Origin of the sequence: Bacteriovorax sp. BAL6_X (genome assembly GCF_000443995.1) — a bacterium.
In the GTDB taxonomy this organism is placed as follows: domain Bacteria; phylum Bdellovibrionota; class Bacteriovoracia; order Bacteriovoracales; family Bacteriovoracaceae; genus Halobacteriovorax_A.
This window is the reverse complement of record NZ_AUMC01000010.1, coordinates 690,869-806,211: the sequence shown is the minus strand read 5'-3', so window position 1 is coordinate 806,211 and position 115,343 is coordinate 690,869. Positions and strand designations below refer to the sequence as shown.

Sequence of the window (115,343 nt, the reverse complement as noted above, 5' to 3'; positions counted from 1 at the left end):
GGTATTCTGCGCTGAGGAAACATCAAATAGCTGAAGCTATTTGAGTATAACGCAGCCCTTCCCATTGCTCCAGAGACAACAAAGCCTGCATAAATGCAGGCTTGTTGAATATAATTTTCTAGCTAAAGTATTAGTGAGCTAGCACCACATCATATCTTGCTTACGCAAGATACTGCGGATGCTTATTTAACAATGCGCTCACGCCATTTTTTAATATCTGGCGCAAGGTAGTCGTACTTCATCTCATCAAGAGTATATTGAGAGAATTCATAGTCTGTCGTGTGAGTTAGACACTCAGTTGGACAAACAGTAGTACAAAGACCACAGTAACAACAAAGGGCAGTATCAATCGTATATTGCATAAGATCTAACTTGATTGGTGTTCCACTCTTTGTTTTAAGAGCTGGAGCATCTTTCTCACGTCTTACTGCTGTAATGTAGATACAATCAACTGGACAAGCAGTTGAACACTGATAACAAGAAATACAGTTTTCTACGTCATTAAATAGACGTGAACGAGAGTTAGCTGGTAGCTCTTCTCTTACTTCTGGATATTCAATTGTTACAGGCTTTACACCATATACATACTTAAAAGTAATCCCTAGACCTTTAGTAACTGTTCTAATTCCAGTCCAGATATTCTTAAACCATTTTCCTAATGTTAGTTGCTCACCTGTTTGGTAAGTTGCTTGAGTGCTCATCGGTCAACCTCTCCTAGTACAATATCAATACTTCCGATCGTAGCAACGAAGTCTGCGATCATTTGACCTTTTCCAAGCTCAGGTAGCATTGAAGTGTGTGTAAAACATGAAGACTTAACTTTAACTCGGTAAGGAGTTTTCCCACCATCTGAAACGATGTGGTAACCAAGTTCTCCACGTGGACACTCAGTTTTTGTATAAATTTCACCTTTTGGAAGCTTAATGATTTTTGGAACTTTCCCCATAACAGGTCCGGCCTCAATTCCATCAAGAGCTTGACGAAGGATTTTAATTGATTCAAAAATTTCAAATACACGTACATAGTAACGATCCCAACAGTCACCAACAGTTCCCATTTCACCTTTACCAGTAACAACATCAAAATCAAATTTTTCGTATAGTCCGTATGGCTTCTTCTTACGAAGATCCCATTCTACACCTGAACCTCTAAGAACAGCACCAGTTGCACCATATTCATAGGCCATTTCAGGAGTAACAATACCAACATTAGCAGTTCTGTTACGGAAGATTGCATTCATACCAACGAGGTCGTGGTACTTCTTCATATTTTCTTCCATCTTAGTACAGAAAGTATCAATACGACGAAGTTGATCATCGTTAATATCATTCCATACACCACCAATCCAAATATAATTATAAAGAAGACGTGCCCCAGAAAGCTCTTCAAAGATTCTTAGGATTTCTTCTCTATCTTGGAATGCATATAAGAAAGGAGTAAAAGCACCAAGGTCAATTGCATATGTACCAAAGTACATTAAGTGTGATGCAATCCTTTGTAGCTCAGCTACAATAACTCTGATGTACTCTGCTCTTTCAGGAACTTCGGTTCCAAGCATCTTTTCAACACCGTGAACATATCCCCATTCCATTCCCATGGCACCTAGGTAGTCCATACGATCAGTGAAAGGAATAATTCCACGATAGTCTAGATTCTCGCTGTGCTTTTCCATACAACGGTGTAAGTAACCAAGGTATGGTGTCGCTTCAACAACGATTTCAGAATCTGTTTTAATCTCAACACGTAAAACCCCGTGAGTGGCAGGGTGCTGAGGCCCCATATTTACTGTCAGTAGATCAGTATGTAAGGCTTCTTGTTCTTGTTTTAATGTATTATCTTCCATTAAAAATATCCTTAAAATTAATTATTTAGCTTCTTCCATCTTCTTATTTAGAGCGGCCTCTAAATCAGCAGAAATCTTTCCATCCCATGAACCAGTGATTTTCTTTGGTTCTGCAGCTTCAACTCTCGCCTTAGCAAAGAACTCGTGATCTGCGATATTCATTTTATGTTCAGGATTAACTTCGAAACCGTGCCAAGCTTTTTGAACTTCGTAATCTTTACGAAGTGGGAAACCTTCCCAATCTTCCGGGCAAAGAATTCTTCTATGATCAGGGTGTCCAACAAATTCAACACCATTCATATCGTAAACTTCTCTTTCTAAGAAGTTAGCAGATTTCCAAACGTCACATACAGAATCAATCTTAGGAACATCATCTTTATTTGTTTTTGGAAGCTTAACTTTAATTATTACATCATCAGAATTTGTAATGAATGAAGCTAGCATATAGTTGACTTCAATTTCACTATCGTAATCAACACCAGATACAACTTGAAGTACGTTGAACTGATATTCAGAACTATCTCTAAGCGCATAGCAAACGTCTTTAATTTTTGAAGCATCAACTAAGATTGGCTTATCACCCGCTTCATTCTCAATTAAAGAGGCATTTGCACCACTAACTTTATCATTAATAAAAGTTACTAATTCATTAAGCATGCTTCACCCACTTATCTTTAAGAAGCCTTTCGTTGGCAACTTTCTTTTGAAGTGTCATTAAACCTTCGATTAGGGCCTCTGGTCTTGGAGGACAACCTGGAACGTAGACGTCAACAGGAACTATCTCATCAACACCCTTTAAAACGTGATAACCGTGTTGCCAGTAAGGCCCACCTTTGTTAGCACATGACCCCATCGAAATAACATATTTCGGCTCGGCCATTTGTTCATAGAGAGTCTTAATTCTTGGGGCCATTTTAAGAGTTACAGTACCTGCAACAATCATTAAGTCCGCACGTCTTGGTGTCGCCATGAAAGCACCACAACCGAATCGTTCTAAGTCATACTTAGCACCACCAGTTGCCATCATTTCAATAGCACAACAAGCTAGACCAAATGTCATTGGCCACAGAGAGTTCTTTCTTCCCCAGTTAAGGAAGTCATCAAGTTTTAATAAAACAACACTATCTTGCATTGCCAGCAATCCTTTTTATAGATGTATAAAATTATGAAATTCTTAGCTTATAAATTACCAATGCTTAGCTTTGTAGTCAATTAAAGCCGAGGAAAAAAGATAGATTTTTGTGCGGAAACCTTGGTGCATAGAGACATTATTGAGTTCAGTCGTCAATAAAATTTAGTCTAAATATGAACGACATCTAGCATTAAATTTAGATTCTACCTGAGCTACTTTCTTATTTGTACTTGCAATGGAGCGGCTTTGACTCTCTTTTAGGTAGGTCATACGCTTAAGATCATTTTGACATACCTTAGTCATGATCGTTTCAAACTCCTCAATAACAGCTACTGGGTACGGCTTAGACCAGGCAGAAGAGATGAGGCTAGAGTCTTCGCTCGAGCTATGCTCAACTATTTCATGAGAGATACCTAATTTGTTTACCGCATGCTTAAACTGATCATAATGTACACCTAGCTTATAAAATTCCTTTAATGCAAGCTCCCTTGAGAACTCCTCTCCATTTAAAATATTTAAGCACTGCGGAGAGATTGATTTTAGGCCATATATTTCACGTCCAATCCGACATTCAACTAAAAAAGCATCAACTTCACCGCCCTTGCCCTGAATCGTATCACTCAAGAAAGTAGAAATAGAGAAGTCACTTAAATAAGGATTAAATGGCTTCTTATAGATATAGTGAGTTAACTCATGAATTAGATCTAGTACCGCATTCTTTGTTGAATGAGACTTATCAATATAAACCTTAGACCTTGTTTCAAAGCGCACACTTTCGGGAGAACTTGGATTAAACTTTCTCACAAGGGTCGTATCCGTTACTGAAGCATCACCACTATCAATAACATCTTCAAGACGCTTGCGATCCTTAGCGGCCCTTAAGCGTGCTTTATCAATTAACTGAATCCCAAGCTTTGAGGTTGAGACGATTTCAATTAATTGTTCAATGCTACCCTCTTGAGTCGAGCTCAGCTTGCGCCAATTTCCACCATACTTGTCAGTAGCCGAGTGAATTACTCCACCACGTTGTCCCCAGCTGCTCGCATTTACATTAAATGCCACAAGGCAAATAATTAATATTGATAGAGTAAATGTAGGTAGCTGACGTCGAAAATGCATTAACTTAAAGTCGACATCTGGGCAAAATTCTTGAGTAAAATTTGAGGAGAATTTCAAAAGGGCAAAATTAATTTCTATAACTTAATGCGTTTTGCACTTAAAGAACAAACGCATTAGAATGGAGCTGTTCAAAAAACAATATAAGAATCTAGAATTAAGGAGAAAAGAATGGAACATAAACTTCCAGAACTACCATGGGCAAAGGATGCTCTAGCACCTCATATCTCAGCTGAAACAATTGAGTACCACTACGGAAAGCACCACAATGCATACGTAACAAAGCTAAACGCTGCGATTCCAGGTACAGAATTCGAAAATATGACTCTTGAAGAAATCATCATGAAGTCAACTGGTGGCCTATTCAACAATGCTGCTCAAGTATGGAATCACACTTTTTACTGGAACTGTCTTGCTCCAAACGCAGGTGGTGAGGCAACTGGTGCAGTAGCTGACGCTATTAATGCAAAATGGGGATCATTTGATAAGTTCAAAGAAGAATTCTCTAATTCAGCAGCAACTAACTTTGCTTCTGGTTGGACTTGGCTAGTTAAAACTAAGGGTGGAGAACTAGAGATCGTTAACACTGACGATGCACAAACTCCAATGACTGATGGTCACACTGCTCTAATGACAATTGACGTATGGGAACACGCTTACTACGTTGATTACAGAAACGCTCGTCCTTCATATATCGAAGCTTTCTGGAAGCTAGTTAACTGGGACTTCGTTAACTCAAATCTTTAATAAAACGAAAGGCCTCTTATGAGGCCTTTTTTTCTTCTTCTTCTTCGATATAACCTAAAACTTTAACTTCAAAACCAAACTGCTTCTCTCTTCTTAAGAGCTTGAAACGTGACTTATCTTTTGTTGGATGCAGATGCTTGATCTGCCCTAACGTTTCCTGCAACAGTTTTGCCGATTCAATTGAATGGCACTGGATTTTATATTGATCCCCTTTCCTCTGTTCAACAGGTAAAAGGTAGAACTCATCTTCAAATAAATTTACATCGATCAAAAACATTCTATTCCCCAAAGTATAAGTACTTATTATTTCGGATGTTTTCGAAAAATATTAATGATTTTTTTTATTATGTCGATAGGTACATAGAATAATGGAGATATTTATGAAAAAAATTATTGTCGCTAACTTACTTGTTCTAATCGCTTTCACAATTAAAGCTGGACGTGAATATAAAGATCAAGATGCAATTCAATTTGAAAAAAGTCTAAATGCTCAAATTAGTCAGGCAGTAGAGATCGCTAACCTAAGACAACAAGTTGCGTATCAGAAAGAAAAAATTCAAGGTATAAAAAATGAGTACCAAACGGCACTCAACAATATGCAAAGCCTTGTCTCTGCAAACCAGCAGGCCAAGCAACATATCTACTCTCTTAAAACAGATAACGACAAACTTGCGAAAGTTCTCGACAGGAACGGTCTTGTAACACCAGAACTAGCAAAGTACATCACAAGAGAAAGCGGAAGACTTCCAGCGAGTAAGGATTCTAAAAAGTAAGAAAGCTATAAACGATAGAGATATCAAACTGAAAAAGAGAAAATATCTCTTTTCCAGAGTAGTAATTCATATCTGTACGAACTCTTAATTGATCCGAAAAAGGGATATTAAATCCCATACCTAAAATCACAGAATTATATGTTCGATTCACAAGTCCTGTAAGCGTTTGTCCATTGTAAACAGAAGAACTTCCTTCAACCATCGTCCAATGTCCTCCAAGATTCATATCAAGCCACTCTTCTGGTGAGATACGAAGCATAAAGCCGAATTGATTAGTATCGAGATCAATCTTAAAGCCTTGATGATCATTAGAAAGTGTTCCTGTTCTAAAGAAGCCCTCAAGGGCAAGGGCACCAAACTTCATTCCAATATTTGCAGAAGGAAAGATGGCGGTTGCTCCATTGTAATAATCTGTTTCAGAGATAACACCACTTAGTGATGCCCCACCTCCAGCATATAACTCGGAAGCATTTCCCCTAGAGGTAAAAACTAAAAGAATAAATAAAATTATGGATAGAGTCTTAGAGATTGCCACTCATTACCTTTTTTAATAAATTGAAAGCGATCATTTAAACGGAACTCACCGTAAATGAAGAATGTTATTTCTTTAATGTCGACTAAATAGCCACCCCAATTCTCAGGATACGGAACCTCTTCTTTATAACGCTCAAGTCCTTCGTTATATTCTCGCACTAACCTTTCACGATCGACAACAGGTGAAGACTGATCAGAAATAGAGCTAGCAACCTGACTCTCATGAGCACGAGATTGAAAATAGTTTCTTGATACTTCAGCATCACATTTTGAAATTGAGCCTCTAATTCTGACTTGTCTTCCAAGACGATGCCAATAAAACGTCATGGCCACGCTAGGATTTGCAGTTATTTCCTGGGCCTTTACAGAATTATAGTTAGTAAAAAATAGTGGCCTATTATCGACAACTTCCTTTAAGAGAAGGGTTCTAGCATTTGGTTGCCCTAACTCATCAACTGTAGAAAGAATGAATGCCGGCCCATTTTCTTCCTTGGCCACTGCCTCTTTAAACCATGTCTCAAAAATCTCAACAGGAGATTCTTTATAGTCACCTAAAAATTCTTTGTAATCACTCACACCCTACTCCGTAATAATTTGAAAGTCTCTTTTTGAGTCGTGAAAGTCGCGGTTAATATCGAGGATTTCATAATAAACCTTAGGAAACTCGTGTTCTCCATAATTAAAATGTACTGGTTGAGTACGGTTACCTAGAATATCTAATTTAAAAAACATTAAACTTGATAAATCATCAATAGGAACAAGGCTTTGCACAACTCGATAGAAATACTTTCGAAAACTATTCTTGTCGATGTTATCAATCACCTTTTCAAGTTTTATATAAATATTTTCGACATCCGAATTGAGAATTCGACGGATTCTTTTAGCAACATGGCGCGTATGGGCCCTTTGCCAGAAAAAGACCTTACTGATAAAGTGCCTCCCACTACGATTTTGTGAAATAACACGATAGCCACGATCTTTTTTAATCTTATTTACTTCATCGATAATACGATCTAGAGATACATTTTTTATATATTCAAATATCTCTTTTTTTAAAACAAGACGATATTTAACTTCTGTTGTGATATTTGTATCGACAGAATCTAGCTCTTTAAAGTCAATTTTAGAAAAAATAAAATTTGGAACTAGCGCCTTAATCTTCTTTCTTGTTGACTTCCATTCACCTTTTGTAAAATATCGATCTTTTCTAATATAATTTGTTCCAAAATCAACAGAAGTTTCAGTTACTCTATCCTTTGGGATAAAAGAAAAGTATGATTCTTCAATCTTATCTTTTCTTTTGTGAATAAGAATATTGAACTCTTCACTATATTTATAAACTTTATTAGGAAAGAAGTACTCGCCAACATCAGGTCCGTTTAAAATCGAGATATTATTTTTATAATAAGTCCAATTGTAATTAACATCACTAATGAAGATTCCTAGCTTGAACCCTCGACGCTTGAATTTATACTCATTAAAACCTTGAAATAATAACTTTACCCCTGTCCCAAATGTAGCGATCTCATTTGCTAAACTAAAGTCAGAAACAAGTTTTTCTTCAATATACTTACGACCTGTATATTGACCAATCATCTTATCCGTATCTAATTTGTACTTAGGTTTAATTATTCGATCAAAGGCTTCCCTTGCATGAGGTAGGCTTAGGTCGAAGATGTAGTCAAGAACGTATTGCTCTCCAATTCCTCGTCCTAAGTTATACTCTAATAATTTTAGCCGGAAGTTCTTAGAAACAAAGTCTGGTGTATTTATCTTTTCTACAAGTGCAACAAAGAAGTCACTCTTTACCTTTGCGCCAGTTTTTGCTTCCGTAGAAGTTCTTGTTACAATTTTTAGACGAACCTTACTTTCGTCCATGCGATAAATATTAATATTGTAATTTCCACTTGTAATGACATTGGCAAAAGCGCTGGCATCGATAATATCCCCGTAACCATACGCTGCACTGACTCCAAAGTTCAGTGTCATCTGGGCCGGGATACTGACAAAGTCCCCTACTGCCAATCTCTTGAGTGTACTTTCAGCATTATAAGGAAGCTTATTAATTGAATATGGAATTGCAAGAATTGCTTTCTTTTGATCATCGAAGTGGCGAATAAAAGTAACTCGGTCATTTTTAGAAAATGTTAAGTTAATTGGCGTCACGCTATCAATATATGAGCCAGGGTTTACGTGACGATTGAAACTCCACTCATCAACGCGAGCAAATTTCCCTTTCAAATATGAAGGAGTCATCTCATAACCGTATTTTAGTCCGACACCAACACCTTTGAGCTTATCCCAGTCAAGTAACTTTACAGTTGTTGATAAGTTGAGGTTAGCAATCTCTCTAACAATAATGTCTTTAATCTTTCCATCTTTAAGAAAACCAATATCTTCGGCCCTAGTCTCAGTGGATAAATAAAGAGAAACAGAGACAAGAATTGTCATTATAATGGATCTAATAAGGGAAATTTTTTTCATCGACAAATGCTAACTAGTTTTAAACAGGTCGGCAATTAGAAATTAATGTAGATTTAGCTGATTAGCATCTGCATCAATCATCAATAAATCTTTTAACTTTCTAGCAAAGAGTAAGTTTTCATTTTTCTTTTTAAGGATTGCATATGTTGGAACACCAATATCATGCTGTGGACCTAGACAATACAACTCCTGAAAAATCGACTCATTGCCAATTGCAGCAAGAACTATTTCCCCTCTCTGGGCCAATGTCGATAAGTAATAAAGGTGCTCGCTGAAGAATGCTTCCTTTAGGTAAACCTTCTGTTCTTTTAGAACTTGCTTTGCATTAACAATCATCTTCTCATCTGACGAAAGGAAACCGACCGGAAGTTTTTTTACTAATCTTTCAAATGGTAAATCGCGGTACTTCGCTGCAACAGTAGTGTTTACATAGAAGCGAAGCTGGGTTTGCGCAACAAGATAATTTTCATATAGCTCGTTAGAGAGCTTCTTATCACTAATGGCAACATCCACAGTATCATTCTCAAGGTAGTACATTGTTTGAGAGAAATTCTTTGAGCGCTTTGTAATGGTATGACCAAAGTCGCTATATGCAGAATAATAATCCGCTAATACCGCAGCGATATTCGGCGACTCAAGATGAGACTCAATTGAAAAGGTCACATCATAACCACCGTCATCATGAGGTGTTAAATTATCAACAAGACGCATCCCATTGGAGAAAACACCCTTAGCATGAGAATAAACCTCCTCACCTTTTTTTGTTAAAACGATCTCTCTAACCTTCCTTTCGAAAAGCTGCACGCCGTAATTTTGCTCAAACTTTTTGATCTGTTCACTGACGGTTGACGAAGCAAGACCCATTTTTTCAGCGGCCTTCTTAACGGACTTGTGCTTTGCAGCTTCATAAAAACAATAGAGATGATTCCAATTCATAAGGACACAATAGTTCGGAAATTCCGAATTTACAAACAATTGACTTAATATAGCTAAATAAAATCGCTACTATCTTTCTAGTTTTACAAAGAGGATGGATATGACAACGCAAAACACGATGTTTACAGCAATCAAAAAACAAAATGAGAATCGTATCAACCTAAGGAATGTTGATAACTTACGATTAATCAGTGCCTCTAAGCTTGAGAAGAGTTCCTTCGATAACTCGATGCTAGATAAAATTAATATTCGTCACTCTGACTTAAATGAGAGTGACCTTAGAAAGTGTAATATCAAATACGCAAAGCACAATAACTCAAACTATGAGGGAGCTGACTTTACTTGGTCGAACCTTGCAAAGAATCGTTTTAAAAGAATCAATCTAAAGGACGTGAGCTTAGAGTGCACCAATTTAGAAGATAGTACATTTGATGAGTGTGATCTTGCAGCGACAAGTTTTAGATGGGCAAACCTAAGAGGTGTAACTTTCAAAAACTGCAACCTTATTGGTTGCGACTTTTCTAATGTTGATTTAACTGGAACTATCTTTATCAACTGTAACCTTAAAGGTGCTAGATTTAATATCAATACAAAAATGCCATTCTTAAGAGAGAATGCCATTTCTAAGTTAGGAATGGATTTCATTGGAATCCAATAAAGCCTAGTTTTAGACAAACGCTCTAGCTTACAATGTTCGTTCTCGAACACGTTAAGAGTATCGACACTATTTTGCTAGAGCGTCTACATCAATCAAGTATTTCTTATAATCTTTCCCCAAAATTCTTAGCTTTTCTTTATAAAACTTAATATAGTATTAAGGCAAACTTCAAAGGAAATTGATTATATGAAACGTGTCCACTCACTTGCAGAAAGAGTCTCTAAGTATATCGTCGATCATACTAAAACCTGTCTTCTAATTTCATTTATCTTCTTAATTGCCCTAAGTTCAGGCCTACCGAAAATTCATGCTAACTACTCAGTTAAGGGTTGGCTAATGGATCATGACCAACGCTTATTAGATCTTAAAGAGCACGAAGGAATCTTTGGAAGTTCAGATACAATTGACATAATGGTCTACAAAGAAGATGGCCTCTTTGATGAAAATACGATTAAAACAATTCAAGATATCACTCAAGACTTGTGGCAAATTAAGCATATTGTACGCGTTGAAAGTTTAACGAATCACAATTCAATTGAATCAGAGGATGATGATATTTTCATTACACCTTTCTTAGATGAAGAAGTTGAATTAACTACAGAGAACTTAAAGCTAAAAGAAAAACTTGCCACGAACGATCGACAGCTTGTTAACTCAACAATTTCGAAATCTGGTCGTTTCACTTATATCAGGGCATTCCTTGATACTTTCGAAGGAACACCACCATATGATCAAGTCGTTATAGATACAGAAAAACTCCTTGAAAAATATAATAAGGCCGAAGGAATAAAGTTCTATCTCGGAGGTATCTCTTTTATCAATGAGTCACTTCAAAGAGCATCAGATCGAGACATGATGGTTGTCTTTCCTATCGTTGTAGGGGTTCTCTCTCTCATTCTCTTCTTATTTTTTAGAAACCTTCTAGGTATCGTTCTTCCATTCTCTCTCGTTGGCCTCGCAATTATTACAACATTTGGAATCGAAGGACATTTAGGAATAGAGCTATCGAGTATTATTGCGGCACTTCCGGCCATCTTAATTGCAATTGGCCTTGCAGACTCAATTCACATTTTAATCACCTATAGGCACTTCTATATTTTCGATCGCATGAATGAGCACGATGCAGCTATTGCAGCTCTAAAGAAGAACTTTATTCCAACGCTACTGACAACACTAACAACTGCGATTGGATTCTTCTCTCTTACTTCTACTGATATTAAGCCAATTTATAATCTAGGGATTCTTTCTGGGATTGGGACTTGTGTAGCGTGGTTCTACACTTATTTCTTCCTAGGAGCACTTCTTACAAAAGTTCATTTTAAAGTTGGAGACCGTGACGATAAATTCCATGCATTCGATGGTATCTTCATGTTTGCAGAAAAGTACAAAGTTATCATTAATATCGTGACTCCAATAATCACAATTACTTCAATTTACTTTGGGATGCAAAATTATATTAATGCTGACCCTATTGAGTACTTTGACGAAGGAACTCCAGTTAAGAAGGCCTTCAATATGGTTAGAAAGGAATTTGGCGGCTCTAGAATGATTGAACTTGTTTTTGACTCAGAAAAGCCTGAAGGTGTAAAAGACCCAGCATTCTTAAAGAAGTCAGAAGAGCTAGTTCAATGGATGCTTAAAGACGAGAAGATTATTCGAGTTAGTTCAATTCTAGATATTGTAAAACAAATGAATAAAACTCTTCATAGTGATAATGAGGAATTCTATGCTATTCCTGAAACTCGTCGAGCGGTAGCAGACCAACTTTTTCTCTATACCCTGGGGTTACCGCAAGGTCTTGATCTCAAAAATCAGCTATCACTTGATAATCGTCGCTTCCGAGTCCTCGTTATGTGGGATGTAAATGACTCAACAGCGGCCATCGCTAAAACGGATAAAATCTTAAAAAAGGCCGATGAAATTGGTATTAAGATATATGAGGCGGGACAATCTCCGATCTACAATCGAGTTAACGACCTTGTTGTAAATACTCTTTTGACTTCAATGAGTATTTCACTACCAATTATCTTTCTCATTATTTTATTTGTTTTCAAAGACCTTAAGCTTGCTCTACTCTCCCTTATTCCAAACGTCTTTCCACTATCAGTGGCAGCGGGGATTATGTACTTTGCAGGAGATGAGTTAAATATTGGTAACGTTATCGTCTTTGCAGTGTGTTTGGGTATTGCTGTTGATGATACCATCCACTTCATATCAAATTACAAACTCAAGGTTCTTCAAGGAATGAGCGGTCATGATGCGCTTGCATCGACAATGCATCAAACAGGTAAGGCCCTAGCACTAACAACAACAATGCTAACAATTGCCTTTGGACTCTTTTACTTAGGTGACTTTGTTCCAAACCAGAAATTTGGCGTTTACTGTTCAGTGATCCTAACTCTTGCCCTAGTTGCAGATTTAGTAATCTTGCCTGCCGCATTACTAAGTTTAAATAGCTCAAAAGTTGAAGCTGACGCCGCTAAGGTGTAGAAATTTCATAGATTCTCAGTATATGTCTTAACTTACGAGCTTTAAATTGCTATAAGCAAAGACATATTTTGAGGATTATATAAATGACTGATAACCAAGTAAATCAAATGGATTACGAAGAATCTCGTAAAAAAATTCAAGAAAAGAAAGCACGTCTTAATGTTGGAAAGAAACAAGAGGCGCGCAATCTAGAAAGAAAGCCCGAATGGTTGAGAAATAAAATCCCAACTGGTGATAACTTCAATGAAGTCAGAAAAGAATTAAGAGAAAAACAACTTTTTACAGTTTGTGAAGAAGCAAGCTGTCCAAATATGTCAGAGTGTTGGTCAGCAAAGACGGCAACGATGATGATCCTAGGAGGAACTTGTACACGTGCATGTAAATTCTGTCACGTTGATACAGGAAACCCAAAAGGCATTGTAGACTTCAATGAAATCGATAATGCGGCCAAGATGGTCGAAACAATGTCTCTAAAGTATCTTGTTGTAACAAGCGTTGATCGTGACGACCTCCTTGACTTTGGTGCTGGACACTTCGCCAACGTTGTTAAAAGAATTAATAAGGACTACCCTGATACACTTGTTGAAGTTCTAATTCCGGACTTCAATGCTGTCCAAGAACATATGCACACATTAGCAAAGAGTAATCCTTTTGTTATTGCTCAAAATATTGAAACAGTAAAAAGGCTAACTCATGATGTTCGAGATCGTCGTGCGGGCTATGAAAAAACTTTAAACTGTTTAAAATTCTATAAAGAAAATTATCCACATATTTCAACTAAGACTTCACTCATGCTAGGGCTTGGTGAAACTCATGAAGAAATTCTAGAGACACTTAAAGACCTTAGAGAAGTTGGTTGTGACATCGTAACTTTTGGTCAATATATGCGCCCGACAATGAGGCATTTAAAAGTTGAGCGCTACTATAGGCCACAAGAGTTTGATCGCTATAAAGAAATTGCTTATGAAATAGGCTTTGAATTCGTCGCTTCTGGACCAATGGTAAGAAGTAGTTACAAGGCGGCAGACTACCTTGATCACCTAAGGGCAAAAGGTCATGACGTTTAACGATTTAATTAACAAGCTTGAAATCAAGAACTATATTCTTGAATCTAAGAACCAAACTCATATATTTCAAAAAGACAATTGGGACTATCTTGAAGCTCTAGCTTTTCAAGAAGAGGCCAATGAATATATCTATGATAATCCAGAGCAGAAAATTTATATTATCACTTCTCACCCAGAAGTCTTCACAATGGGAAGAGGCCTGCAAAGAAATCAAATTGAAGAACATGGTTTAGTTGACTTTGACCAGGCCCTTGTGGATAAGATCGATGTTCCAGTAGTCGAAATCAAGCGCGGTGGCGGTCTAACTTTCCACCACCCTGGACAGGTTATTGTTTATCCAATTGTAAATATTGCTCAACAAAAACTAAGAACAATAGAACTTATCAATAGCCTTTTTAAAAGTGCTGTAAATGCTATCACTATAAGCGACAACACAATTAAAAACCTTGACTTTGATAGGCCACTCCTTGGTCTTTGGCATGGAGAAAAGAAAGTTGCATCAATGGGTGTTCAGCTTAAAAAATTTGTCTCAATGCATGGGATGGCGCTAAATGTTTATCCATCAGAAAAAATGAATAAGGCCTTAATGATGACTTTTCCATGCGGCCTCCCCGGAGATATTTACAATACCCTAGTAAATATTTCTTCGGATAATCTCAATACGAATCATAAAGAATATCGTATGAGGTTTATTAATCAATTAGTTCAAGAAATATACAAAAATTAAAAAAGGCCTCGAAAGGCCCCTTTTTTATATTTAGATTACTTTCTACTATAAGACTTAATTTTCTCTTTAAACTTCTTCCTTTCTGCTTTCATCTCTTCATAGAATTCTTTCTTCATGCTTTTTATAGCCTCTCGCTGATCCTCATGACGTAGCTTTTTCATACTCCTTCTAAATTCTTTACTCTTTTCTTTGATTTGTTTTCTAATTTTCTTATTCTCTTCTTTCTTACCGAATTGTAACTTCTTTTTAAGAACATGAATCTCATCTAAATGCTTAAGCATTTGAGTTTCATTATCTTTTAAATACTTCTCTTTTTGTGAAAAGACTTTCTTTTCAAATGCAACCTTCTTCTTATGTTGACTGTCTTGAAATTTTGCAAATTCATTTTCTAGCTTTTTAAGTTCCCCTTTAGAGAGCTTTGAAAAATCACCATCAGCAAGTGAAGAAAAAGCTAATAAAAAAGTTAAAATCATAATCGAAAGTGTTTTCATCATTTTCTCCTATTTATCTAGTTAACTGTTATACTATTCTTATAAAAAAAAGTTTCACACGCCAGTAACTAGTGGAAATTATAGTATATTATTAAGGGTGAAACCTTTGATACCAATATTCGTATAATAGGTATGCGTGTAATGAAGAATTTTATCTGGTCAAATTCGCTATCAAAACTAGGCTCATCAGACCTGATGGAAGTCGTTGCAAAAAATGATGATCACCAGGCGTTCGAGGCCCTTTATCAAAGATTGAGTTCTAAGTTATATCAATTCGTTTATTATATTCTCTTAGACGAACAAAAGGCACAAGAGATTGTTCACGATGCTTTTTTAACTTTATATGACAAAAGAAAAATGTATCGGAAGGAATATCAGGTATCGACTTGGCTTTGGACAATTGCACGAAATAAAAGTTATGACTACCTCAAAAAAATTAAGGAACAAAGTATTCCAGATGAAAGTGTGATCGTAAATATTGAAGACGATCAATTATCTGCTTTAGAAAAACTTATTGATGAAGTGAATTCAGAGGTCATCATTGAGGCCATCTCAATACTTCCTTCAATGCAAAGGCAGGCCATCACCCTTTGGATGCATGATTGCTCAGGCGATGAAATCGCAGAAATCCTAGGAAAATCAAGGCAAGCGATAAAGAACTTAATTAATCGCGCTAAGTTGAGATTAAAAGAAACACTAGAAAATAAAATGGAGTCTTTATGAAAGATTCAATTAATGAGAAGAATATTAAAACAAAATTAAAATCAAAGGCGGCTATTAATCCGCCTAAAGAGATGAAGGCAGTATTCAAAACAAAGTTTGAAGACCATCTTAAACTTAAGCAAAAGAAAAAAAAGCAATGGCTAAGTATTGCGCTTGCTAGTGCCACTTTTTGTCTTACTCTCGTTCTTGCCCTGAATGTAAGTCAACCTTCTAATACAACAAGCAATGTTAAGGATTATTTAGCCTATATTGAAAGCAATTTTTCAAATGATAACCATGTCTTAGAAAGTCTTGATGAAGTTAACACCCTCTCATATAATGACATTGATACTGAATACAGTGATTATTAAAGAACGAAGGAAAATTTGTGACAAGTGAAAGCAACGCCCATTTAAATGTACTAGGAACTCCCCTACAGATGTGCGGGTGTACACCAATGACAGGCTTTTGGCGTGATGGTTTTTGTCGCACAGATATCAATGACAGAGGAATGCATACAGTTTGCTGTATTGTCACAGAAGAATTTCTTGAGTTCTCTAGAGAGGATGGTAATGACCTCTCAACTCCAATGCCACAATTTCAATTTGCAGGATTAAAACCAGGGGATCGTTGGTGCCTTTGCGCAGGCAGATGGCTTACGGCGTATAAGGCCGGAAAAGCCTGCCCAATTATCCTGGAAGCTTGCCATGAGGAAACGATAGCAGTTGTTCCAATGCAATTTCTAACAGAAATGGCCTATAACAAAGCTTAGGCTTTACTGGCCCGCAGATACCGAATATAATATATCGAATGCGGCCGTAGTTCAGTTGGATAGAACGTCAGACTTCGGATCTGAATGTCGGGGGTTCGAGTCCTCCCGGCCGCGCCACTATCAAGTTCTGGTACGCGGATACTTTTCGCAAGTTCAAGTACTTAACTTCGCATTTGATAATAATAAATCAAAAATAAGTGCAAATAAGATTGATATTGACCTAAAAACTAAAAAGAACAGAGCGCATCTGTTCTTTTAGAAGAAAAACTATTAAATATTTGAGAAAAATTGAATACGTGTAAGCTTAAGTAGCTAAAACTGCGAAAAGTGTCCGCGTACCTCGCTTAAAATTTTCGGCCAAAATTACATTCAACATAAGTCGAGTCTTCTGGACTATGGTTCTCATTACTCCAAGCATGGTGAACACTTTTAGCAACACCACAACCAAAGAACATTGTCTTATCTGAGTTATACTTTATCAGTGAGAACATATTTTCTTTCTCTAGAAGGCCATCGTCATTTCCCAAGTCTGCAACTTCCTCTCGTTGATACTCTAAATAAAGACTGCGTGAATCATCAAGTGCAACACGAACTCTTGCACCATATGGAATATGCAAAGACTTATCGTTAGCATTTAAGTATCGAATGGCGCGAACCCCTGCATATGCTTCAACTTCAAAAAGCTCATCTTCACTTTGATAGCCCACGGCCCCAGTAATATCACTTGGAATAATTGGAATACTTAATCTTACGTTGTAATAAAGACCTGACTCGTCATATCTTTCTTCAACATCTTGAATAGCTTGGGCCTCTAGGTTGAGATCAAGCTCGTTTGCAAATGAAGAAAATGAGCAAATAAGTGCAGTGGCCAACATAAGTTTTTTCATCTTTATTCTCCTAAAAGGGATCAGTATTTTTTATCATTTGAATAAAAATAAGTTATCACTTAATAAATCTACTCTTTGATAATTTGAAAATGTTTCTATAAGGCCCAAAGTTTAGACACCTAACTACAATGAGTAATCAGGTAGTTAAGGTACTAAATAATAAAAAAATCTAACAATAGACCCATCGCGTCTTCAAATAGAGAACCCTAGCGTGTACCTTCATCCAATGAAGAAACTAATCACAATAACGCTATTGGCAATTAATATTTTTGCCACATCAACTACTCCAACAACAGAGTTTAATGACTGGCTAAATGAACTAAAAATTGAGCTTAATCAGGAGCATGGCTTCTCATACGCCCTACTCGATGACGCCTTTGAAGGTGTCACATTTAACGATGATGTTATTAATTATGACCGTAGGCAGCCTGAGTTTGTTATGAGTGTCGGAAGATACTTAGACATTGTAATTAGTAAGGCAAGAATTGAAAAAGGCCAAAGGTATCAGGCCGAGCTAGAAGATATCTTTCTTGATATTAGGGATGACTATAAGTTTCAAGACCGTTTTCTTTTATCGTTCTGGGCCCTTGAAACAAACTTTTCTTCGATAACAGGTAAGCTTGATATTATTCGCTCTCTTGCAACTCTTTCATACGATGGGCGTCGATCGGCATTCTTTAAAAGAGAACTCATCAACGCACTTACGATGCTTCAAAGAGGAATTTATACATACCCAACTAAACGCATGCAAGGCTCATGGGCCGGAGCAATGGGCTCAACTCAATTTATGCCTTCAACAATGCTGGCCTACGCTATTGATTACGATAAGGATGGCCACATTAATATGTGGGAAAGTCGTCGTGATTTTCTTGGCTCGTCGGCCAACTTCTTATCATCAGTTGGTTGGAAGGGAGATGAAAGCTGGGGACATGAAATTGAACTTCCAAGTGACTTCGACTATTTCCATAGTGGCCTAAAGTATAAAGAAGACCTACAGTACTGGATTGATCGTGGAATCACCTTAAGAGGCGGAACTCAGCTCCCATACACAAGTGGAAAAACAGCAATCTATCTACCACAAGGGGCCAATGGACCTGCGTTTATTGTATATCCAAACTTCTTTACGATCTTTAAATGGAATAACTCTGAAAAATATGCTCTTGGAATAGGTGTTCTATCTGATTTAATCGCCAAGCGTGGTGATTACTTTGACAAATTCAACTTGAACGAAGAATCATTCATGTCTTTTGAGATGGCAAAGAAGATTCAAGCAAAGCTAAATGAGCTAGGTTTTGAAGCTGGCCCAGTTGATGGGATACCGGGAAAACAAACTACTGCTGCAATTCAACGATTCCAAGTATCTCAAGGGATCACTCCAGATGGTTACTTAACCAAAGAGCTGGCCGATCAAATTCTTCTAAAATAAATAAAATCTTAAGTTTAAATATTACACTCCTCTCCGATGAAGTAATCACTATCTCAGTTAAAGCTTCACCGGAAAGGAGAATATATGCTAAAAGTGATGAAAGGTTTACAAAAGGGAATCGTCGGAATAGAGGGAGCTGGCCGCATTACTAAAGATGATTATATTAATGTGCTTGAACCAATCCTTGATAAGGCCTTAAGAAAAGAAGAGAAAGTAGGTATTCTTTTTTACTTAAATGAAACCTATGAAGGCTATACACCAGGTGCAGTCTTTGAAGATACGGCCATGGGCCTAAAGTATTTTAACGTCATGAAAAGATGTGCCGTTGTGACAGACAGTGCTCTTATCACAGGAGCAGTAAAGTTATTTGCTCCAATTATTCCAATTGATTTTAAGTCTTACAATATAGACGAGCTAGACGTTGCCAAAGACTGGCTTATGCGAGAAGTTGAATCAGATATCGAATTTCATTTTGATAAGAATGACAATATCCTCACTCTAACATCTTCTCATCCCCTACGAGTTAATGACTTTGAAAAAATTCAAAATCTTCTCAATCAAGTTTACAAAGAAACTAAAATCATTTCTGGTATTATTGTAAACTCAGAACAATTTCCAGGCTGGGATGATCTAAGATCACTGCTTAGACATTTTGAATTCCTTAAAGAGAACCGCAAACACATTGAAAAAGTCGGCATTTGTACTAGTAATAAGTTAATTCGAAGCTCAGCCTCTGTTGTCAGTGATCATTTAGATAGTGTTGATGTTGCAGTCTTTGAATACGGCGCGATTAACGAAGCACGGAATTGGCTGAGAAATATTGAATCGAAAGATGAGATGCGTGCCGTATAAATAAAGGCCCTCTTTTTAGAGGGCCTTCTTATTAGTGATTGATTTTATTAAAGTGAATCAATAACTGTGTTGAAAGTAGATGAAGGTCTCATTGCCTTTGCAACTAATTCAAGATTTGGATGATAGTATCCACCCATATCAACAGCACCACCTTGAGCACTATTTAATTCTTCAACAATCTTCGCTTCATTTTCAACTAGATTTGAAGCAACTGGAGTGAAAATTTCTTTTAACTCAGCATCATCATTTTGATCAGCAAGAGCTTTTGCCCAGTACTGAGCTAGAAAGTAGTGAGAACCTCTATTATCAAGCTCACCTACTTTTCTTGAAGGTGATTTATCATTCTTTAGGAATGCAGTATTTGCTTCATCAAGAGTTTTAGCAAGAACCTTCGCTTTTGTATTTCCAGTTTTAATTGCAAGATCTTCAAGAGAAACACCAAGTGCTAAAAACTCTCCAAGAGAGTCCCATCTTAAGTGATTCTCAGCAGTGAATTGCTGAACGTGCTTAGGAGCAGATCCACCTGCACCAGTTTCAAATAATCCACCACCTGCAAGAAGAGGAACAATTGAAAGCATCTTTGCAGAAGTTCCAAGCTCAAGGATTGGGAAAAGGTCTGTAAGATAGTCACGAAGAACGTTACCTGTTACAGAAATAGTATCCTCACCCTTAATGATTCTCTCCATTGAGTAACGGATTGCTTTTACAGGATCAAGGATCTTGATCTCAAGTCCAGTTGTATCGTGATCTTTTAGGTATTCGTTTACTTTTGTAATTAAGTTCGCATCGTGGCCACGATTCTCATCAAGCCAGAATACTGCTGGAGTATTTGTTAGACGAGCGCGTGTTACACCAAGCTTAACCCAGTCACGTACTGCAACGTCTTTTGTTTGACACATTCTCCAAATATCACCCTCTGAAACCTCGTGAGTAAATACAGTGTTACCTTCTGAATCAGTAACCTCTACAACTCCTGCCGCTGGGATTTTAAAAGTCTTATCGTGTGAACCATACTCTTCAGCTTTCTTTGCCATAAGACCAACATTAGGAACAGTTCCCATTGTCTTTGGATCAAAAGCACCATTTTCTTTACAGAAAGTAATAACTTCTTGATACATCTGAGCATAACTTCTATCTGGGATACAGAATTTAGTATCTTCAGTTTTATTATCTTTATTCCACATTTGTCCCGAAGTTCTAATTGCCGCAGGCATTGAAGCATCGATAATAACATCAGATGGTACGTGAAGATTTGTGATTCCTTTATCTGAATCAACCATTGCTAGACGAGGCCCATTTTCGATTGCTAGATCTAGTGCACCTTCGATCTCTGCTTTCTTCTCAGCAGGAAGACCAGAAAGCTTTGAGTAAACTGAACCAAGACCATTTGCTGAGTTAACACCAAGCTCTTTGAACTCAGCTGCATATTTTTCAAATACATCTTTGAAGTAAACTTCTACACAGTGACCAAACATAATTGGATCACTTACTTTCATCATTGTTGCTTTTAAGTGAACAGAAAAAAGAATGTCCTTCTCTTTTGCGTCAGCGATATTCTTAGCGAAGTATTCTCTAAGAGCTTTAGCACTCATAACACCAGCGTCAATGATTTCATCTTTAAGAAGAGAAACCTTTTCTTTAAGAACAACTTCTGATCCATCGTTTTGCTTTAATATGATTTTTACATCTGTAGCATTAGACATGATTGCTGATTTTTCAGAACCATAAAAGTCATTTGCGTCCATATGAGCAACATGTGACTTTGAGTCACTCTTCCACTCACCCATTCTATGTGGGTTTGCTTTTGCGTATTCTTTTACAGGTCCTGCAACTCGACGATCAGAATTACCTTCACGAAGAACTGGATTTACAGCTGAACCAAGAACTTTAGCATAGCGAGCTTGGATATCTTTTTCTTCATCAGTTGATGGCGAATCAGGATAATTAGGAACCTTAAAACCGTGGTCTTGAAGTTCTTTGATTGCAGCTGAAAGCTGAGGAATTGATGCTGAGATATTTGGTAGCTTAATGATATTAGCTTCAGCTTTTTTTGCTAGCTCACCTAAGTACGCTAGATCGTCTGATTGCTTTTGTTCATCTGAAAGGAATTCAGGAAAATGAGCAAGAATTCTTCCAGCAAGTGAGATATCACGAGTTGTAACATCGATCCCTGCATGCTTTGTAAAAGCTTTAACGATTGGAAGAAGAGACTGAGTCGCTAGCGCTGGTGCTTCATCAGTAATAGTGTAAATGATCTTTGAATTGTCTGACATTTTACATCCCGTGTTATGTGTTTAAAGAAATTTATAAAACGCCCTATTCTATAATAAAACCAATAACTTCGTCCATTGGCTGCGCATCACAGAAAAGAAATTCAAATTATTTGGCCCAATTTAGTTTGACAAGTCATACACGAGTTCTAATAATCAATCACTATTTACACGCAACCATTTTCGGGGGAGAAAATATGAAATTTCTAGTACTTCTTGCGCTTGCTCTTCCAGCATTTGCAGGATTAACAATCGACAAGAGTAAAGATATCCAAGAGATCAAAAAGATGACTGGATGCTATGCAATTAAATTTCAATCAGCTGAAACATTTGCTTATAGCAATGATTACGATTTTTACGATCGTTACGCTTCAGGTGCGCTAGAGTGGATCTTCGTTGATTCTGAAAATGAAGATATGGTTAACTTACAACATATCTTAGTTACTCCACATGCTATCGTTAAGCACTGGAGACAGCAGTGGGACTGGGAAGCGACAAATGCACTAGACTATAGAGGATTTAGTAATTGGGATAATAAGGCCGTAAAGAACCCACAAGGAAATTGGGTCCAAAGAGTTTATCAAGTTGATGACTCTCCAAGATATGAGTGTTCTGCTCCTTGGATTCATACAGACAAGACTTCTTACTGGGAGTGTACAGCAAACGCTCCTCTTCCAAGAAGAGAATTCTCTAAGCGAAGTGACTACAATGTTCTTAGAAGAACGAATCGCCATGAGCAAACTTCTTACGGGCATGTTCACGATCAAGACAATATCAAATTAGATATGCTTGAGAATGGGATGGAGCTTAAGTTAGCAATGGAAAAAAGTTATAACACTTATGAGAAAGTTGCAGACAGTCGTTGTCAGCCAGCAATTGACTGGTGGAAATCACACAAGTACTTTTGGCGTGATGTTGTAAAAGTTTGGGATAAGGAACTTTACTCAGAAGACTCAGTGAAGATTGACTTTAAGAAGACAGGTGCGCCTCTATGGGCAAGACTATTTGAGTTGGATGATCAAATGAGTTCAAGACCTGCTTACGACTCAAAAGAGTCGACTCAAAAAATAAAAACAATTATCCAAAACCACATTCTAAGATAGAAATACCAGGGCCTCTTAAACGAGGCCCAATTCTGGCATCCCAATTGCTTTTATATAGGTAGATATAATTTAAACTTAACAATTATAGGCACTTATGAAAAAGCATCTGTTATTTTTATTTACACTTTGTACACTTTCTACACAGGCAAAGATCTATTATGCACCTGATGGCTCTCAATATGAGCTAAGTAAATGCCAAAAAGAATGTATGGAAAAGCTCGCTCAAGAGATGCCAACACGTGTACTTCAAATTGTTGAGGGTTCTCGCTATAGAGATTTTCTACTACGTCAGACGCTTTCAAAATATTTAGAAAAGGAAAATATCAATTATTTCGACAAACTCTACAAAGACTCAGCATATAAAGACTCTTGGGTATTGAAAAAGCGTCACGCTACGGAGATGAGCATTAGCTTAAAAGACTTTAGTGAAGATCAGAAGTTAACGGCCGCTATCGACTATATAAAGAACAATCCTGACAAAGCAAAAGAGAACTATAACCTTATTACTGAATTAGGACAATTAGTTGCCGCTAAGAATAAATCAGAATATGGTATCTCTAGTTCAGAAAAAGAACTACTTAATGAACTCGACAAGCAAAATAAAATCAACTTAAGTGAGCTTATCCAAGATCTCACATACTATGACACGACAAAAATGAACGGTCTCTACGACCTACTTTCTTTTGAGAAAAAACAAAATGTTATCTGTCAGCATATCGACGAAGAAGTAGCGAGTTTTTCGGAATATATGACAGAGGATTGCAGAGAGTATGATGAATGCGTTCAGCTAACAGAGTCATCGATTTCTTCTATAAAGGAGAACTTTAAAGAATATCTAACCTATACCTGCGACGGAAGTTCCCTTAGCGACAATATTGATAATATTAGAGAACATGCGAAAGAAACTCTTTCTTACATGTTTCCAGATATCGTTGCAAAGCAAGGTTACAAAACAATGATGGATGAATGCTATGATTGTGGTATTACAAAAACAGAAGACTATATTATCGATATACGCATTGTTAAAGAGGCCAATAAGTTTTTTAAGGTAACAAAGAGATGGACACAGGGTTGTGACGAATTAGAGCGAGAGAGTTTATTTTATAATATGGAAAAAAGAGCTTTAAGAAAGTTAAGAAAACATCCAAACCTTAAAATTAATGATGCTCAAACAAAGAGTTCGACATGTAGAGTACGATTGGATGCTAATAATTAATCTTCAGTATATGTAACGAGCTGGTTGCCTAAATCTAAGTAAGCCTTAAAAAGGGAGTCCTCGTTTACCCAACCATTATCATTAAAAACTTCAAAGTTTTTTCCCCAACTATTGTGGACACGGTATTGATTTCGACATTTGTTTTTATCATCACAAATCTTTCGAAATCCACTTAGTAAATAAGCATGGCCTCCACAATAACGTTTCCTCTGCTCCTTTGGACACATTTCCATATACTTAATGGAAGGGTCATTGCAATAACGAGTCCAAGTACAACTCGATATTGCGGCAGACTTATCTTTTTCAAAAAGTTCAGTCATTTTATTTCTAAATTTTTCAACATCGCTAATACGTTCTTGTTTAAATCCAATTGGCGCTAGCTTAATCTGACTTTTGTCTTCCTGACACTTCTTCGGAATAAGTACTTCATTTAAAAACTCTTCAAAAGCATTTATTGAAGTGATCTTTGTTGCTGCACGAGAAAGGCTTTCCAACATACTTGAGCTAAAAGGAAAGAAGTCCTTAAAAAAATCTTCTGTGCATTTATTACAAACACCGTCTTTTAAAGAACTATCCTTAACCTGATGATATATTTCATTGATTGCAAGTAACTGAGGATAATTGACTATTCGAAAATCATTATCTGGATTGTTATAATTTTCAATTTGTTGATAAGGGGCGCACTCTTCTTTTGCAAATTTAAGACTTACTTTCTCACCTTTTGTTAAAGCATCAATAACTTGAGAAAGGTTACCACCGTTAAGTCCAAGAAATTCACTTTGGTCACCTGACTTTAGTTGAGTTTTTCCTAGAACATCTAAAACAGAGATTTGATCGTCTTTTGTACAATTACCACTTTTTAAGCATGACTGATCCATTAAAGAAGTCATGGCAAATAAATAACATGTCCCAAACCCATCTTGATCGCGAACAATCGGGTTCGTTTTTACTTCTACTTTATTAACAACTTTTTCACTTCCCATTGGAGGGAGGTATTGATAGGCGCTATGTTCATACTCTTTCCAACGCATATCTTCAGTGATCACTAAAGAAAAAGCAGGAAGAGAGAGCATAAGAATAATTAGTAATTTAATCATGGATTAAACTCCAAGCACTCTTTAAGCTTCCATCAGAAAAAAGGCAAAAGCCATACTGATTATTATCCTTATCTTTTAAAATCTTATACTGACTATTTTTAAATTCCTTGCAGGCCTTTGATCCAGGATGTCCAGTAAGCCCACTTCCTTCCCTAGGCGCAACCTTCGCATTGAGGCATAAATTAGAACTTAAACATTCTTTATTCATTAGAGAGTTATTCCTTCCCTTATAAATTTTCACTTCTCTAAATTCGCCCTTCTTAAAAATTTTCATTACCTGAAAGTCTCTTTCAACAGCGAATGTAATGAGTGGTATTAGAGAGATCAATACTATTTTCACGTCTAACCTTCCACTTTAAAGAATGACTGAATTCGACTAAAAAACTTCTCAATCCAACTGACTTCAACCGATGAAGGATTTCTTTCAGTCTCTTGTACTTCTGCCATAACTTCTGCAACTTCCTCCAGAGCAAGATCCATTTCATCACCGTGCTCAATTGAAACTACAGGGTTAGACTCCTGAGAGTTTGGCTCGATTTCTTCACCATTTTCATCAACTTCAGTAACAGTTGCCCTCTCTTCTAACTTAGACCTTTGATAAAGATAAATTGGCGTTGAGGCTGGAATAAATTGAATAAGTTGTCCAATAAGGCTTCTTTTATGTGTGATACTAATATCACCACGAGCAACGGCCTTCTCTTCAGCGGCAATCATGCGTTCATAAAACTTTGAATCAACAGTTTTGGCATGTTCTTTTAAAATTTTCCATTTCTTTACCGCAAGAGCATCGACCATACGAGCAAAGGTAACAAGAATTTCATCTTTAGGAACAGATGTATTTACATTCTTTAAGTGAGAATAACTCTTTTCAATATCATTTTTAAAACTCTTTACGATACTATTGATTTTTGGAAAATGAATCGTTCTAGCCTGTGCATTATAGAATGCCTGAAAGATACGAACTGCACGGTACTTTCCAATTCGCTTCGATTTATAAACAAGCCCCATAATTGAATCAATGATTTCAGGCTGAAGCATAAGTGAGATTAGCCAATTTATAACCTCAGCATTTCTCTCTTTCTTAAGCTTTGTTATCAGGGCAACAGGGTTCTCGTGAACAACTTTAGTTAGCTCCTCAAGATCAGGCCTTTTTACACCTTTAAAGAAAATAGGAAGGCTTCGCTGCTCTTTCTCACTCTCCACACCGAGATTCTCCAGAAGAATTTTAAGCTGTTCTTCACATTCACTATGACAAAGGTCACTACCACGAAGGTCCCTTAAGTGTTCTCTCACAAGTCGATACTCATAGTAGTGATTACCAATATGAAGAAGGTTACTTTGTACTTCTTTGTCTAATTGGGTTTTGAAAATTTCTGAGTTTGGTGAGTTTTCAAATTTTGAAAGAATAAATTCTTGAAATTCACTGCTATGGCCTTTTGAACTAATGTAGCTCTTAAGTTTCGATTTTGTGATCTCAGTTGATTCAAACTTCTTATTAATATCTGAAAGTCTTTGAAATGAGATAAAGTTCATCTCAAACTCACGAAAGAAGACTTCCCAGTCTCTTACGTTAACTGAATAGTGTTTCGTAAAGATATTATTATCAAGTCTTTCAATTTTTTTCCAAATTGCCAAAGTTGTAGCTGGCTCTTGGTGCTCACTAGAGTTTCTCAAGCGATTATTTAAGACCTCAAGCTTATTGATCTTTTGCTTTAGCGCATATTCAGGTGTGTCATAGAAAGAACTCTTTCTCATTCCAAGAAATGACTTAAGAACACCACCACATGATGCAAATGAATTAAACGTAAAATTGAATACAATTAAATAGGTAAATAGTCTTCTCATAGGCCCTCGTCGTCTTATCGGTGACTTGGGCCTAATCTTTAAAGAAAACAGATTAAATCATAATGTAATTTCAGTCACTTAAATAATACCAAGTACTGGCCATAGCCTTCTTTCTCTAGATCGGCCTTTGCAATAAAGCGCATAGCGGCAGAATTAATACAATAGCGTTTACCTTCTGGTCCTGGGCCATCATCAAATACATGACCCAGATGAGAGTCTCCACTTGAAGAGCGCACCTCCGTTCTAGTCATAAGTAGTTTATTGTCTTGCTTAGTGCTAACAACTTTTTGATCAATTGGTTTCGTGAATGCTGGCCAGCCAGATCCTGAGTCATATTTATCAAGAGAGCTAAAAAGAGGTTCTCCAGTTACAACATCAACATAAATCCCCTCCTCCTTATGATCCCAGTACTTGTTAGCAAAGGGCCTCTCTGTTGCATCGTTTTGAGTTACTTCAAATTCGAGTGGAGATAACTTCTCTTTTAATTCTTTTAGATCTGGTTTCTTATACATAACTTTATCCTTTGTTTTTTTCTTCTCACATTTTAGTGGCTTTGAAGCGGCATCCCGAATATGGCCCGCTCTTCCAGATAATTCTTTATAAACATTATAACGTATCGGATTCTTCTTATAGTAGTCCTGATGAGAATCTTCTGCTGGAAAGAATTTATGGGCCTTTTCAATGGACGTAACAATTGGTTTGTCATACTTCTTACAGGCCTCAAGATTGTTTTTGGAGTTTTGGGCAATTTCTTTCTGCTTCTCACTTTCATAGAATATAACACTTCGATACTGACTACCACGATCGGAGAACTGTCCACCACTATCAGTCGGATCAATATTTTGCCAATATACTTCAAGTAACTCTTCATAGCTAACAAGGGAATCATCATAGGTAATCTGAACGACTTCAACATGACCACTACTACCACTAGAAACCTCCATATAGTTGGGGTTCTCATTTGTCCCCCCCGTATAGCCAGAAACGACAGATTCTACACCTTTAAGCTTCTCAAATGGCGCTTCCATACACCAAAAACAGCCTCCACCGAATATTGCTGTTACCTTGGCCGCATGTATCCGAGGGCAAAAAGCGACTAATATAGTTAAGAGAACAAACTTCATTTTACCTCCATGAAACTTTCTTTAACATTCTTCGTATAAGTATTCGTAGCGGAAAACAAAATTGTTACATCCAAATTTTAACACAAAGGCCAGTGACCAGTTTAAAGAGTTTGACCTCGTGATTTTGGCCACTTAAAATTAAAATATGAAAAAATTTATACAATACTTTATCGATAATCTCCTAATTTCTAATGTTCTATTCTTCAGTGTCTTTGTCATCGCAATCTTTGCATGGACAAAAATCCCAAAAGAAGAAATGCCTGACTTCGAATCTCCTTATGTTCGAATCTCGACAGTCTTTCCTGGTGCCAGTGCCGAGGATGTTGAGTTCTTTATTACTAAGCCAATTGAAGAAGAATTAAAAGATGTTGCAGGTATTGAAGAGGTTCGCTCTGTTTCTTCAACAGGTTCGAGTTCAATTACCGTTGTTATGCTTGAAAATTACCCTAACCCAAGAGAGGTCTATTTAGATATTCAGGATGCAGCACTTCGTGCAGACCTTGCCAACGAAGCGAAGCTACCAACTTTTCACCAGTTCAAATCATCTGAGAAAGCATATATTGATATTGGCTTCTATCTAGAAGGAAAAAGAGACTTATCTGTAGCGGATCGCGAACGTCTACAACAACTAGTTCGTAACTTTGAAACCCAAGTAAAAACCTTACCAGCCGTTTCAGGTGTTGATCGAAGTGGTTACCTTGACCCTGAAAACCATATTCTTCTGAGTCCTGCAAAAATCAAAGAGAATAGAATTTCTATTCATAAAGTTGTTTCAAGCCTAAGAGAAAGTCATATTAGGGCCCCTATTGGTGTTCTTGAAGATACTCAACAGTCGAAAGTTACTTCTATCAATGAACTAATTGATGAGAGCGACTTTAAGGACCTTCTTGTAACAGGAAATTATGAAGGAGAAGGTATTACGCTCGATCAAATTGCCACCTTTAGAAAGTCTTATGAAAAAACAAATAGCATCTATAAAATCAATGGCCATGAAGGAATCATGCTTAACTTAAAGAAGAGTCATAACGTTGATATTCTTGAAGCAAATAAGGCCACTGTTGCCTTTATTGAAAAATATAAGAAGGGTCAACTCAATGATCTAAAAATCGTGACTCTAGATGATGAATCCTATGATGTTAAGAATAGACTCGCTATTGTTGCAAGTAACGGGTTATTAGGGTTTGCACTTATCGTGCTTGTTCTCTTTTTATTCCTCGACTTTAAATCGGGAGTCTGGGTAAGTATGGGGATACCTTTTACGCTTTGTTTTACCCTGATCTGTATGCTCATTTTTGATTACACTATTAATAATATGACCCTAGCTGCTATTATTATAGTGATGGGGATTGTTGTCGATGATGCCATTATTGTTGCAGAAAATATTGGCCGAATCACAGAAGATCACAAAGGTACTCTAAAAGAGTTAATGGATAAGGTAACAACAAATGCTGCAAGTCTTTTAATGCCAATTACAAGTGCTATTGCGACAACATGTGTGGCCTTTCTCCCACTTCTCTTCTTTGGTGGTTGGTTTGGTAAATTTGTCTACGTCTTACCATTTATTATCACCATGATGCTTGTGGCCTCCCTACTAGAGTCCTTTACAGTTCTTCCTGCTCACGTTTTTCAAAGAAAACCTAAGAAAAAACATAATGATGAAATAAGTTGGTTTAGAAAGTACGAAGACATCTATGCTAGAGTTCTAGCAAAGGCACTAAACTACCGTGCTCTAATTATAGTAATCTTCATAGCCTCGACAGCGTTTTCAGGCTATCTCTTCAAAACTAAACTAAAGTTTGTCATGTTTCCAAGAGAAGAAAGTAAAGAGCTAAGTTTAAGTGTTTACACAAAGAAAGGAACATCTAAAGATGAAATGAATGAATACCTAAAACCAATCGAAGATATTCTTCTTTCCCAAACGAAGGAATTAAGCATAGTGGGCTTCCGCTCAAATATTGGACAATCGAGACGCGGTGGTGCCGTTAATTACAACCGTGCCAATATCAATATTGAAATCCTACCAGCAGATGAAAGAAAGTTATCGGCCAACCAGATAATCGATATTTTAAAAAATAAAATGAAAGATCTGCCAAATATTGAGCAAGTACGCTTCTTTAAATCACGCTGGGGAAGTGGATCAGGATCAACTATTGAAATTCAAATACAAGAAAATGATGACAAGATTAGGGCCGAGATCGCAGACCTTCTTGCGCAACACCAAAAGAATAATAAAACTCTAAAGAATGTAGAAATTGAAAGGCCGATAAATACAAAAGAATATAATTTTAAAATCAATCAAAATGAGATTTTGAGATTTGGACTTACTCCAAGTGATGTTACCACTTCCCTTCGTACTTTCGTTCAAGGAACAGTTCTCTATACTCTTAAGAGTACGGATGAAGAGGTTGAAGTTAGACTTACTGTGGCCAAGAACTACAAAGTTGATATAGAGAGATTAAAACAACTTAGAATTGACAATGGTACTGGTGGATATGTACCGATTTCGCGCTTTATTACAATTGAAGAAGTAATTAAACCATCTAATATTGAGCGCGTGAATTATAAGCGAACAACAATGGTCTATTCTGATATTGAAGAAAGCTCAGGCGTTACTCCTCTAGAAGTGGCTGATCATTATGAGAACGAGGTTTTTCCAGATATCTTAAAGAAGTATCCTTCATCAATTATTAACTTTGTTGGTGAAATTGAAGAGACTAGAGAATCAACAGGTGATTTTATGATGGCCGGTTTCCTCGTTATCGCTCTTATCTATATGATTTTAACAATTCAGTTTAAGTCCCTGTCCGCACCTCTAATTATTATGACAATTATACCAATTGGCGTTTCAGGAGTTATCTATATTCTCATGGCCCATAATATGGAAATCTTTGGTTTCTTTGCAGTTATTGGTGCTCTAGGAATGATTGGGGTTGTCGTTAACGACTCGATTGTCCTCATCGATAAACTCATCAAAGATACAAAATTTACCACTGATAAGAACGAGCTGTTTAAGCAAATTGGTCAAATCTCGTCAACGAGACTTAGGGCCATTATCCTAACAACTCTAACAACTGTTATTGGAGTTCTGCCAACGGCCTACGGTTTTGCTGGTTATGATTCAATGTTATCAGAGATGATGTTAACGATGGGTTGGGGCCTAGCGATCTCAACAGTTATCACATTATTCTTAACACCTGCAATCTTCTCATTACTTTCGAAATTTCTAGTGACAGAGAACAAACCGAAGAAGGAAGTATTTTTAGACAATGGCCAAACAATAAATTGAGTTGCTATTTATAAGACCTATTTACAAGTTTTTTTCCATGTAAGTAACAATTTGGACTGTGATCCTGAACAATTCCACAGGCCTGCAAGAAAGCATATATAATTGTACTTCCCACAAAGCGGAATCCCCTCTTTTTCAAATCTTTTGAAATTTTATCACTTAGCTCAGTCTTCGAAGGATAATCTTTTAGAGTTGCAAAAGTATTGTAAATTGTTTTTCCATTCGTAAATGACCAAATATATTTATCAAAGCTTCCAAATTCTTTTTGTATTTCAATAAAGTATTTAGCATTCGATACCGTTGACTCAACTTTTAGGCGATTTCTAATAATGCCTGGATCTAATAAGAGCTTTTCGATCTTGGCAGGCGTGATCTTAGAAACTTTCTTTACATCAAAATTATAGAAAACCTTACGATAATGATCTCTTTTGTTAAGAACAGTTTCCCAGCTAAGGCCGGCCTGAGCGCCTTCTAAAATAAGGAATTCAAATAGAGTTCGATCATCGTGAACAGGCCTTCCCCACTCTTTATCATGATAGTCGACATATTGTTTATTAGATAACTTTAACCATGCACATCTTTCTTTCATAAGAAGTATTATAAACCTTTTTTTAATTCTAATTAAGGATTAAAATAAACATTCATGTACTTTCAGAAAGGATAATAAATGAGTAAAGTAGTCAAAAACTTAAGCTTCTGGGTACTCGTCGCAGGTGTACTTGGATATATTTTAGGATCAATCTTTGGTGATCCACTTTGGGCAACGTCAAAAAACCCACCAGATATTTATCAAATTATTGTTATGATTAAGGATGTCTTCATCAGCTCTCTCAAGATGATGATTGCACCAATGATTTTTTTCTCACTAATAGGTGGGATTATTAGTATTGGTGAGATCACAAAACTTAAATCTATGGGAATGGTGACTATTACTTATTATATTTCAACGACAATCATTGCAATTATTATTGGATTATCAGCAGTCTTCTTTATTCACCCATGGAAAGACTCTGGGGTAACAATAAAGACCAAAGATTCAATACAGCAGCAAAAGCCTGCAAAGTTTATTGCAGAAGGATCTAACTCAATCCCACTTGTTATTAAAAATGTTTTTACAACTGCACTTGTTAATCCATTTCATGCCCTAGCAAATAATAATATTCTTGGAATTGTGACTGCGGCCCTACTTCTAGGACTTTCTTTACTTATTGTTCATCATACCTCGAGTCCCCTTTATCAAATTGTTAAGGATCTCAATATCGTTATTAATCGGGTTCTCCATTGGATTATCAACTTAAGTCCAATTGGCATTTTTGCCATTGTCTTTGACTTCAAAGTCAAAGTATCAGGAGATATCTTTTCGGAGCTTCTCTCATTTGCCCTCTTAGTTTTTGGGGCAACAATGGTTCACGGACTTCTTGTTCTTCCATCAATTGCTTGGTTCTTTGGCGGACTAAACCCTGTGAAGTTATTTAAAAAGACCGCAAGACCTTTACTTCTTGCTCTTTCAACAGCGTCGAGTTCTGCGACTCTTCCTGTAACAATGCAAACTTGTGAAGAGGAATTAGGCGTATCAAAAGGTGTTAGTGGATTTGTTTTCCCACTAGGGGCCACAATGAATATGGATGGGACGGCCCTCTTTGAAGGGATTGCAGCTATCTTCTTAGCTAATCTTTATGGAGTCGAGCTTTCAGGTGTTGCCATGTTCTCCATCTTCTTTATGGCCATGCTCTCTTCAGTAGGTGCACCGGGAATGCCATCAGGATCAATGTCAGGGATGCAAATGGTTCTTCTGGCCGCGGGAATTCCCCTAGAGGCAATTGGTATTCTTCTGGTAATTGAAAGGCCCCTGGATACTTTTAGAACGGCCGTAAACGTTGAAGGTGATATAATTGGAGCTGTTGTTACTCAAAGATACTTAGATAAGAAATTAACATAAAAACAAAAGGCCGCTTATAGCGGCCTTTTTTATTGGAGTCTAAGAAAGTTTATTTTACTTTACAACAACATCAAATGCTAAACTAACTTTATCATCAATCGCTTTGTCACCAAGACTCTTAAAGAATGAAGCAGATCCATACTTAAGGCCAAAGTCTGTACGATTAAACTCTAGTGAACCAACAAAGTTCTTCCCTTTTTGTGCCGCTAAAAACTTAACTTCTTTTGTCTTTCCTAAGATTGTAAGATCAGCAGTTACAGTGAAACCTTCAACTTTTTTGATATCAAGTGTTGCAGTTGGATACTTTGATACATGAAAGAAGTCTTCATTTTTAAGGTGTCCGTTTAATTTATCTAACCACTCACCTTGAAGGTCTGTTGCAGTAAAAGAGTTCATATCAACAACAACTTTTCCTGATACAAGTTGACCTTTTTCAAGCTTTACATCACCTGATTTAATTTTAACTGTACCGAAGTGACGACCTGTTACCTTAGTACCTTGCCAAAAAACAGTTGATTTAGAAGTATCAATTTTTTCAGCATTTGTTGCAAATACAGTAAATACCGCAAGGGCCATAACCATAAATTTACTCATAATATTCCTCCGTTTGAATTATGAAATAATTTTTAAAATATCTTAACAAAATACAGAGGAAAATAAAGATCATTATTAGCGACAACATGTGCTATAATTCGACCATGATGTGGATAACAATTGAACAGATAAAATGTCTACAGGCCTTAGAGAAAGCTGGTAGCTTTACGAAGGCCGCCTCGGAGCTTTCAAAGGCAAAGTCGGCGGTAATTTACTCAATTAACAATCTCGAGGAACAAGTAGGCTTTGAGCTCGTTGATCGTTCATCATATAGGCCAACAATCACTGCTAAAGGAGAAGAGTTCTTAAGCGAGGCATCAAAACTTACGAAACAGTATGATGAACTTATTCATAGAACTCAGCAAATCTCATCAAATGTTGAAACAAGATTATCGATTTCAGTCTCTGGAATTTACGGCCTCGATAAATTGTATCCAATTATCAAAAAGGCCATGGCCCGCTACCCTTCTACAGAAATCATTCTTGAGCGAGAAGTACTGAGTGGCGAAAAAATGCTTTTAAACGACAGGGTCGACCTTGCAATCTTTGAAGATCTCTCAAGTATCAAAAATTTTGATTATAAGATCGTTGGCAAAGTAGACATGTATCTTGTGGTAGCAAAAGACCATCCATTTCTAGCGCTTCCAAAGAAGCAACAGAACTTTAAAAGTCTTTCCCAATTTCCACAGATTATTCAACGAAGTACCATTCCAGATGACTCTACAAGTATTGGGGTTATTGAAGACTCACTAAAATGGAGGGTTACAGATACCCCTTCTAAAAAGGAGATTATTCTCAATGGATTTGGTTGGGGAAGACTCCCTTTTTCATTAATTGAAAAGGAGTTAAAGAAAGGACAACTTATCCATTTAAAGCATCTCGAAACAAAAGTACCTGTCACCTTCTGCTTAGGTCATAAAAAGGAGCACCATTTAGGAGAAGTCGCCCAATTTATCTGGGATTCCTTCTAAAATAGCGCAAATAAATTACCTGATTTTGGCATTTTTTCCCATTTCTCAAACATTTAGTGCTAAGTTGGCCCATTAACACTAAAAATTAAGGTAAAAAATGAAAACTGTTTACATAGGTAATCTCAATTATAAGATCACTTCTGAGCAATTGAAAGGTATCTTCTCACGTTATGGACGTGTACAAGATGTAAACCTTTTAACAATCCCAGGAACTCAAAAGAGTAAGGGTATCGCTTTTATAAAAATGCAAAATGAACAAATGGCACAAAAGGCAGTCGATGGCCTTGATGGCTCTATGCTTGATGGAAGAACTGTTAAAGTATCAATCGCCAAAGACAATTTTGAAGAGCAGAAAAAGCGCAAGAAAGAAACAAAGGCCAAGATTGAAAAAGAAGAAGCTCAAGAAATCATTATTGAAAAGAAGAAAGCTCGTCGCCGTCGAGGATTAAATGAGCTATTTGACCATCTAGGAAAGAAATAATGACGAATAACGATATTTTAAAAAAACTACGAATTGCTCTTTCTCTAAAAGATTTTGAAATTATCGAAATATTAAAACTTGTTGATTTTGAAATGACAAAGACTGAGCTATCAGCATTATTTCGCAAAGATGATCACCCAAATTACAAAGAATGTGGTGATCAAGTTCTCAGAAAGTTCTTAAATGGCCTAATCATTAAGAACCGTGGAACTCGTGAAGAGCGTGCGGCAAAAGCAGCAAGTGCACCTGAAGTGAAAAAAACTTTTAATAAAAATCCAAAACCAAAGGCAAAACCAAATGCTCCACGTGGGAAAAAACAATATACTAAAGGTCCTAAAAAAACTTCATAACGGTTACACACTAATTGATGAAGAGAATACGCAGGAAGTATTTCTGCCAGAGAATTTTGCGCCATTGAAAGTTGATGTAGGTTCAAAAGTTAAGGCATTTGTTTATCCCGATACACAAGGAGAGCTTGTAGCAACAACAGAGCTTCCTCTTGCAGTTGTTGGTGAATATGCCCTACTAGATGCCATTGAGATTCAAGAATTTGGTGCCTTCTTTGATTGGGGTACATCTAAAGATCTACTTGTTCCAGGAAATGAGCAGAAAATCAAAGTTAGAAAATTCGAATCCCATATTGTTCGCGTCTGTAAAGAAGATGGAACAGGCCGTATTTTTGGAACAACAAAACTGGGAAAATATATTGAGTCTTCAGATTTCGATATTTCCATAGGAGATGAAGTTGACGTCTATCTCGCCAAAGAAAGTGAATTAGGCTTTAGAGTTATCGTAAACAAGAAATTCATTGGTATGATTTACAAGAATGAAATCTTCCAACGCGTCTCTTGTGGAAAATACTATAAAGCATTTGTAAAAAAGCTTCGTGAGGATGGACTTGTTGATGTCGCCCTTCAAGAACAAGGTGTAAAGAATCTTGTGGATTCAAAAGATATTATTATCGACTTCTTAGAAAGAAACGGTGGCTCCTCATTTTTAAATGACAAAAGCTCTCCGGAAGATATTAAGAACTTCCTTAATATGAGTAAGAAGACCTTTAAAAGGGCAATTGGAATGCTTTATAAAGACAAGATGATTACTATTTCTGACAGTGGAATCAAATTAAATCAATAATAAAAAGAAAGGCCCACAAAATGTGGGCCTTCTTTTTTAAGTACTCAAATATATAATTTAAAATTAACCTTGAACTACTTTTACATTTACGGCACATGGACCTTTAGGACCTTCACCTAATTCATATTCTACGCTATCACCGTCATTTGGCTCTCCACCTTGAACTGAAGAAATGTGGAAGAAAAGATCTCCACCGTCATCTTTTGTGATAAATCCAAAACCTTTAGCTGAATTGTAGAATTTAACTTTACCTGTACTCATTTAATTAACCTCGTAAAAAAATTTTTTTCGTTAGAAAGATTTTACCTCAGTGTTCCCATAATTCCTAAGAAAAAAGAAAAAAAATTTATTTTGCTGATCCTTGTCACTTGGATAAACGCGACGCTCCAAAATGCGCTTTAAACGTTGCCTCTAAGTCACTGATTTTATAGATTTCTTTATTTGGCTTCGTCCCCCATATTGCATCTGGCCAAGAACGATCACTTTCATAACGACAGATTATATGCACATGAAGTTGAGGAACCATATTCCCAAGGGCCCCGATATTTAATTTTTGAGGCCCATACTTATCAGTAAGAAAGCGACTTACCTCATTAATCTCCTCTAATAAAGTCACTTGATCTTCCCAAGAGAGCTCATGAATTTCTCGAATCCCCTCGCGTTTTGGAATAATCACGGCCCATGGGTTTTCCGTATCAGGTAAGAGCATTACCTTTGAGAGTTTCATATCATCTATTTCAATTAAGTCTCTTTTTAAAACTTCGTGTAACTTAAACATCGATACCTTCTTTCTTCTTTATTGATTTTACGGCCCTATATGCAGTCGAGAAACAGCCCTGTAAGAGATAGCCACCAGTTGGTGCTTCAAAGTCAAGCATCTCACCAACAAAGTAGTAATGATTATTTTTAATAGCAGATAAATCATCATTTAAACTTTCAAAACAAACACCTCCAGAAGTGGAAATTGCCTCTTCTATTGGTCTCGATCTTTTTACTTCAATTGGACAATCCTTTATCGTCATGGCCAAGTACTCAATATTCACTTGGGCCTTTGTGCGATCAAGAACTTCATAAAGTAAAGAAGTAGCAATCTTATCAAAGCCTAATTGCTTTCTGAGTCGATTAGTTAGAGAATCCTTACTTTTATTTGAAAGTTTTTCTATGACCTCTTCTAGTTTTAAATCTGGTTTAAAGTCGATATGAAGATAAGCTCTTTGAGTATGCTCCAGTTCATCTCGAAGCCCATTGGAAATAGCATAAACGGCACCGCCTTCAACACCATAAGGAGTTAACATGATCTCCCCTCTAGCTTTTTGAGTTTCATTAAAGACAACAACATTCTTAACAAAGCCACGATCAACTTTTTCTTGAAAGTGTTTTGACCAATCTATCTCAAATCCACAATTCATGGCCTTAAGAGGAGCTGTTGTTACTCCAAGGGCCTCGATATAATCCATCCATTGCCCGTTACTTCCGGTCTTAGTCCAACTTCCCCCACCCATGGCAAGAATATAATAGTCCGCTGTTTGGGCCTTATCACTATGATCATACTTAAAGATCAAGTCACCGTCTGGCGTAATTTTTTTAAGAGAATGCTTTAGATGCAAATGAAAGTTTTCATGTGACTTTAGTGTATTCATCCATTGATGTAAGATATCTGCAGCCTTCATTTTCTTTGGAAAAATTCTCCCGCTTGTTCCGACAAATGTTTCCGTACCAAGGGAGTTTGCCCATGAGACAAGATCACTTGCACTAAAGTCTTTTAATAAAGAGGAGAAAAGCTCTTCATCTTTAAAATATTTTTTTGCAAACTTATCTAACTCTTCACTATGAGTAAGATTGAGTCCGCTATTTCCTGCAACTAAGAATTTCTTACCAACTCCACCAGTTTGTTCATATAGGTGAACCTCAATTCCCTCTATTCCAGAGTTTAATAATTCATAAGCACAGAAGAGGCCTGCAGGGCCTCCTCCAACAATGGCAACGATAACTTGATTTGACATGATAGAATATTATCACGCCAACAAGTTAGAGAAAAGTCTAAGCCGCTTTTGATGATATTGTATCCATATCAATCTTGTAGCGCAATGCTTCGATCAAGCGGTCAACCTTCTCCTGAGAGATTGGTTCTTTTCGACGAGAATCATTTATTAAATCATTCCATGCTATCACATGATCAATAACATCTAAGTCCATATCATTGAGTTTAACCAAGGCCAATGGCCAATTTTCAAAACTACGATTTTCAATCTCACGATCCGTCAATAAATTCACGTTTTGATGACGAGTATCCAAAATAATTTTATTATATGTGTAGATAACATCATCTTTCTTGCCTTCAATAACCTGAAAGAAAAAGCCACTATTATACATTAAAACACCTGTTACATCCCTAGCGTTATTATTTCTAAACGAAGAAGAGACAATCTTATCCAAGTCCTTTTCTGGTTTAAAGTCACCTGTTTTTTCGCTGATATAAATGATTTGATATTCTTTGCTCATAGAAACCACCTTTCTGCATATTTACATTTATTATAGATGTTTAAGAGTCCAAATGAAGACAAGAATGCTTAAATTGCAGCTTAATAATGAATCATTTCATTCCACCTGAGAATTGTTGTAATTCAGAAAAAACTTAAGCATCTTGCGATAAAAGTAGTACCTCAAAAGTTCTGCATGCTGACCTTTTTTCACAACGGCAAACTTTATAACGACATCGTCTTCACAATCACTATAAGTCTTTATAGTCGTTTCCTTTCCTCTGACAAACCAAGTAGCATTCGTTCTATTGTCATCAGACTGCAAGTTGCAGCGATTGTGATAAATCCATTTCTCCACAGCTTCTTGCGCCCCGACATGGCCAAAAGAATGTTCTGGATAATAATCCTTTCCGGCAAATGGAATCGTTTTATCCTTTGTCCCATGAATATGAAAAATAGGAATGGCCCTGACTTCAGGACAAGGGTCCTGTTCAACAATTACTTCACCATTCTCATCACGAAGATCTAGTGTTGCTCCCAACACCCCTATTGCTGTAACGTACTCAGGATAAGTACAGGCCATCTTAAACGAAAGAAAACCACCGTTAGAGTGGCCAAAGAAATAGATCCTACTCATGTCAATACGATCAAAACGTGGATGATTTGCGATATAATCAATAAGATTTTTAAGATAAAGAGTGTCATCAACTCCCGACTGATAAAAATCGCAACAAAAATTTCCCCCATTCCAGAAACGCTCTCCTTTTGGGTTCTTGCGTCCCTCAGGAGTAAGAATCATAAAACCTAACCGGTCCTTGTGAAAAGAAAGACGAGTTAAAAGATATTGGAGAAATATTGAGCTAGTATAAGCATGAATATTGACCACAAGTGGCCACTTTTTCTTTGAGTAATAGCGACGTGGTAACTCTAATAGTGCAGCAGGATGCCCTTCATCCGAGACCTTAATTCTATAGGTGGTTTGAAAATGTGGTTGATAAGAATAGACTTGCACAGTCTTAAATAGAAAGAACATAATCACCACGAGAGTGGCCCAGAACTTCATTTCTAGCTCCTTGTAATATCAGTATCATACTGTAGGTCATGGCCAGCTCTAGTAAAAATAGAAGGGATAAAGCAAAAATAATATTCATTTAACAGTTCAGTAAATCCATGGACTAATCGCATTAAATAGTTTAAGGTGAAGCCGTTAATTCATTGATAATTTAAATAAGAAGGATAATTTATGATTTCCACTTCCAATGTCAGTTTAAGCTTTGGTGGCAAAAAGCTATTTGAAGACGTTAATATCAAGTTTACGCCAGGTAATTGCTACGGTTTAATTGGTGCCAACGGTGCTGGTAAGTCTACATTCATCAAAGTTCTTTCTGGAGAAGTTGAACCTAATACAGGAACAATCAATATTACTCCAGGTGAAAGACTTTCTATACTTAAACAGGATCACTTCGCGTACGAAGAAGAACAAGTTCTTCAAGCTGTTCTTATGGGTAATGAGAAACTTTACTCAATCATGAAAGAAAAAGATGCCATCTATATGAAAGAAGACTTCAATGATGAAGATGGGATGAAGGCAGCAGAACTTGAAAGTGAATTTGCTGAAATGAATGGTTATGAAGCTGAGTCTGAAGCCGGAATTCTTCTTTCTGGTCTTGGAATTGGAACTGAGTACCACTACAAATATATGAAAGAGCTTACAGGGCCAGAGAAAGTTAAGGTTCTTCTTGCTCAAGCACTTTTTGGTTCACCAGATATTCTTCTTCTGGATGAGCCGACAAATAACCTTGATATCAAGGCCATTCAGTGGCTAGAGAATTTCCTACTAAATTATGAAAAGACAGTTATCGTTGTATCCCACGACCGTCACTTCTTAAATAAAGTATGTACACATATTGCAGATATCGACTTTGGTAAGATCACAACTTATGCAGGTAACTATGACTTCTGGAGAAAGTCTTCAGAGCTTGCTCAAAAACTTCGTGCAGACCAAAATAAGAAAGCAGAAGACAAGGCCAAAGAACTTAAGGCCTTCATTCAACGATTCTCTGCCAATGCTTCAAAGTCTTCTCAAGCAACATCGAGACAAAAGCAACTTGAAAAGCTTGAGCTTAATGACCTTCCAAAATCGACAAGAAAATATCCATTTGTACAATTCGATCCTAAGCGTGAAGCAGGAAAAGAAATTCTACGAGTTGATGGAATCACTAAGACAATCGACGGCGTTAAGCTTTTAGATAATGTTACGTTCATGATTAACAAAGACGATAAGATTGTTCTTCTCGGTGAGAACGATGTTGCTAAGTCGACTCTTATGAAAATCCTTATGGGAGAAATGGAGCCTGATTCAGGTTCTGTTGAATGGGGTGTAACAATCACAAAGTCTTACTTCCCTAAAGATAACTCAAGCTATTTCATGGATGGTAAGAACGATCTTGTGAATTGGCTAAGACAATACTCAGAAGACAAAGATGAAACATTTATTCGTGGCTTCCTTGGTAAAATGCTTTTCTCTGGAGAAGAGGCCCTTAAGAAGACTAATGTTCTTTCAGGGGGAGAGAAAGTTCGTTGTATGATGTCAAAGCTTATGCTTTCAGGTGCCAACGTACTTCTTGTTGATGGACCTACCGATCACCTTGACCTTGAAAGTATCACATCAGTGAACGAAGGCTTTACAAGATTTAAAGGTAATCTAATCTTTACTTCTCATGACCACGAGTTCATTCAAACGGTAGCAAACCGTATTATCGACCTTGACCACACAACAGGAAAAGTGATTGAAGATAAGTACGTTAGCTACGATGACTACTTAGCATCAAAAGCATAATCAATTTCAAATACAAAAGGCCTCTTCATGAGGCCTTTTTGCCACTTTTACCTTATTACAAGTTCAATTCCTGTAAGAAAATCCTCTAAGCATACAAAATCCCGTAATTTAAAATGTAAGAAAGTAAATTTCTTTAGCTATACAAAATTTTAATTTCAAAAAAGTCATCCCACGGGCTAGAAATTGCCAAATTCAGTTAAAACTTAGAGGGAGGTTTTATGAAAAAATTGGTTCTACTACTAGTCCTTACGGCCCTGACTGCAACGACTTTCGCCGCACCGGAAAGAGGAAGAAGAAATAATAATGATGACGAATTAAGAAATCGTCGCTCGCGTGATGCTAGAGATAGCAGATATAACAGAGACTCGCGCCGGAATAGACAACGCGATAGAAGATATGACGATCGTCGCAGAACAAGACCTGATCCGACACGCGCTTACCGCCGCTACCGTCACACACCAAACCGTGACTATGTAAGACACAATCGTCGTTGGACAACGGCCCGTGACTATCACAGAACAGTAAGACCAATCTATGTTTATAATAACCGTTGGCTAAGAGTTAGTGTCTCTTATGTTGATGGTTACTACTGGGATTACGATTACGACTACCCATACTTTATCTACAATGGATACCGTCACCGCTACAGTGCTTACGATACATGTAACTACGAGCTTGTTGACAGCTGGAGCGATTCAGTTCAAAGAACTTTCTACACATACTCGTGTTCGACAGGCTATGACCTATGTGCAGATCTTCGTGATGAACTAAATGACTACGAATACGATTACCGTTATTTCTGTGCCGAAAGATATAACTGGTAGATTCAATACTTATATGAGGGCCACATAATGTGGCCCTTTTTATTTTCGAATGAATCGATTAAATGAAGAAAAAGAAATTAAGATTGAAAGAACGATGATTAAAATAGCAAAGCCGATAATTTCAGTGGAGCTGAAAATATAATTTAAATCGAATTGAAGTTTTGCAACAGCATAAGTCACAAGCTGTCCTAGAGTTACTCCAACAACAACGGCACTCACTGACATTAAGGCCATCTCTTTCATAATGGACTTTCTAATCTCACTAAAACGAATCCCAATGATATTGATAAGTGAGATATCTTCTCGTCGAGACTCTAATTGGTGTGCAATGAGAGAGTAGATCACAAGAAGCCCCACAAGAAAGACAATGAAGCTCATTGTAACGAGAATCTTTGTGATACTCTCCATAATTGTTGCAACCCTTTTAAGGGAGCTTTGAATATCAATTAGAGATACATTTTGAAACTTGGCCGCAAAGTCTGATTGAAGCTGATCATTAACATCACCCTCACCTTTTCCAATGGCAGCAATGAAAGTCTTTGGAGCATCCTCAAGAACCCCTGGGCCAAATGAGATAAAGAAATTTGGCAGGAAGCTCGTCCAACGAATCGAGCGAAATCCTACAACTTTAGCAATAATAGGCATCCCTAGAATATTATACTCAAGCTCATCACCAAGATTAATACCCAAACGACTCGCATAACGTTGTTCTAATGAAACTTCTGCCACTTCATCACTTTCAAAGTCAAAACGCTTAGGCATACGTCCTTCGACAATCTCTTCACCCCTTACAAGATGATCGCGGTAACTTAAGTTAGCACTGCGATTGCGACTACGTTGTTCTCTTTGTTCTTCTCTTGTTAAATCCCCAAGTTTTTCTGGGTTATAACCTTCACCATTAATCTTTACGAGTCGCCCACGAACCATTGGGCTGATATTGAGAAGGTCCAGCTTCTTCTGAGAAACAAAAGTTTTTAGATCCTCAACTTGTTCAGGCTGAATATCAAAGAGAAAATAAACAGGACGCTCCTCTGCTGGCATCGAAAGTTCCGCTCCAATGATATTCTTTACTGAAGGGATAAGAGTCATAAGACTTGTTGAAATGAACAGACATAAGAAGATAAACAATGTTGAAATCTTATGACGAGTCACATACTTAAAGGCCATATTAGATGATAAGCTAAGCTTTGGATTAAATTTTCCAAGCCATGAAAGAACAAAACTTCCCACAGGAAAGAAGACCCCCACAATAAGTAGGAAGACTGCAATGAATGCACTACCAACAATCAAGCTTTCAGATAAGTAGATGGCCATTACCCAATAGAAAATTACAATTGGAATAAATAACAAATAATCATAGAAGTTCTTTGAAAGGCTCGTATCATGATCAAAGAGTGCCTTTTGATCGACTCTTAAATAAGGAATAATAAGAGCTGGTGCTAAGACAATTGTAGAGGCAACCCCTACGGCCATTGTGACAAAGAAAGTTGAAAGGCTAAATTCAAGAGCAAAATTAATTCCTAAATTTCGACTGACCATGGTTTGTATAACAGGACTAAATGCCGTCCCAATTGCAATTCCTAAAAGTGAACCAAATAGGCCTAGAAAGAAAAGCTTTAACGTATAGATCTTAAAGATATCTTTCTTTCTCATACCAATAAATCCAAGAATCGCTAAATCCTTTCTTCTCTTTAAAAGGAATCCTCTAAAGAGGTAGATGAGGCCTAAACCTGCTAGGAATAGCCCACATAGAGAAACAAGCCCAAGAAAGTCAGCGAGATAATCCATTGAACGCCCGACTCTTTCAGAATTAGACTGAGGAGAGCGAATGCGAATAGAAGAGTCGATGATTTTGGCCTTTAAATCTTTCTCCCTTTTAATAAGCTCTTTGTCGCTTAACTCTTTGGCCATCTTAAAGTGTAGGCTTCGCCAAATTGTACTACCAGGTTTGATAAGATCAGTAGAATCAAGAACTTCATTTTTTAGATAGAGTCTTGGAGCAAGTTGCCCCATGGAAAAACCGGCAGAACCATCTTCTTCGACAATCCCCGCGACTTTAAATATTTTAGATCCAATCTTTATGTCCTTGCCTACATCAAGACCAAGTTGACCAACAAGTTCAGGATATATAAAGATTTCATTATCTTTTAAATCACGAAAGCTCTTGCCACTCTTTGCTAGGATCTCACCATAGAAAGGAAACCCGTGACCAAGTCCTCGTATATTGACGAGTCGACTTTTTTCGCCGTTAAAGAGCATCGAATAGAGTGAGCGGTTGCGAGTCATCTCACTATAGTCGAGATTAGATTTTGCAATCTCTAAGCTATCTTTCGTGATCGCAATTCGCGAGCTTACTGAAATATCAGATCCAAGTAGAGATTTTGACTTTGCCGTTAAAGCACTATCAAAAGAGGATTTAAAGACTTCGATGGTTGAAAGACCAACCATTCCTATCGAGAGATTTAGAATAAAGATGATAAAGAACATTGGAGAGCTTCTAAGCTCTCGCATAACCATTTTAAGCTTCAAGACTTAGCACTCCATTTTCTAAGTGATAAATCTTCTCACACCTCTTTGCTAAATCCTTATCGTGAGTAACAAGGATAAGACTCATCTTTTCATCGCGAACGATATCAAAAATGAGATTCATGACTTCATCACCTGTATTTTCATCAAGGCTTCCACTTGGCTCATCTGCCAGAAGAACTCCAGGGTGAGTTACGAGAGCGCGAGCAATGGCAATTCGCTGCTTCTCTCCACCGCTTAATTGATTTGGGAAGTGGGTCTTTCGATGACTCATGCCAACTTTTTCAAGAAAGTAATCAACACGACTTTTATCGGAAACACCATTAACCTCTAGAGGAAGTAAAACATTTTCATATGCATTTAGATGTTCTAATAAATGAAATTGTTGAAAGACCACACCAATATGCTTTGCTCGAAGATCAGTGATTTCTTCACTATTTAGATCTTTAAGTGAATTATTGCGATATGAAATATCACCACTAGTGGCATCATCAATTCCACATAAGAGTGATAAGAGCGTTGATTTTCCACTTCCTGATTTACCTAGGATTGCGATGGTCTCCCCTTCGCTAACTCCAAGCTCAACACCTTTTAAAACATTGAGGATTTCTTCTCCTTGAGAAAAATCCTTTCTAACTTCTTTGAGTGATAATACTAATTCAGTCATTATAAAGCTTTCCTTATAAACGGTGCGACCGTCTTTGCAATAATCTTGTGTCCTTCCTCATTTGGGTGGATGCCATCATCAATATTATACTGACGCTGTCCTGCTACATCCTTTAGTAAGAATGGAAGAAGAGTAACTCCCTCTTCTTTCTTTAAGTCAGGAAACATTTTTTGAAATTCTTTCGTATACTCAGGGCTATAATTTGGAGGGATCTGCATTCCAGCGAGAATAACCTTTACACCCTTACTCTTTGCAAGCTTGATAGCATTTTTTAAATTCTCTTTTGTTGAATGAAGCTTTATTCCACGTAGCCCATCATTTGCCCCGAGGGCAAGAAGCATGACATCTGGCTTGCCTCTTAGTGACCACTTAAGGCGAGAGATTGCAGATGCTGAAGTAGAGCCGCTAATACTTGCATTCATGACTTCAATTTTGATTCCATCTTTTTTCAAGATATCTTTCACAAGATTTGGGTAGGCCTTCTCTGGATCAATTCCATATCCGGCAGTAAGAGAGTCTCCGAGAAAGAGAACTTTTGGCGCAGCAAAAGTTGAGAGACTAATTAATAGAACTAGTAAAATTTTATTCATAACAACTCCAATCATATTATTTTAGGGCATCACAGCAAAAATAGCGAAGCTCATTTCGCTTTTTTACAAAGATTTAACAAAGCCTTTATTAATGCTTTGCTGGCCCTCTTTCATCAGTTAAACTAGATTAGTGAGTCAAGGAATCGAGATACTTCAAAATATATTTGGTTATAGTACCTTTCGCGGCAATCAAGAAAAGATTGTGGAAAGTGTCATTGCAGGAAATAACGCACTGGTCCTCATGCCAACAGGTGGTGGGAAGTCTTTGTGCTATCAAATTCCAGCACTTGCCCGCTTTGGGACGGCCATTGTTATCTCTCCCCTCATCGCTCTTATGAAAGACCAAGTTGACGCCCTTATTGAAAAAGGCGTCGAAGCGGCTTACTTAAACTCATCAATTTCTCATAGTGAACAAGATGATATTGTGGGAAATCTTCTCAATGGAAATATAAAGATCCTCTACGTCTCGCCGGAGCGTATGATGAACGAATACTTTCAGCGAATCTTAGATCGCATTGAGATTTCTCTCTTTGCCATTGATGAGGCCCACTGTGTTTCTCAATGGGGCCATGACTTTAGACCTGAGTATATGCAGCTTGGCATGATCACAAAGAAATTTCCCGACATCCCTCGCATTGCTCTAACAGCAACGGCCGGTGAAGCAACACGTGGTGAGATCATTCGCTGTCTAAACCTCCATGGCTCAAGTCTCTTTATCAGCTCTTTTGATCGACCAAATATTACATACGAAGTTCAAAAGAAGACAACGAAAGAAAAAGACTTCTATCGTCTCACGCAATTTGTTCAAGATAATCTTGATGGCCAATCAGGAATCGTCTACTGCCTTTCACGCAAGGGTGTCGAAGAGTGTGCAGATAAATTAGTTAAGGCTGGTTTTAAGGCCTATGCCTACCATGCGGGAATGAGTGCCAGCTACCGCGAAAAAGTTCAAGAGAAATTTATCACCCAAAAGAATGTCATCGTTGTGGCAACTATTGCATTTGGAATGGGTATTGATAAGGCCGACGTACGCTTTGTTGCCCATATGGATATGCCAAAGTGTCTTGAGTCTTATTATCAGGAAACGGGACGAGCAGGACGCGACGGACTCCCTTCTCAAGTTTTAATGTTCTATGGGCTAAGAGATCTTGTTCTTTTAAAAAGAATTGCTAATAAAGGCGTTGGCGCAGCAGCTCGTCGCCGCGTGAATGAAGAAAAGCTTGATGCCATTCTTGGTTTTTGCGAGGCCACAACTTGTCGCCGCGAAGTTCTTCTTAATTACTTTAATGACCCCTATCAAGGCCCATGTGGTAATTGTGATATCTGCTTAAGTCAACAGACTAAGCAGAAGCTTATTAATGCAACTGAAATTGCCAAGACCGTTCTCACTTGTGTTTATGAAACTGACCAGCGCTACAACGTCCACTATATCGTCGATGTTCTCAAAGGAAATATTTCTGGCGTCATTCAAAAAAATGGCCACCACCATATCACAAGCTTTGGTTATGCAAGTAAGGAAGACGAAGGGTTTCTCTATTCTCTATGTCGCCAACTAATTGCTCAAGGTCATCTAAAGATGGTTATGGACGGAAGTTCAGAGATAAAACTTACTCAATCGGCCATCGATGTTATTGAAGATCGCAAGCAAGTCATGATTCGTGCAGACTTTAAAAAAGGTGCACCAGCATCAAAGTCCACTGCGACTAAAGCAAAAGCAACAAAGAAGAAAGCAGTTCGCAAAAAGGCCACAACTCGCAAGAAAGCTGTCGCCACATATAAGCCTAATGACGGAACAGATAAAACAACGTATGAGAATTTAAAAGTTCTACGATCAAAGCTTGCCAAACAGAAACGCACACAGGCCTTTAAGATTTTTCCAGACAAGACTCTTATGGAGATGGCCGCCCAACGCCCACAAACTCTCGATGATCTCGAAAGCATCTATGGGGTTGGGCCTAAGAAGCTTAAGCGCTTTGGGAAGATTTTCCTTGAAGCTCTTAATAACGATTTTTAATTCTGATCATTACCTATAAGACTTTGATTTGAGGTAATTTTGCGTTTACCTTGCGTAAAGAAAAAGCATCTGGATCAAATCTTACTAATAAAAACCCAAGGACAGCTATATTATTCAGTATATCCAAAATATTTTCTACAGTTTTCTTCTATATCTTTGAAGTTGTATTTTGGTCTATATTTACATGCAGTTATTCTGTAATACTTAGAAAGTCGAGTAAAATATGTTGGTCTCTTTCTTTCATAATTTAAATCTGAGGTATAAAGTGAACTTAAAGCACGAGAGATATAAGGATTATCATAAGCGTATAAAATTATGTCATCATTATGATCTTCAACATTGTAAAAATAACCACTCTGAATAGCTCTTCTTAGAGTTAAATGATAAGAGTAAGAAAAACCGGAACATGCCCCGTTAGCAAACATAGAGTTATAATAGGAAAGCATATCTTGCACAGGCTGCCCACTATTCAAAAGAGAAAAGTATAAGTATACCTCTTCAGGTATCCCACACTTCAAAGGAATTTTAATACTATAACGCGAACTATCCCTCATTCTGCCGCTCCACAGCTCAAAATTTGACACACTAAACCTAGAGTTCTTTTTTATATTTATATCCCAAATCGCCTTAATAAAATCCCTCGAGAAAGCATCGTTATTTTTTATATTATAAAGAGCTTCAAGTAGCTGACGGCATGCCCCATTTTGTAAGGAATATGATTCATTTATGTCAAAACACCTCTTTGAAAGATCTTTCAAAAAATAAGGCGCATCAGAAAGATATGGATACTTTTTAGACTCTGCAATCTTACTTTTTATAAAATAAACAACTCCCCACAAAGGGAATAAAAGCGTTGCATTTCTAGCAAACCAATCTGCTCGCTCAAGAGACTCACTAGACAAATCAAAAAGGTATTTATTTTTAACTTTATAGTCATCTTTTACTAACACCCCCCATGCAATTGGTTTTAAGATTAAATAACATAAAATAAAAAGGATATAGAATCCTCTCCTCTCCTTTATTTTAATGTGAGAAAGTAAAAAATAAAGTAACAAGAATATAAATATAAAATCTAACACAAGCCTGTCCTATAAATTAGCATTCGGTTCAAGGTGCTTTTTCACTACCAAAGATAAGAGCTCCCATCGCTTTACAACTTAAAGAAGTAAATTTACATAACAAGCAAACTCACCATTTGAATTCAATAACTCATTAATCAGTACCTTGTCCTCATCTAATAGGTCATCATCACTCTCAAGATACATGATTACATGATCATCCTTCACCTTACTAACTCCGCAACTATCAACGCATGCAAATTTCTTACCTTCACAACCTAAACTTTTTCCAGCAAATGTGTATTTCTTTCTCAACTCTTCTCTTGTAAGTTTAAAAACATCGTCTTTGAACTTAAACACTTCTTTCATTTCATCAACATTTATCCACATATCTTGATTCGATAAAAGTTTTACACGTCCATTTTCAAACTTCTCCACTACTCCATACGTAAATACAAAATCAGAGTAATGTTCGTTCTTTAGCTTTACATATATCTTAACTTGAACTCCATCCCTTGCACCAGGTTCTTTCTCAAACTTAATTCCTAGTTTCCCAATAGACTCTTTTCCTTTAGCGCTCTTAAATATATTAGCGACATAGATATCCTCAATATTCAAATCAATTTTAGAAATGATGTAGCCAGGACTCTCTCCAAACTTTTTCTTAAATAAATAACGCTGCCTCCTTTCGCAGTCTGTATACTCTTCAAGGTTTTGATTTTTTTTCAGACTACTCACGCAGCTAGAAATATATATCTCATATTTCTTCTCTATCTTATCGGCTTTTGTCTTAAATTCGGATATATTTTTATCAACCTTTTCTTTAAGGTCACCGGAAAAACGCTGCTCTAAAGTTCCATATAAAAGATCACGTCCATAGACGCTAGAACATAAACAAGCAACTAAACTGACTATGAACTTTGTATCCAGGTGCTTTTTCGTTGACCTTGCATAAAGAAAAAGCACCTGGATCAAATCTTCAAACATAGCTCTAACAACTTCTTTAAATTTCAATTTGATTACCCCTAAAAATGAATTGATAACTACTTATCGGGCAACAAGGACTAAACATTACTAATTTAACAACTTAGGAATAGGTTTAAATAAGATAGGAACAATGAGTGTCCACCTCAAGAAATGCTAAAGATTTTAATTATGAAAATTGGCTATATGAGAAAACGATGACAGACTTTCTTTGGCTAAAATTTGTTACTCATTTTCACTTCGTGAAAATATCGTTTTTATATTGCGTAGACTTTCCCATTGGCCTTGAGACGAACCGCTCGGGCTTGAACCCTCGCTCTCGACGCTAATCTCTAGCTGAAGAGTTGGGGGCCTAGCACCGCAAACAATAGACTGGCTTTGGCCAGTCAATTTTGCGGGTGGCCTTGAGACGAACCGCTCGGGCTTGGCCCCTCGCTCTCGACACTAATCTCTAGCTGAAGTGTAAGGGGCCTAGCACCGCAAACAATAGACTGGCTTTGGCCAGTCAATTTTGCGGGTGGCCTTGAGACGAACCGCTCGGGCTTGAACCCTCGCTCTCGACGTAAATCTCTAGCTGAAGAGTAAGGGGCCTAGCACCGCAAACAATAGCCCGCCTTTGGGCGGCCAATTTTGCGGGTGCTTAATAGCGATCTTTAAAACGTATAATCAAAGACTGATTGATGTGAAGGTTTCCGCGGCGGTAGTCGATGAATTTTGCACGCATTAAGTTTTTTAATGAGTGAGAGAAGTCCACATCGGCCATGGCAAATTCTTGGTAAGGATAGCCGGCCCAAAGGTTTTTAAGTTCTGAGTGAAGATCTTTTTCTCTTTTTCTGAATTTACCTTGGTCTTTTAGATGGTAAATAATGAAAAGCTCTTCGTCTTCAAGCTCAATTCCTAGGCCATAGCAAATGGCACTTAGGGCATGAACTGCTGCGATATACTTCTTATCTTTACCGAATTCATTTTGAAAATTAACGAAACCTTTAAAGAATGCATCTAATTTGAATACCATATTCTCATAGACGGCATATGTACTCTTAGATGAATCATTAGAGACATGAATGCATTTATGAAGAAATTCTTCAAATTGATCCATTTTCTTAAATTCTACTTTTTCTAATATTTCTTCAAATGTTTCTTGTAATTGGTCCATAGTCGTCTTTCTATCACATAATTCCTAAGCTGCCTATTGAGTAATACCGCGAATCTGATACTCTCGTGACGGCTTACGACGGCGATCGTATTCCTTTTGTCCAGGAGAGCGAGAATCATTATAAATATCCTCTGCTCCATAATAATTACTGATCATACATACATTCAGAGCTGCAATACGATCACATTTTGATTTTACAATTCTCTTATAATTGGCCACGGCCTTTTGATTGCGGGCCTGTCTCTCAGGTGTAAAACGGTAATATTCAACAAATAGGTTTCTGTCCGCAGGATTGATTTCATCCTTATACACATTGTAAACCAGCTTCTCACATGAAAAGTCCTTAAGCTCACCTTCAATAGCAGGAAAGTGATTTTTTAGAGTCGTTGCTGACTCAGAACGGAAACCACCTTGGTCGTTGTCACCTGCAAAGAAAGAAAGGTTTGAATAAATATCTTCAATCTTGGCGGTTTCATTTTCACATGAGTTAAGCATTTGATCGACCCTTGTTAGAAGTCTCTCAAGGTTCTTCTTTGTTACCTCTGCATTTTCATCGTCACAAGAAATACACCACTCTCTTTCAGCGAAGTCCGAGTTCACATAGAGCATGGTTGCCAGAAGCGTATTTTCAAGTCCACTCATGGCATCCGCATGAGCAGCAGGAATCACAAGATCAAGAAGCGTGAACCTTCGTGTTGCCTTTACCTTTTCAGTTAGTTCATCAAAGGCCTTATTAAAATCAAGCTTCTTGAAGTCAACAGGACGCTCATTCAAAAGAAATTGATTCTTAACCAGAGTTTCAATGGAATATTGTAATTTGTAGTTACCAACTCTAATGGTGGCCACACCGTTTTTAATCGTTGCAGGAGGGAGCTCACCGATGCCAGTCTTCTTTAGCCAGCGAAAATACTTATGTTGCTCTTTGATATTTTTAAAGGACTGAGCATAGACCTCAGGGTCTTTGCGTCTTTGATTATAACTATCCGTAATATTTACGAAGCGACGATAGTAGTTCTTCAGAGCAAAGTCTTCGACAATGGCCTCGCCAGAGTACTCCTCTTTCTCCACAATCATTTTTGCATGAGTCTGGGGAGCTGTCGCCAAGAGGCCAACAAGCGCTAAGATCTTAATAATCGAGTTCCTCATAATTATCTCCCATACGCTTAACGGAGTAATTATATCAATTATTAAATATTTATGTCAGAGATCTAAAGATATCAGTAAGATAGCAAGGCCATCGACATGGCCTCGCCCTAGTTATGCCAATTAAAATTGTGCAGATAATTGAAAGATAAAAGATGAGCGACACTCGAATTCATCGAGCTGATTGACTCCACAATCCATTGCTGAAACCGAATAGTCCATTGTGAATGAGCCTTTTTCCGTATTCAACTTGAAGTCCTCTGCTAAGTCGAGACCTTGAGCGGAAAGAACTGGGGCGATTGCTCTTTCTAAGTCTTCTGCCTTGATCGATATTTGCTTAATTTTTCCAAAAAGAGATTTTTTTACAATAGCCGGAACAACTGTATCCACATCGTATTCTTCAAAAATAATTTGAACCGCTTTTTTTGAGACTATATTTAATTTCATCTTATTAAGGAATTCTCTTGCAGGAATTCCTTGTGTGATTTCATTACGAGAGCCCTCTACGCTAATAACCATATCAAAGTCACCTTCAATTGTGGACTTAGTTCCAGTAAGATTATCTCCCTTAACTTCATAGAAGTCCTTACCACGCAGCTCAACAGTGATCTCCATTCCATTTTCAAGGTGATTAAAATTTGTGTTAACAGTTTTAGCTAATTCATTATAACTCACACCCTTTGCAAGAGCTTCAGTCATTGCCGTTGAACAAGATTCAACCTGCGCAAGATCTCCTCTCTTAAGTAAGGCAGCGGCCTTAGTAGAACCCTCAAGTGCGCGAGCGTAGTTAATTGCAGCTTCACTTTTTGAAAAGCGGCAACTTGATAGGCCATCATTAACTGATAATGATGCAAATACTTGTGTGCTTAATAGAGTGATTGCTGTGGCAATAATAAATTTATTCAATTCAGGCTCCCTTTTACCTTCTTAAAAGTCTGGCAGTAAATTATCATATCTAGGAAATCTATCGAGTTATTTGAAAATTTACCAATGGATGTCTTAGATTTAGACGCCTATTTTAAACAGGAAGAAGTGGTCTTAAAACTTAAGATTCCTCTTAAGTTTCAAGACCTTAGAGTTTATTCAGTCTTCATTTGCTCAATAAATAATCGATACAATGAAGGGAGAACAACAAGTGTTAGAAGAGTTGCAGATATAATCCCACCAACAACTACTGTTGCAAGAGGCCTTTGAACCTCTGCCCCTAACCCTGTTGAAAAAATCATCGGCAGGAAGCCGAAAATATCCGTTAAGGCCGTCATAAGAACTGGACGAAGTCTAACCATTGTCCCTTCCCTCACAACATCATCAGGAGATTTCCCATCAGCTAAGAGTCGATTAAAGTATGTCACAAGAACAACACCGTTTAGAATACTAATCCCACATAAGGCAATAAAACCAACACCAGCAGAAATACTAAATGGTAATCCTAAAATCTTTAATGAAAGGACACCTCCAATAAGGGCCATTGGTGCACATAGAAAAATTAATAAGACTTGTGCATAATTCTTAAAGGCCGCATAGAGCATAACTAAAATAAGAAGTAGGGCCAATGGAACTAGAACACTTAGTCTTTCTTTAGCTGAAATAAGATTTTTAAAGCTTCCACCCCATTCGATATAGTAACCTTCTGGAAGACTAACTTCTTTTTCAACAATCTCTTTTGCAACTTTTACAAAGTTTTCAATATCTCGAGTTTCTGGATTGATTAGAATAGCAAGTCTGCGAACAGAGTTTTCACGACTAACTGATGAGTAAGTTTCAGAAAGCTCTATATCTGCCACATCACTAATCTTAACAGTATAACCTTCCGAGATCCCAACAGGTAGATTAGAGATCGTCTCAACATCCTTTCTTTCATTTGCAGATAAGCGAGTCATGATTGGATACTTTTTAACACCATCGTAGATATCCCCAACTTGAGCACCTCCAATAGCTGTCGAAATAACATCAAGAACAGGTTTACTACTTACTCCAAGTTTTGCAAGCTCATCAAGTTTTGGAGTGTATTGAATCATTGGAGCGAGTCCTTTTGACTCAACTTCAACCTCGCCTGCACCAGGAGCCTTAGCAATCGCCGCAGAAACCTTACCAGCAATTTCTTCAATAACTTTTAAGTCTTCACCGTAAACCTTAGCTGAAACAGATGCCCTTGTTCCTTCAAGTAACTCGTTAAAACGTAACTCTACTGGTTGAGAGAACATGGCCACTTGTGCCGGGATATTTAATGTAAGGGCCTTTCTAATTTCCTCCATGAGATCGGCCTTATTTTTAATATGTTCTTGCTTGGGCCATCCATCCCTAGGCTTAAGCATGACATATGAGTCCGAGATATTAACACCCATCGGATCTGTACTAATTTCAGCAGCACCAGTTCTTGCAAAAACAGTCTTCACTTGTGGAAACTCTTTAATGACATCTTCGCTTAATCTTTGAAGTTGTATTGAGTTCTCAATGCTAATATTTGCAGGACGGATAAACTGAACAGCAAAGTCTCCTTCATCTAATTGAGGAATAAACTCCGAGCCCATTCCCATAAATAAAACTCCCCCAAGAGCTATAGCTGACACACCAAAGCCTAGAACGACCTTCTTAAACTTTAATGCTAATTCTAAAATAGGAGAGAAAGCTTGCTTTGCTAAAAGCATGATTTTAGGCTCACGATCTTGTGTATTAGAGCTTAAGAATGTTGCGGCCAATGCTGGGACTAAAGTGAATGATAGAACTAGAGCTGAAGCAAGTGCCATAATAAAAGTTGTGGCCATAGGGCCAAACATTTTTCCTTCTACACCTGTAAGTGCAAAAAGTGGAATGAAAACTGTAATAACAATAATCTCACCAAATCCAGCAGCTGAACGGATTTCAATAGCACTTTCCACAACAAGATCTTTAATTTCAGCACGTGTTAAGGCACGGCCAATTTCCTTTGTTCGCTTTTGTAAACGGTGAACACAGTTTTCAATAACAATAACAGCACCATCGACAATAATCCCAAAATCTAGAGCACCAAGACTCATTAAATTTCCTGAAACGTTTTGCCAGCGCATAAGAATAAAAGTAATTAAAAGTGAAATTGGAATGGTTGCAGCAACAATAATTGCGGCCCTAATATTTCCCACAAGAAGCATGAGAAAGGCCATCACAAGTCCTGCACCAACTATTAAGTTATGCTCAACAGTACTTAAAGTAGCATTAACCATATTAGAACGATTATAAACGATTTCGAGATTTACCCATGAAGGTAGATCCTTTTTAATCTCATTGATACGTTCTTCAAGTCTAATTGAAACAGCTCGAGAGTTTTCCCCAAGAAGCATGAAGGCCGTTCCAATTACGACCTCTTTTCCATTATGAGTTGCAGCTCCTGTGCGAATCTCTTTATCGAACTTAACAACTGCCACATCTTTTACTCGAATGATATCAAGAGAGCCTAATCGCTTAATGACAATATTCTCGATATCAGAGATACTCTTTAAAAGTCCAACACCACGAACTAGAAGTTGTTCTCCAGTTTGAGGAATATAGCCTCCTCCAACATTTTGGTTTGTACTCTCAATGGCATTTTCAATATCATCGAAATGAATTCCAAATTTGGCCATTTTATCAATATCCGGCTGAATGAAGTATTGCTTCTCATAACCACCAATTGTATTAACCTCGATAACACCCTTAACTGTTAAAAGCCTAGGTTTAATTAGCCAATCTTGAATTGAGCGAAGCTCCATTAACTTCAGCATCTCATCTTCTTCTGACTTGGCCTCTCCCTTAAAACTCAAGGAATAATGGAAAATCTCTCCAAGACCCGTACTAATTGGCCCCATTTCTGGCTTTAACCCCTCAGGCAAGTCAATATTAATAAGCTTTTCAGACGACAGCTGTCTAGCACGAAAGATATCAACATCATCATTAAAAATAACAGTAACCTGAGAGATTCCATACTTAGAAACAGAACGTGTTTGCTCTACCCCAGGCATGCCTGTTAATGCCGACTCAATTGGAAATGTTACCATTCTTTCAATTTCTTCAGGAGTTAAACCTTCAACAGGAGTATTAACCTGCACCTGAGTATTTGTAATATCAGGAACCGCATCAATTGATAACTTTTCAAAAGAGTAAATACCACCAATGATTAGAATCGCCGTCGCGATAAAAACAAAGAGACGATTATGAACACTAAATTCAATTATTTTATTCATCATGATTATTCCCCTCGATCTCTAATGTGCATGGCCATAATCAGACTCATCAGTTGAAAAGATATCTGATACTCGAAGAAGTCCAATCCCACTGATCACAACTTCATCACCTTTAGTAAACGATCCGGTCAACTCATGCTCATCAACAAGTTTAAAGAAGCCATTTCTTTTGCGATAAAGTGCACGCTCTTTTCCCACAACTACATATGCATTATCAGGGATATTATTAAAGCCTGTTTCAAATAAAACAGTCTTAATAGCAAGCCTTTTTTGAGCTTCTTTAGATAATTGAATTCCATAATTTACATCTACTTTAACAATGGCCTTACCCTCACCTGTTTTTTGATCACTATGTTCGTGAGAATGATCATGGCCATCTTCATCTTCATCTTCATCTTTACCTTCTCCATCTTCTTCACTATGTTCGTGAGAATGATCATGGCCATCTTTATCCTCTTCATCTTGGTCACTATGTTCTTGATGCTCTTCATGCTTATGCTCATCATGGTTGTGTTCGTTATGCTCTTCGTGATTAGATTCACAACTAACTAAGCTTATTAGTAAAATAAGTAAGATTATTTTTTTCATATTTGTTCCTCTAGTATTGTTCCTCTTAGTAAATAGATATTCCATAAAGCTTCGACTGCTCCGATTTCGTAGTCATTTCGCCTAGTAAAGAAATCTACCATTTGCCTGTGTGCCTCAATAATTAACGATGTCGAAATTACGCCGCGATCAAAGAGTTTTTCTATTCTCTTATGTTTTTTTTCTAAAACTGACTGAGAGGCCATTTTCTTGTAAACTGATTTATAGCGTTGATATTTTTGAACCCAATTTCTATGATCAATTTGTAGATCAAGTTCGTCGTACCGAATCTGATACTCACTTTTTTTAACAGCAGCAATCCCTTTCGCCTTTGCCCCATCATTGGTATTAAAAACAGGCAAGTCAAAAGTAAGGCTTAGGCCAAAGGCGTGTTCCTTTTCATCATCAGACTTTGAATATTCATACATTGGACCGACACTAAGATCACTATATGCATTAGACTTTGCTACATCATACTCAGCCTTTGCAACAGCAAGCTGTGCGAGTCTTTTCTTGTAGCCCGTACTATCCTTTAATTCTAATAAATTTAAGTTCAATTCTTTAAATTTAAATAGTTTTGGCAAAGCACTTTTTGAAACAACACAGTTCTTTCCTGCATTTAACTTTAAATGTACTCGTATACTTGCCTTTTCTGCTTTAAGCTCTGACAACCTCATATAATAATCATCCATCGCAAATGAAAGAGTCTCATACTCAACTTCTTGGCTTGGCGACAACGATTTTCTAATCTTGCTTTTTTTATCATAGACTTTCTTAAGAGAGCCATATGATTCTTGATAGACAGGAATAAGCTCTTCAATTTGTCTTAGACGATAAAGATTTAAAATATTTTCTAAAACAGCTTTTTCTTTTTCTCCCTTGAATTCAAGTCGACCTAATTCTTTTAATCTCTGAGCCCATGCCTTACGCGAGTCTCTTTTTCCTCCTAGTTCAAAAGTTTGTGTTAACTTAAGCATAGAAGAAACTTTATTATTTCCAGCTGAAACGATTTCTGTTTCTACCTCAGGGTTATATACCTGATTGGCCGACTTAATTTCGCCATCAAGAATTTCTTCATTTGCCTTTGCCATGAGGTTTACTTGATGATTTGCCTTAATTTTGTTTAAAAATTCGTTAGCATCAGAGATTCGACAAGTCTGTCCATAAGTGTTTAAACCTAAGAACATAACAAGAATCACGATACTACTTCGATTAGTATTCATCGTATTAATCCTTTTTTATAAGAATGTTAAAATTTGAAATTTAAAAATTTACGATAAAGAAGGTGGCTTCTTTGCAGGATCGAGGTCTGGGGATTTAAAGAAATTTAATCTAAGAGGTTGATTCTTATTTAGCTCAATAAGTGGAGACTTTAATTTTACAGCATGATCAATATTAACTAAGTAGTGTAGGCCCGAACAATGAATATAGCAATGTTCCGTTCCGCGATCATGATCATCACAATTATCAGGATGGTCTAATTGCGATTTCTGTATTTTTATACTTTCTAAGTTATTTCCAGATAATTTAATTTCATGGGCTTCATGAGTGAAGCTCAAAAAAATCATAATTACTGTGAATATTGAAAATATAATACGTAACATGACTACAATACTAACACGCTCAGGTATCAGAGTCTAGCCTCCTGTCTGCTTCCACTGTAATTTTTTTTTATTTAACAATATCTTAACTTGATCAAGTTTTTCGCCGTGAACTTCGATATAGTCATTTTTAAATGCGCCTCCTACACCAAGAGTTTTTTTTAAGTCTTTGGCAAGTTTCTGACACCACTTTTTATTTGCAGGAAGACCACTAATTTCAACGATTGCTCTTCCCTTTCCTGAAGTTAGCCTTCTAATTTCTAAAACAAGTTCAGATTCATTAACTTCTTCATTAGAGATATTTTTACTATTTTTCTTTCTTAAATCACCGGCCTCATCAGACCACACTAGTTTTGCATCTTTCATTTCTCAATCATAACTCAGAAACTAGAATTTGGCATTTTCAAAAAATCAATCTCTTCAGGAGTAGATTCTCGGCCGAGTACTTCATTGCGATGTGGGTAGCGGCCAAAGCGTTCGATTATACCCATATGCTGATGCATATACTGAAGGGCCATATCATTATCTAATTTTTCAAAAAGCCTTAGCCCTTCTTTTTGAATTGTTAGAGATTCACTGTGCATAAATGGCATATAAAGAAAGTGTTTCTTTCTTGTCGTAAAACCTTCATCCGCTTTTTGTAGGATTGCCTCTTGGGCCAAGACTAAGGCCATATCATCACTAGCAAAAGAGCGTGCATCGCCACGATAAATATTGCGGGAGAATTGATCGAGAATGATAATTTCGGCCAAGCGACCAAGATGTTCTTCCCTCCACTCAAATAACTCTCCCTTTGCAGCCTTCGTATGAAGCCTACCAAAGCGCTTTTTGATCTCGTGATCAATGCGGCTATCCTTTATCCACTTTTGCTCGTCGGTAAGCTCATCAAACCAAAAATCAAGTACTTCGTGGTACATAAAGTCTCCTATTTAATGAAATTTTACCCGATATCTTGTTCAATATTCGAAATCTAGGTAGAACCTTGTCATGAAAAAATTAATCCTTTTAGTTTGTTTATTTACATTAACAAAGTCAGTCTTTGCGGCCGTTAGCAAGGACGAATACGAGCAAGTCAAAGAAGCTCTCTATCAAGCTTATAGCGAACTTGCTCCATCACAAAATGAAGTTTTGCAAATTAACTTACCAATAGTAGGTTTACCTGCCTCATATTGGTGGGATATTGATATGGTTCATGCCTCATATGTTCAGGCAACAAATGAAAGCTCCCAAATTGAACACCGAATTTACTTAATGGGTGGCTTTGCTCGACTTGCGGGAATGACTCCTGACGGTCTTGCTCTAACGGCATGTCATGAGATCGGCCACGGAATTGGTGGTGCGCCTAAGAAAGATGATCCAATGAATATGGGCTATCACTCTTCAATGGAAGGACAGTCTGATTATTTTGCAACGAAAGATTGTTTAGCAATTGTCTTTAAGTATCTTCCGCAACTTCGTGAAGTAAAAGAGAAACCTATTTATAAGGAGCTATGCTCAAAGCAAGACAAGCACGAGTACTTTACTTGTCTTAGACTTCTAACTGCTATGGAAGCCGATCAGGCCTTCTTTAAAAGCCTTGGTGATGAAGTGAGTTTTGAGACATTTTCTTCAAATGTGGCCACAGAACTTAACACTGACCCATCATTCTATCCTGAGGCCCAATGCCGCTTTGACACAATGATCAATGGAGTTTTAGACCTAGAACGTCCTGAGTGTTGGTATCCAACTGGTGAGAAAAACGGAACATTACGCTGATAGAGGTACGTCGATACTTTTCGACAATTCCACAACTTACGAAGTTACTGGCCAAGGATATTGCTGTTAATCAACTTCAATCATCATAAACTCTTATGAAAGTAAGTATTACTGATATGAAAAAGTAAAACATATTAGTCTAGCTTAAAACAAACTCAAGATTTATCAGACTTAGAAAGGACGAAAGTGATAAGTAACTGATATATCGAAAAGTATCGACGTACCGTATGACTAGATGTTAAGGTGCCATCAACTAGTAAAATACAATCAAACAAAGGGTATTTAATGGAAACTCATATGGAAAAAGTAAGCTACATTATCGGTCGCCAAATTGGTTCTGATTTTGTTGCACAAGGAATGGAAATCAATGCTGAAATTTTCGCAAATGCAGTAGCATCTGCAATGAAAGGTGAAGAAAGCACTCTTTCAGCTGAAGAAACTCAAAAAACAATGACTGAGTTCCAAGAGCATATGGCAAGACAACTTGCTGAAGCAGCTAATAAACTAGCTGAAGAAGGTCGTGCCTACCTTGAAACAAATAAAGCAGCTGAAGGTGTTACAACAACGGCTTCAGGTCTTCAATATAAAGTACTAGAAGCAGGAACTGGTGCAACTCCAACTGCTGAGTCTACTGTAGAAGTTCACTATGAAGGAAAACTAATTGATGGAACTGTATTTGACTCTTCATTCCAAAGAGGACAAACAATTCAATTCCCAGTTGGTGGTGTGATCAAAGGTTGGACAGAAGCTCTTCAACTAATGAAAGAGGGTGACTCTTGGGAATTAACAATCCCTTCTGAGCTTGCTTATGGTGAGCACGGTGCAGGAGCTAAGATTCCTCCACACTCAACTCTTATCTTTAAAGTACAACTTATTAAAGCAAACGTATAAGTTTAATGGGGGCCAAGTTATTGGCCCTTCTCTTTAACTCGCCATAACCTTTCTTAACCAAACTTAAACTCCTAAATTGTTAATATAAAGATACATTCTCCTCCATAACTTATGGGAGGATTCATGAAAAAAGTATTATTCTTTTTTGCCGCGCTACCACTTTTCTTTAACACTGCCTTAGCAGATAGAAAAAGTGCAAAAGAGGCAAAACTATCAACAACAGAAACAGTAGGTGCAATGAAGCATACTAGACGCTTTAGAAATTTCTTAAGCGCTGCCCGAATTGCAGGCCTTGACGATATTGTAACAATCGATCACCCGATCACAATCTTTGCTCCTAACGATGAGGCATTTGCTAAACTACCTCCTGAGACGGTTGAGTATCTTCTAGCAAACCCACTCGAGCTTAGAAAGCTACTTCTATATCATATTGGATACGGACGCTTTACTAAGAAAGATCTTAGACAGAAGAAAGAAGTTAAGACATTTCACGGAAGAGTTATCCTAGTGGATCAAGATAGTGAAGAGTTTATTCTAAACTCAAGCACATTACGTCTTGGAACAATTAAGAAGCACGATAGAAATATCATTGTTCATGAAATCAATGAAGTCCTTATGCCATCAGAAGAGCTTCCTGCAAATAACTTCCAAACAGTTGAGTATGTTGACCTTTCTCGCTACCTAGGGACTTGGTACCAACAGGGTGCATACGCTGCATTCTTCAACTTAAGATGTCAGGGAACAAAGGCAGAGTATTCTCTCAAACACCATAGAATTAGAGTAAAGAATTCTTGTCAGTTAGTTAACGGTAAAGAAAAAGTTGATAAAGCGTACGCAAAAGTAGTTGATGAGATTTCAAATGCAAAACTTAAGGTTAGCTTTGTGCCACTTCTTGGATACTTTGGAGTTGGAGGCGGTGATTACCAAATCATCCACCTCGATGAAGAATACACTGAAGCAATCGTAGCGGATAGAGATAGAAATACACTCTTTATTCTGACTCGTGAAAGAGAAATTGCTGAATCAAAGTATGAAGAGCTAGTACAAATTGCAGTTGATCAAGGTTTTAGACCGGAGTACATCAATAGAACTCCTGTATATGAAGTAGTTGAACCAACAGATACAACTGATACTACAGTTGGAGATAGTAATGACGATGACGTTGTCATTACAGATCCAGTTGAAGCCGACGTGATATTTTAAAAAAGAAGGGCCAGACTCTGGCCCTTTTTTATTCTACTTTAACTAGGTTTTTACAAACGATAATATTTCTCTCTTTCTTTGGAAAATGTGGAAAGAGATTGTATTTTGAAGATAGAGAATCAACCATAAACTTTCCGTTTCTTTGCTTCTCTAAAACAAGATCATTAAATCCGGTATATTCATCATCATGAAACCAGCGCTTCTCAACACCAGTATACTGACGGTATAATCTAAACTCATCAGATTTATCTGTTTCTAGCTCACCTTCTAAAACAAGTGACTTATCTCCACGATCAACAGTTGCATGACAATATCCCTCATCACATTCGATAGAGACAGTGCACCCGCTTGAACTTTCATAGTTACCCGCTAACTTAGCAGCAGATGAATTAAGAGAAATAAGAGCAAGTAATGCGACTAGTGTAATTTTCATATTGAACCTCATCAAATTTTTTTTGAATCTATCAGTAATTGGTTCGTAATTGTATAAAGTCGGTAATAATTATTATGATGATTAGATTTTAAACAAGGGGGCAATGCCCCCTTAAGCTATTGAATATTCATATTCAATTCATTTGAACAACGATAACACCAAAGAAGACCGCCAAAAACAAAATAACACAAAAATAGAGGCCAATATTACTTGTTGAGCTCTCTTCATGGTTATATTCTTTGACTTTTCCTTCATAATCATACGTCTTTACTTGTGTAGATGTGCCTACTGATGTCTTATCCATACATCCTCCATTTTTTAATTAAATAAATTTAAATTCTTTCTTAAACTAAGAAAATGGAGGGCTTAGCCCTGAATGAGTACCTAAGTACGGCCTTGATAAATAAGGACTAAAGAGCGTTTTACATTGGCCAATATAAGATAATGAAAGGCCAATATTATTATCACTTAAACTTATATATTCGCTTGGTATGTCTTCTAAAGATAATACCTTCGGAGTTCTCGAATGGTCCTCAACAGAGACAGTTACGGCCTGGTTTAATTCCCAGAATATATTAGATTGCTCTACATCATTTAAATGAACAGCAGAAACACTACTAAAACTACTAAGAAAGAATAGCCAAATAAATAGAAGTATTTGTTTAATTTTCAAAGCGCCATAGTCCTCTTATATTTGTGACACCTGTTATTCGCCACTTATCTTTTTTCATTAAACTAAATACGACCTCAACAGGCTTTAGGGTATATTGGCCATCATTAATATTCTTCATAATCGTCGCATTTGTTTCGGGACGATTTGAAACAAGAGGAGGCCTTGTTAACTTGAGTAAGGCAATTTGCATATCAAACTTATTGTTAAATTCTGGCACGATAATGATAGTTCTAACAGTTGCGCGACTTCCCTCTTTTTTAACATCCACAACCTTAAATGAAAGTAGGCCCTGAATGGCCGAGAGAACTTCCTTTTTAGTCTTTTTAATATTCTTTTCCCAAGCAACGACATCTTTGACGAAGCCACGATAATCAGCAATCTGCTGCTGATTCCCAAAGCCTGGGTCATAGTAATTGAAAGTTTCTTCAAAATTGGCCGAGAAAGTTTCACGAATTACACTTTCAACCGTTTCCTCTGGAGTTGACTTAGAACAACTAATAAATGAAGAAATTAAAATTAATAGGACTAGAAATCGTTTCATCCACACATTATACACTTTGCTTGTACTTATGGCCTAATTATTTCTTTATTAAATCTCTTTATGGATATTGACGTCACTAAAACATGGAAAATACTAGAGTAAGTATTGCTCTTATAAATATGATCCGGTGGCAGCTTCTTCATCAATTGCCTGTGAGCGACGGCCAAATTCGTATAGGGAAGCTCAGGAAAGAGATGGTGAATAGCGTGATAATTAAGTCCATTAACAAAGACGAAAAATGAACTAAATCCCGACTCTATTGTAATAGTGTCTAAGAGCTGCTCTTCCCAACTCATGGGCCCTAGCTTCTCATTAGTATAGAGATGATTAAAAAGAGCGCGGTACATATTTAGCGTTGAAGAGATCACCACAATAGCAAACCAAATCCAGATCGTGCTCATAGGGAGTAGTTTGAAAAAAATTAGGCCCCCGACAATGGCCTTATAGAGAACACACATAAGATCATTTCTTACCATACGGCCAACCTCTTTTTCTTCGTTTCGAATCGGTCTCTGATAATCCATGGAGAATGCTAAGGTGGACATATTTTGATAAATCCAGACCTTTTGTTCCCTACTTAAAAGCGGGTAAGCAAGGGGAAACACCCCAAAGCGAATGACCTGCACAATAGGCAGTGCAACTGATGCCATAAGAGGTCTTGATAAAGTTAGAAAGCTAAACTCTGAAATATACTTATACTCTGGATCTCTTTTGGTCCCATAGGTCTGCTTTCCATGGTGAAAAAGGTGAGCGTCTCCTAGATAGACAGGATAAGCGTTTGGCCAACCGAAAAGAATATTGAAAACGGTACGATACCCCTTAATCTTTCTCGCAATATGACTCACCTCATGAACTAAGATAGTTCCACGGTAAATAAAGAAAATCGCAATAATGAAAGTGAAGATATTAAAATAGAAACAAGTGTAGAAGAAAGCACTCCACCCAATGAGAGCATTAAGAAGTAGATCAAACCAAACTCTCCCCTTGTTTAGGGTGTGGTGATTTTTTAAAATCTCCTTCATTAGTTGAATGTCATCTCTTTTGGATATTACCTCTCTCATCATACTGTTCTAGCATGAGAGAGAGGTATCGATAATATAGCTACTTGAATCTTAACTTAAATTAAGAACTACTTCACACCATTCTTAATTTCTTCAACCACTGATGGGTCAAGAAGTGTTGAAGTGTCTCCAAAATTATTGAAGTCATGGGCCGCAATCTTTCTAAGAATTCGACGCATGATTTTTCCAGAACGTGTCTTTGGAAGTCCCGAAACAATTTGAACTTTATCAGGGCGAGCAACTGCCCCGATTTCTTTTACGACTGTTGCATTAATAAGCTTCGTTACTTCGGCTTCATCAGTAAGGTCAGTCACAACGTAAGCATAGATCCCCTCCCCCTTAACGTCGTGAGGGTAACCAACAACCGCACTTTCAGCAATGGCTTGATTCTTACCAATGGCATTTTCAATTTCAGCTGTTCCAAAACGGTGCCCAGAAACATTGATAACATCGTCGACACGCCCAGTGATTCTAAAGTAGCCTTCAACGTCACGTTTTGCACCATCACCAGAGAAGTAATAACCCTTATACGTTCTAAGATAAGCATTCATGAAACGCTCGTGATTTTTATAAACTGTACGTAGCATTCCTGGCCATGGATACTTAATACAAAGTTTTCCTTCGGCCATCGTTTCACCAATTTCATGGCCATTATCATCGACTAGAACAGGAACAATCCCAGGAAGCGGAAGAGTTGCCTTACAAGGTTTTGTTTTTGTAAGTCCTGCAAGTGGAGAGATTAAAATCCCACCCGTTTCTGTCTGCCACCAAGTATCAACAATTGGACATTGCTTCTTTCCAATAAATTCATTATACCAGTGCCATGCTTCTGCATTGATTGGCTCACCTACTGAACCAAGAACCTTTAGGCTTGAAAGGTCGTACTTGGCCGGAACATCATCTCCTGCGGCCATAAGAGCACGGACTGCAGTTGGTGCTGTATAAAAGTGTGTCACCTTATTCTTTTCAACGATATCCCAAAAACGTCCAGCATCTGGATATGTTGGAACACCTTCAAACATCATTGTCGTGGCACCATTTAGAAGTGGCCCATAAGTAATATAAGTATGACCAGTGATCCAACCAATATCGGCCGTACACCAATACATATCCTGCTCTTCTACTTGAAAGACATTGGCAAAAGTATACGCTGCCCAAATCATGTAACCAGCTTGTGTATGAAGAACTCCCTTAGGTGTTCCTGTCGATCCAGACGTGTAAAGAATAAATAGAGGATCTTCGGCGTCATGTTGTGGGGCCACGTGTTTGTCAGATGCCTTATCAAAAAGCTCATGCCACCAAATATCACGTCCTTCTTTCATGGCGACATCATTTCCTGCACGTTTGTGAACAATAACGTTCTTTACGCTTTTACAGGCATTATCTTCTAGAGCCTCATCAACAATTGACTTAAGCTCAGTCACTTTTGTTCCACGAAGGCCACCATCATTAGTTACTAGCACACTACACTGAGCATCTTCGATTCTTCCAGCAAGAGCTTGAGCAGAGAAACCACCGAAAACAACAGAGTGGATTGCACCAATTCTTGCACAGGCAAGAACTGTAAACATAAGTTCAGGAACCATCGACATATAGATACAAACGCGATCTCCCTTTTTTACTCCAAGCCCTTCCAGCATATTTGCTGTTTTACAAACTTGAGCATGTAGTTCCTTATATGTGAATTCTTGGTTAGCTTCATTTGGATCGTTAGCGACGAAGACCATCGCTTTCTTATCACCACGAGTTGCAAGGTGGCGATCAAGACAATTTTCAGTAATATTTAATTTCGCACCATGAAACCAACGAATATCACCGTCTTTTAAATTTCCTAGTGTTACTTCATCCCACTTTTTTGAGAATTGAAAATTCTCAGCAATAGCTCCCCAATACTCTGACGGGTTATTCTTGGCCTGCTCATAGGCAGCTTCATATTCTTCGAAAGTTTTAAGACGAATATCCATATTCATTACCTCACTTATCTTTTTTAAACAGAGATAAATTTTCTCGCAACTTTTAAGATACGTCTAGTACTGGTAAGGATTCTTAACTTCTAATATTTTAGACCATAAGGCCCTTAAATCATTCATTTGCCCATACCAGTAATTTGGTGATTCAAAATAACCAAAAGTATACTTGAATGAAGGATCATCCCATCTCTTAGCAATCCATGCACTAAAGTGAATTAGTCTTAGAGCACGTAGTGAAGGAATCAGTTTAAGTTGCTCATACGGAAATGAGCGAATGCTATCATATGCCTCGAGAAAGATATTGCGATCGATAACAGACTGCTGATCATCACCTGGGCATATTGGCCAAACATCTTGAACCACTGGCCCCATCACCATATCATCAAAGTCCACAAAAAATGAGTCATCACCTCTTAAGATAATATTTCCTTTGTGAAAGTCACCGTGGACTCTTTGATAAGTTACATTTTCAAAAAGTGACTTAGACTCGCTGATTATCTGCTCGCAAATTGTAATAAAGTGCTCGCGAATATCGACAGGTATATAATTTGTGGAGGCAAGAAATTTTAAATTGGCGACACCATAAGTTTCAGGTGTGAGCTTAATTCTATGATTAGCGCTCTTTAAGGCACCAACGCTGTGAATACGGGCCAGAGAACGCCCCATTATTTCCAGCTGCTCGATATTCATCTCTTCAGGATTTCTCCCCCCTCTCTTTTCATAGAGGCAATAGAAGATCTTGTGATTTGGCATCTCAAAAAGGGTTGTTCCATCAATTTCGAGTGGAGCGATTACAGGAATCTCCGCATCATCGAGATCCTTTATGAAATTGTGCTCATCGATGATCTGCTCCTTCGTCCAGCGACCTGGACGATAGAACTTGGCCACAATGAAGTGGTCGCTTGGTGAATTAATCTCGGCCTCAGGGCGATCCACCTCGATCTCATAGACGCGATTTTCGATACTATTTAATGGAAGACAGCGCCCTGTCGTCTTAAAACCAACTGCATCAATAGCATCTAAAATGGCCTCTGGATTTAATTGGAAGAAATATTGGGTCTCTTCACTACCCCATACATAATCACTCATGTAAAAAATCATATGCTTGCGCACAGTGCCATGGCAATGAAAACCTAGGGTGTTAGAAAGCCTTATACTTAGGAGAGATTATGTACAAATTTGCACTTTTAGCACTTATTTCAACTTTTAGCTTTGCCGCAACTTTTGAGTTTGTAGGCCCTTGTAAAAGAGGTGCACTCTTTAAAACAGAGATGCAGCTAAAAAATGGCCTAACTGTTGGAAGCGCGACGATCGACCTTCTAAATAATTTTGGTATTGCCTACAAAGGGTCTCAAAGAGGAATCAATTCTATCTTTGATACACCTACGGGAATTGATGCCATGGAGGTCTTAAGTGATTCTCAGATGAATGCCCATGGTTGGTGTTATTCAGTAAATGGCAAAAGCCCGGAAGTATATCCAGATGAAGTTCCGCTAGGAAATGGTGACCATGTTATGTGGTGGTTTGGCTATGCTCACTACGACAGCGGCGAGTGGCTTACTCAATGCGAGCCAACTTGGAAGCGCGCCCCTTCACAATTTTGTAACTAGGTACGCCTAGCTCGAACAACTTAGTGTCGAGCAACCAGGCCTTGATGTTGACCAATCAGGGGCCTTAACAAGAAAAGGTCTTGTGAATTCATTTAACTCATATGGATTACCAATGGCCTTTTCAAGATTTCTTAGAGATGTCTCATCCCCTTTTTCTAAATCATCTAAAACCATCTGAACAATATAATTACGTGGAATAAAGACTGGGTTTGTTTCGTTCATAACTCCAAAAGCAATCATTGGGTCGACTCTTTGAAGCTTTTGCTCACGTTTCCACTTAGTGACCCATATACTGATCCGAGAAAGATCTGAGTCACTTAAGTCTTTGTAGAAAACATCTTGCCAAGAAACTTCCTCACCTTCCATTACACTCATTAGGGTACGGTAGAAAAGAGTCATGTCGGCCTGCAATTCATATTTCAAATCAAAAAGTTCATCAATAAACTCACGTGTACAAGTCTTAAGCCCTAGCTTCTTGGCCATACTCTCCTGATAAAAGCCGTGAAAGTATTCTGGAAATTGATCAAGAATTTCATCTAAGTTTTCAAGACATACAGTCTGAAGAGCATCTTTAAGTTGCCCAAGATTCCAATAAGCAATACTTACTTGATTGATAAAACGGTAGCGTCTTTCTCTAAAGTCCGTTGTATTTGGTGTCCAATTTGGATCAAATCGATCAAGCCAACCATAAGGGCCGTAATCAATTGTTAGTCCAAGCATTGAAAGATTATCAGTATTCATCACGCCATGAACAAAGCCCACACGCATCCACTCGCTCATTAAAAAAGCAGTTCGACGAGTAACTTCTTTAAACATCTCCTCGATACTCATGCCTGGAAAATAATTATCAATCGTAAAATTAATAAGTTCTGTTAGCTCTTCTAGTTCATGATTGACAGCATGGATTTGATAGTGACCAAAGCGCAAGAAACTTGGAGCAACGCGAGTGCAGATAGCGCCTTTCTCATAAGCAGCATTTCCATCATAGAACATATCACGTAATACTTGTTCACCTGTTTCAACAAGACACAGCGCTCTTGTCGTAGGTACTCCAAGATTAAACATGGCCTCTGAACAAATATACTCTCTTAAAGACGAACGTAGAACGGCCTTTCCATCTGCTCCTCTTGAATAAGGGGTAAGGCCCGCGCCTTTTAGCTGAACCTCAAGTCCATTATGAAGACCTAAAGTCATGGCCCTGCCATCACCTAACTGTCCGGCCCAATGACCAAATTGATGTCCTCCATAGCGAGTTGCCACTGGAGCAGTATGGTACTCTTCTTGATTACCACTTAGAAGCTTTAGCCAACTCTGTTTGTCATTCTGACTAATTCCCATGGCCTTTGCAAGGTCCTCTGACCAGCAAAGCTCTTTAGGAGCGGGAGATTTTTCAGGAGTGACACGACTAAAGTGTGCGCCAGGAGTTTGTTGTGGACGACCTGTAAGATCTTTAAATTCTCGCAGGCCCTTATATGCTACTTCTAATTTAATCATAATTACCTAGTAATGCGGTGGTTTGAAATCTTTAAGATTTTCAAGAGTCATTTGTTCACCAGATGCCTCTCCTTGATTTGCAAGAAGGTTTCTAATATGGACGACAAGTTCATCAATGATGAATTCTTGTTTAGTGACAACTTCGTTTAGTTGGCCCAGTAAATGATCTTGGTGACAAAATTTTTCTTCTAATGCGATTAATTTCTTTTCAAGTTCTTCGTTATTCATGTCTATAAACTACTACATTACTTAACTAGCGTCTATTTCTTAGTCGATGAATACTGTACTTTTGGGAGCTTACAGTTTTCAAAAAAATAGGATTTTATTAATATGGCCCCTTTCTTTACGTGGTACAATTACTGCCATGAAAAAGAAGTGGAATATCACCACAAATTTCATCTCCATCCTTCTTGTTGGATTTATTATTTACAAGCAGGCTCCTGCTGTACTCAATAACTTTAAGAAAGAAGGAAGTACTCTTATCCCAAAAGAGTATGTGGATCTTCGTACAAACAAGAAACTCGAGTTTCCAAGTAAGAATTTACAAAATAGAAGCCTTGCCATCTTTTGGGCGACTTGGTGTGGCCCATGTAAGGTTGAAATGAAACGCCTACACCAGTCAGTACAAGAGGGAAAACTTAAGGCCCATCAGATCTACGCCATAAACTCTTTTGAGAGCGAGTCAACAATCAGAAGGTTTATTGGCCAATCACCTTATGAGTTTCGCTTTATCTCTTCGGCCTACGCCGTCAAAGCACTAGATATTAAATCAACTCCCACAACAGTTCTCCTTGAAGGACCTCATGTAAACTCCATGAGTTCAGGTCTCAGTTTCATCGGAATTTGGCGCGCAGAGCAATACCTCGCTAAGAAGTAGTTTTCTCGACAAATAGTCATCCTCTAGCTACTATTAACAATACTTTATTATTTAAACGAGGATTCTATGGGAAGAAAATGGGCCAATATCGTCAAGAAGAAAGGCGCTCTTGATAAGGCAAAAAGTCAGATTTATACAAAGTTATTATTTGAAGTAACAAAAGCAGTAAAATCAGGTGGCGACGACCCAGGCTCAAATTTTATCCTTAAAATTGCTCTTGATAAGTGTAAGGCAAATAACGTTCCTAAAGACAATATCGATCGCGCTATTAAGAAAGGTCTTGGTGGAGAGGATGATGGATACGAAGAAATCAACTATGAAGGCTATGGGCCAAATGGTGTTGCAGTATTCGTTGAGGCCTCGACAAATAACCCTACTCGCACTATTGCAAATGTAAGAGTTCATTTCAAAAAGGCCGGTGGATCAGTTGGAACAACTGGAACTCTTCAGTACGTATTTTCAAGAAAGGCCCTATTTGAAGTTCCTGTTGCAAATCTTGATGAAGACGAGTTCACATTAGAGATGATTGACGCTGGCGCAGAAGATATCGAAGTGGAAGATGGTTACTTTTCAATCACAGGGCCAATGGAAGTCTTCGGCTCAATCTCTAAGAAATTAGAAGAAATGGGAATTACACCGGAAGAAGCAACACTTGAACAAATTCCACAAACCTTTAAAGAAGTTGATGATGAGACATATTTAACTATAATGAAGATGGTAGATGGACTTGAAAGTGATGAAGACGTTCTAAAAGTTTATCACAATATTCAATTTGATGAGCGTTTCGAAAACTTATAATGGATAAAGCAAAACTTACATATACAAATGAACAAGGACGAGAGGTGAAAACCTCTCAATTCCTTAAAAACCGCGGCTCTTGTTGTAAGACGGCCTGTCTTCACTGTCCGTACGGCTTTACTTTAAAAAAACATGGTATCCAAAGCAAAGAAGTAACACTCGACAAAATTGCTAAAGCACAAGCTATTTTAGATTCCAATCAACAGGACTCTCTTTCCGTCGCCTCTTCTCTTATGGGAGCGGCCTTTGGCGGCAGTAAACCTAAGAGGATCACAATTTCAGAAGCAAATTCAAGTGACTTTGCCTTTGTTGAACTTAAGGGCGAGATCTTTGGCCTAATCGAAAAAGGTAGCGTCCAAGTTAAGAAGCTCTATCTAAAAGAGCAATTTAAAGAACAGGGACTTGACCTCGATACAGTAAATTCAATTATATAGAAACTGTTCACTGTTTTTACACGCTCTTCTTTTTTTCAATTTCTCTGAGAGAAATCTGTAATCAATTTATATTGAAACAGATTAATTGGAGAAAATATGAAGAAGATTACTCTACTTTCAGTAGTGCTTACGGCACTTCTTAGCTCACTGACTGCTCAGGCCAGACATGACGAATCGTACTTTGAGAAAAGACAGCGTGAACGTATGGAAGAGCGTAGAAAGCAAAAAGCACTTGAGAAAAGGGCCAACCAAATCAATTGGGGTGCAAATTACCAAGATCTTCTTAATGAGAATTCTCGTTTTTTCAAAAGACTTTTTGAGCGCTATGAGAATGGAAATATCATAGGTCTGGAGCTTGTGATCGCTTCAAGTTCTTGGTCAAATATTGAAAGTGGCTTTGGCCACACTATGCTACGTTTTGTAGACAATGTAGGAACCCAAGCAGATGATGTGGTCTTAAGCTTTGTTGCAAATGTCGACACCTTAAAACTCAATTACTTCAAGGGTATATTTGGTGGATATCCAGTGTTTCCTCAAGTTAAAAGTCTTCGTATGTTTATGGATGAATATAATAATAAACAAAGACGTGACCTTGATCGCTATATCATTATTTCAAATGAAGAGATTAGAAAGAATATTATTAATGAACTAAAAAACCAGTGGGAAGAAGTAACTAAACACCGTGTTGATACGCAGAAGTCAGTCCTACAAAATACTCTAGAAGAACTTAATCAATTTTCAACAAAGAAGTATGGTGAAGGTAACTACGGAATCCTACCTCTGCGTTCAGGAACAGGATCGGTTTTTGCACTCACTCCAGTTCCAAATAATTTAACTTCAAATTTTAAGACAACAGTTGAAGAAGTCTTTCCTGTTAAATATGAGTTACCTGAAAGTAGCGAGTTAGGAGATTACACATTCTTCTCTAATAATTGTGCTGGTGCACTTGTTAACTTCTTAAAACAAGTTGGATATCCATATCACAAAAAAATGGGATTTAAGGGGCGCATCCCTCTTGCACTTCCAGACTATCTCCAAAGAGCACTTATAAACCCATACCCTATTATTAAGATCCACTCTCTAAGAGAACTTAAGGATAAAGCAGCAAGTATTCTCGAACTAAAAGATGAAACATATCTACAATACGATATCAACACAGACCAAGTTAAGAAGCTACAAAAAGCACTTAGCTTAAATGAGTTTAGAAAACTTAATGAAATTGCAACTCTAGATCTTGATGCTTTTAAATACTATGCATCTCAGATTCAAAAAACAAAGTCAGTTTCCTTTGATGAACTTCATGGAATTACAAAGGCCCCGAATGCTCTTTATGAAATATGTAATAATTCAAAATGCGAACAAGATATCATTAAAGGTCTTGAAGATTTTTACGGTAAAGATTCCTTTTCTAAGATTAGAGAAATCAATAAAGAGAAGTCACTTAAGGCCATCACAAAGTGGAGACATGACCACAATACAAAGAGAAGAAAAAAGGTCATTACTCGCCCTTATAAAGGCTTATTAGTTAATAAGAAAATATTAGATCATCAAAAGAGATTCTACCTACTCGATTCGAGATGGTAGCAAATAGGAGAAACCATGAAAAAGATTATGCTATTAACATGTCTTGTATCAATTCTAATGGGCGTTAGTGCTAAAGCATCATGTCTAGAAGTATATAAAGAAAATCATCGAGCACCAGACTACCAAGACATTGGAGCGATGAGCGGTATCTCTTCAACAATTGCAGGAGTTACTGTGGCAGGAGGAGAATTTGCTCTAGGCCTATCAACAACAAGTGCCGTTGCAATCCTTCACCCAGATAGCGCACTTAGTGAGCTCACTATCTCTAAAACAATTAAGAGTGGTGCTACATCAACAGTTGACGCTCTTTACTACGGTGCTTCTAGTACATCTGCAGCAATGGGGATAATTAAAGACCGTGACTATAGAGAACAATTAAAGCTTATCCAAGCATCTGAGTTGGCACCTAAGATAATTAGTGGTGATATCATCGAGATGACAGGAAAGATCAACGATAGTCGTCCAGTAGATAAAAGAGTTTCAGTAAATCAAGTGGCAGGTGAAATTCAACTCGCAAATGAAAGGATGGAGTTCTGTCTTGATAGCGAAAATCTTATGACTGTAGATGAAATTCAAAAATATATCGAAGAACAACTATAAAGGAGAGAATAATGAAAAAATCATTAATTACGCTAGGGATACTATGCTCACTAGCTGCTTCAACACAAGCATCATGTCTTGAACTTTACAAAGAAAGAAATAATGCACCTTCGGACAGGGCCCTCGCAACAGGTGCAGCACTTAGTACAACAGGTGTAGCAGTAATTTATGGAGGTATAGAGCTAGCTTCAACAACGATTGCTGCCGGAACAGCTCTACTTGAAGACTCTGACAATATCATTATTGATCTAATCGCTCTTGATATTATAGAAGATGGACTTTCATCATCAACTCATGCTGTTTACCACGGCTCATCTAGTACACTAGCAGCGACAGGAGTAATTGATGATAGCAAGAGAAATTTTAGAGGACAAATTGAGCTAATCCAAGATGCGCAGCTTTCTCCAAAAGTAACAGGAACAACTCTTGCAGAATTTACTGAAGACCTAAACGATAGAAGGTCGACAGATAATAAAGTTTCCGTAGAGCAAGTTGCAGATGAAATCCGCGTAGCTGATGCACGTGGTGAGTTCTGTGTTGATGAGGATGATATGATGTCAATGTCTGAGATCCGTAACTATATCAACAATCAAATTTAATTCGTGTTTAAATAATAGGCCCTGCTCAGGGGCCTATTGTTTAATTTCTAGACACTTCCCTCTTCTAAAGACTTTAAATCACATAGTTTAATTGGCACCATCATTGCTCTTAATAATAGATATAGAAAACTAAATTAGGAGAGATAGAAATGAAAAACGTCTACTGCTTGGGACTTCTTGCCACTCTAATTATAAGCGCTAACGTTAAGGCCGAGAGCTTTCGCGGAAAGATCTATGATAAAGATGGACAGGCAAGAGCTATTGTTAAGGTAGATGGACAAGAGCAAGACTTATCTCTTAAAATTGATCAACGCTATCACAAGTATATGGACAAGGTTCTAAAAAACTCACCGACCTACGTCTTTGAATTCGACGGAGAAATCTCAGGAGATCAACTCGAAATCAACAAGATGCCTAGAGTTGTGGCCGACCTTGAGGACCGAATTGGAACACTCACAAGAGCAAAGGATGGACGTTACTATATCGACGACCAACTTGTTGAATTTGGCCGCTCAAAAAAAATCTATGGAAGCGAATTCGACTATATCTCTCGTCACTACTTTGAAAATAAGAAAGTTCATACACAGGGACATATGCAAGATGAAACCTTTATCATCAACGCTATCATACCAGCAGATCTTTTTAGTGCTGGCAAAAATCCATACCCAGCAAATGAGAAATTTAATAAAAACCCACTTAGGTACATCTTAAAAGAAATGCCAAAGAATAAGAACTCACAATCGACAGAACCCTTTAGAGGAACGATTAGACATCGTGATAATTACGAGGCAACTCCAGGAGACCATGTCTTTATCGTAACACTAAGTGGACGCCAAGGTGATGAGCCAGGTGCTGCTGCTGGGCACTTTGCTATTGGAATGGGAGAAGTCCAAAATGATCTTTCCATTAAAGGAGAAACTTTTAATTTTTACTTTAAGGGAGAAAAAGAAGTTCTAGCAAGCAATACAGACTTAATTAGCTACTACGGCCACCTTATACAAGGGCAAGTTAACTATAGGCCAACTTATACTTTAATTGGTTATGCTCGCTCTAAAGAAGATATGCTTAAAGTTAGAGATATTTTTGAAGAACAGCTTCATCGAGTTCGCACCGAAGAAGGACTTGAGATTACTCCATTCTACAATTGTACAACAACATCAAATGATACGATGAGAACAATTGGTATAAAAGGAGCTCATGAGTTTGCAATTAGCAATATCTTTGACTATCAAACATACATACCAATGAGTTCAAAAGCTCCAAAGGATGGAATTAATGCTTCGACTCTCTCTCAACTACGCTATATCTTAAAAAGAGATACAGAACACTATGTTCCAAGAAAAGCATTTGAGTCCTTTGCTAAGGCAATGGTTTATCAAAGTAAAAGACTAAAGCTTAAAAGAACGGACTATATTTTCTTGCCACAAACACCTTCTCAGAGGCCAAATGGCGGAATCTCATATGATGAAGTCCTATCAGAAGGAAAGAAAATTATCGACTTCAAAGAAGAGCGCCTTCTTAGACTTGAAAGAGAGGATAATGCTCGAAAAACGCTACAGAACCCTAATGCAACAGCGGAGCAAATTCAAGAAGCAAAAACAATTTTAAATAATGCTCCGACGAAAGAAGAGGATCAAAAACAAATTAGCGAAATCCTATACAGAATAGACTAAAATTAACTTTCTCCTAAACTTTTATCTTGAGATGATAAAGTTTAGGAGTTTTCATGTATAAAACCTTATTAATTATACTCTTATTCATCCCACTACTTTCCTACGGAGAATGGAGTACTCATCGTTTTTCAATAGGCCTTGGCTACACTTATCTGGACACAACGATCCAAGTTGGAAAGAAGTCTTTAGGTGCATTTATTTTAAGTACAGAAGATACTTTAGGTCTAGATGATACCCAAGCATCTCTTCGTTTACAATATGAATGGCGCTTCACTAAAAACAAAAAACATGGCCTTACAACGGGGTGGTATAGACAACATCGTAATGCACGAAGAGTTCTCGCTCAAGATATAAAATATGTAGACAAAGATAATAATGAAGTCATTATAAGAGCTGGTACCTCTGTTGATACACTCTTAAACTTTGATATAATTCGTCTGGCCTACTCTTACTCATTCTTCCTAGATGAAAGAGTCAATATATCGGCCGGTGCTGGTTTCTATATAATGCCTTTAGAGTTTGCAATTGGAGAAACGGGAAAAACAAAGACTCAAAGTGACTTCATCGCGCCACTACCAACATTCCAACTTAAATCAGAAGTTAAGATAACACCAAAATGGACACTTTCAAATGAATTCAATATCTTCTATATACAAATTGGAGATTATACAGGAAGCATTATCGCAACAAACTTATTTATCGACTATCTTTTCTATAAGAGTTTTTCTGTCGGCCTTGGCCTTGAGGCTTTTAAGTTAAAGGTCGATATGGAAGAAACATCAGATGTATTTGATGCTGAAGTTGGTGGGGAATTAAACTTTGGGAATAACTCTCTAGTGGCCAGGGTGCGCTACGAACTATAGGTGTTTGATAAATTTTTAGATAAAGGTCAATCCAATTTAGCAAGTCCTTTCTCTTTCTATTAAACTGATCAATTTGTTCCTTACTCAAAGACTTCGAGAATTTATCAAAGAATTTGAAAAAAGACTTATTTTGCCTTAAGACTTCATTTAAAGAAACAATGTCTTGAAAGTTCTTTTTCAAATAGGTTTGATATGCTTTTTGATCTTTTAAATTCAAGGCCTTAAGAAAGTCATGATGCCAACTATTACCTTTTACTCGAGTACTTTTATAATCCTTTGCAAAGTCGTCAACTAGCTTTACTTGTCCAACAGAAAGCTTCCCAAATATATTTTCAAGACGCCTTACACCTCTTTTCTCATAGCTTTCATCATAATCCTTCCGATCATCAATACGCTTCTTTACAAGCTTCTGTCTTTGTTCAAAGCTAAGGTTTGATAAAACCTCAATTGATATTTTATTAACCTTCTTCATAATACGTTCATAAGGAGGGTATCCTCTAACGACGACTTCTTTAAGAGAGTCCTTTTCAACCTGATAATTTTCAATGAGCTTCTTCAGCTTAAGGACTTCCTTATGATGCTCAAAAAAGGCGTTTGTAACTTTAATACGCAACTCTTTTTCTTGTTCGTCATCAAGGGAGAGATAATCGTCAATCTTTTCACTTAAGAAATCCGGTGCTTTCTTAAGTATAACGTCACGATAACTACAACTTGTAAAAATGAATAGAAAACACAACAGATACTTCATTTAAAACCATTTCTCCACCTGAATAATAAAGTCTAAATAAGAATTATCCGCAACATAGAGATCACTATTATCAACTTGTAGATCATACCGATCAATTCTTTGGTTAACTTTAAAAGTAAGTATTCCAATTCTTTCTTCATATTTTAGATAATCAAACTTTAGAAAATAGTTTTGTTGAGTTGATTTCTCAACGTTAACTCTTTGAGACTCTCCAGTAAGCGAGAAAGTATCAGCAGATAAGAATGACATTCCTAAGCTTGCTTTAAAGAGTTTAGAAAGATCAATTTGACCTTGAAATCCGATATCAACCTGATGGCTATCCTCTGCCTTCAAGTTTTCATTTCCAAATTCAAATTGATTAACTCCACCGTTGTAAAAAATTGCTCCAACATGGGCCATTAGATAGAAAGTATTAAAATCAATTCCAGCTATTGCACTAATCTGATAAAATTCTTGTCCATCAAATGGACTAACGGTTCTACTAAGAGGAGTCTTCCCCGAATTCGTTGCTCCCCATACAACTTTAGTATTAACATCAAAGAAAACTTCATCTTTATCAATTACACGGTATCTTAATTCGATTGCCGGATCATAAATTGCAAAAGGACTCTCCTCTGGCGTTTCTTCATCAAGTTCATTCTCTAGATGAGTCTCAAAGTCAAAAATTTCAGCATGTGTACTAAATGCCGCTAAAAACTTATCAGTAAAGGCATAGCGATACTCAAGGCCAGCAACTAAAACTGAACGATCCACCTCAAAGAACTCTTCAAGTCCAGTACTTCTATTATCAAATTCCATTTCATCTATTGACCAATAGAGTGAATAGGCTAAAACACTTTCGGCCTTATCTGGAAAACGATACAAATAGTCTAAGCGGTTAACAGCAAAGACTGAGAACGTTATAAAATAGACTAAGAAATACTTCATAACATCATCCCAAAGCTTAGAGCAAATCGCTCATTAATAATATCAACTGAAGGTGAAATAACGATCTTATTCTTAACATTAAAGCGATAATGACCATTTTCATCAAAGTGGAAATCGTACATAAAATAGCTAGTAAGACCTCCTATCAGGGCACCCATAGAAACATCACGAAAGCTGTGCTTCTTTGCATCAATTCGACTCCACCCAATATAAGTAGCATAAAAAAGCGGAAGAGAGGCGACAAAGTAGTTTCGATGAAATCTTCTACTATTAAAAATATCCTTGCTCATCCACATCCCTACCGCAAATGCATGTGTCGTATGCCCGCTAGGGAAAGAAAGGTAATTTGAGCTATCTGGCCTCTCCTTATTTGCAGTATACTTAATACCAAAAGTTATCCCTTGAGCAATAAGCATAGACTCAGTAAAAACAAAAGCCTTTTCAAGAGCAAATTCATCGCTACCAAATAAATAATATCCGTACATTCCCGCAGTTAGTAACTCAGGGCCATGATTCCCAAATTCGTATAACCACTTTGGAACAGAGAGGTCATCTTCATTATAATCATAATCCCCACCCTCAAAGTCTGTCTTTACAAAGGAAGGTGAAAAAATAGAGTAAGTAAGAAGCTCAATTGCAAAAAAAGTTGAAATAAATTGAATTTGAATAGGAGAAATATCCCATTTAGACTTTCTCACATGTTCGGAAGGAGCAACATAAGCCAGTGTATTTAGTGTAAAAAATAGAGATATAATAAATGCTTTTAACATCTATTAATGAAAACAAAATTTACCGAATTCGTCTATTTATTTTACTTTAAGGACGATAAATAAAGAAAGAGTACTACAAATTAAAAAGCCCAACGCAATTGGTGTCACATCTCCACTGTACATTTGGCCAATTAGTCCACCAATCGTCGCAGAAATAATAATCTGAACTGAGCTAACAACAGAGTTAGCGGTTCCAGCAATATGGCCCATTGGCTCTAATGCGAGTGCAATAAAGTTTCCAAAGAGAAGGCCAAAGCTAAAAAGACTTAAAAGTAAGAAGCCATAAAATAGAAAGAAAGGAGGAAGTCCTCCAGTGAAGATTAAAATGATATTGAATGTAATTGCGATTAATGAAATTGTCGTCAACGCCAATCGACATAGCTTCTTCATACCAAACTCTTCAACGAGTCTAGAGTTTAAAAATGATGACAATCCAATAAATGAAGCAAGAACACCAAAGGCAAGAGGAAAGTCTTCTCCTAATCCATACTTAATTTGTAGAATTTGCTGAGAAGTATTTAAGTAACCAATGAATGCCCCAAAGACTAATCCGGAAGCAAGAGTGTAACTAATTGTAATAGGATGACTTAAAGTTTCAAAGGCAGCATCCTTAATTTTCTTATACGACAGGGGTCTACGATATTCTTCATGTAGTGTCTCTTCTTGTCTTAGCGTAAACCAAGTAAGGCAAACCACAGCAATGACAAGCATAATAAGAAAGATATCACGCCATCCCCCAAAACTTAGAATAACTTGGCCAATAGTTGGAGCAAGAGCTGGCACAAGGACAAAGATGATCATAATCAAAGACATGGTCTTGGCCATAAGTTTTCCACTAAAACGATCTCTAACCATTGCTGTCGAAATAATTTTTGCCGATGCGGCACCAAGCCCCTGTGTGAATCGGCCAACTAACATCATAGAAAAAGAATGTGCGTTTAAAGAAATGAGTCCACCAATAAAGAAAATAGCAATACCAATATACATGGCAGGCTTTCTTCCAATAGCATCAGAGATTGGACCAAAGAAAAGTTGTCCAACTCCCATTCCGAGGAAAATGAAGGAGATAATCATTTGGTTATCGTTAGGATTTTGCACACCTAGGCTTTGACCGATAAGGTTAAGTGCCGGCAACATTGCATCAATGGATAATGCAGCAAATGACATGAGGGCCGCCATTAGAGTTATAAATTCACGACGTCCTATTTTCTTTTCAACTTCTTCTACTGATAAATCCACTACTTTAAATGTCCCATTTTTCCTGATTGATAATCTTCAAAAGCTTCTACGATCTCTTCTCTTGTATTCATCACAAAAGGCCCATGTGAAAAGACTGGCTCATCAATAGGCTCACCATTTAAGATCAAAAGCTCTGCGCCTACATTACTTGATAACTCAACCTCTTGGCCATCCCTTTCAAAGATCACTAATTGATGTTCGTTAACTTGATTACCATTTACTGCAACACTTCCTTTACGAATAAGAACAAGTAAGTTTGTTTTATCATCTAATGAAAGTAAGAAGTTAGAATTCTTTTGCATTTTTGTTTGAATAATATTTATTGGCGTGAAGCTCTGACAAGGCCCTATTTTTCCATCATATTTTCCTGAAACTAATTTTAGCTCAACATCTTTATTTGGATTAATAATTGGAAACTTTTCATTTTTAATGCCTTGATAACGAGGAGCAGTCATCTTGTCTTTCTGTGGAAGGTTAACCCATATTTGCACCATTTCAAATACACCACCTATCTGAGCAAATTTTGGAGAATGAAACTCCTCATGAACAACACCACTTGCGGCCGTCATCCATTGCACATCACCACTTCCTATTATCCCACCTCCACCAGCTGAGTCTCGATGCTCAATTTCACCTTCAAAGGCAAAAGTGACTGTCTCAAAGCCGCGATGAGGATGCTCTCCCACCCCTCTCTTTGAGCGTGTTGAAGAAAATTTCTTCGGAGCTGCAAAATCCATCATGAGAAATGGAGTCGTATAATAATAGATATCATAACCAGGATGAAACATCGTATGCACATGAAAGCCGTTTCCAACCCAATGCTTTTGCGGTGGGTTTAAAATATATTTGATTACTTTTTGTTTCATATAATTATCCTTAAAAGATTTCACTCGGCCCTAAGGCAACAATACGACATGGATTCAAATCACCATGGCTATAGAAGTAGTGTCTTTTGATATGATCAATATTTGTCGTCTCTTTAATTGCATCAATTGAGTACATATCTCTTACATAGCGAGATAGGTTTTTGTAGTCTTTAATTCGTCTAAGATTGCATTTAAAATGTGTTACATAGACACAATCAAATCTTAGTAAAGTAGGAATAAGTCTTAAGTCGGCCTCTGTTAACTTGTCCCCTAATAAGTATTTTTGACCTTCAAGTATTTGCTCGAGATGATCAAGAGATGAAAATAATTTTATGACTGCTTTTTCATAAGCTTCTTGAGTTTTCGCAAAACCACTTCGGTAAACACCATTATTGATAGAGGGATAAATAAAGTCGTTTAATTCGTCGATCTTGGCCGCTAATTCATCGGGATAAAAGTCCTCCTCATTTCCCGTTAGCTTATTAAATTCAGAGTTAAATATTCGAATTATTTCAGACGACTCATTATTAACAATCGTTTGGGTTTTCTTATCCCACAGTACAGGTACTGTTACAGTTGTATTCACTTTAGGGTCGGCCTTTAAATAGAGTTCTTGTAAATAACTTAGGCCATATAACTCATCACCAGTTGCCCCCTCAAAAGACTTATCAAAACTCCAACCCATCTCTAGCATGTCAGGAGAGACAACGCTGACTCCAATATGAGATTCAAGTGACTTTAACTTACGGTAGATAAGCGTGCGGTGTGCCCACGGGCACGCATAGCTGACATAGAGGTGGTAGCGTCCACTTTCAGGTTGGTACTTTGGATGGTTGTTACTTACTATCTCTCTAAATGATCGAGGCACACGATCATAGGCTCCACTTTCGTCACTAGTAATGACTGAAGAATTAATCCACTTTCCATCGACTAAACGTCCCATAATTAAACCTTTGTTTGATTAATATAGAAACAGAATAGCGAACAAACGGATCGATTAAAAGACCATTTACCTGATCGAGATGTACTACTTATAGATCATTTCGTATTAAGCTGGCCACAGGCAGCAAGAACATCGTCACCCTTAGTAGTACGCACCATTGTTGGTATCTTATACTCTTCTAAAAGGAGCTTGAATTGATTGACCCTTTCTAAATCTGGCCTCTTATACTGTGTTCCGGGGAATTCATTAAATGGTATAAGGTTAATTAATGCTCGTCGATCCTTAAGAAGTTGCCCAAGGGCCAGAGCATCTTCTTGGCGATCATTTAAGTCCTTAATAATCAGGTATTCGTAAGTCACAAATTGTTTATTACGAAGAGGTATCCCATCGATATAGTCGAGAACTTCTTCTAATGGGTACTTTCTATTGATTGGTATTAACTCATTTCGAGTTTCATCAAATGGAGAATGCAGAGATAAGGCAAGATTAACACCAGGAATTTCATCCTTCCATCTTTTCAATCCTGGAATATAGCCACTTGTCGATATCGTAATTTTTTGATGGCCTATAGAGGTTCCATATTGAGATGTAAAAATCTCACAGGCCTTCTTAACTTCGTCAAAATTATGAAGTGGCTCACCTTGTCCCATAAAAACAATATTAAGAATCCTCTCTTCGCCCGGACGATTCTCTCTTAGCCAATGCCAGGCACTTAAGAACTGCCCAATAATCTCTGATGCTGAAAGATTTCTTTTAAGCCCCTGTGTTCCAGTAAAGCAAAAAGAGCACTTCATAGCACAGCCCACTTGTGAAGAAAGGCAGATTGAATATTTCTTATTAAATGGAATTAAAACACTTTCAACTTTAGAACCATCTGATAATTTAAATAGAAACTTTACAGTTTTATCTTCGGCCTGCTGAATTTTTACGGCCTCAGGTAAATCAAAACTAAAAACCTCATCGATAAAAGATAGAGTTCCCTTGGCAATATCAGTAATGGAATTACTATATTTATTTTTTCTTTTATAATACCAATTATAAAGAAGATTCGCGGCCGAGGCATTAAGACTGTTTTGTTCCAGCAACTGCTGTAGATCATTGAATGTAAGTTGAAAAAAAGACTGTTTCACAGGCCTAACAATATAAGAATTAACACACATAGTCCATGCCAAAGAATCAAAAGCAATCAATAAGGACTATTTTGAAAAGAAGGTTGCTATCCTTCCTTCAACTAGAACGAATTGATCTTTTTTATAAACGGCAAGTGCCTGAAAGTTTCCTTTTGGTAATTTTATTGCACCAGAAAAAGCTGCAGACTCATTATCAAGAATTAGTATTTCATTACTATTGGGTTCTAATCCGAATAAAATAGAATCGATAAGCTTAAGACTTGAGATTACTGGACCTAAGTCATTATCATCAATAAAGATCTCTCTCTCACTATTTAAAAGAAAATCGGTTGTTGAAAATCTAGTGGCAATAACTCGATTATTTTTCTCATTTGGAATTGAGAGGATTACTAACTCTTGAGTTTTTTTATCATAGGCAAGACATCTAATATAAGCATACTTTGAACGAACACTCGATAAATTACCTCGAATCTTTTCCTCAATGCCATTACTACCTTCTAAAAATCCCGCATACTGATCGACAATCTTTGCCCTGTCATTTATTCGAATAATGACAAAAGATTTATTAAAACCTATGACCATTATTCTTCTTGGACTGATAAAGCTAACACCCACAAGAGATTTAATATCAATACTATAAAGTGGATCAATTCTCACGTAATAGAGAATACTCTCTAATTTCTCATCTAATAGATAAAGGTAGTACTGATCCGTCACAAGGGCAAATATCTTAGATTCAGTATGATAATCGATATCTCTAACCTCCCCCCTAATACGACTAGGAAGTGTGATATCCTTAACCTTTACTAAAGTATCCCCACTTTGAAACATAGCAATTTTTCTTCTCACATCATGTTTAAAATAAGGCTTTTCGATTGAGTAATTTCCTCTGAGACTGAAAGGTTTAAGAAGGCCAGACCAATTCTTAGTCGACCAATTCCACCCCTTTGGCGTCCAAGAAAACCTCACAGGGTCACTATGTCCAATAAAAGGAGGTGGCCCGACCTGAGTAAATGCTTGAATAGAATTAAAAAATAAAATCACAAAGAAAGAGACAAAGGCCAGCGATTGAAACTTACTAAGATAGCGAACTTCGCCGTCTTCATTATCGATAAGATTACTTCCAAGAAAAAAAAGAACGATAGAGAGGATGAGAAGAATTGACCAAAAAATAATAACTCCCCACGTATAGGTATGTAATCCAAAGATCTCAAGAGCAAAGCCTTGTCCTATATCCCGTAAGAAATGACCTCCCGTATGCCTAAGGGCCATAAAAATGCCAATAGTCGAATAAAAAATTAATAGGCCTAGATACTTTGGTCTGAGCCCATAACGCATGATAAAGAGAGTCGTTAATGTAACAAACATAAGTGCGGCCCTCTCCTGCCAGCATAGAATACAAGGGTTATCACCGAAACCAAATCCTAAGATTACACAGGCAATCCCAACTGGTAAGATGATTAAAGTCATTGATGCTAAGGCAACGACATTGTAAAAACGCTCTGATTTATCAGTCATAGGCATCTCAGTAATTCCCCGGTGGGAGTAACATCGATTTAGTGGCAACAAACCAAATAAAAAACATTAAAAAAGTAGCGCTATAGAGAAACTTTTCTGCTTGTTTCTGGTTTTGCGGCCTTTTCCAAACGAGGAAACCGGCAATTATTAACAGTACAATTTCTAGAAACTCCATGAAGACTCCTTCTATCAGTACGATTCGGAATTAACAAAAACTTAGCTAAGTTAAATTCCCTTAAATTTAGCTATGAAGTAAAATAAAGTAATGACTAAAGGAGTAGTAATGAGAAGTGCTAAGCTATTTATTTTAATGCTTATTTCAACTGCATCATTTGCAAAGTTCGGAGTAAAGTCACAACCACTATATCACTGTGTAAACTACGATGAGAGCTCTATTGTAACAGATGCTATTATTCATCAATCCCAATATGGACGTGGCCCACTCTTTCATGAAATTGAGGTATTTGTAGAAGATATAAACCAAAACAAAGAGTTTTCTTTCCGTAAGAAAGTTAACTATATTCCAAAATACGATGCGAAAGTTGAATCATTCACCACCGGAAGTTTTAGGATCAGACTTGATCATGTCGTTGGTGGAATTGGTGGAAATATTTGGGCATTCGTTAGAATTCCACAATACGGAGTTCATTCTTTTGATTGGTCATGTAAGGTAGTAGAGGGACAATAAATGTCCCTCTCAAAAATTAAGCTTTTTTAACTTGAGTTGCACAAGGCCCACGCTTACCTTCCCCAAGCATATAAGTTACTTTATCGTTATTATTTAACTTATTGCCACTTTCGATAGCAGATATATGGACAAATAAATCACCTTCTCCACTATCTGGTTTAATAAACCCAAAACCTTTTGTTTCATTAAAAAATTTAACTTTACCTGTTTGCTCTGTATTCATATTCTTCCCTATTTTTCCAAATCCGACAATCAGTTGCCGGGAACTAAATTAACAATAGGAAAGTTATCGCCAATACAACGAGATTTGAGAATTTAAAATAAGTAAAGATTTTAAAATTGATATTTAAACATCTTATTCCACTTTTTTATTATATTAGGAATTAGCTTATCCTAAACTAAGCGAATCAAAAAAGGCCGCACTTTACGAAGAGCGACCCATTTTTATTCTGACTAAGACTGGTAGTAATATTATTGGGACAATCGTAAAGACTACCACAATAATTGCACCAGCAGGAAGATCGTAGAAATAACTCAATGCCATTCCCAACAAACTTAAAACTACCCCAATTCCCCAACCAATAAAGAGTTGAGACCTAATGCTCTGAGAGAGTAAAGTACTAATCAGGGCCGGTACGACTAAGAATGAAAATACGAGTAATATTCCTGCTATACCAACAGATGATGTAATAACAACACCAAATAGAGAAAAGAAAATAAAGTCCCAAAAAGCAGACTGATTATTTTTATCGATCGTCGACCTAAGAATCTGTTTTCTGAATACATAGTGAATTGTAGCAACAATACTATAGATAACACCGGTTTTAACAACATCTGCCCAAGTTACCCATAGTATTTTTCCAATAAGTATTTCTTTAATATGTTCTGCACCATGTGCCATCATATTTACGACAAGTATGACAGCAGAAGAAGCGAAAGCATAAACTAAGGCTATTAGGACTTCCTGAGAAATATACTTTTCAAACTTCTTGGCCCAAGCAAAGTACGCTGCGGCAACAAAAGTGAACCCTAGTGAAATAAAATAGCTTGGCCCACTATGATGATCAAGGTGAAGGAGTAATGCCACAGTTGAGCCAAGGCTTGCAACTTGAGCGAGAGAGAGATCGACAAAGATCACCCCTCTTCTAAGAACATGAAGGCCTAAATAGCAGTGAATCCCAACTAAAATTAAACACATGACAAATGGTGCAGCTAAAAAAGAAATTACTTCCACTAATCCTCCAGTGCTTTTGCGAGAATATTATAAAGAGAGAATATGTCTCGTGCCTCAGCACTTCCATCGACAGCAACAGGAACATTTCTAATCTTTACATCTTTGATCGTTGTACGAATTCTTTTTGCCACTACATCATCAAAGTAATTTTCCACCAAGATGTGACGAATCCCTTCCTTCTTCATCTCTTTAATAACACTGATTATATGAGACGCCGTAGGAGGTATTCCAGGCTTAGGCTCGAGAACATTTTGTACATGAATATCAAACTCATCTAAGAAATAAGTAAGTGTACGATGATAAGTAATAATCTTAACACCTTTCTTTATTCTTGCTCTTAGCTCTTTAATCACCTCTTGAGTACGTTTTTCATACGCTTTGTAATTAGACTCATAGTTTTGTTTATTCTTACTATCAAGCTTAATTAGTCGATCGCGCACGCCCTGAGCAACTTTAAGGGCCTTACTTGGAGAGAGCATAAAGTGCGGATTCCCTTCGGGGTGAACATCACCGTGTGCACGAGTAAGCTTACCTTTAACTTCATCAGTAAGTGATACAAGTGTATAGGCCTCCAGTCTTCCATCTTTTCCAGCTCTAAGCTTTGGATTACGACTTCCTCTTACAACAAGAGGCAGCCAGCCAACTTCAAGGCCTGCTCCAATACTAATTAATAGATCAGCACGTGCAACTTTAAATGTATAGCTAGGCTTGGCCTCAAGAAAGTGCGGGTCTTGAGTACCTTTAGCGAGAGAGTGTACATTAACACTCTCTCCACCAATTTTCTTTGCGATATCGGCAAGGTTTGTCGTCGTTGTTACAATATTCAATTGAGCATAGGAGCTCATACTTAGAACAAATAACAACCCTATTAGAAATGTCTTCATTTCAGCGACCTAGTACTGGTGTGCTGGATGAGCACCAATACTAAAGCTCAGTTGAAGACTTAGTCTTTTCTCAGGACGATCTTCACCATCGTGAATTTCATCATACTGCATTCTAACAGCGGAAAACTCAGTTGGTACAAATGCTAAAAGTGCTGTATACGCGTTTTGATCAGCAATTGATTCGTCTTTTGCCACACCAAGAAATTCATATTGTGCTTGAGTAAACCATCGTGGTGCAAATTGATAACGTAAGAATGTCGAGTAACCACCGTTTTTCACTTCATTCGTTCCCTGAACATCTTTATGAATAAACTCAGTAGACCAAACAAATGATGAATACTTACCCTTTTTAACTGGGCGCCACTTTAGAGTTAAGTCAGTTCCTAATACTGTCGACTTTTCGGCCTGTTGTTTAAAATATAGACCAGAGAGTCCCCATTCAAGAGTTAGTGATTCAGATAAGTCCCAAAGGTTCTTTAAATTCGCCACTGTTGCAATTGAGTGTGGGTCCTCAACAAATAATTCTTCATTTGTTGGCTGAAGGAATTGAACGGTTAAATCTGAATACCAAGGTAGAGGTGCTAAGTACGAAACGCCAATACCAACTTCATTTAGTCCCTCTTCACCAAACATATATTCTTGAACGAGACTACGATAGATAAATGGTTGAGCATGTGTATGCACCATATTGTACTTACCAAACTGAGCGTAGAACTTCCCAAGCTTTACTGTAACATCAGGGATTGAGATTGTTTCAGCAAATACTTCCTCCGGCTCAAATGCATAACCGTGCTCTTCCTCTCCACCCTCTTCATGGTGCTCCTTATGTACTGCAAATGTAGCTTCCGCTCTAAAATAGGCATCTACATCTGCGCTAAATTGCAGCTCCGCCTCCTGTAGAGAAAAACCATCGTGATCATTATCACGAGAAGAGTTCTTATAAATTGTCAGAGCGTTTAGGCCAATTGCTGGGTTAAAGCCATTTCCTCTAGAGTTATCAGATAGGGATTGTGCAAAAGTATTAGAGCTTAATAATAAAGCAGAAATATAAAATAAGTTTTTCAAAATAAACCTCATTGAAAATTAATTAATTAAATTTAAAGAATAAAAAGTGAATATAATTAGATTAACAATGAGCTGGAGGCCCACGAGGAGCAGCTTGTATATATAATGATTTATAAGTGTGACCAAGTGATGTCTGATAGCTTTCTGTTATTAGAAAGAGAAAGCTCGCTTCAAGGCCATGTGATAAGTCAGAGTTAGCAGAATCGTATTTGAACTGAGAAACTTTAATGCAGATATGACATACTTGATCGAGCTTATTTGACTCATGCTCATTTTCATGAAAATGCAGACTTACTGTAAGGAAGCTTACAAGAAAAGTTACCGCAAATATAAATCTAAAGAATCTCTGCATTAGATCAATACTAACAAGACTAATTAAAAAATGTCTTGTTTTTTTTTAATAAAACAATCTATTTAGATACTTAACATCTGTCCAATATAGAGATTACTAGATCTTAATGAGTTTCGCTTTCTAATTTGAATAGTCGTTGTATTATAGAGTTTGGCGATGCGTGTTAGGTTATCCCCTTTCTTAACACGATAGTGAAAAACTCTCACTCCCTTAGTTACATCAAGCTTTTGACCAATGTATATATTATTACCATGTATTCCATTTAGCCTTCGTAAGTAAGAAACACTTAGGCCATAGCGTCTTGCAACTCGTCCAAGGAAATCATTCTTTTTAACAAAGTAGAACTTCTTTCCAATAACACTTTTGTACTCATTAGCTCTCAAGGCCAGTCTTTGACCTGGATAAATACGACTACTTTTTAAATTATTAATACGCTTTAGACGATTAAGTGAAACTTTGTAGCGACGAGAAATTTTTGTTAATGAATCTCCTCTCCTCACACGGTAGTGATTTGGAAATGAATTGAGTTTTCCCCACTGACGATTACTAGCTAGCTTATTTTGTATCTCTTCAATATTTTGATAATCTTTTCGTGGAAGCCAAATAGCATACTGCTTAATCCAATTTGGTGTTCGTTTATACTTTAGAGCAGGATTAATTTTTTCAATTTCATCTCTCTCAATATTAAAATATTTTGCAACATCCTTAATATGAACTCCACCAGGCACTTCCACTAACTTTAAATCAGGATAGGTTGGAGACTCCGCAATAACCGCTTCATCAAAGCCAAACTTTGCTAAGTTTTCTCCGACATAGGCCGCTGCCAAGAACTTAGGAACATAATTTCTTGTCTCTCTAGGTAGTAGTTTACGATCGGCAAGCTCCCAGAAGTCACGCGTTCTCCCCTTCATAATGGCACGTAAAACTCTAAGCTCACCACAATTATAGGCAGCAATAGCAAGCTCCCACGAGTTAAAAACTGTATAGAGATCTTTCAAATACTTTGTTGCGGCTTCGGTACTATGGACAGGATCTCGTCTTTCATCGACGACTCGATTAACAGCTAGGCCATAACGCTTTCCTGTCGCCTTAATAAATTGCCAAGGACCTACAGCACCAGCGTGTGAAAGGGCGGTTTTATTATAACCACTTTCAATTAACGGAAGATAATAAAGTTGATAAGGGAGTTCTTCCTCTTCAAGAACTGTTTGTATTACCTCTTTGTAATACATTCCTTTTTTAATGAATTGCTCAAAACGAACACGGTCTTTTACAGCAAAGTAATTAATCCATTTTTGAACTCGCTCATTTTGATAGAGTTCCATTTCATGCTTAATACTGTCTTCATCTTGATATGAAATGGTGTTGCTACCAGCAGGAGCCTGACCAACGCTCTCCTTCTCAGGTGAAGCACATGAGAGAAGTGTTATTGAAAGTGTTATAACTGATAAGTACTTAATTGAATTTAGAGAGTTAATTTTTTTCATACGAAAATTCTACGGGAAATTGTATGATTTTAAACACACTCTAAGTTAAATTAGCATTTTCCGAATCTAATTGAGTAAGTCATCGGAAACATCAGAAACTTCAATCTGTAAATCCACATCTTCGTAACGATCCGGCACATTTGACAGCTTTGACTGAAAGAGTTCTTGCAGCTTACGTATAGAGATTAGTCCTTCATCAGACTTTTTCCAAATTGCGTAGAGAGACATACGAATTGGTTCACCCAAATGGAAAGTTTTTAAACCCAAATACTCCTCAAGAGGGTTCCTTGGTAAGAACATTACACAACGTCCACGTAAGCAGAGTTTGTGAACAAAGTCGATATGATCGCTATATACCTTCTCTTTAGGAATCACTCCATTCTTTCTGAGGTGTTGATAGATAATGCGATTAAGGTTCTTATCCCAATTACTTTCGGCAAAAGGAATATTCACAAGCAAATCCTTCTCATCTCTAAACTTGTCATATAATTCCGTAGAACAGCAAAAGACAATTTCAAAGGAGCCAATTTCCGCCACATTCAAACTCTTTCTCTTAGGTTTCTTAAGAGAGATACCCCAATCGATATTACCGTGAAGTATATTATCCACAAGTACGTCGTGATCGCCCTGCCGAATGGTGTTAACTGTTCCATACTTTGTATAAAGATCCCAATATTGTGAAGCAAACTCAGTTGCAAGGTCATAGGAGATCGTCTCTTCAATCCCTATTGAGACTGGGTAGCCACCGACAACATCTTCAGAGAAGTGCTCAAGTAGTTTACTACCCTCTTCAAAGATTCCCTTTGTTCTCTCAAATAGCTGTAGTCCCTCAGGTGTTAAGCTTAACCCTTTAGAGCTACGATTAAAAAGCTTCATATTGAATTTGTTTTCAAGGCGTTTAAGTTGTTCACTAAGAGTTGGTGAAGAAGTACCGATGATTTCAGCACCTTTTTTAAGAGATTGAACTTTGGCCACTTCATAAAAACAATAGAGATGATTCCAATTGATATCTTTTAGTTTTTCCAAGTATATTCCTTGATTCATTTAACTTTGCTCCTTACCTTAACAAGTCAATCACCAATTAGCAAAAACCGAACGGCCCTAAAGGCTTATAAGTACTTAAGACTCGGAAGAAAGTGGAAAAAACTGATTTAAAATGAAAAGGATCATTTTTATAACTTGTTCAAAAAATTTATTTATTAAATTCATCATATCAACCTCTTGTCGTATTTAACTTTTAATATTGAGCTTATGAAATTCAACCTGTGCACTTTGTAACTCAATATAGAGTTGCGTTCGCATATCATTTCTTAGCTCCCATGCATCACTAGGGTTTTCTGCCCACGCCGCCAGCCAACATTCAATGGCGTCCTTATCCAGCTTCATAACCCACATTGTTGGCTCTTCAACATCACAAAAATAGTCAGACTTCTTTGCTACTCGATGTGCAATTTCACGAACCAACTTAAGATCAGAGTCTGGCGCAACAAAGAACTCAATATGAGTCCATACAAAGTGATCATTCATTGTAAAATTTTGTATTTCTTTTTGGAGTAACTTTGAGTTTGGAATAACGAGCCTTACCCAATTCCACTTCTTTATTACTGAATAAGTCAGTCCAATCTCTTCAATAAGACCGTAGTGGCCATCAATTGTGACAGTGTCTCCAATCTTAATTGATTTAAAGAAAGAGATGATCACACCCGCAAAGAGATTTTCTAAGAATGGCCTTAGGGAGAAACCAGCAATAACAGAAACAATAGCTGCAATTATTGAAACATAGACTGTTGGAATCTTTCCAAGATAAGGAATCGACACAAAGAGCGACCACAGAATAAAGAAGAGAACAGGAAGAGCTCTCATCATAAAAGAGAAGCGGCCCTCAATCCCCTCAACACCATGTGACTTTAATTCTTTTTCTTGATCGTCAACTGGTGAGTCTGTTTCAACAGCATCACTAATATCTCTCTTACGAATATTCTTTAGCTTTCTCTTTTGCACTCTTCTAATATTTAAAAGTGCAAGAAAATACCCCCCTAAAAATAGGAGGGTAATGGTAATCGGGTATAAATAGCTTACCAAGGAGTTAGTTATTGGCATCATTTATTAGCTTTGAGTTCTTCATTCTATTGTCTACAACCTTGTTACCAGGAACGATATCGTTTAATGGCGTATGTGATAGAACGAAATATGTAATTAATCCGGCCAAGATTCCAGGTGCAACCTCATAAATTGTTGAGCCATAGCCAAGATTCATCCAAACAACAGTAACAATTCCACCAATGAGAACCATCGACATGGCCGTAATTTCAGATACCTTCTTACCAATTGCATAGATAAAAATTAATGGACCGAAGCAAGCTGCTAGTATTGACCACGACAGTAAGACGAGCTCAAACACATTCTTACTTCCGTATAAGGCTACAACCAAAGCAATAATAGTAGTTCCAGCAGTCGCAAGCTTTGTTAGATAAATATTATCTGATTTTTTCGGCAAGATATCTCTTGTAAAAGCTGCTGAACAACTTAGAACTTGAGAGTCGGCCGTTGACATTGTTGCGGCAAAAATCCCCGCTAATACAACACCAATTAGAACCTCTGGAAGAAGTTTTTGACTCATTAGTGGTAGCGCTAGCTCGGCATCAAAGTTTGCAGAGTTTGGCAGTAGTAGTCTTGCCGTTAGTCCTACTCCAATAGTCATAATTGTGAATGCAATGAACCAAGCATAGTAATATATTCTAGTTTTATTCATATTCTTAGTATCATCAATTGTCATAAAACGGATCATAATATGAGGCTGACCTACGACACCAAGTCCGGCAAAGACCCAACCAAGAATAAATAGAGAAACCCCAGTTCCTCCAGGAACACTTAGTCCAGTTGGAGTAAAGCTTAGAAAACCAGGTGATACAGCACTTAGTTTACTTACATAGGCATCATAACCACCAACTTCATTAATCCCAACAAAGAACAAAATCCCCATTGCAATAATCATAACAAATGACTGGGCAGCGTCGGTCCAAATTGATGCTCTAATTCCACCTGATAAGCAGTAAGCAAATACAATAACAGCACCAATGATTGCACCAGTACTATAGTCCCATCCAAATAAAACGTGTAATGCCTTAGAGCCGGCCTTAAACTGGGCAGCGGCATAAACACCTAAGAATAAAATTGTAATAACTCCAACAAGAAGTCTTAGCTTTTTAAAGCTTGTACCCCTTTGCCATCTCGAGAGAACACCTCCAAAACTCAGAAGGCTTTCCTTTTCCGTAACTTGTCTTAACTTTTTATGAACAAAGAAGCTCATGACAATATCACCAACAATCCAACCAATCATAACCCATGATGATTGAAGTCCACTCATATAAGTATATCCAATGAGTCCGATGAACATATACCCACTATTATTGGTTGCAACAGCAGACAGAGCTGCTAACCAAGGCGGAGTACTATGACCTGCAAGCAGGTAATCAGAATTATTTTTCTTACTTTTTAAACTCGAAGAAACTCCAATCAATACAAAGAGGAGCAAAAAAAAGAGGAAGCTGTAAACAATCATTTAACAATCCTTTTTTGGCATAGCTATCCCTCCACTAAAAAACACAAAGCGGTTGCGAACAAGATAGCTCTTGCTAATTAATAAAATACTAATTTAAAAACTTATTATTTAGAGTACAGAGAGGCAATTCTCTTCATCTTCAATTAGGCTTCGACGAAGGAAAGATGACTCTCTTAACGCCTTACCGTGCCCCTCTTCACAAATAGAAGTCTTTTCTTGTACCTTAGATGTGCGGGACTGCTTCTTATCAACGACGCTATAACTTACTAACTGTACTAACTTTTCAGATTTCTTATTGTTCATTTAACTACCTTAACATTCTATATATTCATTAAGAATTGATTAATTTACTAATTAGGTTATCCCTAACCCTTTCGTAATTGACTTGAGCGATCGATCGCTTTATCGACTCCCATTTTTACAAAAGCATCAATTCCATTTTGACGAAAACTATCTATGGCCTCAATTGTGACACCTTTTTTAGATGTGACCTTAGCTATTAATTCATCAAGTTCTGTCTCACAATTAATTAGAGCACTCTTTGCGCTACCTCTAAATAGTTGACTCGTTATTGCTCGTGATTCAATTGCTCCTAGGCCCCACTCTTTAAGTGAATCTTCTAGTGCATTCATAAAATAATAAATAAATGCGGGCCCAGAAGCAGAAACAACAGTCACTTGGTCAAAGAGTTCTTCAGTTTTCATATTTAAGATCATCGAGCTATCATTAAGGTGCTCTTTTAAAAACTCAATATCACTTTCTTCAACCTGCTCTGTTGTGCTTAACAAGCAAATTCCTTCTCCGTGCTCCATTGGCAGACTAGGCATTAGCCTAATTACTTTTGAGGTGCCTAATAAATTGCTAATTCTTTCTTGGTCGATTCCGGCCATGATCGAAATAACAACTTTATTTGAGAGGTCAATATCCTTAAACATTTTAGAAAGTTCTTCAAATTGTTGTGGCTTACAGCCAATTAAAAAGTAGTCTGCATCGACTGCTTCTTTTAGCTCAACAATGGCCTCACCTTCTACCTCTTTAGCAAGCTCAATTGCTCGTGTACGACTTGGGGTATATGTGAGGTATTTGTTTTTAATTTTTTGGCCCTTATACATTGAACGAACAACTGCACCGGCCATATTTCCACAACCAATAACGGCAATTTTCTTCATGATAACTCTCCTATCGTATTAACTAAGATCTAATCTGCCCATCGCCAACAACGACGTAGCGTGAAGTCGTCATTTGCTCAACCCCCATTGGGCCGTAGGCATGAAGCTTTGTTGTTGAAATTCCAAGTTCAGCCCCAAGTCCCAATTGTCCACCATCATTAAATCGAGTAGAAGCATTCACCATGACACAACTTGCATCAACACTTTGTAGGAACTTCTGACAATTCTCTTCATTATTTGAAATAATACACTCCGAGTGATTACTACCGTATTCATCAATATGGTTAATGGCCTCCTCAAGGGAAGAAACTGTTTTAATTGAAAGAATATTATCTAGGTATTCTGTTGACCAATCCTCTGGCGTAGCCTTAACAAAAGTCCCCTTTGTTTGCATTGCAAATTCTTCATCAACTCTTAATTCACAACCTTTAGCGAGGAGCCTTTTAGAAATTTTTTCATTTACCTTTGGTAAAATATCCTTATGAATAAGTAGCGTTTCAATGGCGTTACAAACCCCAGTTCTTTGAGTTTTTGCATTCTCAACTAGTGTTACGGCCTTTTCAACATCCGCTTCACTATCGATATACATATGACAAAGCCCTTGATAGTGAGCAATCACAGGCATTTTTGCATTTTCAAAAACATGATTGATTAATCCGTGACCACCACGAGGGATAACAACATCGATATCATCCTTAAGATCTAGTAGGTCATTTAATACTTCACGGTTGTCTGATGCAAGCACTTCAACAACACTCTTATTCACATATTTAGAGATTGCATCTTGAATGATTTTTCCAAGTACTTCATTTGAGTGTTTGGCTTCTTTTCCACCTTTTAAAATAATGGCATTGGAAGACTTTAGAGCAAGTGCAGCACAGTCAACAACAACATTAGGGCGACTCTCAAAAATCATAAGAATAACCCCTAACGGGACTCGTTGGCGCTTGATCTTTAAACCTAGATCATTTGTAAACTCATTATAGAAAGAGCCTACAATTTCAGGTTGATCCCTAATCGTCTTAACTCCTGAAATAATATCATCAATTCTATCGTTACTAAGCTTTAAACGATCTACCATTGCTTTCGAAAGATCATTTTTAAATGCAGCATCTAAATCAAGTTGATTCTTTTCTAAGATAAGCTCACGATTTTTGTCTAAGGCCTTTACTAAATCATCAAAGATTAGATCCTTAGTTTCTTTATTTAATTTTAAAAGTTCTTTTGAAGCTTTTCTTACTGTTCTAGCTAATTTTTTCATCGATTATTTCCTTTTCTAAAATTAAGTTAATTGTATGAACCACTTCAATTGATGTTCTAAATCCAATTAGATCCTCAATTTCATCACTGTGACGACCCATGATTTGTTCAACTTCACAATGTCCATATTCACAAACACCAGAAGCAAAAACTTCACCATCGCAAATAATATCAACACAGTCGCCTTTATAGAACTGGCCATAAACATCAACGATGCCTTTTGGAAGAAGCGATTTACTCTCATTTAGGGCATCAAATGCACCTCTATCAACTTCGATATAACAATTTGGCTTCTTCATCGAAAGTAGCCATGCTTTTCTTTCTTCAGGATCATAAGCATTCTTAGGAGCAAAATAAGTACCGAGCTCCTTTGTTAATGGATCTAAAATAAGTCGCTCGTTATCCATTGAACTAATAATGGCCTTTATGCCAATAGGAGTAATTTTAGTAATGGCATGAACCTTAGACTCCATTCCACCTTTACCAACTGCTGTCTTTCCCTGATAATTCACATCTTCCAATACATCACTTCCAAAAGGAACTGTCTCAATTCTCTTAGCATCATCATAAGCAGGATCCTTGTCGTAGAGGCCATTGGTTGAAGTAATCATAAGAAGAGCATCGGCATTAATCATTTGCGCTGTCTGTGCGGCCAAATGATCATTGTCACCTAGTGCAATCTCAGTAAAAGAGATTGTGTCATTCTCGTTTAAGATCGGTGTAATATTATTCTTTAGGAGAACATTAATGCTTTGTTTAGCATGTAGATTTCGTTTTCTATTTCTAAAGTCATCATGTGTTAGAAGAATTTGCGAACAAATCTTTTGATTCTCTTCAAATAGTCGAGAGTATGTGTTTAAAAGTTTTGGCTGTCCAACAGCACTAGCTGAATGCTGAAGATCTAACTGACCTCTTCTTGGTAAATGTTCTTTAAGAAATGACTTCCCAACACTTACTGCACCAGAGCTAACAAGGACAACTTCAATCCCCGCATCAATCAGTTCACAGATATCCTCTACAATTTTGCGCACCTTCCTAGTGTCTAACTTACCATTTCCTTTTGTAATAACATTACTTCCAACCTTTACAACAAGGCGCTTTACTCCCTGTAGTTCTTTACGAAGTTTCATCCTTTCCCCTTAACTTGTTAGAAAACAACATGTCATAAATTCCAAAAAACCAAAAGGCAGACGTTCACAAATTAGGCATTGCCGAACGACACAATTCCTGAATGAAATGATCAACATATGGTGAAAAAATGCTTTCAGGCCTTAAAATTTTAATAAAAATCACAAAATATTCGCTACATGAGAAGGGTTTGAGATTATAATATTTCCATTAACTGATGCTTTAAAAAATACAATTTGGAGAGAACTTGAAAAGAAGAATTGAAGTTATTAAGCCTGATAATTTTGAACAAGAAAATCACTTTTATCCGAAGGCCCTAAATTCACAACTACACCCTCTTGTGAGCCACTTTTTTAATCTGGATCACGAAAGAATTATTAAAAGATATAGCCATCTTAATCCGCAGATCTGTACAGACACTTTACGTGAGATTCTCTCATATGAGTGTAAGCACTTCTTCTGGGGGGGATCAGACTTATTCTATGTTACAACACAGGCAGGAAATAGACGCATGGTTGTTCTTGAAACAAATTCATGTCCATCTGGCCAAAAATCAATGCCGCCAAGAACCGATGCGGATGAACATAGAGGATTTAAATACTTAATTGAAAACTCTTTTCTTCCGGCCCTTAAAAAGAGAAAGAAGAGGCTTCCAGCAGGTGCACTGGCCGTAATCTATGATAAGAATTACATGGAGACATCTGGATATGCTTCAACATTAGCAGATCTAACTGGAGAAGATGTTTACCTAGTTCCACATTTTAATGGTGAAGAACAAATGGCGGATTTTGAAAATGGTGTTCTACATATCACTCTTGAGACAGGAGAAAGAATTCCTATTAGAGCGGCATTTCGTTATGTTACACAAAAGCCATGGAATCGCATTCCAACAACTTCAAAAACATTTATCTTTAACTCAACTCTCGTTTGCCTTTCTGGTGGACGCAATAAGCTTTTAGCAAATAAGGCCTACGAGCTCTATAACTCAGAGATCGCTGAATCTGGCCTAAAGATCAATATGCCAGAGACAATTAAAGACGTTAATAAACTAGAAATTCCTCTTTGGGTTCAAAAGTTTGGCGGAAAGGCCGTTATTAAAATTCCTTACTCAAATGCAGGGCAAGGTGTTTTTACAATTACGAATCAAGATGAGCTTGATGCCTTTATGCAAATGGACTACCCATATGATCAATTCATTGTCCAAAGCTTAATTGGTCACTATGAGTGGAGTTCCACAAGTGAGCATGGTAAATTCTTTCACATCGGAACAGTACCAAACAAGAAAGGAAATATTTATATTGCTGACTTAAGACTTATGGTCTACTCATCACCAAAAGGTTTCATGCCATGCGCTGTTTATGCACGTCGTGCGCGAAAGCCTCTTGAGGCGAGCTACCCAGAAGATAGCTGGGAAGTACTAGGAACCAACCTATCAGTGAAAACAGGTGAAAACCAGTGGGATTCTGACACATCAAGGCTGATGCTCATGGACCAAAAAGATTTTAACTCCCTTGGTATTGGTACTGATGATCTAATCGAAGCTTATATTCAAACAATTCTGACGGTTGTTGCGATTGATAAAATGGCAGAACAACTTATTAGTAAGAAAGGGACTTTCAGAACGAAACTCTTTAGAAGTTTAGATAACGACAAGTCACTCTTTAACGAGATTATGATCTCATAGCATAGGAAGTATTATGGGAGCAATCCAAGTCATTAAGACAACTGAAGAAATCGATTTAAATTCATTTGCGCATGGTGAAATTCACCGCCTACAAATACACCTCTCAGATAATGCTCTAGGTGTGCCTTGGCGTGTACCAATTATCATTATGAAAGGGGTTGAAGAAGGACCTGTACTAGGTATTACTGCAGCAGTACATGGGAATGAACTGAATGGAATCTCAACTATTTTTAAATTGATTGAAGAGGTCGATCCAAAAAAGCTAAAGGGAACAATTGTTATGGTTCCAATTAGCAATGTTCCGGGCTATCTAACAAATCAGCGTCGATTTATTGATAATATAGATTTAAATAGAATTATGCCTGGAAAACTAACTGGAAATCCAAGTAACCTCTACGCACATTACTTCACTCAAAAGATCGTTTCTAAATTCAACTACCTTCTTGATCTACATACAGCAAGTCATGGCCGTGTAAACAGCCTATACTTAAGAGCTGATTTAGAGAATGAAGAAACAAGAACCCTCGCCTTCTTACAAAACCCACAAATTATTGTTCAAAAATATGATGAAGAAGGAACACTAAGAGCATGGGCCAATGAACAAGGAATTCATGCAATTACTGTTGAAATTGGTAACCCAAATGCTTTTCAACACGCTCTAATTGATGAAACGCTAGACGGTATAAAGAACACACTTCGCTACTTCTCAATGATCGAAGGAGAGGTTCAAGACATGATTACAGATGCCACAATCTGTGATCACTCTTATTGGATCTACTCGACAAAAGGTGGAATTGTCGATGTACTTCCAAAGCTTACACATCGAGTAAAGAAAGGCGAAGTAATTGCAAAAGTTTATGATGTCTTTGGACAAGTAAAAGAAGTTATCTGTGCAGATCGCTCAGGTGTTGTTATTGGTAAGAACGTAAGACCTAACTGTGAAGCAGGACAAAGAATTCTGCACTTAGGAGTTGATCTTAAGGAAGCACTTCCTGAAGAAATTCCAGGTCATGATGATTTTGAAATATCTGAAAAATAAGAATAAGAAAGGGGGATTTTCATCCCCCTCTTTTTTATAAATTTACATTCATAGTTAGGCCAACATTTGTTCTATCAGCTCTAATATCTTCCGCAATAAAGCGCATATTTGGTGAAATCGAAATATCACGAGTAAAGAAATAAGTCATCGCTATCGTTTGTTGAAGAACTTTTTCGTTAATACGCTCACTCCTAAAATGATCGGCCGAGTAAAGGTCAGTGATTAACCTTAGAGAAAGAGAGCGAGAAAAGTAAAGCTCACCAGCAAGGCTTAATGAGAAAGAACGATTTACTTGTCTATCTTTACCTGCAATTTCCATCCCATTAAATGAGATTGTGCTCTTATCATAGAAATACTGTGTCGCATTCCCAGAAAGAGCAATATAAGCGGCTTTCCATACTTTATAGGCCAAAGAGTGGCTAACGTTAAAAACAGAATTTATACCAAGGTCCTTATAGTAGTCCCAAGTAGCATACTGGTATTGTAGGAAAGTTACATTTTGAATCCCAAAAAGGTAGTAAGTTTTAAAGTAACTTAGAACAGGATTATCAATATTTAAGCTATCACCGTATGTATCAAGCTCATACTGAACCATTGGATTTTCTGAATCAACACTTCCATGAAAAGGCGCCTTCTTCTCGATTCCTACCTGAAGAGATAGGTTATCTGTTTTTGAAAGACGATACTTTACACCTAAGTTCCCTGTAAAATTTGTTAGAGAAGTTGTATTCCCAGCATTTCTAATATTAGGCCTTTCAGCATCATTGAGGTTATCAAGAGCACCAGCATTATATTTAAATGAAGAATAAAAAGACCATCTCTTTAGTGATCCTGATAATGTCTTCAATGTCGGGTTATCTAATACCTCTTCCTTCGTATTGAAGCTCTTTGTTTTAGCCTCCTCTTTAGACTTAGCAGCAGGCGCAGCAAAGGTTAAAGTTGAAATTAGCATAATTATTAATAACTTCATTTTCTCTCCATTAACTAAAAAAGCTCAAAAAGCTTTCACTATTATTTGTTGTTTTATATTTAGTCTCACCTACGAGATCATTTGCGATCATCGCAGATCGCCAGGACATCAAACTAGTTTGAGGATCAGCAACCCCATGGCCATGACGACTAAAGTTCATCGAATAAATTTTTCCATTTTCAATCGTTGTTTGAATACTATAGTCTTGGCCTACAATTACACGTCCTTGAGTGTCCTTGGCGATTTTATCTGACAGCCCTTCTAAGAAGTTTGGTAGAACACTTTTGAATCCAGTTGCTAAAATAACAATATCAGCTTCTACCACCTCTTTATTTTGATTAAGAAGATTATCAACCTTAAGCTTATACGACTGACCTTCCTTTCCAATTTCATTAAGCCAACGCATAGGTGAAATCGTATAATCGGGAAGTTTCTTCAAGTAGAAACGATCAAGATATAGCTCGTTATACATTTCTTGTAAGTACTGGGGAGTATTACCATCACTAGCTAGCAGTTGGCCTTGTGTATATGAATCTTTTTGCTCTTGAGATAAAGAGTGGAAATTCAAAACGAATTCAGGAGTAAATATTTCATTAGTAAACGGTGCTTCATCAAGGGGCTGTAAATTACTTCTACCACTTAAAAGAGTTACCTTTTCAACTCTCCCCCACATACCATTGAGAGCACTTCTAAATGTTTCAACACCTGTTTGCCCTCCGCCGACAATAACAACTTTCTTACCTTTTAAATCGAGAGTCTTCATTTGCTTAGATTTTGCATGAAATAACGTATCTGAAAGGAAAGGCCTTGCACATTCAGGAATATTTTTAGTTGGCCCAGACGCAACACAAATATTTTTTGTGAAGTAACTGCCACTCTCTTTAATGACTTCAAATCTCTCACCATCGTGTTTGATGTCAATGACATTAGATTCAAAATCAATATCATTAGAAAGTTGTTTTGATGTCCATTTACAATAGTCTTCAAATTCATAACGATTGATTGACTTTCTATCTGTATTTAAAAAGTGATAGAATTGTCCGTTTTCAACAAGATAGTTCAAGAAACTAAATGCGCTCTTAGGGTCAACAGGAGTCACAAGATCTTTCAGAAAAGATGTTTGCATCATGGCGTCTCCAAACATCAGCTCAGGATGCCAACTGAACTCCGACTTATTATCTAAGAACTTAGCATTAATATTGCTTAGTGGATTCAAGAGTGCCGCTAAGCTTAGATTAAATGGCCCAAGGCCAATTCCAACAATGTCATAAATATTCTGCATATAACTTCCTCAATCCAACTCTAATTATTTCTAACAAGTGGATTTTTAATATTACTTCCTAATATTGGCTTAAGCCGCTCGCCTGTTTCGCTATAGCCGGCAACAAAACGAACAGTATTAACCAATACTTTTTCAAACTCATTTCTAAGTAAATTTACTTTTTCAACAATTTCAATATCACCTTGATAATTTTCGATTACTTCACCCAGTAAGTGATAGAAGTCCTTTTCTTTAAAACCGAGAGACTCTTCAACTACTCTTGAGAAATAGCGTAACACTGTAATAAAGTGACCTGTGATAAGGTCATGAATCAAGTACTCTGCTGGTAATTGATCAAGTTCAACTCCAAAGTCAGCGCCGATATGCTTTGAATTTGAGGCCATTCTAAAATCACCGTGAAAGTCTTTGATAATTAACCTTTGTGGCCTCCCCTCTTTCAAAACAAGGATAGTATTTTGGCCATGAGCGACTAGACCTAGCCCGTGCTCTACTTGTAGATGATAAAGAGGTGTGACGACAACTTTGAAGTATTCTTTAATCCATTCCGAAACACTTAAACCTGATAACTTAATATACTCAGCAACAAGTGCATTATGACCTTTAGTAAAAAGAAGAGCTGCTGTTGGAATGGCAATTTCATTTTTAGAAATTTTATTCTCTACACTTTCACGCCAAACACAGCCCAGCAATTCTTTATATCGATATGAGCACCCTTCGATACGATTAAACTCTACTAAAGGACAACTTACAGCTGCAACTTCCTTAAGGACATCCACCTTATTCTTAAGAAAACTATCTGAATCAATAATTTTTTCAATTTTTTCAGATAAGAGATAACCCTTCTTAATATATTTCTGAGGGATTCCTCTTACACATGAAGTGTTTAAGATAGAGATGGCCACTTTTACATCATATTTACTTGTGCCAGAGTTAGAGGATAAAGTTCTAATCGATACTTGAGGCGTATAATCATTGCCGAGCCTTCCAAGAGAAATTATACTTCCTTGAAATATCAGATGATTAAATTGTACGCTTATATACTTACTCCACTGCCATGGATGAATAGGAATAAGGAAATAGTCATCAAAATTCTCTGAAACCTCTAAAACTTTACTTCTCGCAAAATTAATCTCGACTTCAGAAAGAGAGTCTGAATATAGATCCTCAACTTTAAGTTGCTCTAGATTCATTCCCCATTCAAGGCAATCTCTTTTGATGGCACACCAATGAAGCTTATAACTATTTCTAGACTCTGGTGCATATAGTAAAAGCTCATCACTACCCCAGCCAATACGCCCCTTATTCATAATAATCTTGGGATGCCCAGAAAGAATTTGGTCAATTTTTTTAAAGTTAAACTTCGATATCTCTTCAATCCCTATATTCTCTAATGAATTAGCTTGAATAATATCACCATAAATTGTCTGATTACCTTCTTCTATAAACTGAGCTAGTGTTTCATCACTCATCTTACAAATATCTTTAACCTCAAAGAAGAAGTCTGAGAGAGTATATTCATCAACGACTTTTCCAGCACTAAACTTCTTAAAGCTATCTCTTTCTATTTGTAAATTTCCCCAAACACTAATTCGTCCTTGAAAGCTATAATAGATGTCATCAGTAATTCTAAAGTAGAAGCGATCATGGCAATACTCCACATCAAAGAGTTCTTCGAATTGAAGCTCTTCAATTGATTTAATGATGAGATTCTTATGTAACACATAAAACTCTTTAGTATTCATCATGACCTCACCTCTGCTAGAAATCTAGTACGATCGGCCTCTAAAAGATTCGAAGTTTTATGTGGAAAGCTAAAAACTCCTCGGTGCTCCCAGCCTGGAAGAAGTCTTGCGAGAGTTAATACCTTTCTATTATCCACTCGAGGCTCTCCCCATACCTTTTGGGTCCTAATATCATCTTCAAAAAGAAATTTTGTTAAATGAAAAATAGAATCATAAACAGCACGTGTTCCAAGAAACTTTTCCTCACCTATTAGAATATGGATTCCACGATCAAATAAAGCGGCATCACAATAAGGAGCAATCCTGTCATCAAATGCCCAATAGACTTCAAAGTATCCTGCCTGTTGGCCGTCAATATCAACAATTATAGGAAGCTGATATGGAGAATCCTTTAGTCCTTGAATATACTCTCTTAAATCCTCTAGAGGTTTATTCATTTCCCAGAACTCATAAACATATTTCTTATTATGCCATTCATGAAACTTTACAAGATCTTCATTCATATCAAAGGCACGCAGGACGATCTCATGGCCATGTTTAGAAGTTGTACGGTATAACACGCCTTCATAGGCACGAGGTACTCTTAAAATTGAGCTAATTGGGTTTTTAATCTTATTGTAAATATCCCATGGATTTTTTATTGTGTTCTCATTTTGATTTGTTACACAACACCTAAAGTTCCCTTTCTGATACAGAAAGTCGCTATTAACGAGGTAATTTAAAAATGAAGATTTTTTGTGCTTCTTGTATATATGATTTCTAAATTGAGTTAGGTGAAATAACTCAGCTTTCTCATTTCCATTGGCCAATGAAATAATCGTATTAAATACAGAATTGATAACTAAATAGTATGTATAAACTTTATTAACATCATTAGGATTTAAAATATTACCCTTAGTCTTCCCTATAAAGTCGTACTTACTCCCAAATCGTTCAACACTTTTAGTCGTAAATCCAGTCCCTTGGCAATCGCGATAAATAGCACCCACAGGTAGTCCATTTTTCATCTTCAAGATAATATTTTGCATATGTGCACCAAGAAGAATTCCATGATCTTCAGAGAGTCTGATAAACTCACTTATAATATTCTCTAAAAAGGCATCAAACCAATACTTCCTAGCTAGAAAGATATTTCCACAGGCTTTTTTAGCATTGGCCTCCACAAGAGTTATTAAATGCGATTTTTCTGTATAAGGATTCTCCTCTGCGAGAGTACCGAGCAAGAGAGAGTCACAGGCATCAAAGCTTTCACGAAGTTGAACAGTTGACTCAACAATGGCACTACCATCTTTTGCTTTTAGTGCAACATAGAATGGCTCATGGAGTATTTTTAATTTATCACTAAACTCAGCAACAGCTTCATTTTTAAATACTGTCTCTATCTGCATTCCTCGAACGGCCTCTTCAGGCTGAAGGTGTCGAATAGAGTTCGTAAGTTTTACATCCATTGAAAACTTTACTAAGTAAGGTGCCCCTTGAGTGTATAATGACCTAAGAGATGAAAGAGCGAACCAATCATTTTGTCCATCCACCACATCAAGAACCTCATCACCAAGACCTTTTTCTCTTAATCGACTCCACTGCCATGGGTGCATTGGAATATAAATGAAGGATTCATCAATGTTTAATAAATCAAATTTTGCTAATTGATTCATTGCCTTTGCTACATCAACATAATTAGCATTTGTATGAATCGAATCCTTTTCACACTTTAACCATGTTAACTTAAAGCCATTAGAAAACTCAGGAGAATATAATTTAATATCTGTTTCATTCATTCCTTTCTTACATTTTGGATAAGGGTGAAACGGATGTCCTAAAAGCATCTTTTGTTCGCTAGCAAGATAGTTATCAATTTTAACTTCTGAATTATGTTCTAGGATAAGTTCAATATTATCTCGCGAATTAATTATATTATCGATAAATGTTGGATCAACTTCAGGAAAAACACTAACTAACTCAGGAAGCATTTGATCAAAATCAATAAGACTACCATTTAAATAAATCTTGCCCGTATAGCGATGGCCACCAAGCGGTGAGAATGAACTTATCTCAAATAAGAGGTTACCAATTTTTACAAAATCCCTATCAAGATCAATTTGAACTTGATTATCTTGTGAGTAATCTCTAACCATCGAGTTAATCAGAGATCGAATACTATACTTATTTGCAAGTTCTCTATTACTTTCACTAACCATTGGTCACTCCACCAAAATTCTCTTTAGTATAGTAAGTGTTATATTTAAAGCTTATTAAAGATGCCACTATCACTAGAGCAACAAAGAGAAAAAGTATATAACTAGTAAGTTGTAATTTAATTATTAATCCAGATGATAGTGCACCGATAGCATTCCCTAGTGTTTGATAGAAGCTGATCTCACTGGCCACGATCTGCTTAGAAATAGCAGAATTTAACTTGTAAATCTGCCCCATATAAAGAACTGGAATAATTGCAGCTCCAAATGAGAACAGAATGATAAAAACATATAATGTTATTAAATCGTCGATTCGATAAAAAGAATAGAAACTAGAAATCAAAGCAAAGATTGAAAATAGAGTGACTATTTTAGAAGTGATAAGATTAAATTTTCTTAGAATCAATTGTGTCAGTAGAATAACGAGAGATGCAACAGTTAGGGCCCAGTAAATAGTCGCAGACTGTTTAATTTGTCCGACAAAAAGATCACTGGCAATTTTTGTCATACTCATATGAAAAAAGGATGTCATAAATGTATAGGCCAGTGGGATTAGAAGTAGTGGTAGAATTATTTGTCTTAAGTTCTGATCTTGCTTTGCTGAGATCATCCCGATTTCACTTTGCCCTCTTTCAAGGCCAAGTAAAATTGAGAGAACGATTAGCCCAACAAGAACCAAGAGTCCCATATTTAAGTTAAACGCTAAAAGACCGCCTAGAATTAATCCAACAAGTCTTCCAGTATTTAAAAAAACAGTAGTTTCTAAGACACCTTTTTGAGCATCTTCAAATCGAGCTATTTTAATTACTTGAGAAAATGGAATAATGGAGCTTGCAGTCATCGCATAGATAACTCGAGATATAATAAAGAAGACTAATGATAACTTAACATCGCCACTTGTAAACGTTGCAAGAAGAGAAAGTGTTGATAAAAGAAGTCCGTATTGGCCAATGCGGTATATATGCATTGGTTTAATTCTAGAAAAAAGTGCGGCCCACTCTTTTGTCATAAAAAGAAAGAAGAAGATTGAAAATCCATAAATAATAAGAACTGAAGTGATATCCAGATTTGTTACCATGGCAATTTTCGGTATTAGACCAAGAAGAATTGTTTGAGCCGCACCAAAAATAAAACAAAGGCATGAGATGGCCTTAGTAAAGCGATTAATTTCTAATTGAGAGTTCAAGAGACTCTCCCCTGAGATCTCTTCACCTTTTTTCTAAAAGTCATGAGATAGATAAGAAGATCACGCCAAGAAAAAATTAAATAGATAAGAAAGAGTGTACTTAAGATCCATTTAAAGTCAGATGTAATAAAGAAGATCACAAAAACAAACATCGTTGGTAGTAAAACTTCTAGAGTTGAAACATTCGTATCGTTTAAAAGGTGCCCATCATATACACCTGGTTTCACAGCAAGATATTTTCTTCTAAATAAAAAGATATAGATCCCACTGATTGGAATAAAAGAAGAAATTAGCCCCAGAACACTCCAAATAATTTTTAAGACAACACCACCATAGTCACCAAAGTGTAGTGGCTCTGAAAGAATAAGAAGCTCTAAGTACCATGGAAGTGATACTATACGATTTAGCTTGCCCGTTATTCCATCAACATAAGCTATTTCATGATGATGTTCTTCACTCTCCATTAGAACAACAAATTGATTGGGAACAGAGAATTCATTATCAGGAAAAGAAATAAAGTCGTATTCTAAATGTGGAAGCTTTACTTCAAGTTCTTTTAGAACTGTCGTAACAGAGACATACTTAGCATTTTCTATAACGATAGCATTTGCTTGATGTGCTCTAACATTATCTCTTAGAAAGAGACCAATTAAAGTGCTATTAAATGCAAGGATTGCTCCCGTGAAAGTGACGATAATAAGCCACGCTAGGGTCTTGACTCCAATAATCTTATGAAAGCGACCTAATAGGATACGAGAATTCATCGTCTTCACATTACGATAGAATTTATTGGCAATAAGAGCACCACTAAATAGAGCAATAAGAAAGAATAGGCCCATTAGGCCAATTAGAATCTTCCCTTTTCCTCCTAAGAGTAACTCCCTATGAAGTTTTAAGATAAAATCAATCAAGGCAGTAGGCTTGATTTGATTTGAAGAAAGTACATTTCCAGCAAGGTCAAATTTTAACCTCATTGCACCTTTGAACTTTTCAATACCTGGTTCTGTAACACGTGCTTGGATATCTCCGTCATCACCTTTAAAAATTGAAAGTACTTTTTTATCTTTGTAACTTTCATTTTCAGATAAGTAATTTTCGATTTTTGAAAGTGACGATTCCTCTGAAATAAAGACACTCTTTTGCTCAACTGATTGGACAGGAGAAAGTTCGTGGCGCCAAACGAGAACAACTCCAGTTAGTCCAAGGACAAGAAAGTTGATCGCTAGGACAAGACCTAGAATGCGATGAATTTTTAATAATTTTCTTACTAATATACTCATAAAAACTAAAAAAGCAGGGAAGTATAAACTCCCCTGCTTAATATCAAGGATTTTTTACAGTTTCTTATAAACCATAAAATCGATACCAATATGTGTTGCCTCAGCACCACAAACATCAGCAGCACCACTTGCAGGAACCATGATTGTTGCGTGGTGAGGGTGCCCCCAGTAAAGGTAGTCATTGTCTGCAAGTTGATCATCAAGAATTGCTTTTCCTTCAGAGCAGTCTGCCGAAGCATCTACTTTAGAGAAAGCTCTAGAATCAACAAGCTCAATTGTTGAAGCTGCATTATCAGCAAATAAGATAGAAGAGTAAGAACACTCAACACCATCAACATTTTCGAAAGTTGCTTTAATTAGAATATTATCAAGAGTGTAATCAGTAGAAAGCTTTTCAAATTTAACATTCATGTTGTTATGAGTAGCAGGTGCATTAGTGTAGTCAGTAAATGCTGCACATACATAACCTTTATGCTTTGCAACCCATCTCTCCCCTTCAAGAACTAGGTCTGAATTTGCGATAGCTGAAACTGATAGTAGTGATAATAAAGCTATAAGTGATTTTTTCATCATGTTTATTCTCCTTTATGTTTATGAAGAATAAATATCTGAGCAAGTTTGATATGTCAAACTATTATCTAATCATTTAAACAATTGATTGTTAGAAGAGACAGACTCTATAATAAATATATGAAATTTTTAGAAAATAGGCCCTATTTGGAGATTAGATAGGGCCTAAACAAGGTTTAACGTATTGGGTCGCGCCCTTCGATCTTACTAAGAATGCGTGGTTCACCAGATTTCTTATACTTTGACTCGAGGGAATAAGTAGAGTCAACCAACTCATTCTTTATGTTTTGTTGTGAGCTCACCTCTTGTGAATTATGCTTATCTTCACAAAGGGACTCTGCTGATGCTGAAGAACTCATTATACTCGCACCAATTATTAGCGTGGTAAATAATGTGTGAACTTTCATATCTATCTCCTTTGATGATTGATTTTCTGTTAACTCATCATCGCAAGAAAAAGGATTGAATTAAAATATCGAGTCCTTATGACATCATAGAGATTTCCTATTAGGCCATGAAATTGATTTCATCCCATTTTTCACTAGGCCTAGATAGCTTTTAAATCGATTGTTTTGAAATTTATGTTTTTCACTAATAAAAGAAGCAACTTGTTTACGATTAAATGCCATGGCCCAGTCATGAGCACTCATGCCAGAATCATTTAATTCGCCAAGCTTTGCACCATATTGAATAAGTAATTTAACAATTTTTAAATTACCCTTTAAGCAAGCTAGCATAAGAGCATTATTACCAAGGCCATCTGTTGCCTTAGGACTGGCCCCGGCACTCAATAAAGAGTGACAAAACTCAAAATGTCCATTTTGGGTAGCTTCCAGAAGAGGGGTATATCCTTTCTCATTAGTAACCTCCAAATTACATTCTTCATTTGTTAATAAGAAAATACTTAACTCACCAACATCACCATTTTGGGCCCAATCAAAAATTTTAGACATAACCTCTCCTAGTAGATCATTCTACGAAGAAGCTATCGCCTCTATAAAGTGAAGATAGGATAAATTTAATTAACGCTCTTAATTGTTATTTGGGTATTATTTGTTGATTTAAGCAAAATAGCGCTGCACGCAAAAATATTTCCTATTGTTTATTAAGATTTTATTAAGAAATCCATTGATCTTTTACATCAGTCTTTAGACAATATTAGTCTATAAAAAAACATACACATGGAGTGATTATGAGAACAATTGTTAAAAGTTCAAAGTTACTTATGCTAATTCTAGCAGCTGCAATGACGGTTCAAACTCATGCTCAAGAAGAAGCAAAAAGTAAAAAAGATGGAGACATCGACAGTGAAATTACAAACGCAAGACTAAGAGCACAGTCTGGTTCAAAATCTGACTACAGCTTAAGTCTTTCACTAGGTTACAATGGTGGTACACTTGATGATATTTTTGGTGAAGAGAGACCAGATATCTATGGTGATCCAGAAACAGAAAGAAGTACATCTTTTGGTGGTTCTTTCTCAGGTCGTTACCGTTTCAACAAGAATGACAGTATGACAGTTGGTGCAGGTTTTTCTGTACTAAACCCATGGGGACACTCAGAAGGTAACGTTGATAATCCATACGTTGGTTACTCAAGAATTTATAAAATTGGTGACTTTCAAACTTCAACTTCAGCCAGTATCACATTTGGGACATCAGAGTCCTTTAAGAATGTTGACCTAGGTCAAGTTGTAAGTGTTTCACACAATATGATGAAAAACTTTGAAGGTACAAACCTAACAATCGGTGCATCTTTTTCTTTTGGTGCATACTTCTATGGAAATGAGCCAGAAACTGTATTCCCAAAAGATCAACTTACAGAACTAGAGATTGGCCTATACCCACAACTTGAGTATAGATTTAACGATACATTCTCATTTAGAACTGTATTCGGTTACTTTAACTACCAAAAGTCTAGAGGTGAAGATTCAAACTTCTTAAGAGCATATGAATACCAATCAGTTGGTGTTGGTATTTCTGTAACAAGAGATATCTACGTTTATCCAAACGTACAGTTCCTTGCTGATGACCTTGATTCAGACAAGACAAACTTTGCAATCTCTGCAGACATTAATATTCTTTAATAAATTAAAGTTTATAATTAGGCCCGGTTCTCCGGGCCTTTTTTTTTGCCTTAATTTCAAAATCTCTCTATAATTTTAGTATGGAAATATTTAAAGGCTTAAAGAATACACATACAGAGATCAAGCGTATTAATGGCTACCTAAAAGAGGTTGTTACCTTCCTAGATGACACTGGAAAGCCAATTGGTCATGTTATCAACCCTCTTATGGTTGAACTACGATTACGTGATGTTTCGCAAATATTTGTAGGGGCCTTTCTTGTCGCTTCACCACTATGCTTTACAGAAGAAGTATGGAATCTAAGTGTTTCTCTTAAATTTAACAATATCTACTACTTACTAGCATCTTCAATTATAATTGTGATGTGCTTTGTTTATTTCAACTTCTATCGTTTTAAACTAAAGGGAAATGTCGCTGAGTTTATTAAGAGGATTATTGCAATTTACTTAATCACAACTTCGAGTGTTGTTTTCATTCTATTTTTGATTGATAAATTCCCTGTCATGACCGACCCAGTACTTGCTTTTAAACGCACAGTAATTATTGCATTTCCAAGCATCTTTGGAGCGGCCATCACAGACTATTTGAAGTAATTAAAACTTAGTATCTTTTTGTCCACAGTGAGGCATATTTGAAGCATATGGGTTATGAACCTTGTCCTGCTTCGATGAGTTTTGTACCCACTTCTTCTTTACCATCGGGCATGAGTAAGCATTGTACTTTTCCCCAACATCATACGTATTAATGATATGAATAAGCGCCATTGAAACGAGGTGGTAGTTCTGGTTATTATCAGCAGTTGACTTTGATGCTTCAATTTCAGAAAGCTTAGTTTTTGAGAAAGTTAAAAGCTTCTTGATTTTTTCATCGCTAATTTTATCAATTGCATTGGAAAGAGCTTTTGCACCTTTCTCAACCTTTGCACCATCATAGTCAAAGAAGCTTGCATGGAGTGCCTCATTTAGCTCAAGAACTTTTACAACTTGTTCCTTTGTATCTTTGGCCATCTCAATACGACTAGCAGCAAATAAGTTAAAAGCAATCAAGCTTACAATAATAAATTTATTCATGTGTTTCTCCTTTAAAGTTCTTTTGTTCAAAATATGAATATGTAATAGGCACAACAAATAGTGTAATTAACTCAACTAGCATTCCCCCAAGTGTTGGAATGGCCATCGGTTTCATGACTTCACTTCCAGTACTCGTCGACCACATAATTGGAACTAAGGCCACAACAGTTGTAGTCGTTGTCATAACAAGAGGTCTAATTCGTCTAGATCCAGCATTTACAATGACTTCCTTAAGTTCCTGCCAATTATTAGGTTTGATGGATTTAAACTCTTCCTGTAGATACGTCATCATTACAACCCCGTCATCTACAGCAATCCCAAACAAAGCGATAAAGCCAACCCAAACAGCAACTGAAGTATTAAATCCTCCAATCCATAAAAGAATGAGCCCTCCTGCAAATGCAATTGGAACAGCACTAAAAACAATGGCAGCACTACGAAGGTTTTTAATTCCAAAGTAGATAATGATTAAGTTAATAACGAGCGCTAATGGCACAAGAAGCATCAGGCGATTATTTGAGCGAACCTGATTTTCATATTGTCCGGCCCAAACGAGAGAGTATCCCTTAGGCAACTCAACCTTTTCTTCGACGGCCTTCTTAGCTTCCTCAACAAATCCAATTAGGTCACGATCTTGTACATTTAAAAGAACAAGAGAGCGCAGCATTCCGTCTTCTGACTGAATCATTGCTGGTCCTGTCACAACTTCGATTTTAGCAAGTTGTTCTAATGGAATATGTTGTCCTAGAGGGCTTGGAACAAGAACCTTTTTAAGCTCATCAACACGGTCTCTCAGCTCTTTCTTGTAGCGAACTCGAATAGGAAAACGCTGTCTTCCATCGTAGAATTG

General features: G+C 37.1%; 118 protein-coding genes and 1 tRNA gene (1 of these 119 cut by a window edge). 40 read left to right on the top strand and 79 right to left on the bottom strand.

The genetic code is table 11. The features are described from left to right. Nucleotides 1–182: 182 nt before the first annotated feature. The 5 genes from M902_RS14550 to M902_RS14530 form a co-directional block, all read right to left on the bottom strand. A complete protein-coding gene (locus tag M902_RS14550) occupies nucleotides 183–701 on the bottom strand; it encodes a 4Fe-4S binding protein (protein ID WP_021268463.1) in 519 nt (172 codons plus the stop codon). Beyond that, entirely contained in the window at nucleotides 698–1,843 is a 1,146-nt protein-coding gene (locus M902_RS14545) for an NADH-quinone oxidoreductase subunit D (protein ID WP_021268655.1), read from the bottom strand. The genes M902_RS14550 and M902_RS14545 overlap by 4 nt, the downstream gene beginning before the upstream one ends. Before the next feature lie 21 nt (nucleotides 1,844–1,864). Further along, complete coding sequence (locus M902_RS14540) at nucleotides 1,865–2,500, bottom strand: NADH-quinone oxidoreductase subunit C (protein WP_021268433.1); 636 nt, start codon at nucleotides 2,498–2,500, stop codon at nucleotides 1,865–1,867. Then, the gene (locus M902_RS14535; protein WP_021267887.1) at nucleotides 2,493–2,975 is read right to left on the bottom strand and encodes an NADH-quinone oxidoreductase subunit B; all 483 of its coding nucleotides are present in this window, start codon (nucleotides 2,973–2,975) and stop codon (nucleotides 2,493–2,495) included. Before M902_RS14535 ends, M902_RS14540 begins: the two co-directional genes overlap by 8 nt. A 162-nt stretch (nucleotides 2,976–3,137) precedes the next feature. Further along, nucleotides 3,138–4,094, bottom strand: coding sequence for a hypothetical protein (locus tag M902_RS14530; protein ID WP_021267797.1), 957 nt, complete (start codon nucleotides 4,092–4,094; stop codon nucleotides 3,138–3,140). Between the two features lie 168 nt (nucleotides 4,095–4,262). On the opposite strand from M902_RS14530, the gene M902_RS14525 reads away from it, so the two are divergent. Further along, on the top strand, nucleotides 4,263–4,838 hold the full coding sequence (locus M902_RS14525) for a superoxide dismutase (protein ID WP_021268518.1): 576 nt from the start codon (nucleotides 4,263–4,265) through the stop codon (nucleotides 4,836–4,838). Nucleotides 4,839–4,854: 16 nt separating this feature from the next. Here M902_RS14525 and M902_RS14520 read toward each other — a convergent pair whose 3' ends face one another. Next, nucleotides 4,855–5,115: a hypothetical protein gene (locus M902_RS14520; protein ID WP_021267884.1), complete on the bottom strand. Its 261-nt coding sequence runs from the start codon at nucleotides 5,113–5,115 to the stop codon at nucleotides 4,855–4,857. Between the two features lie 103 nt (nucleotides 5,116–5,218). On the opposite strand from M902_RS14520, the gene M902_RS14515 reads away from it, so the two are divergent. After that, a complete protein-coding gene (locus M902_RS14515) occupies nucleotides 5,219–5,611 on the top strand; it encodes a hypothetical protein (protein WP_021268308.1) in 393 nt (130 codons plus the stop codon). On the opposite strand, the gene M902_RS14510 is transcribed toward M902_RS14515, so the two are convergent. The 4 genes from M902_RS14510 to M902_RS14495 are packed head-to-tail and all read right to left on the bottom strand — an operon-like array spanning nucleotide 5,601 to nucleotide 9,565. Then, a complete protein-coding gene (locus M902_RS14510) occupies nucleotides 5,601–6,146 on the bottom strand; it encodes a hypothetical protein (protein ID WP_021268460.1) in 546 nt (181 codons plus the stop codon). The genes M902_RS14515 and M902_RS14510 overlap by 11 nt on opposite strands. Beyond that, nucleotides 6,119–6,721: a pyridoxamine 5'-phosphate oxidase gene (gene pdxH / locus M902_RS14505; RefSeq protein WP_021268415.1), complete on the bottom strand. Its 603-nt coding sequence runs from the start codon at nucleotides 6,719–6,721 to the stop codon at nucleotides 6,119–6,121. Before pdxH ends, M902_RS14510 begins: the two co-directional genes overlap by 28 nt. Before the next feature lie 3 nt (nucleotides 6,722–6,724). After that, complete coding sequence (locus M902_RS14500) at nucleotides 6,725–8,629, bottom strand: hypothetical protein (RefSeq protein ID WP_156979905.1); 1,905 nt, start codon at nucleotides 8,627–8,629, stop codon at nucleotides 6,725–6,727. A gap of 42 nt (nucleotides 8,630–8,671) precedes the next feature. Beyond that, nucleotides 8,672–9,565 (bottom strand): LysR family transcriptional regulator, encoded by an 894-nt coding sequence (locus tag M902_RS14495; RefSeq protein WP_021267812.1) that lies wholly within the window; start codon nucleotides 9,563–9,565, stop codon nucleotides 8,672–8,674. Between the two features lie 100 nt (nucleotides 9,566–9,665). Between M902_RS14495 and M902_RS14490 the strand changes: the two genes are divergently transcribed. The 4 genes from M902_RS14490 to M902_RS14475 all read left to right on the top strand — a co-directional run bounded on the left by M902_RS14490 (nucleotide 9,666) and on the right by M902_RS14475 (nucleotide 14,507). Then, on the top strand, nucleotides 9,666–10,223 hold the full coding sequence (locus M902_RS14490; RefSeq protein WP_021268710.1) for a pentapeptide repeat-containing protein: 558 nt from the start codon (nucleotides 9,666–9,668) through the stop codon (nucleotides 10,221–10,223). Nucleotides 10,224–10,409: 186 nt separating this feature from the next. Then, nucleotides 10,410–12,713 carry an RND family transporter gene (locus tag M902_RS14485; protein ID WP_021268017.1) on the top strand — a complete coding sequence of 768 codons (2,304 nt, stop codon included), beginning with the start codon at nucleotides 10,410–10,412 and terminating at the stop codon, nucleotides 12,711–12,713. 83 nt (nucleotides 12,714–12,796) lie between these two features. Beyond that, on the top strand, nucleotides 12,797–13,780 hold the full coding sequence (lipA, locus tag M902_RS14480; protein ID WP_021267958.1) for a lipoyl synthase: 984 nt from the start codon (nucleotides 12,797–12,799) through the stop codon (nucleotides 13,778–13,780). Next, nucleotides 13,770–14,507 carry a lipoyl(octanoyl) transferase gene (locus tag M902_RS14475; protein WP_021268724.1) on the top strand — a complete coding sequence of 246 codons (738 nt, stop codon included), beginning with the start codon at nucleotides 13,770–13,772 and terminating at the stop codon, nucleotides 14,505–14,507. Before lipA ends, M902_RS14475 begins: the two co-directional genes overlap by 11 nt. Before the next feature lie 35 nt (nucleotides 14,508–14,542). On the opposite strand, the gene M902_RS14470 is transcribed toward M902_RS14475, so the two are convergent. Next, complete coding sequence (locus tag M902_RS14470) at nucleotides 14,543–14,998, bottom strand: hypothetical protein (protein WP_021267783.1); 456 nt, start codon at nucleotides 14,996–14,998, stop codon at nucleotides 14,543–14,545. Between the two features lie 141 nt (nucleotides 14,999–15,139). On the opposite strand from M902_RS14470, the gene M902_RS14465 reads away from it, so the two are divergent. From M902_RS14465 to M902_RS14450, 4 genes are all read left to right on the top strand, one after another. After that, entirely contained in the window at nucleotides 15,140–15,721 is a 582-nt protein-coding gene (locus M902_RS14465; protein ID WP_021268646.1) for an RNA polymerase sigma factor, read from the top strand. Next, complete coding sequence (locus M902_RS14460; protein ID WP_021268004.1) at nucleotides 15,718–16,071, top strand: hypothetical protein; 354 nt, start codon at nucleotides 15,718–15,720, stop codon at nucleotides 16,069–16,071. Before M902_RS14465 ends, M902_RS14460 begins: the two co-directional genes overlap by 4 nt. A gap of 17 nt (nucleotides 16,072–16,088) precedes the next feature. After that, nucleotides 16,089–16,472, top strand: a complete 384-nt coding sequence (locus M902_RS14455; RefSeq protein ID WP_021268142.1) for a DUF2237 family protein — start codon at nucleotides 16,089–16,091, stop codon at nucleotides 16,470–16,472. A gap of 40 nt (nucleotides 16,473–16,512) precedes the next feature. Then, nucleotides 16,513–16,589: transfer RNA gene (locus M902_RS14450), tRNA-Arg, on the top strand. Nucleotides 16,590–16,816: 227 nt separating this feature from the next. On the opposite strand, the gene M902_RS14445 is transcribed toward M902_RS14450, so the two are convergent. Continuing rightward, nucleotides 16,817–17,359, bottom strand: coding sequence for a hypothetical protein (locus M902_RS14445; RefSeq protein ID WP_021267806.1), 543 nt, complete (start codon nucleotides 17,357–17,359; stop codon nucleotides 16,817–16,819). 226 nt (nucleotides 17,360–17,585) lie between these two features. On the opposite strand from M902_RS14445, the gene M902_RS14440 reads away from it, so the two are divergent. Further along, nucleotides 17,586–18,785 carry a lytic murein transglycosylase gene (locus M902_RS14440; protein WP_156979902.1) on the top strand — a complete coding sequence of 400 codons (1,200 nt, stop codon included), beginning with the start codon at nucleotides 17,586–17,588 and terminating at the stop codon, nucleotides 18,783–18,785. Nucleotides 18,786–18,869: 84 nt separating this feature from the next. Beyond that, nucleotides 18,870–19,637 (top strand): STAS/SEC14 domain-containing protein, encoded by a 768-nt coding sequence (locus tag M902_RS14435; protein WP_021268154.1) that lies wholly within the window; start codon nucleotides 18,870–18,872, stop codon nucleotides 19,635–19,637. A gap of 47 nt (nucleotides 19,638–19,684) precedes the next feature. Here the strand turns inward: M902_RS14435 and M902_RS14430 are convergent, their stop codons facing one another. Beyond that, a complete protein-coding gene (locus M902_RS14430; RefSeq protein ID WP_021268277.1) occupies nucleotides 19,685–21,910 on the bottom strand; it encodes an NADP-dependent isocitrate dehydrogenase in 2,226 nt (741 codons plus the stop codon). Between the two features lie 194 nt (nucleotides 21,911–22,104). On the opposite strand from M902_RS14430, the gene M902_RS14425 reads away from it, so the two are divergent. Both M902_RS14425 and M902_RS14420 read left to right on the top strand, forming a co-directional pair. After that, nucleotides 22,105–23,010 carry a DUF6607 family protein gene (locus M902_RS14425; RefSeq protein ID WP_021268266.1) on the top strand — a complete coding sequence of 302 codons (906 nt, stop codon included), beginning with the start codon at nucleotides 22,105–22,107 and terminating at the stop codon, nucleotides 23,008–23,010. Nucleotides 23,011–23,104: 94 nt separating this feature from the next. Next, the gene (locus M902_RS14420; protein ID WP_021268679.1) at nucleotides 23,105–24,226 is read left to right on the top strand and encodes a hypothetical protein; all 1,122 of its coding nucleotides are present in this window, start codon (nucleotides 23,105–23,107) and stop codon (nucleotides 24,224–24,226) included. Here the strand turns inward: M902_RS14420 and M902_RS14415 are convergent. The 4 genes from M902_RS14415 to msrA form a co-directional block, all read right to left on the bottom strand. Next, nucleotides 24,223–25,323, bottom strand: coding sequence for a hypothetical protein (locus M902_RS14415; protein ID WP_021268671.1), 1,101 nt, complete (start codon nucleotides 25,321–25,323; stop codon nucleotides 24,223–24,225). The two genes, M902_RS14420 and M902_RS14415, sit on opposite strands and share 4 nt — an antisense overlap. Further along, nucleotides 25,316–25,663 carry a DUF333 domain-containing protein gene (locus M902_RS14410; RefSeq protein WP_040314881.1) on the bottom strand — a complete coding sequence of 116 codons (348 nt, stop codon included), beginning with the start codon at nucleotides 25,661–25,663 and terminating at the stop codon, nucleotides 25,316–25,318. The genes M902_RS14415 and M902_RS14410 overlap by 8 nt, the downstream gene beginning before the upstream one ends. Nucleotides 25,664–25,665: 2 nt before the next feature. Next, nucleotides 25,666–27,168 carry a hypothetical protein gene (locus M902_RS14405; RefSeq protein ID WP_021268610.1) on the bottom strand — a complete coding sequence of 501 codons (1,503 nt, stop codon included), beginning with the start codon at nucleotides 27,166–27,168 and terminating at the stop codon, nucleotides 25,666–25,668. Nucleotides 27,169–27,242: 74 nt separating this feature from the next. Beyond that, the gene (gene msrA / locus M902_RS16725; RefSeq protein ID WP_021268689.1) at nucleotides 27,243–28,292 is read right to left on the bottom strand and encodes a peptide-methionine (S)-S-oxide reductase MsrA; all 1,050 of its coding nucleotides are present in this window, start codon (nucleotides 28,290–28,292) and stop codon (nucleotides 27,243–27,245) included. Between the two features lie 145 nt (nucleotides 28,293–28,437). Here msrA and M902_RS14395 point away from each other — a divergent pair, with 145 nt between their 5' ends. Beyond that, nucleotides 28,438–31,578 (top strand): efflux RND transporter permease subunit, encoded by a 3,141-nt coding sequence (locus tag M902_RS14395; RefSeq protein ID WP_021267866.1) that lies wholly within the window; start codon nucleotides 28,438–28,440, stop codon nucleotides 31,576–31,578. A gap of 4 nt (nucleotides 31,579–31,582) precedes the next feature. Here M902_RS14395 and M902_RS14390 read toward each other — a convergent pair whose 3' ends face one another. After that, nucleotides 31,583–32,167: a DNA-3-methyladenine glycosylase I gene (locus M902_RS14390; RefSeq protein WP_021267900.1), complete on the bottom strand. Its 585-nt coding sequence runs from the start codon at nucleotides 32,165–32,167 to the stop codon at nucleotides 31,583–31,585. Between the two features lie 78 nt (nucleotides 32,168–32,245). Here M902_RS14390 and M902_RS14385 point away from each other — a divergent pair, with 78 nt between their 5' ends. Beyond that, a complete protein-coding gene (locus tag M902_RS14385) occupies nucleotides 32,246–33,517 on the top strand; it encodes a dicarboxylate/amino acid:cation symporter (protein WP_021267879.1) in 1,272 nt (423 codons plus the stop codon). A 54-nt stretch (nucleotides 33,518–33,571) separates the two neighbouring features. Here M902_RS14385 and M902_RS14380 read toward each other — a convergent pair whose 3' ends face one another. Then, a complete protein-coding gene (locus M902_RS14380; RefSeq protein WP_021268237.1) occupies nucleotides 33,572–34,111 on the bottom strand; it encodes a YceI family protein in 540 nt (179 codons plus the stop codon). A 104-nt stretch (nucleotides 34,112–34,215) separates the two neighbouring features. Between M902_RS14380 and M902_RS14375 the strand changes: the two genes are divergently transcribed. The 4 genes from M902_RS14375 to M902_RS14360 all read left to right on the top strand — a co-directional run bounded on the left by M902_RS14375 (nucleotide 34,216) and on the right by M902_RS14360 (nucleotide 36,697). After that, complete coding sequence (locus M902_RS14375) at nucleotides 34,216–35,082, top strand: LysR family transcriptional regulator (RefSeq protein WP_021268347.1); 867 nt, start codon at nucleotides 34,216–34,218, stop codon at nucleotides 35,080–35,082. A 97-nt stretch (nucleotides 35,083–35,179) separates the two neighbouring features. Beyond that, nucleotides 35,180–35,563, top strand: a complete 384-nt coding sequence (locus M902_RS14370; RefSeq protein WP_021268095.1) for an RNA-binding protein — start codon at nucleotides 35,180–35,182, stop codon at nucleotides 35,561–35,563. After that, nucleotides 35,563–35,913 carry a DUF1456 family protein gene (locus M902_RS14365; RefSeq protein WP_021268419.1) on the top strand — a complete coding sequence of 117 codons (351 nt, stop codon included), beginning with the start codon at nucleotides 35,563–35,565 and terminating at the stop codon, nucleotides 35,911–35,913. The genes M902_RS14370 and M902_RS14365 overlap by 1 nt, the downstream gene beginning before the upstream one ends. Further along, a complete protein-coding gene (locus tag M902_RS14360; RefSeq protein ID WP_021268323.1) occupies nucleotides 35,870–36,697 on the top strand; it encodes a S1 RNA-binding domain-containing protein in 828 nt (275 codons plus the stop codon). Before M902_RS14365 ends, M902_RS14360 begins: the two co-directional genes overlap by 44 nt. A gap of 63 nt (nucleotides 36,698–36,760) precedes the next feature. On the opposite strand, the gene M902_RS14355 is transcribed toward M902_RS14360, so the two are convergent. From M902_RS14355 to M902_RS14335, 5 genes are all read right to left on the bottom strand, one after another. Then, entirely contained in the window at nucleotides 36,761–36,958 is a 198-nt protein-coding gene (locus M902_RS14355) for a cold-shock protein (protein ID WP_021267754.1), read from the bottom strand. Between the two features lie 103 nt (nucleotides 36,959–37,061). Next, nucleotides 37,062–37,475 carry an HIT family protein gene (locus M902_RS14350; protein ID WP_021268620.1) on the bottom strand — a complete coding sequence of 138 codons (414 nt, stop codon included), beginning with the start codon at nucleotides 37,473–37,475 and terminating at the stop codon, nucleotides 37,062–37,064. Beyond that, nucleotides 37,468–38,700, bottom strand: a complete 1,233-nt coding sequence (locus M902_RS14345) for a TIGR03862 family flavoprotein (RefSeq protein WP_021268327.1) — start codon at nucleotides 38,698–38,700, stop codon at nucleotides 37,468–37,470. Before M902_RS14345 ends, M902_RS14350 begins: the two co-directional genes overlap by 8 nt. Before the next feature lie 37 nt (nucleotides 38,701–38,737). Beyond that, nucleotides 38,738–39,199, bottom strand: a complete 462-nt coding sequence (locus M902_RS14340; protein WP_021268210.1) for a BLUF domain-containing protein — start codon at nucleotides 39,197–39,199, stop codon at nucleotides 38,738–38,740. A gap of 96 nt (nucleotides 39,200–39,295) precedes the next feature. After that, on the bottom strand, nucleotides 39,296–40,240 hold the full coding sequence (locus tag M902_RS14335; protein ID WP_021268677.1) for a PHB depolymerase family esterase: 945 nt from the start codon (nucleotides 40,238–40,240) through the stop codon (nucleotides 39,296–39,298). A 180-nt stretch (nucleotides 40,241–40,420) separates the two neighbouring features. Here M902_RS14335 and M902_RS14330 point away from each other — a divergent pair, with 180 nt between their 5' ends. Both M902_RS14330 and M902_RS14325 read left to right on the top strand, forming a co-directional pair. Then, nucleotides 40,421–42,016, top strand: a complete 1,596-nt coding sequence (locus M902_RS14330) for an ABC-F family ATP-binding cassette domain-containing protein (RefSeq protein WP_021267890.1) — start codon at nucleotides 40,421–40,423, stop codon at nucleotides 42,014–42,016. A gap of 218 nt (nucleotides 42,017–42,234) precedes the next feature. Continuing rightward, nucleotides 42,235–42,840, top strand: a complete 606-nt coding sequence (locus M902_RS14325; protein ID WP_021268745.1) for a hypothetical protein — start codon at nucleotides 42,235–42,237, stop codon at nucleotides 42,838–42,840. 39 nt (nucleotides 42,841–42,879) lie between these two features. Here M902_RS14325 and M902_RS14320 read toward each other — a convergent pair whose 3' ends face one another. The 3 genes from M902_RS14320 to M902_RS14310 are packed head-to-tail and all read right to left on the bottom strand — an operon-like array spanning nucleotide 42,880 to nucleotide 46,623. Continuing rightward, nucleotides 42,880–45,369, bottom strand: a complete 2,490-nt coding sequence (locus tag M902_RS14320) for an ABC transporter permease (RefSeq protein WP_021267850.1) — start codon at nucleotides 45,367–45,369, stop codon at nucleotides 42,880–42,882. Further along, a complete protein-coding gene (locus M902_RS14315) occupies nucleotides 45,359–46,033 on the bottom strand; it encodes an ABC transporter ATP-binding protein (protein ID WP_021268096.1) in 675 nt (224 codons plus the stop codon). Before M902_RS14315 ends, M902_RS14320 begins: the two co-directional genes overlap by 11 nt. Continuing rightward, entirely contained in the window at nucleotides 46,033–46,623 is a 591-nt protein-coding gene (locus tag M902_RS14310) for an arylesterase (protein ID WP_021268519.1), read from the bottom strand. The genes M902_RS14315 and M902_RS14310 overlap by 1 nt, the downstream gene beginning before the upstream one ends. Nucleotides 46,624–46,753: 130 nt before the next feature. Here M902_RS14310 and recQ point away from each other — a divergent pair, with 130 nt between their 5' ends. Further along, nucleotides 46,754–48,637: a DNA helicase RecQ gene (gene recQ, locus M902_RS14305; RefSeq protein WP_021268175.1), complete on the top strand. Its 1,884-nt coding sequence runs from the start codon at nucleotides 46,754–46,756 to the stop codon at nucleotides 48,635–48,637. Between the two features lie 110 nt (nucleotides 48,638–48,747). Here the strand turns inward: recQ and M902_RS14300 are convergent, their stop codons facing one another. The 11 genes from M902_RS14300 to M902_RS14250 all read right to left on the bottom strand — a co-directional run bounded on the left by M902_RS14300 (nucleotide 48,748) and on the right by M902_RS14250 (nucleotide 60,277). Next, on the bottom strand, nucleotides 48,748–49,716 hold the full coding sequence (locus M902_RS14300; protein ID WP_021268299.1) for a hypothetical protein: 969 nt from the start codon (nucleotides 49,714–49,716) through the stop codon (nucleotides 48,748–48,750). Nucleotides 49,717–49,794: 78 nt separating this feature from the next. Further along, nucleotides 49,795–50,709, bottom strand: coding sequence for a hypothetical protein (locus M902_RS14295; RefSeq protein ID WP_021267854.1), 915 nt, complete (start codon nucleotides 50,707–50,709; stop codon nucleotides 49,795–49,797). A 610-nt stretch (nucleotides 50,710–51,319) separates the two neighbouring features. Beyond that, nucleotides 51,320–51,835 carry a hypothetical protein gene (locus M902_RS14290; RefSeq protein ID WP_021268647.1) on the bottom strand — a complete coding sequence of 172 codons (516 nt, stop codon included), beginning with the start codon at nucleotides 51,833–51,835 and terminating at the stop codon, nucleotides 51,320–51,322. Between the two features lie 33 nt (nucleotides 51,836–51,868). Then, a complete protein-coding gene (locus M902_RS14285) occupies nucleotides 51,869–52,981 on the bottom strand; it encodes a hypothetical protein (RefSeq protein ID WP_021267946.1) in 1,113 nt (370 codons plus the stop codon). A 120-nt stretch (nucleotides 52,982–53,101) separates the two neighbouring features. Continuing rightward, a complete protein-coding gene (locus tag M902_RS14280) occupies nucleotides 53,102–53,884 on the bottom strand; it encodes a hypothetical protein (RefSeq protein ID WP_021268346.1) in 783 nt (260 codons plus the stop codon). A gap of 173 nt (nucleotides 53,885–54,057) precedes the next feature. Then, nucleotides 54,058–57,177 (bottom strand): efflux RND transporter permease subunit, encoded by a 3,120-nt coding sequence (locus M902_RS14275; RefSeq protein WP_021268217.1) that lies wholly within the window; start codon nucleotides 57,175–57,177, stop codon nucleotides 54,058–54,060. Between the two features lie 18 nt (nucleotides 57,178–57,195). Further along, nucleotides 57,196–57,762, bottom strand: a complete 567-nt coding sequence (locus M902_RS14270; protein WP_021268424.1) for a hypothetical protein — start codon at nucleotides 57,760–57,762, stop codon at nucleotides 57,196–57,198. After that, complete coding sequence (locus tag M902_RS14265; protein ID WP_021268479.1) at nucleotides 57,759–58,982, bottom strand: TolC family protein; 1,224 nt, start codon at nucleotides 58,980–58,982, stop codon at nucleotides 57,759–57,761. Before M902_RS14265 ends, M902_RS14270 begins: the two co-directional genes overlap by 4 nt. Before the next feature lie 48 nt (nucleotides 58,983–59,030). Next, a complete protein-coding gene (locus tag M902_RS14260; RefSeq protein WP_156979899.1) occupies nucleotides 59,031–59,363 on the bottom strand; it encodes a hypothetical protein in 333 nt (110 codons plus the stop codon). Nucleotides 59,364–59,396: 33 nt separating this feature from the next. Continuing rightward, nucleotides 59,397–59,726 carry a translation initiation factor SUI1 gene (locus tag M902_RS14255; RefSeq protein WP_021268622.1) on the bottom strand — a complete coding sequence of 110 codons (330 nt, stop codon included), beginning with the start codon at nucleotides 59,724–59,726 and terminating at the stop codon, nucleotides 59,397–59,399. A 14-nt stretch (nucleotides 59,727–59,740) separates the two neighbouring features. Further along, nucleotides 59,741–60,277 carry a DUF924 family protein gene (locus M902_RS14250; protein ID WP_021267949.1) on the bottom strand — a complete coding sequence of 179 codons (537 nt, stop codon included), beginning with the start codon at nucleotides 60,275–60,277 and terminating at the stop codon, nucleotides 59,741–59,743. A gap of 70 nt (nucleotides 60,278–60,347) precedes the next feature. Between M902_RS14250 and M902_RS16215 the strand changes: the two genes are divergently transcribed. The 3 genes from M902_RS16215 (at nucleotide 60,348) to M902_RS16210 (ending at nucleotide 63,209) form a co-directional block, all read left to right on the top strand. After that, entirely contained in the window at nucleotides 60,348–61,115 is a 768-nt protein-coding gene (locus M902_RS16215) for a hypothetical protein (protein WP_021267915.1), read from the top strand. Nucleotides 61,116–61,400: 285 nt separating this feature from the next. Continuing rightward, nucleotides 61,401–62,006, top strand: coding sequence for an FKBP-type peptidyl-prolyl cis-trans isomerase (locus tag M902_RS14240; protein WP_021268258.1), 606 nt, complete (start codon nucleotides 61,401–61,403; stop codon nucleotides 62,004–62,006). Nucleotides 62,007–62,129: 123 nt separating this feature from the next. Further along, a complete protein-coding gene (locus M902_RS16210) occupies nucleotides 62,130–63,209 on the top strand; it encodes a lipocalin family protein (protein ID WP_021268284.1) in 1,080 nt (359 codons plus the stop codon). Between the two features lie 28 nt (nucleotides 63,210–63,237). Here M902_RS16210 and M902_RS14230 read toward each other — a convergent pair whose 3' ends face one another. The 7 genes from M902_RS14230 to M902_RS14205 all read right to left on the bottom strand — a co-directional run bounded on the left by M902_RS14230 (nucleotide 63,238) and on the right by M902_RS14205 (nucleotide 68,976). After that, nucleotides 63,238–63,642: a hypothetical protein gene (locus M902_RS14230; RefSeq protein ID WP_021268118.1), complete on the bottom strand. Its 405-nt coding sequence runs from the start codon at nucleotides 63,640–63,642 to the stop codon at nucleotides 63,238–63,240. 133 nt (nucleotides 63,643–63,775) lie between these two features. Next, complete coding sequence (locus tag M902_RS16560; protein WP_021268037.1) at nucleotides 63,776–63,946, bottom strand: hypothetical protein; 171 nt, start codon at nucleotides 63,944–63,946, stop codon at nucleotides 63,776–63,778. 45 nt (nucleotides 63,947–63,991) lie between these two features. Further along, the gene (locus tag M902_RS14225) at nucleotides 63,992–64,315 is read right to left on the bottom strand and encodes a hypothetical protein (RefSeq protein ID WP_021267880.1); all 324 of its coding nucleotides are present in this window, start codon (nucleotides 64,313–64,315) and stop codon (nucleotides 63,992–63,994) included. Then, nucleotides 64,305–64,856, bottom strand: a complete 552-nt coding sequence (locus M902_RS14220; RefSeq protein ID WP_021267773.1) for a lumazine-binding domain protein — start codon at nucleotides 64,854–64,856, stop codon at nucleotides 64,305–64,307. The genes M902_RS14225 and M902_RS14220 overlap by 11 nt, the downstream gene beginning before the upstream one ends. 26 nt (nucleotides 64,857–64,882) lie before the next feature. Further along, complete coding sequence (locus tag M902_RS14215; protein ID WP_198011911.1) at nucleotides 64,883–65,878, bottom strand: fatty acid desaturase; 996 nt, start codon at nucleotides 65,876–65,878, stop codon at nucleotides 64,883–64,885. 107 nt (nucleotides 65,879–65,985) lie between these two features. Further along, nucleotides 65,986–67,881: an acetate--CoA ligase gene (gene acs / locus M902_RS14210; protein ID WP_021268503.1), complete on the bottom strand. Its 1,896-nt coding sequence runs from the start codon at nucleotides 67,879–67,881 to the stop codon at nucleotides 65,986–65,988. A gap of 63 nt (nucleotides 67,882–67,944) precedes the next feature. Then, the gene (locus tag M902_RS14205; protein WP_021268746.1) at nucleotides 67,945–68,976 is read right to left on the bottom strand and encodes a serine/threonine protein kinase; all 1,032 of its coding nucleotides are present in this window, start codon (nucleotides 68,974–68,976) and stop codon (nucleotides 67,945–67,947) included. 80 nt (nucleotides 68,977–69,056) lie between these two features. Here M902_RS14205 and M902_RS14200 point away from each other — a divergent pair, with 80 nt between their 5' ends. Beyond that, nucleotides 69,057–69,497: a DUF4430 domain-containing protein gene (locus M902_RS14200; protein WP_021268405.1), complete on the top strand. Its 441-nt coding sequence runs from the start codon at nucleotides 69,057–69,059 to the stop codon at nucleotides 69,495–69,497. Between the two features lie 6 nt (nucleotides 69,498–69,503). Here M902_RS14200 and M902_RS14195 read toward each other — a convergent pair whose 3' ends face one another. Both M902_RS14195 and M902_RS14190 read right to left on the bottom strand, forming a co-directional pair. After that, the gene (locus M902_RS14195) at nucleotides 69,504–70,991 is read right to left on the bottom strand and encodes a YdiU family protein (protein ID WP_021267962.1); all 1,488 of its coding nucleotides are present in this window, start codon (nucleotides 70,989–70,991) and stop codon (nucleotides 69,504–69,506) included. Between the two features lie 6 nt (nucleotides 70,992–70,997). Beyond that, entirely contained in the window at nucleotides 70,998–71,219 is a 222-nt protein-coding gene (locus M902_RS14190; protein WP_021268504.1) for a SlyX family protein, read from the bottom strand. A 136-nt stretch (nucleotides 71,220–71,355) separates the two neighbouring features. On the opposite strand from M902_RS14190, the gene M902_RS14185 reads away from it, so the two are divergent. The 8 genes from M902_RS14185 to M902_RS14150 all read left to right on the top strand — a co-directional run bounded on the left by M902_RS14185 (nucleotide 71,356) and on the right by M902_RS14150 (nucleotide 78,419). Further along, the gene (locus M902_RS14185; RefSeq protein WP_021268489.1) at nucleotides 71,356–71,868 is read left to right on the top strand and encodes a TlpA disulfide reductase family protein; all 513 of its coding nucleotides are present in this window, start codon (nucleotides 71,356–71,358) and stop codon (nucleotides 71,866–71,868) included. Nucleotides 71,869–71,934: 66 nt separating this feature from the next. Further along, entirely contained in the window at nucleotides 71,935–72,666 is a 732-nt protein-coding gene (locus tag M902_RS14180; RefSeq protein ID WP_021268366.1) for a YebC/PmpR family DNA-binding transcriptional regulator, read from the top strand. Next, on the top strand, nucleotides 72,666–73,100 hold the full coding sequence (locus tag M902_RS14175; RefSeq protein WP_021268168.1) for a DUF5522 domain-containing protein: 435 nt from the start codon (nucleotides 72,666–72,668) through the stop codon (nucleotides 73,098–73,100). Before M902_RS14180 ends, M902_RS14175 begins: the two co-directional genes overlap by 1 nt. Before the next feature lie 96 nt (nucleotides 73,101–73,196). Then, nucleotides 73,197–74,684 carry a DUF4105 domain-containing protein gene (locus tag M902_RS14170; protein WP_021268013.1) on the top strand — a complete coding sequence of 496 codons (1,488 nt, stop codon included), beginning with the start codon at nucleotides 73,197–73,199 and terminating at the stop codon, nucleotides 74,682–74,684. Nucleotides 74,685–74,699: 15 nt separating this feature from the next. Further along, nucleotides 74,700–75,284: a hypothetical protein gene (locus M902_RS14165; protein WP_021267907.1), complete on the top strand. Its 585-nt coding sequence runs from the start codon at nucleotides 74,700–74,702 to the stop codon at nucleotides 75,282–75,284. Between the two features lie 11 nt (nucleotides 75,285–75,295). Beyond that, the gene (locus M902_RS14160) at nucleotides 75,296–75,883 is read left to right on the top strand and encodes a hypothetical protein (RefSeq protein ID WP_021268547.1); all 588 of its coding nucleotides are present in this window, start codon (nucleotides 75,296–75,298) and stop codon (nucleotides 75,881–75,883) included. Between the two features lie 149 nt (nucleotides 75,884–76,032). Continuing rightward, nucleotides 76,033–77,556 (top strand): hypothetical protein, encoded by a 1,524-nt coding sequence (locus tag M902_RS14155; RefSeq protein ID WP_021267919.1) that lies wholly within the window; start codon nucleotides 76,033–76,035, stop codon nucleotides 77,554–77,556. A gap of 53 nt (nucleotides 77,557–77,609) precedes the next feature. Continuing rightward, nucleotides 77,610–78,419, top strand: coding sequence for a hypothetical protein (locus tag M902_RS14150; protein WP_021268034.1), 810 nt, complete (start codon nucleotides 77,610–77,612; stop codon nucleotides 78,417–78,419). Here M902_RS14150 and M902_RS16555 read toward each other — a convergent pair. The 8 genes from M902_RS16555 to M902_RS14115 form a co-directional block, all read right to left on the bottom strand. Continuing rightward, entirely contained in the window at nucleotides 78,307–79,167 is an 861-nt protein-coding gene (locus tag M902_RS16555) for a hypothetical protein (protein ID WP_156979895.1), read from the bottom strand. The genes M902_RS14150 and M902_RS16555 overlap by 113 nt on opposite strands. Beyond that, nucleotides 79,168–80,094 (bottom strand): hypothetical protein, encoded by a 927-nt coding sequence (locus M902_RS14145; protein WP_021268128.1) that lies wholly within the window; start codon nucleotides 80,092–80,094, stop codon nucleotides 79,168–79,170. It lies immediately after the preceding gene. Then, nucleotides 80,091–80,864, bottom strand: coding sequence for a phosphatase PAP2 family protein (locus tag M902_RS16205; RefSeq protein ID WP_021267844.1), 774 nt, complete (start codon nucleotides 80,862–80,864; stop codon nucleotides 80,091–80,093). The genes M902_RS14145 and M902_RS16205 overlap by 4 nt, the downstream gene beginning before the upstream one ends. Before the next feature lie 36 nt (nucleotides 80,865–80,900). Beyond that, nucleotides 80,901–82,103: a multidrug effflux MFS transporter gene (locus tag M902_RS14135; protein ID WP_021268218.1), complete on the bottom strand. Its 1,203-nt coding sequence runs from the start codon at nucleotides 82,101–82,103 to the stop codon at nucleotides 80,901–80,903. Continuing rightward, nucleotides 82,103–82,969, bottom strand: a complete 867-nt coding sequence (locus M902_RS14130; protein WP_021268067.1) for a pirin family protein — start codon at nucleotides 82,967–82,969, stop codon at nucleotides 82,103–82,105. The genes M902_RS14135 and M902_RS14130 overlap by 1 nt, the downstream gene beginning before the upstream one ends. 10 nt (nucleotides 82,970–82,979) lie before the next feature. Further along, on the bottom strand, nucleotides 82,980–83,912 hold the full coding sequence (locus M902_RS14125; RefSeq protein WP_021268672.1) for a glutathione S-transferase family protein: 933 nt from the start codon (nucleotides 83,910–83,912) through the stop codon (nucleotides 82,980–82,982). 95 nt (nucleotides 83,913–84,007) lie between these two features. Continuing rightward, on the bottom strand, nucleotides 84,008–85,042 hold the full coding sequence (gene rlmN, locus M902_RS14120; protein WP_040315132.1) for a 23S rRNA (adenine(2503)-C(2))-methyltransferase RlmN: 1,035 nt from the start codon (nucleotides 85,040–85,042) through the stop codon (nucleotides 84,008–84,010). Between the two features lie 66 nt (nucleotides 85,043–85,108). Next, nucleotides 85,109–86,560, bottom strand: a complete 1,452-nt coding sequence (locus M902_RS14115; protein ID WP_198011910.1) for a disulfide bond formation protein B — start codon at nucleotides 86,558–86,560, stop codon at nucleotides 85,109–85,111. Nucleotides 86,561–86,825: 265 nt separating this feature from the next. On the opposite strand from M902_RS14115, the gene M902_RS14110 reads away from it, so the two are divergent. Beyond that, nucleotides 86,826–87,248 carry a hypothetical protein gene (locus tag M902_RS14110; protein WP_156979892.1) on the top strand — a complete coding sequence of 141 codons (423 nt, stop codon included), beginning with the start codon at nucleotides 86,826–86,828 and terminating at the stop codon, nucleotides 87,246–87,248. A 16-nt stretch (nucleotides 87,249–87,264) separates the two neighbouring features. Here the strand turns inward: M902_RS14110 and M902_RS14105 are convergent, their stop codons facing one another. From M902_RS14105 to proB, 13 genes are all read right to left on the bottom strand, one after another. Continuing rightward, the gene (locus tag M902_RS14105; protein ID WP_021268123.1) at nucleotides 87,265–87,471 is read right to left on the bottom strand and encodes a cold-shock protein; all 207 of its coding nucleotides are present in this window, start codon (nucleotides 87,469–87,471) and stop codon (nucleotides 87,265–87,267) included. 201 nt (nucleotides 87,472–87,672) lie between these two features. Then, the gene (locus M902_RS14100) at nucleotides 87,673–88,482 is read right to left on the bottom strand and encodes a metal ABC transporter permease (RefSeq protein WP_021267999.1); all 810 of its coding nucleotides are present in this window, start codon (nucleotides 88,480–88,482) and stop codon (nucleotides 87,673–87,675) included. Further along, nucleotides 88,482–89,366: a metal ABC transporter substrate-binding protein gene (locus M902_RS14095; RefSeq protein ID WP_021268420.1), complete on the bottom strand. Its 885-nt coding sequence runs from the start codon at nucleotides 89,364–89,366 to the stop codon at nucleotides 88,482–88,484. Before M902_RS14095 ends, M902_RS14100 begins: the two co-directional genes overlap by 1 nt. A 9-nt stretch (nucleotides 89,367–89,375) precedes the next feature. After that, entirely contained in the window at nucleotides 89,376–90,431 is a 1,056-nt protein-coding gene (locus M902_RS14090; protein WP_021268355.1) for a hypothetical protein, read from the bottom strand. A gap of 61 nt (nucleotides 90,432–90,492) precedes the next feature. Next, a complete protein-coding gene (locus M902_RS14085) occupies nucleotides 90,493–90,783 on the bottom strand; it encodes a hypothetical protein (RefSeq protein WP_040314873.1) in 291 nt (96 codons plus the stop codon). A gap of 62 nt (nucleotides 90,784–90,845) precedes the next feature. Beyond that, nucleotides 90,846–92,270, bottom strand: coding sequence for a lytic transglycosylase domain-containing protein (locus tag M902_RS14080; protein ID WP_021268184.1), 1,425 nt, complete (start codon nucleotides 92,268–92,270; stop codon nucleotides 90,846–90,848). Nucleotides 92,271–92,336: 66 nt separating this feature from the next. After that, on the bottom strand, nucleotides 92,337–93,314 hold the full coding sequence (locus M902_RS14075) for a LysR family transcriptional regulator (protein ID WP_021268195.1): 978 nt from the start codon (nucleotides 93,312–93,314) through the stop codon (nucleotides 92,337–92,339). A 186-nt stretch (nucleotides 93,315–93,500) separates the two neighbouring features. Then, on the bottom strand, nucleotides 93,501–94,271 hold the full coding sequence (locus M902_RS14070; RefSeq protein WP_021268631.1) for a mechanosensitive ion channel family protein: 771 nt from the start codon (nucleotides 94,269–94,271) through the stop codon (nucleotides 93,501–93,503). A gap of 85 nt (nucleotides 94,272–94,356) precedes the next feature. Then, nucleotides 94,357–95,832 (bottom strand): sodium/proline symporter, encoded by a 1,476-nt coding sequence (locus M902_RS14065; protein ID WP_021268521.1) that lies wholly within the window; start codon nucleotides 95,830–95,832, stop codon nucleotides 94,357–94,359. A 108-nt stretch (nucleotides 95,833–95,940) separates the two neighbouring features. Next, nucleotides 95,941–96,135 carry a hypothetical protein gene (locus tag M902_RS14060; protein WP_021268485.1) on the bottom strand — a complete coding sequence of 65 codons (195 nt, stop codon included), beginning with the start codon at nucleotides 96,133–96,135 and terminating at the stop codon, nucleotides 95,941–95,943. A gap of 62 nt (nucleotides 96,136–96,197) precedes the next feature. Then, a complete protein-coding gene (locus tag M902_RS14055) occupies nucleotides 96,198–97,001 on the bottom strand; it encodes a pyrroline-5-carboxylate reductase (RefSeq protein WP_021268328.1) in 804 nt (267 codons plus the stop codon). Nucleotides 97,002–97,023: 22 nt separating this feature from the next. Continuing rightward, the gene (locus tag M902_RS14050) at nucleotides 97,024–98,262 is read right to left on the bottom strand and encodes a glutamate-5-semialdehyde dehydrogenase (RefSeq protein ID WP_021268150.1); all 1,239 of its coding nucleotides are present in this window, start codon (nucleotides 98,260–98,262) and stop codon (nucleotides 97,024–97,026) included. Beyond that, the gene (gene proB, locus M902_RS14045) at nucleotides 98,246–99,391 is read right to left on the bottom strand and encodes a glutamate 5-kinase (RefSeq protein WP_021267777.1); all 1,146 of its coding nucleotides are present in this window, start codon (nucleotides 99,389–99,391) and stop codon (nucleotides 98,246–98,248) included. Before proB ends, M902_RS14050 begins: the two co-directional genes overlap by 17 nt. 245 nt (nucleotides 99,392–99,636) lie before the next feature. On the opposite strand from proB, the gene M902_RS14040 reads away from it, so the two are divergent. Both M902_RS14040 and M902_RS14035 read left to right on the top strand, forming a co-directional pair. Further along, nucleotides 99,637–101,073 carry a hypothetical protein gene (locus tag M902_RS14040; protein WP_021268400.1) on the top strand — a complete coding sequence of 479 codons (1,437 nt, stop codon included), beginning with the start codon at nucleotides 99,637–99,639 and terminating at the stop codon, nucleotides 101,071–101,073. A gap of 13 nt (nucleotides 101,074–101,086) precedes the next feature. Further along, the gene (locus M902_RS14035) at nucleotides 101,087–102,112 is read left to right on the top strand and encodes a succinylglutamate desuccinylase/aspartoacylase family protein (RefSeq protein WP_021268472.1); all 1,026 of its coding nucleotides are present in this window, start codon (nucleotides 101,087–101,089) and stop codon (nucleotides 102,110–102,112) included. A gap of 34 nt (nucleotides 102,113–102,146) precedes the next feature. Here M902_RS14035 and M902_RS14030 read toward each other — a convergent pair whose 3' ends face one another. The 9 genes from M902_RS14030 to M902_RS13990 all read right to left on the bottom strand — a co-directional run bounded on the left by M902_RS14030 (nucleotide 102,147) and on the right by M902_RS13990 (nucleotide 112,290). Then, nucleotides 102,147–103,082: a hypothetical protein gene (locus M902_RS14030; protein ID WP_021267920.1), complete on the bottom strand. Its 936-nt coding sequence runs from the start codon at nucleotides 103,080–103,082 to the stop codon at nucleotides 102,147–102,149. Nucleotides 103,083–103,092: 10 nt separating this feature from the next. Next, nucleotides 103,093–104,364 (bottom strand): lysine N(6)-hydroxylase/L-ornithine N(5)-oxygenase family protein, encoded by a 1,272-nt coding sequence (locus M902_RS14025; RefSeq protein ID WP_021268208.1) that lies wholly within the window; start codon nucleotides 104,362–104,364, stop codon nucleotides 103,093–103,095. A gap of 20 nt (nucleotides 104,365–104,384) precedes the next feature. Further along, nucleotides 104,385–106,109 (bottom strand): IucA/IucC family siderophore biosynthesis protein, encoded by a 1,725-nt coding sequence (locus M902_RS14020; protein ID WP_052607447.1) that lies wholly within the window; start codon nucleotides 106,107–106,109, stop codon nucleotides 104,385–104,387. Further along, nucleotides 106,106–108,304 (bottom strand): GNAT family N-acetyltransferase, encoded by a 2,199-nt coding sequence (locus tag M902_RS14015; RefSeq protein WP_021268673.1) that lies wholly within the window; start codon nucleotides 108,302–108,304, stop codon nucleotides 106,106–106,108. The genes M902_RS14020 and M902_RS14015 overlap by 4 nt, the downstream gene beginning before the upstream one ends. Next, entirely contained in the window at nucleotides 108,297–109,487 is a 1,191-nt protein-coding gene (locus M902_RS14010; RefSeq protein ID WP_021268268.1) for a hypothetical protein, read from the bottom strand. The genes M902_RS14015 and M902_RS14010 overlap by 8 nt, the downstream gene beginning before the upstream one ends. Continuing rightward, nucleotides 109,484–110,767 (bottom strand): PepSY domain-containing protein, encoded by a 1,284-nt coding sequence (locus tag M902_RS14005; protein ID WP_021268384.1) that lies wholly within the window; start codon nucleotides 110,765–110,767, stop codon nucleotides 109,484–109,486. Before M902_RS14005 ends, M902_RS14010 begins: the two co-directional genes overlap by 4 nt. A 54-nt stretch (nucleotides 110,768–110,821) precedes the next feature. Beyond that, on the bottom strand, nucleotides 110,822–111,340 hold the full coding sequence (locus tag M902_RS14000) for a hypothetical protein (protein ID WP_021268285.1): 519 nt from the start codon (nucleotides 111,338–111,340) through the stop codon (nucleotides 110,822–110,824). A gap of 173 nt (nucleotides 111,341–111,513) precedes the next feature. Further along, nucleotides 111,514–111,744: a hypothetical protein gene (locus M902_RS13995; protein WP_021268637.1), complete on the bottom strand. Its 231-nt coding sequence runs from the start codon at nucleotides 111,742–111,744 to the stop codon at nucleotides 111,514–111,516. Between the two features lie 84 nt (nucleotides 111,745–111,828). Next, a complete protein-coding gene (locus M902_RS13990) occupies nucleotides 111,829–112,290 on the bottom strand; it encodes an ankyrin repeat domain-containing protein (protein ID WP_021268507.1) in 462 nt (153 codons plus the stop codon). Nucleotides 112,291–112,529: 239 nt separating this feature from the next. Between M902_RS13990 and M902_RS13985 the strand changes: the two genes are divergently transcribed. Then, complete coding sequence (locus tag M902_RS13985) at nucleotides 112,530–113,423, top strand: hypothetical protein (RefSeq protein ID WP_021267830.1); 894 nt, start codon at nucleotides 112,530–112,532, stop codon at nucleotides 113,421–113,423. Between the two features lie 80 nt (nucleotides 113,424–113,503). After that, on the top strand, nucleotides 113,504–114,016 hold the full coding sequence (locus M902_RS13980) for a DUF2391 family protein (protein WP_021267927.1): 513 nt from the start codon (nucleotides 113,504–113,506) through the stop codon (nucleotides 114,014–114,016). On the opposite strand, the gene M902_RS13975 is transcribed toward M902_RS13980, so the two are convergent. Further along, nucleotides 114,017–114,493: a DUF3347 domain-containing protein gene (locus tag M902_RS13975; protein ID WP_021268687.1), complete on the bottom strand. Its 477-nt coding sequence runs from the start codon at nucleotides 114,491–114,493 to the stop codon at nucleotides 114,017–114,019. Further along, on the bottom strand, nucleotides 114,486–115,343 hold the 3' portion of the coding sequence (locus M902_RS13970) for an efflux RND transporter permease subunit (RefSeq protein ID WP_021268658.1). 2,259 nt of this gene lie beyond the right edge of the window; 858 of the gene's 3,117 nt are visible here — the last part of the coding sequence; the start codon falls outside the window, past its right edge; the stop codon is at nucleotides 114,486–114,488. Before M902_RS13970 ends, M902_RS13975 begins: the two co-directional genes overlap by 8 nt.

Excerpts from the sequence above, each read along its gene's own strand:
- M902_RS14475 (WP_021268724.1), top strand. The coding sequence starts at position 13,770 with ATGACGTTTAACGATTTAATTAACAAGCTTGAAATCAAGAACTATATT.
- M902_RS14085 (WP_040314873.1), bottom strand. The coding sequence starts at position 90,783 with ATGCAGAGATTCTTTAGATTTATATTTGCGGTAACTTTTCTTGTAAGC.
- M902_RS14115 (WP_198011910.1), bottom strand. The coding sequence starts at position 86,560 with ATGACTGATAAATCAGAGCGTTTTTACAATGTCGTTGCCTTAGCATCA.
- M902_RS14330 (WP_021267890.1), top strand. The coding sequence starts at position 40,421 with ATGATTTCCACTTCCAATGTCAGTTTAAGCTTTGGTGGCAAAAAGCTA.
- M902_RS14190 (WP_021268504.1), bottom strand. The coding sequence starts at position 71,219 with ATGAATAACGAAGAACTTGAAAAGAAATTAATCGCATTAGAAGAAAAA.
- M902_RS14175 (WP_021268168.1), top strand. The coding sequence starts at position 72,666 with ATGGATAAAGCAAAACTTACATATACAAATGAACAAGGACGAGAGGTG.
- M902_RS14125 (WP_021268672.1), bottom strand. The coding sequence starts at position 83,912 with ATGGGACGTTTAGTCGATGGAAAGTGGATTAATTCTTCAGTCATTACT.
- M902_RS14095 (WP_021268420.1), bottom strand. The coding sequence starts at position 89,366 with ATGAAGACATTTCTAATAGGGTTGTTATTTGTTCTAAGTATGAGCTCC.
- M902_RS13975 (WP_021268687.1), bottom strand. The coding sequence starts at position 114,493 with ATGAATAAATTTATTATTGTAAGCTTGATTGCTTTTAACTTATTTGCT.
- M902_RS14495 (WP_021267812.1), bottom strand. The coding sequence starts at position 9,565 with ATGAATTGGAATCATCTCTATTGTTTTTATGAAGCTGCAAAGCACAAG.
- M902_RS14005 (WP_021268384.1), bottom strand. The coding sequence starts at position 110,767 with ATGAGTATATTAGTAAGAAAATTATTAAAAATTCATCGCATTCTAGGT.
- M902_RS14385 (WP_021267879.1), top strand. The coding sequence starts at position 32,246 with ATGAGTAAAGTAGTCAAAAACTTAAGCTTCTGGGTACTCGTCGCAGGT.
- M902_RS14350 (WP_021268620.1), bottom strand. The coding sequence starts at position 37,475 with ATGTTTAAGTTACACGAAGTTTTAAAAAGAGACTTAATTGAAATAGAT.
- M902_RS14425 (WP_021268266.1), top strand. The coding sequence starts at position 22,105 with ATGAAATTTCTAGTACTTCTTGCGCTTGCTCTTCCAGCATTTGCAGGA.
- M902_RS14275 (WP_021268217.1), bottom strand. The coding sequence starts at position 57,177 with ATGATGAATAAAATAATTGAATTTAGTGTTCATAATCGTCTCTTTGTT.
- M902_RS14180 (WP_021268366.1), top strand. The coding sequence starts at position 71,935 with ATGGGAAGAAAATGGGCCAATATCGTCAAGAAGAAAGGCGCTCTTGAT.
- M902_RS14435 (WP_021268154.1), top strand. The coding sequence starts at position 18,870 with ATGCTAAAAGTGATGAAAGGTTTACAAAAGGGAATCGTCGGAATAGAG.
- M902_RS14260 (WP_156979899.1), bottom strand. The coding sequence starts at position 59,363 with ATGTTACGTATTATATTTTCAATATTCACAGTAATTATGATTTTTTTG.
- M902_RS14415 (WP_021268671.1), bottom strand. The coding sequence starts at position 25,323 with ATGATTAAATTACTAATTATTCTTATGCTCTCTCTTCCTGCTTTTTCT.
- M902_RS14130 (WP_021268067.1), bottom strand. The coding sequence starts at position 82,969 with ATGAAACAAAAAGTAATCAAATATATTTTAAACCCACCGCAAAAGCAT.
- M902_RS14050 (WP_021268150.1), bottom strand. The coding sequence starts at position 98,262 with ATGAAAAAATTAGCTAGAACAGTAAGAAAAGCTTCAAAAGAACTTTTA.
- M902_RS14445 (WP_021267806.1), bottom strand. The coding sequence starts at position 17,359 with ATGAAAAAACTTATGTTGGCCACTGCACTTATTTGCTCATTTTCTTCA.
- M902_RS14390 (WP_021267900.1), bottom strand. The coding sequence starts at position 32,167 with ATGAAAGAAAGATGTGCATGGTTAAAGTTATCTAATAAACAATATGTC.
- M902_RS14170 (WP_021268013.1), top strand. The coding sequence starts at position 73,197 with ATGAAGAAGATTACTCTACTTTCAGTAGTGCTTACGGCACTTCTTAGC.
- M902_RS14240 (WP_021268258.1), top strand. The coding sequence starts at position 61,401 with ATGGAAACTCATATGGAAAAAGTAAGCTACATTATCGGTCGCCAAATT.
- M902_RS14525 (WP_021268518.1), top strand. The coding sequence starts at position 4,263 with ATGGAACATAAACTTCCAGAACTACCATGGGCAAAGGATGCTCTAGCA.
- M902_RS14215 (WP_198011911.1), bottom strand. The coding sequence starts at position 65,878 with ATGAAGGAGATTTTAAAAAATCACCACACCCTAAACAAGGGGAGAGTT.
- M902_RS16555 (WP_156979895.1), bottom strand. The coding sequence starts at position 79,167 with ATGAAGTATCTGTTGTGTTTTCTATTCATTTTTACAAGTTGTAGTTAT.
- M902_RS14535 (WP_021267887.1), bottom strand. The coding sequence starts at position 2,975 with ATGCAAGATAGTGTTGTTTTATTAAAACTTGATGACTTCCTTAACTGG.
- M902_RS14020 (WP_052607447.1), bottom strand. The coding sequence starts at position 106,109 with ATGATGAATACTAAAGAGTTTTATGTGTTACATAAGAATCTCATCATT.
- M902_RS14285 (WP_021267946.1), bottom strand. The coding sequence starts at position 52,981 with ATGAGGAACTCGATTATTAAGATCTTAGCGCTTGTTGGCCTCTTGGCG.
- M902_RS14150 (WP_021268034.1), top strand. The coding sequence starts at position 77,610 with ATGTATAAAACCTTATTAATTATACTCTTATTCATCCCACTACTTTCC.
- M902_RS13990 (WP_021268507.1), bottom strand. The coding sequence starts at position 112,290 with ATGTCTAAAATTTTTGATTGGGCCCAAAATGGTGATGTTGGTGAGTTA.
- M902_RS14080 (WP_021268184.1), bottom strand. The coding sequence starts at position 92,270 with ATGAAAAAAATTAACTCTCTAAATTCAATTAAGTACTTATCAGTTATA.
- M902_RS14165 (WP_021267907.1), top strand. The coding sequence starts at position 74,700 with ATGAAAAAGATTATGCTATTAACATGTCTTGTATCAATTCTAATGGGC.
- M902_RS14060 (WP_021268485.1), bottom strand. The coding sequence starts at position 96,135 with ATGAACAATAAGAAATCTGAAAAGTTAGTACAGTTAGTAAGTTATAGC.
- M902_RS14375 (WP_021268347.1), top strand. The coding sequence starts at position 34,216 with ATGATGTGGATAACAATTGAACAGATAAAATGTCTACAGGCCTTAGAG.
- M902_RS16215 (WP_021267915.1), top strand. The coding sequence starts at position 60,348 with ATGAAAAAATTAATCCTTTTAGTTTGTTTATTTACATTAACAAAGTCA.
- M902_RS14355 (WP_021267754.1), bottom strand. The coding sequence starts at position 36,958 with ATGAGTACAGGTAAAGTTAAATTCTACAATTCAGCTAAAGGTTTTGGA.
- M902_RS14105 (WP_021268123.1), bottom strand. The coding sequence starts at position 87,471 with ATGAATACAGAGCAAACAGGTAAAGTTAAATTTTTTAATGAAACAAAA.
- M902_RS14030 (WP_021267920.1), bottom strand. The coding sequence starts at position 103,082 with ATGAAGTTATTAATAATTATGCTAATTTCAACTTTAACCTTTGCTGCG.
- M902_RS14345 (WP_021268327.1), bottom strand. The coding sequence starts at position 38,700 with ATGTCAAATCAAGTTATCGTTGCCATTGTTGGAGGAGGCCCTGCAGGC.
- M902_RS14075 (WP_021268195.1), bottom strand. The coding sequence starts at position 93,314 with ATGAATCAAGGAATATACTTGGAAAAACTAAAAGATATCAATTGGAAT.
- M902_RS14310 (WP_021268519.1), bottom strand. The coding sequence starts at position 46,623 with ATGAATAAAATTTTACTAGTTCTATTAATTAGTCTCTCAACTTTTGCT.
- M902_RS14055 (WP_021268328.1), bottom strand. The coding sequence starts at position 97,001 with ATGAAGAAAATTGCCGTTATTGGTTGTGGAAATATGGCCGGTGCAGTT.
- M902_RS14490 (WP_021268710.1), top strand. The coding sequence starts at position 9,666 with ATGACAACGCAAAACACGATGTTTACAGCAATCAAAAAACAAAATGAG.
- M902_RS14155 (WP_021267919.1), top strand. The coding sequence starts at position 76,033 with ATGAAAAACGTCTACTGCTTGGGACTTCTTGCCACTCTAATTATAAGC.
- M902_RS16210 (WP_021268284.1), top strand. The coding sequence starts at position 62,130 with ATGAAAAAAGTATTATTCTTTTTTGCCGCGCTACCACTTTTCTTTAAC.
- M902_RS14520 (WP_021267884.1), bottom strand. The coding sequence starts at position 5,115 with ATGTTTTTGATCGATGTAAATTTATTTGAAGATGAGTTCTACCTTTTA.
- M902_RS14185 (WP_021268489.1), top strand. The coding sequence starts at position 71,356 with ATGAAAAAGAAGTGGAATATCACCACAAATTTCATCTCCATCCTTCTT.
- M902_RS13985 (WP_021267830.1), top strand. The coding sequence starts at position 112,530 with ATGAGAACAATTGTTAAAAGTTCAAAGTTACTTATGCTAATTCTAGCA.
- M902_RS14530 (WP_021267797.1), bottom strand. The coding sequence starts at position 4,094 with ATGCATTTTCGACGTCAGCTACCTACATTTACTCTATCAATATTAATT.
- M902_RS14405 (WP_021268610.1), bottom strand. The coding sequence starts at position 27,168 with ATGAGAAGACTATTTACCTATTTAATTGTATTCAATTTTACGTTTAAT.
- M902_RS14420 (WP_021268679.1), top strand. The coding sequence starts at position 23,105 with ATGAAAAAGCATCTGTTATTTTTATTTACACTTTGTACACTTTCTACA.
- M902_RS14230 (WP_021268118.1), bottom strand. The coding sequence starts at position 63,642 with ATGAAAATTACACTAGTCGCATTACTTGCTCTTATTTCTCTTAATTCA.
- M902_RS14250 (WP_021267949.1), bottom strand. The coding sequence starts at position 60,277 with ATGTACCACGAAGTACTTGATTTTTGGTTTGATGAGCTTACCGACGAG.
- M902_RS14470 (WP_021267783.1), bottom strand. The coding sequence starts at position 14,998 with ATGAAAACACTTTCGATTATGATTTTAACTTTTTTATTAGCTTTTTCT.
- M902_RS14515 (WP_021268308.1), top strand. The coding sequence starts at position 5,219 with ATGAAAAAAATTATTGTCGCTAACTTACTTGTTCTAATCGCTTTCACA.
- M902_RS14380 (WP_021268237.1), bottom strand. The coding sequence starts at position 34,111 with ATGAGTAAATTTATGGTTATGGCCCTTGCGGTATTTACTGTATTTGCA.
- acs (WP_021268503.1), bottom strand. The coding sequence starts at position 67,881 with ATGGATATTCGTCTTAAAACTTTCGAAGAATATGAAGCTGCCTATGAG.
- M902_RS14290 (WP_021268647.1), bottom strand. The coding sequence starts at position 51,835 with ATGGACCAATTACAAGAAACATTTGAAGAAATATTAGAAAAAGTAGAA.
- M902_RS14205 (WP_021268746.1), bottom strand. The coding sequence starts at position 68,976 with ATGAGTGATTATGTATGGGGTAGTGAAGAGACCCAATATTTCTTCCAA.
- M902_RS14255 (WP_021268622.1), bottom strand. The coding sequence starts at position 59,726 with ATGAAAGATGCAAAACTAGTGTGGTCTGATGAGGCCGGTGATTTAAGA.
- M902_RS14460 (WP_021268004.1), top strand. The coding sequence starts at position 15,718 with ATGAAAGATTCAATTAATGAGAAGAATATTAAAACAAAATTAAAATCA.
- M902_RS16205 (WP_021267844.1), bottom strand. The coding sequence starts at position 80,864 with ATGTTAAAAGCATTTATTATATCTCTATTTTTTACACTAAATACACTG.
- M902_RS13980 (WP_021267927.1), top strand. The coding sequence starts at position 113,504 with ATGGAAATATTTAAAGGCTTAAAGAATACACATACAGAGATCAAGCGT.
- M902_RS14015 (WP_021268673.1), bottom strand. The coding sequence starts at position 108,304 with ATGGTTAGTGAAAGTAATAGAGAACTTGCAAATAAGTATAGTATTCGA.
- msrA (WP_021268689.1), bottom strand. The coding sequence starts at position 28,292 with ATGAAGTTTGTTCTCTTAACTATATTAGTCGCTTTTTGCCCTCGGATA.
- M902_RS16560 (WP_021268037.1), bottom strand. The coding sequence starts at position 63,946 with ATGGATAAGACATCAGTAGGCACATCTACACAAGTAAAGACGTATGAT.
- M902_RS14465 (WP_021268646.1), top strand. The coding sequence starts at position 15,140 with ATGAAGAATTTTATCTGGTCAAATTCGCTATCAAAACTAGGCTCATCA.
- M902_RS14195 (WP_021267962.1), bottom strand. The coding sequence starts at position 70,991 with ATGATTAAATTAGAAGTAGCATATAAGGGCCTGCGAGAATTTAAAGAT.
- M902_RS14160 (WP_021268547.1), top strand. The coding sequence starts at position 75,296 with ATGAAAAAATCATTAATTACGCTAGGGATACTATGCTCACTAGCTGCT.
- M902_RS14145 (WP_021268128.1), bottom strand. The coding sequence starts at position 80,094 with ATGAAGTATTTCTTAGTCTATTTTATAACGTTCTCAGTCTTTGCTGTT.
- M902_RS14340 (WP_021268210.1), bottom strand. The coding sequence starts at position 39,199 with ATGAGCAAAGAATATCAAATCATTTATATCAGCGAAAAAACAGGTGAC.
- M902_RS14550 (WP_021268463.1), bottom strand. The coding sequence starts at position 701 with ATGAGCACTCAAGCAACTTACCAAACAGGTGAGCAACTAACATTAGGA.
- M902_RS14000 (WP_021268285.1), bottom strand. The coding sequence starts at position 111,340 with ATGATGAAAAAATCACTTATAGCTTTATTATCACTACTATCAGTTTCA.
- M902_RS14025 (WP_021268208.1), bottom strand. The coding sequence starts at position 104,364 with ATGCAGAATATTTATGACATTGTTGGAATTGGCCTTGGGCCATTTAAT.
- M902_RS14220 (WP_021267773.1), bottom strand. The coding sequence starts at position 64,856 with ATGAAACGATTTCTAGTCCTATTAATTTTAATTTCTTCATTTATTAGT.
- M902_RS13995 (WP_021268637.1), bottom strand. The coding sequence starts at position 111,744 with ATGAAAGTTCACACATTATTTACCACGCTAATAATTGGTGCGAGTATA.
- M902_RS14540 (WP_021268433.1), bottom strand. The coding sequence starts at position 2,500 with ATGCTTAATGAATTAGTAACTTTTATTAATGATAAAGTTAGTGGTGCA.
- M902_RS14500 (WP_156979905.1), bottom strand. The coding sequence starts at position 8,629 with ATGAAAAAAATTTCCCTTATTAGATCCATTATAATGACAATTCTTGTC.
- M902_RS14440 (WP_156979902.1), top strand. The coding sequence starts at position 17,586 with ATGAAGAAACTAATCACAATAACGCTATTGGCAATTAATATTTTTGCC.
- M902_RS14065 (WP_021268521.1), bottom strand. The coding sequence starts at position 95,832 with ATGATTGTTTACAGCTTCCTCTTTTTTTTGCTCCTCTTTGTATTGATT.
- M902_RS14395 (WP_021267866.1), top strand. The coding sequence starts at position 28,438 with ATGAAAAAATTTATACAATACTTTATCGATAATCTCCTAATTTCTAAT.
- lipA (WP_021267958.1), top strand. The coding sequence starts at position 12,797 with ATGACTGATAACCAAGTAAATCAAATGGATTACGAAGAATCTCGTAAA.
- M902_RS14485 (WP_021268017.1), top strand. The coding sequence starts at position 10,410 with ATGAAACGTGTCCACTCACTTGCAGAAAGAGTCTCTAAGTATATCGTC.
- M902_RS14035 (WP_021268472.1), top strand. The coding sequence starts at position 101,087 with ATGGGAGCAATCCAAGTCATTAAGACAACTGAAGAAATCGATTTAAAT.
- M902_RS14110 (WP_156979892.1), top strand. The coding sequence starts at position 86,826 with ATGACTAAAGGAGTAGTAATGAGAAGTGCTAAGCTATTTATTTTAATG.
- M902_RS14315 (WP_021268096.1), bottom strand. The coding sequence starts at position 46,033 with ATGACTGAATTAGTATTATCACTCAAAGAAGTTAGAAAGGATTTTTCT.
- M902_RS14325 (WP_021268745.1), top strand. The coding sequence starts at position 42,235 with ATGAAAAAATTGGTTCTACTACTAGTCCTTACGGCCCTGACTGCAACG.
- M902_RS14335 (WP_021268677.1), bottom strand. The coding sequence starts at position 40,240 with ATGAAGTTCTGGGCCACTCTCGTGGTGATTATGTTCTTTCTATTTAAG.
- M902_RS14545 (WP_021268655.1), bottom strand. The coding sequence starts at position 1,843 with ATGGAAGATAATACATTAAAACAAGAACAAGAAGCCTTACATACTGAT.
- M902_RS14270 (WP_021268424.1), bottom strand. The coding sequence starts at position 57,762 with ATGAAAAAAATAATCTTACTTATTTTACTAATAAGCTTAGTTAGTTGT.
- proB (WP_021267777.1), bottom strand. The coding sequence starts at position 99,391 with ATGAAACTTCGTAAAGAACTACAGGGAGTAAAGCGCCTTGTTGTAAAG.
- M902_RS14200 (WP_021268405.1), top strand. The coding sequence starts at position 69,057 with ATGTACAAATTTGCACTTTTAGCACTTATTTCAACTTTTAGCTTTGCC.
- M902_RS14370 (WP_021268095.1), top strand. The coding sequence starts at position 35,180 with ATGAAAACTGTTTACATAGGTAATCTCAATTATAAGATCACTTCTGAG.
- M902_RS14365 (WP_021268419.1), top strand. The coding sequence starts at position 35,563 with ATGACGAATAACGATATTTTAAAAAAACTACGAATTGCTCTTTCTCTA.
- M902_RS14430 (WP_021268277.1), bottom strand. The coding sequence starts at position 21,910 with ATGTCAGACAATTCAAAGATCATTTACACTATTACTGATGAAGCACCA.
- M902_RS14265 (WP_021268479.1), bottom strand. The coding sequence starts at position 58,982 with ATGAATACTAATCGAAGTAGTATCGTGATTCTTGTTATGTTCTTAGGT.